This is a genomic window from Sphingomonas sp., from assembly GCF_036677245.1.
Taxonomy (GTDB): domain Bacteria; phylum Pseudomonadota; class Alphaproteobacteria; order Sphingomonadales; family Sphingomonadaceae; genus Allosphingosinicella.
The window spans coordinates 1-112,216 of the sequence record NZ_JAKFCG010000082.1 but is presented as its reverse complement, the minus strand read 5'-3'; the positions used below and the strand labels follow the sequence as shown (position 1 = coordinate 112,216).

The following is a 112,216-nucleotide window of genomic DNA, read 5'->3' as shown; positions in this document are numbered from 1 at the left end:
AGTACGCCAGTGGCGCCGCATCGCGTCCGACACGCGCCGCACTTCGGGCAGGTCGGCGGCGAGCGCGAAAGCGGGAGGTTCGATCACGGTCAGCGAGCGGATCAGATCGGGGCGCAGGCCGGCGGCGTTCATCGCGACGATGCCGCCCATCGAGGTGCCGACGAGATGCGCGCCTTCACCCAATATCTCGATCACGTCATGGGCGTCGGCCAGCACGTCGACCGCGCCGATCGGCGGATTGTCGCCGTAGCCGCGCCGCGTGACGACATCGAGGGTGAAACGGTCGCCCAAGGGCTGCTGCTCGCCGAAAGCGGCGGCGCCGTACCCCAGACTACCGTGGACGAAGATGATTCGCTCGGCACCCGAACCCCAGCGCTCTACGGAATATTTCATCGAGTCGCTCCCCAGATGGCTTTGTAACTTACCTATATCTGGAAGCTTGTCTACCTAGAAGATTAGCTTGTCTGCAAAGCTTTTAAAACTTAGTCGTGTCACCAAGGTCAAGGAGACAGCGCGCGTGATAGAGCTGACGATCGAGGCAAAGAACGGCCGGACGGCATTGGCCTTCGAGCCCCGCCAATTGGTGATAGCGGGCTGGACTGGCCGCGACGTGGCGGTGCTCAACGCCCACATCGACGAGCTCGCCGCGCTCGGAGTCGCACCGCCCAAAAGCGTGCCGATCTTCTACCGGGTCAGCGCTGACCTGCTGACCCCGCGCGGGCGGGTGCAGATGGTCGGCCGCGAAGCGTCGGGCGAGGCCGAAGCGGTGCTGTGGAAGCAGGATAGTGCGCTGTTCGTCGGAATCGGCTCCGACCATACCGATCGTGCGCTGGAAACAATCGGCATCACCTTGTCCAAGCAGCTTTGCGCCAAGCCGGTCTCGGTGACGGTGTGGCCGTGGGACGAAGTCGCCGCGCATTGGGACGATCTGACCTTGCGCTCCACCTTGCCGCGGAGCGGCGAGACCTATCAGCAAGGTTCGGTCGGCGGATTGCGCCGCCCGGACGATCTGCTCGCGCTGTACGAAGAGCGCGAGGGCCCGGTTGGCGACGGAACGGTGATGTTCTGCGGCACGCTGCCGGTCCATGGCGGGATTCGCTTCGCCGACGAAATGGCGCTCGAGCTCGAAGACCCGGTGCTCGGCCGGAGCCTTCGCCACAGCTATGCTGTCGAGCCGTTGCCGATCGCCGAAGCATGAGCAGCCGCACCATCCGCGACAGCGTCGAGCGCGCTCTGGACGGGATCCGCAGCGATGGCGCGAAGGACATGATGATCCTGCGCCTCGACGAAGCCGCGCGCCATGCCGGCGATGCCGCCGACGCGCTTCGCAGGAGCGGCTCCGCCTCGCCGCTGCTCGGCACCCTTGTGACGATCAAGGATAATTTCGATCTCGCCGATCATGCCACCACGGCGGGCTCGACCTTGCTCGCCGACGCACCGCCGGCGCAGAGCGACGCCGTGGCGGTCGAGCGGCTGCGGCGCGCCGGCTGCGTCATCCTCGGCCGGACCAACATGACCGAGTTCGCATTCTCGGGCCTCGGCCTCAATCCGCACTACGGCACTCCCGCCAACCCGGCCTTCGTCAACGAATATCGGACGCCCGGCGGATCCTCGTCCGGCGCTGCCGTGTCGGTCGCGCTCGGCATCGTGCCCGTCGCGCTCGGCACCGACACCGGCGGGTCGATCCGCATCCCGGCGGCGTTTTGCGGCCTGGTCGGCTTCAAGCCGAGCGCCAGCGCGATCTCGCGCGAGGGTGTGCTGCCGCTATCGACGACGCTCGATACGATCGGGGTGATCGCCCGCAGCGTCGCCGACTGCGCAGGCATGTTCGACGTGCTGCGCGACGTTTCGGGGCCGGGGCCGGGGCAGGGGCCGCGCCGCGGACGTGCGAGCCTGCCCGCCCGCCGCATCCGCATCGGGCTGGTCGAGAATTACGTCACCAACGATGTCTCGCCCGAGGTCGGGCAGGGCTTCGACAAGGCCGTCGCCGCGCTCGTGCGGGGGGGAATCTCGATCGAGCCGATCCGGCTCCCCGAGCTCGACGAGCTGCCGGCGACGAGCCGGCTCGCCAATTTCAGCGCGGTCGAATCCTATGGGTGGCATGAGCCCTACCTCGCCGCGGGGGCGGCGCCGCGCTACGACCCAAGGGTCCTGGCGCGGATCATGCCGGGCGCGGACACGCCGGCGCCGGCTTACGCGACCTTGATCGCGCGGCGGCAGGCGATGATCCGGTCGGTCGCGGCGCGAATCGCCGGGCTGGATGCATTGCTGTGGCCGACGGTGCCGATTGTCGCGCCGACGATGGCCAGCCTCGCGAGCGACGAGGCCTATCATGCCACCAATTTGCTGGTGCTGCGCAATCCCGCGGTCGTCAATTTCCTCGACGGCTGTGCGATCTCGCTGCCCTGCCCGGTCGAGGGCGCACCCGTCGGGCTGAGCCTCGCCGCCCTCAACGGGCAAGACGACCATTTGCTGAGTGTTGCGGCCTGTGCGGCCGAAATTCTGAAAGGATGAAAGATGGCGGTCACCAAGGAACATAAGGAATTTCATCGCCTCGCGCTGGACGGCGAGGGCTGGCAGCTCCCCGAGGGCTATGCTCCGGGCGGCGGTGTCGACGAGCTTCCGCTGTCAGGGACGCTCGACGCCGACAACAGGAAGGGCAGCCGCACCCGCTTGCTCCGTTTCCAGCCCGGCGTGTTCACCAAGACGCAGTTCGTGCACGAATATTGGGAAGAGGTGTTCCTGCTGCAGGGGGACCTCACCGTCGGCAACGACGCGGAGGGCAATGGCGGCGAGAACTTCACCGCGCCGACCTACGCCTGTCGTCCGCCGGGGGTCCATCACGGACCGTTCCGCTCGAACGGCGGCTGCCTGCTGCTCGAGATCCATTATTACGACCCGGCGTGACTTCGTTGACATAGCTTTTGTACAAAGCTAGTCTGAATATCTAAGGGAGATTCTGATGTCGTTGACCGTAAGCAGGCCCGAGTTGCTCGACGGCGATAGCGATGCCTTGTTCCGTCAGGCGGTGCATGATTCGCTCGGCTTCGCGGTCCGGCTCCAGGAAATCCGCAACCGTCTCGGCGAGGTGATCGGGCTGAGCGGGCCGGCTTATTCGATCCTCATCGCGATCGAGCATCTTGCCGATTCGGGTGAGGTCGGCGTCAGCCGGGTCAGCGACCATCTCCACCTTTCCGGCGCATTCGTCACGATCGAGATCACCAAGCTGGTCAAGGCCGGGCTGGTCACCAAGACACCCGATCCCGAGGACGGCCGGCGCGTGATCTTGCGCGTGACCGATAAGGCGCACGGGCTGCTCACCGAGCTGTCGGAGACGCAGCGTCCGGTCAACGACACGATCTTCGCCGGCCTCGATGCCAAGCAGTTCCGGCAATTCGCCGAGATCATCGCGTCGCTCGTCGCCGGCACCGAGGAGAGCCTGGCGCTGCTGCGCTTCATGGCCGAGCAGCGTCGGCGTCAGGCCTGAGCGGAGCAGCGGCCATGACCTTCGATGCACGCGAATTCCGCAACGCCCTCGGCCACTTTCCGACCGGAGTCGTCGTGGTCACCGCCCCGGTCGATGGCCGCGAGCCGCTGGCGATGACGGTCAGCTCGTTCAACTCTGTGTCGCTCGATCCGCCGCTCGTGCTGTTCAGCATCGCCCGCACCGCTCCGAGCCTGGCCGCATTGCTCGCCGCGCCGCGCTTCGCGATCAGCGTGCTGCGCCACGACCAGAGCGACCTTTCGACCCGCTTCGCCTTTGCCAGGGACGAGAAATGGGACGGCGTCGAACCGGTGCTCGGCGAGACCGGCTGCCCGCTGATCCGTCCCTGCCTCGCAACCTTCGAATGTACGCATTTCGCCCATCATGAAGGCGGCGACCATCTGATCATCGTCGGCCGCGTCGAGCGGTTCGATACGGCGGCGGAAGGGGACCCGTTGGTCTTCTTCCGCGGCAGCTATCATCACATTGCCGCGCGCGCGGCCTGACCATCGGAGGCAGCGAAATGAAAACCGGCGCCAACCATCTGGCCTCGCTGCGCGACGGGCGCGTCGTCTATATCGATGGCGCCGAAGCCGGCGACGTCACGCAGCATCGGGCGTTCCGCAACGCGGTCGGCTCCGCTGCCGCGCTCTATGATTTCCAGGCCAAGAATCCCGAGCTGATGACGATCGAGAGCCCGTCGACCGGGAAGCGCGTCAATCGCGCCTGGGATCTGCCGACGAGCTACCAGAGCCTGGTCGAGCGCCGTGCGGCAATGGAGGCCTGGGCCGAAACCCATTACGGCTTCATGGGCCGTTCTCCCGACCATGTCGCCTCGTGCATGGCCGGCTTCATGATGGGCCGCGAGACGTTCGAGGCCTATGATCCGAAGCGGGCGGCCGCGCTGGCCGATTATTTCCGCTACGCGCGCGACAACGACCTCTTCCTCACCTACGTGATCATCAATCCGCAGGCCGATCGTTCGAAGCCGGCGCATGAGCAGGCCGACCAGTTCCTGACTGCCGGCATCGTCGACGAGGATTCGACCGGCATCACCTTGCGCGGTGCCAAGATGCTGGCGACGAGCGCGATCATGGCGAACGAGGTGTTCGTCAGCTGCATCCAGCCGCTCGGCCCCGGCGATGAAAAATATGCGGTGTCGCTGGCGCTGCCGATGAACGCGCCCGGCCTGAAACTGCTGTCGCGCAAGTCTTTCGAGGCGGCATCGCCGAGCACGTTCGACAATCCGCTCGCCAGCCGCTTCGACGAGAATGACGCGGTGATGTATTTCGACGACGTGAAGGTGCCGTGGGACCGGGTTTTCATCTCTGGCGATACCGGCATGATGATGCGCCAGTTCCACGCGACGCCGGCGCATGTCCTGCAGAATTACCAATGCCAGGTGCGGCTGATGGTCAAGATGCGTTTCCTGATGGGAATCGCGCGCAAGACGGCCGAGATCAACGGCACGATCGGCCTGCCGCCGGTCAAGGACGCGCTCGGGCAATTGGCGGCGGAAGCTGCGATGGTCGAAGGCATGGTCCAGGGCATGGAGGCCAAGGGCGCGATGCGGGGCGCTTATTACGTTCCCGATCCGCATCTCCTTTATGCGGCCCAGGTGTTGACCCAGCAGCTCTATTCGAAGGTGATCAACTCGCTTCGCGATCTCGCCGGCGGCGGGATGATCATGCTGCCGTCGGGCACCGCCGATTTCGCCAATCCGGAGATCGCCCGGTTGATCGGCAAGACCCAGCAATCGCCGATCGCGAGTTCCGAGGAGCGCGTCAAATTCTTCAAATTGGCCTGGGATGCGGTCGGTTCGGAATTCGCCAGCCGCCACACGCAATATGAGATGTTCTACGCGGGCGCGACCTTCGTCACCAAGGGGCACAGCTTCCGCACCTACGATTGGGCGCGCTCGACCGGCATGGTCGACGATCTGCTGTCGAGCTATGCGCTGCCGGAGGAAGCTCCGGCGCTTGAATATGCCGCGGGGGCCTGACTTTTAGCGACGAACCCGAAGCGGGGAGCAACCGCCCGCTGCACTGCGGGGGCGGTGCGGCTTTGGTTCAGCTGCTGCGCAGCCAGCTCATCAGCTCGTGGAACGGGACGAGCTCGTTGAACGAGATCCCGCCGAAGCCGTCGTCGAACCAGCGGATGACGCCTTCGACCGAGCGGAACTTGTCGAGCGTCAGCACGACCGGCTGGCCTGCCTCCAGTCGCTCGTCTGCTTCGATCTTGACCCCGCCCTGCGAGATGTCGCGGACGCTGACCCAGCAGATCTTGGCGCCGGTCCTGACCGTCGCCAGCCAGTCCACCTCGACACGTGGGATGCGCGGCATCCAGCCGTTCTCGAGCAACGCCGGGTTGGACAGCATCTCCTCGACGTCGATCAGCTCGTCGAACGCGATGCCGGCATTGCCGTCGGCGATCCAGATCACGGTGCCGCTCAACGTATGATGGCTCTTGAGCGCCACGGTGACCTTCTGGCCGACGTCGAGGCTGCAATAGACGTGTGCCATCAGGCCACCGGCCGAGATGTTGCGGATCAGGCAGAGCTCGGTCTTGGAGCCGATGATCAGCGAGCCGACACGCAGGATCTTGAGGTGCCGCGTGCTGTTGCGCCGATCGGGCGGCGAGGGTGCTCGTTCGGAGAAAGAGAAGCTGGTCTCTTCGACATGCATCTGATTCAACATTCGGTCCCCGGTCTCTCGATGGCCTGCATCTTCGATCCTTCGCCGTCTAGACCGCCGTGGTTTACCAACCGCTTAATAGAAGACCGGTAAGACCACCGGGTCCGTCCGCGTGCGCGGCGGCATTCACAGCTTTCTTACCCTTTTTGGCTAGGCAGGCGCGATGAACGCAGAGCTGAAGATTGCGCCCGACGTGCGTCACGATCCGCGGCCGAGATCCGCGGTGAGCGGCGCGGTCGGCCTTGCCGGCCTCGCCGGTCTGCTGAGCTGGATGATCGTTGCGCGGGGGCAGGGGATGGATGGCCCGCTCGCGGCGCTCGCCGCATTGCTCGCCTGCGCGCTGCCGATGATCATGTGGTCGCTGATCGTCGATCGGGTGCACCGCAACCCGAGCACCGGCCTGCAATGGGGCCTCCCGCTGCGGCCGCTGTCGGAAAGCCTCGACATCAGCATCGCCAAGATCGCAGCCCTGTGGGCGACCTGGGGCGCCATCGGATCATTCTATTGTGTCGCGCGCTGGTATTGGGACGGGGCGTATCTGTTCGCGATGCAGTTGCTCGGCTATGCGGCGGTGCCGCTGCTGCTGCTGTCGGTTCCTTATGTGATCTGGCTCGACCGGCGGCTGGTCGATCCGCGCGACGGTGCGTGGCATTTCGGCCAGCTGATCGTCGGCCGCGGCGCCGCGGTCGATCGCCCCTTGCTCCACGATTATTTCCGCAGCTGGGCGATCAAGGGGTTTTTCCTCGCGTTCATGCTGTCGATCGTCCCCGGCAACTGGTCGTTGGTGATCGCACCGGACGCGGCTGAGATCACCGCCGATCCGGTACGGCTCGCGCATTGGCTGATCGCCGCAATGTTCATGATCGACGTCTGCTTCGCGACCGTCGGCTACATGCTGACCCTGAAGCCGCTCGACGCCCACATCCGCTCGGCGCATCCTTATGCAGCGGGGTGGATGGCGGCGCTGATCTGCTATCCCCCGTTCATCCTGATGAACGAGGGCGGGCCGCTCGATTATCATCCGGGCACCGGCGACTGGGTTAGCTGGCTGAGCGGCTCGCCGGTCGCCACCGCGCTGCTCGGCGCCGTGCTGGTGTTCCTCACGGCAGTCTATGCGTGGGCGACGGTCGCATTCGGGATCCGCTTTTCGAACCTCACGCACCGCGGCATCCTCACCCACGGTCCCTACGCCTGGACCAAGCACCCGGCCTATGTCTCCAAAAGCCTGTTCTGGTGGCTGGCGACGATGCCGTTCCTGGCGGCGAGCGGCAGCGCGATCGATGCGATCCGCAACACCGCCCTCCTGGCGGCGGTGACCGCCATTTATTACTGGCGGGCGAAGACCGAGGAGAAGCATCTCTCCGCGGATCCGGCCTATCGCGACTATGCCGAGTGGATGGAGCGCAACGCGCCGCTGCCGCGGCTGATCAGGAAATTGCGCGGCAAGAGCGAGCCGGCGCCGCTTCCGGCGGAATAGGCGCCGCCATTTGCCTCATACCGTCGCCGCGTCTCAGTTTCCGCGGTTCGCCCGCGTATAAGGCACGAACTGGCCGAGGCTGATCGAGCCGTTCTCCATATGGCTGCTCTTGTCGACCAGCCGGACGATGTCGACGTTGCAGATCTGCGAGATGCTCGGCGAGCTGACCAGATAATCCCAGCCGTCGAGGCTGTTCAGCCCGGCGACCGGCCGGTTGACGTAAAGCGTGCTCCCGGCATCATAGACGATCGCGGTATGATCGATGATCGTGCTCGAGCGGACGCGGTGGAAGTCGATGCAGTTCACCGGCTTGCCGGGAACGCGGTCCTTGAGCAGACGCGCGAGCTTGGCTTCCGGGTCCGCCGGCTTCGCGGCGGCGGAGACGCCGGTGAGAAGCAGTGCTGCTGCCGCCAATGAGTGAATCAAGCGCATCTTGGGCTCCTTGTTTTCAGCGCCAATATGAGCCTGCTCTCGCGCGCGCGCAATGAACTGGCGCTGAACTCGCGATCAGGCTCGGCGCCGGCCGAAGCTCAAAAGCTCATCTCGTCATAGACCTTGCTGACGTCGCCCTGCCAGTCGCCGTGATAGTGGGCGAGCAGCAGTTCGGCAGGGGTCGTCCCACGCGTCACGATCTCGCGCAGCGGATCGAGATAACCCGACTCGCTGTCTCCCGATGCGTTGAACCTGGCGCGCGCATTGAGCCCCGCCTCGCTGATCGCGAGGATGCGCTTGCCGAGCGTCTGCAGCGTCTCGCCGTCGGGTGTGCGCGTCGCGAGGCCGAGCTTGGGAACCTCGTCGCGCAGCCGCTGGCGTTCTTCCAACGACCAATGTTCGACCTCGCCCCACGCGGCATCGAGCGCGGCCTGGTCGTAGAGCAGCCCGACCCACAAAGCGGGAAGCGCGCAGATGCGGTTCCAGCGTCCGCCGTCGGCGCCGCGCATCTCGAGGAAGCTCTTGAGACGCACCTCGGGGAAGGCGGTCGAGAGATGATCGACCCAATCGGACAGGCGCGGCTTCTCGCCCGGCAGGACCGGCAATCTGCCGTCAAGGAAATCGCGGAACGACAGGCCGGCGGCGTCGATGTAGCGGCCGTCACGGAACACGAAGTACATCGGCACATCGAGCGCGTAATCGACGTAGCGCTCGTAGCCGAAGCCGTCCTCGAACACGAAGGGCAGCATTCCCGTGCGCGCGCCGTCGGTGTCGGACCAGATGTGGCTGCGGTAGGAAAGATAGCCGTTCGGCTTGCCTTCGAGGAACGGCGAATTGGCGAACAAGGCAGTCGCCAGCGGCTGCAGCGCGAGGCCGACGCGGAACTTGCGCACCATGTCCGCCTCGGAGGAATAGTCGAGATTGACCTGGATCGTGCAGGTGCGCAGCATCATGTCGAGCCCCATCGTGCCGACGCGCGGCATGTGGCGCAGCATGATCGCATAGCGGCCCTTGGGCATGATCGGCAGCTCGTCGCGCCTCTTGTCCGGCCACATGCCGAGCCCGAGGAAGCCGAGGTCGAGCTTGTCGCCGACCGCCTTCACTTGCCGGAGGTGGCGCGCCGCCTCGGCGCAGGTCTCGTGGAGATCGGACAAAGGGGCGCCGGAAAGCTCGAATTGACCGGCGGGCTCGAGGCTGATCGCGCCATCGGGGCCCGAGAGGGCGATCACGTTTCCGCCCTCGACGATCGGCGTCCAGCCAAATTCGGTCATCGCCATCAGCAGGTCGCGGATGCCGCCGGGCTCGTCATAGGACGGGGCGTGGTGATCGCTTCGGCGGTAGACGAACTTCTCATGCTCGGTGCCGATGCGCCACGCCTGCTTCGGCTTCTCGCCCTTTTGGAACGGCGCGATCAAATCGTCGCGCGTCTCGATCGGTGGATCAGCAGCGGCTGAAGCAGTGCGGGTCGTCATCAATCGCGCTCTAGCGGCGTGCAGGCAAGGCCGCCAGTAGGTTTCAGCATGCTACCTAATCGCATGCCGATCCCAATCGCCGACGGCGGCCATCCAGACGCCGACGGCGGCGATTGCGGCGGTGTCGGCGCGCAGGATGCGCGGGCCGAGCGACACCGGCCGCGCTTGCGGCAGCGCGGCGACCGCGGTGCGCTCGGCTTGGGTGAACCCGCCCTCCGGCCCGATCAGGATTGCAGCCGGCCCAGGGCGCGCGGCGGCCGCCAGTGGTTGGCCGCCGCTTTCGTCGGCGAACAGCAGGTCGCGATCGGCCGGCCACGACCGCAGCAGCGCATCGAGCCGCGCCGGCTCATCCAGTTGCGGAAGCGCGGTGCGCTCGCACTGCTCGGCGGCTTCGATCATATGCGCGCGCAGCCGCTCGAGATTGACCCGCTCGACGATCGTCCGGGCGGTGACGACCGGCACCAGCCGCGCAACTCCGAGCTCGGCGGCCTTTTCGGCGATCCAATCGATCCGCCCGCGCTTGATCGGTGCGAACACGAGCCACAGATCGGGCACCGGCTCGCGCTCGCGAAGGTGGCGGACGATGCGCAGCGACACGCGTCGCTTGCCCGCCTCCTCGATCTCGGCGAGCCATTCGCCGCTGCGGTCATCGAACAATTTGACCTGCGCGCCGGCGGCAAGGCGCAGCACGGCGCCGAGATAATTGGCCTGCGGCCCATCGAGCGACAGCCGCATGTTCTGGGCGAGCGGCTCGTCGATGAACAGGCGCGGGAGGCTGGAGGGAGGCCAGGCGGGAGTGGCGGACATCGCCGCATCTAGCGGCCCCCGCCTTCGCCTTACAAGGGACGAGCACGCAGCCGGCCAGGACGGGTCGGCTGCAAGCCTCGACTTCGCTCCGCCGGACCGCCAAGAGGAGCCCGTGACCGAGCCACTCGAACTCGTCCCGGACAGCGAGCGCCGCGGGCTGATCGGCGCCCTGCCGGCCGCCGCCCGGCCCTTTGCGTCGCTGATGCGGCTCGATCGCCCGATCGGCGCGTGGCTGCTGTTCTGGCCGGGCGCCTGGGCCGTGGCGCTGGCGGGCATCGACCGCCACGGCATCGCCCTGATCCTGTGGCTCGGGCTCGGTGCCTTCGCGATGCGCAGCGCCGGCTGTGTCTACAATGACATCGTCGATCGCGACCTCGACCGCCAGGTCGAGCGGACGCGGCTCCGCCCGCTTGCGAGCGGGCGGGTGAGCCTCGGCGGCGCCGTCGCGTTGCTGGTCGGGCTCAGCCTCGTCGGGCTCGTCGTGCTGCTCCAGCTCCGCCCGCTCGCGCAGCTGGTCGCGCTCGCGAGCCTCATCCTCGTTGCCATCTATCCGTTCATGAAGCGGATCACCTGGTGGCCGCAGCTCTGGCTCGGTCTCGTCTTCACCTGGTCGGCGCTGGTCGGCTGGGCCGAGGCGACCGGCCGCCTCAGCGCGCCGGGGCTTCTGCTCTATGCCGGATCGGTGGTCTGGGCGATGGGCTATGACACGATCTATGCGCTGCAGGATCGGGAGGATGATGCCCTGGTGGGAGTCAAATCCTCGGCGCTGGCGCTTGGCGATCGCGCTCGCGCCGGTGTGGCTTTGCTCTACGCGCTGGCGATGCTGCTGTGGGCGGGCGCTATCGCAATGGTCCGGCCGGATGCGCTCGCGCTGGCCGCGTTGCTGCCAATGGCGCTCCATCTCGCCTGGCAGGCGGCGACCTTGAGGCAGGACGATCCTGGCGACGCTCTGGCCAAGTTCCGCGCGAACCGATTTGCGGGCCTGCTGATGTTCCTAGGATGCCTGGTGGTCGGCAGCGCCGCCTAGACCTCGCATAGAGCCCGGCGTGCGGCCTCCGCCTTTGCTTTTGCCGCGTTCCAGCCCTAAGCGCTCGCCATGCTCAGCATATCCGAAGCCGAAGCGCGCGCCGCCGCGCTGATAGAGGCGGCCAAGAAGGCCGGTGCCGATGCCGCCGACGTCCTTTATGTCGCCGATGCCTCGACCGGCATCCAGGTGCGGCTCGGCGCGCTCGAGGATGTCGAGCGTTCCGAAGGCGAAGAGATCGGGCTGCGCTTCTTCGTCGGCCGCCGCTCGGCGAGCGTATCCTCGTCGGACCTGTCGCGCGACGCGCTCGAAGCGCTGGTCGAGCGTGCGGCGGCGATGGCGCGCGAGGCGCCCGAGGATGATTTTGCCGGGCTGGCGCCGGAGGACCGGCTGCTCAAGGGCCCCGGCGTGCAGATCGACGGCGACGATGGCGGCGATCCGCTGCCGACCGAGCTCAAGGCGCGCGCGCAGGCGATGGAGGATGTCGCGCGGAGCGCCGCTGGGATCACCAACAGCGAAGGCGCCGGGGTGAGCGCCGGCCGCTCGGTGATGGCGCTTGCCACCAGCCATGGCTTCTGCCGCGGCTACACGACCAGCGGCTACAGCGCCTCCGTCAGCGTCATCGCCGGCAGCGGCGGCGGCATGCAGCGCGATTCGGCGAGCCACAGCGTCCGCCATTGGAACGACCTCGACGATCCGGAAGTGCTCGGCAAACTCGCTGCCGAACGCACCCTGGCGCGGCTCAATCCGGCCAAGCTCGGCAGCGGCTCGATGCCGGTGGTGTTCGACCGGCGCGCCGGCTCGAGCCTGATCGGCCATCTGATCGGCGCGATCACCGGCGCTGCGATCGCGCGCAAGACGAGCTTCCTGCTCGGGCGTGAGGACGAGCGCATCTTCCAGCCCGGAATCGTCATCCGCGACGATCCGCATCGGCCGCGCGGGCTTCGCTCCAAGCCATTCGACGGCGAGGGCCTGGGAACACGCCCGACCGATATCGTCGCCGACGGCCGCCTGACCGGCTGGCTCCTCGACAGTGCGTCGGCGCGGCAGCTCGGACTCGAGCCGACCGGCCATGCCATTCGCGGCGTCACCGGGTCGCCGGGGGCGGGCGCGACCAATGTCGAGCTGAGGCCGGGTTCGCTCGGCAAGGCCGAGCTGATCGCCGACATCGGCCGCGGCATCTACGTCACCGAGCTGATCGGCCAAGGCGTCAACCCGATCACCGGCGACTACAGCCGCGGCGCGTCGGGCTTCATTATCGAGAATGGCGAGATCGGCGCGTCCGTCGCCGAGATCACGATCGCGGGCAATCTGATCGACATGTTCAGCACGCTGACACCCGCTGACGATCTCGAATATCGCCGCGCCGTCAACGTCCCGACGTTTCGGATCGAAGGGATGACGGTCGCTGGTGCTTGATGAGGTTTCCCGCATCGCCGCCGAGGCCGGCCGGATCGCCCAGGCGCGCTGCGGGGGAGACTATGAGCGCTGGGAAAAGGTGCCCGGCCATCCGGTGTGCGCCGTCGATCTCGAGGTCGATTCCTTCCTTCGCCGCGAGCTGACCCAGCTCGACCCGGAGGCGGGATGGCTGTCGGAAGAGACGCTCGACGTTTCGGACCGTATCGAACGCAGCCGCTTGTGGGTGGTCGACCCGATCGACGGCACGCGCGACTATATGCGCGCTCGAAGCGGCTGGGCGGTTTCGGTCGCATTGGTCGAGGAACGCGCGGCAATCCTCGGCGTGCTCGACGCGCCCGCCCGCGGGGAGCATTGGAAGGCCGCCAAGGGGCAGGGCGCGTGGCGGAACGGCCAGCCGATCCGGGTCAGCGGGCGGCGTGAGTTCGCCGGCGCACGCGTTCCCGCCGACCAGCTTCCCGCCGTCGACCAGGATCTCGTCCCCGTCGAGCGGCCGAACTCGATCGCTTTGCGCATCGCGATGGTCGCGGCCGGCGAGGCGGACCTGGCGGTCACGTTGCGTTGGGGCTTCGAATGGGACATCGCCGCCGCCGCATTGATCGCCAGCGAGGCGGGCGCCAAAGTGACTGGCGTCCTTGGGCAGCCGCTGACGTTCAACAGCGCCGCCGGCGCCGCATTCGGCGTGCTGGTCGCGACCCCGGAGATCCACGCCGCGGCGGTCGAGCGGCTGAGGGAAAGGGCGATGGACGCGGTCTAGAGTGATTTCAAGTCAGGTGGAATCGCCTGACGAATCGGAAGTCACGGAAAACAAAAGATATCAGACTCAATCCAGGTTCAATCAAACCGGGATTGAGTCTAGAGCATTGCAGGGCCGCCTTGCCCCTCTCTCTCAAGCGACCTTCGGCAAGCCAAGCCTTGGGATGTCGATCTTGGGGCACCGGTCCATGACGACGTCGAGGCCGGCCGCTTCGGCCCGCGCCGCGGCTTCCTCGTTGATCACGCCGAGCTGGAGCCACACCGCCTTGGCCCCGACTGCGATCGCTTCGTCGACCGCCTCACCGGCGGCGAGCGGCCGGCGGAAGATGTCGACCATGTCGATCGGTTCGCCGATCTGGCCGAGCTCGCGCCAGACATATTCGCCGTGGACGTGCTCGCCGGTGATCTGCGGGTTGACCGGGAACACGCGATAGCCGTGGTCCTGGAGGAATTTCATCACCCGATAACTCGCGCGGTCGGGCCGATCGGATGCGCCGACCAGTGCGATCGTGCGGACCCGCGTGAGCAGGTCGGTGAGCGCGGCGTCTGAGCTAAGCGGCATGTTCGTCTCCTCGGCGTGAGCGGCCGGTATCTGTGGAACCGCTCGCGATCAGACAATGATCGTCGAGCGCTTCCGGTTCACCTCGTCGAGCACAGCCTTGGCGATATGCTCGAAAATGTCGGCTTCCTCGCCCTGGCCAGCGGCCGGCGGCGTGCCGGCGTCGGACGCCTCGCGGATCGAGAGCGTCAGCGGAATGCGCCCGAGGAACGGCACGCCCATCTCCGCGGCTTCCGTCTCGGCACCGCCGCGGCCGAACGGATCGGAGATCTCGCCACAATGGGGACAGGCATAGCCCGCCATATTCTCGACCAGGCCCAGGATCGGGACGTCCATCTTGGTGAACAGGTCGATCGCCCGCCGCGCGTCGATCAGCGCCAGATCCTGCGGCGTCGAGACGATTACCGCGCCGGCGGGCTTCCAGCGCTGGATGAGCGAGAGCTGGACATCGCCGGTGCCCGGTGGAAGGTCGACGACGATCAGCTCGCTGTCGCCCCAGTCCGCCTCGATCAGCTGGGCGAGCGCATTGGTCGCCATCGGCCCGCGCCAGGCGAGCGCGCGCTTCGGGTCGACGAGCTGCCCGATCGACAGCATTTTGATGCCGTGCGCCTCGAGCGGAATCATCTTCTTGTCGACCGCGTCGGGCTTGTCGTGGCTGCCCATGATGTTCGGCTGCGAGGGGCCGTAGATGTCGGCATCGACCAGGCCGACCTTCTTGCCCATCCGGCCGAGCGCGATCGCGAGATTGGCCGAGACGGTCGATTTGCCGACGCCGCCCTTGCCGCTGCCGACGGCGATGATCGTCCGGCCGACCTTGTCGGCGGTCATCGCGATGCGCACCTCGCTGATCCCAGCGACCGCGCCGAGCGCGGCGCTGATCTGCTGTTCGAGCTTCTTGCGCGTCGCGATCGGCATTCCAGTGACGTCGAGGATCAAGGAGGCGATCCCCTGCTCGAGCCGCGGCGCCGCCGCGCGTCCGGTCGCAACGACGTCGCCACCCCCCGATGGGTCTTCGATCGTGCGCAATGCATCGAGGATTAGGTCTACATTCTCCGTCATTCGTCAGCCGATAAGGCCATTGACGCGCCTTGCCACTGTTTTTCCGCCGCCCCGCTACCTATAAAGGCAGGCATGAGAAAAATCCTTGGGTGGGGCTCGCGCCTCGGCGCATCGTTCAACGAGAATAAGGGCGGGCCTTGGGGCTCTTCCGGAGGCTCCGGCGACGGCGGCAACGGCGGCGGCGGCGGCCCGCGCAGTCCCTGGGGCCCGCCGCCGCGCAAGGGCAGACCCGGGGGCGTCGGCAACGTCACCTCCCTCGACGACTTCCTGAAGAAGAGCCGCGACCGCTTCGGCGGCGGCTTCTCGCAGGATGGTCGCCCTTATTGGCTCTACGGCCTGGCGGTGTTCGCCTTGCTGTGGGTGGTGTTCACCTCGATGCACATGATCGGCCCACAGGAGCGCGGAGTCATTACCCGCCTCGGCAAATATTCCGGAACCTTGGGCCCCGGCGTCGGGCTTTCGTTCCCGTCGCCGATCGATCGCGTCCAGAAGGTCGACGTTGAGGATATCAGGACGATCGACATCGGCTCGGCCGAGCCGAGCGACGACAATCTGATCCTGACCGCCGACCAGAATCTGATCGACCTGGCTTATTCGGTGCGTTGGAACATCCGCGACCCCGAACGCTATCTGTTCCAGATCGCCGACCTCGAGGAGACCATCGGCGAGGTCGCGCAAAGCGCGATGCGCGCGGTCGTCGCCAGCGTCACGCTCGACGATGCAATCGGCTCCGGGAGATCGGAGATCGAGCAGCGAGTCGCGCTGGCGATGCAGGAGCTGCTCGACAATTATGGCGCCGGCGTTGTCGTCCAGGGCGTCGCGATCAAGCAGTCGGACCCGCCGGCCGCCGTCAACGACGCGTTCAAGGAAGTCACCGCCGCGCAGCAGGAAGCGCAATCCTACATCAACAACGCCCGTGCCACCGCGCTCCAGGTCACGGCCAAGGCGCAGGGCGAGGCGGCGGCGTTCGACAAGGTCTATGCCGAATATAAGCTCGCGCCCGAGGTGACCCGCCGTCGCATGTATTATGAGACGATGGAGGAAGTTCTGTCGAAGGTCGACAAGACCATCGTCGAAGCACCGGGCGTGACCCCCTATCTTGCGCTGCCGGAAATCGCCGGACGGCCCCAAGCAAAGCAGAGCCAGTGACCAATCGTCTCCTGCGCAACCCGATTGCGCTCGCCTTCCTCGCCATCATCCTGCTCGTCCTGATCGGCAGCACCTTCGCGGTCGTGCCCGAGACCAAGCAGGCGGTGATCGTCCGTTTCGGCGAGCCGCAGCGCATCATAAATCCCTACCGGGCGGGACAGGAATTCGGCCAGACCGGCGCCGGGCTGATCGCGCGCTGGCCGTTCATGGACAATATCGTCTGGATCGATAAGCGCATCCTCAGCGTCGACATGGATCGCCAGCAGGTGCTGTCGACCGATCAGCTCCGCCTGCAGGTCGATGCGTTCGCGCGCTATCGCATCGTCGATCCGCTTCGCATGTACATTTCCGCGCGGCGCGAGGATCGCGTCAGCGAGCAGCTTCGTCCGATCCTCGGATCGGCGCTGCGCAACGAGCTCGGCAAGCGCCCATTCGCGGCATTGCTCAGCCCCGAGCGCGGTCAGCTGATGCAGAATATCGAGATCGCGCTGAACCGCGTCGCGCGCCAATATGGCGCGGTGATCGTCGATGTCCGCATCAAGCGTGCCGATCTGCCGCAGGGAACCCCGCTGCAGTCGGCGTTCCAGCGCATGCAGACGGCCCGCCAGCAGGAAGCGCGCTCGATTCTCGCGCAGGGAATGAAGCAGGCGCAGATCATCAGGGCGGAAGCCGATGCTCGGGCATCCAACACCTATGCCCAGGCGTTCAACAAGGATCCGGACTTTTACGACTTCTACCGCGCGATGCAGTCTTACCGGTCGACCTTCGTGAACAACGGAAGCGGAGAGATGGGCCGGTCGAGCATCATCCTGTCCCCGAACAATCAATATCTAAGGGAGTTCATGGGACGGCGATGATCATCTGGCGCTCGCTGATAGCCATTCAATTCCCATTCAGCCGCGCGGCATAGCTTCGGCGGCGAGCGACGGGCCGGCCGGGGTCCGCAGAAAAATCTAGGAGGATCATTATCGTGCGTTACGTTTACGGCATCACCGCAGGACTGCTCTTGGGCGGAACCGCCGCGACGCTCACGCTGAATCCGGCCGGTGCGCAGACCGCCCAGAACGAGCCGGGCACGATCAGCGCGGCAGCGCCTCGCGCGGGAGCGCTGATGAGCTTCGCGGAACTCGCTGAACGGCTGCAGCCGGCGGTGGTCAACATCTCGACGCGCCAGAGCGTCCAGGTGAACCGCCAGCGCGCGCTTCCGCCGGGCTTCGAGGAGTTCTTCCGCCAGTTCGGCGCTCCCGTTCCCGAGGGCGGCGGCGAAGGCGGCAACGACACCATCACCCAGCGTGGTGGATCGCTGGGATCTGGCTTCATCATCTCGCCCGACGGCTATGTCGTCACCAACAACCATGTCATCTCGCCCGCCCGCGACAATGCGACCGTCGACGAGATCACGGTCACGATGTCGAACCGGCGCGAATATAGCGCGACCTTGATCGGCCGCGATCCTGCGACCGACCTCGCATTGCTCAAGATCAATGCCACCAACCTGCCGTTCGTCCGCTTCGGCGATTCGACGCGCACCCGCGTCGGCGACTGGGTGATCGCCATCGGCAATCCGTTCGGGCTCGGTGGTACGGTGACGGCCGGCATCGTCTCGGCGCTCCACCGCAACATCGGCGCGGGCGTGTACGACCGCTACATCCAGACCGACGCGTCGATCAACATGGGCAACAGCGGCGGTCCGATGTTCGATATCAACGGCAACGTCATCGGCATCAACACCGCGTTGATCTCGCCGACCGGCGGCAACGTCGGCGTCGGGTTTGCGATCCCGGCCGAACAGGTACGGCCGGTGATCGATGCGCTGCGCCGCGGGCAGCGTCCGCAGCGAGGCTATATCGGTGTCGCGCTACAGCCGATCGACGACGGCATTGCCGCCTCGCTCGGCATTCCCAAGAACCGCGGCGAGCTGATCCGCAGCGTCACTGCGGGTGGCCCGGCAGCGCGCGCGGGCATCCAGCAGGGCGACGTGGTGATCACCGTCAACAATCGCCCGGTCACGCCGGACGAGTCGCTTGCCTATATCGTCTCCAGCCTGCCGGTCGGCTCGAAGGTCCCGATCGAGATCATCCGCAACGGACAGCGCCGGACCGTCACCGCCGTCATCGGCGAACGTCCGACCGAGGAGGAATTGGCCCGCCTCAACGGCATCGAGCGGGAGACGCCTGTCACGGAGCCAGCCGAGTCGCAGCAGTCGACCGGCCAGCGCTCGGCGCGCCAGAGCCTCGGCGTCACAGTGCAGACCTTGACTCCGGAGGTCGCTCGCTCGCTCCGGATCACCGATCCAACTGTGCGCGGCGTCGTGGTCGCCTCGGTGGATCCGTCGAGCGACGCGGCGGCCGAAGGCATCCAGCGCGGCGACGTCATCCTCTCGATCAACCAGCGGCAGACTCGCACGCCCGAGGAAGCCGCCGCGGCGGTGGAGGCGGCGCGCAGCGCCGGGCGCGACAGCGTGCTGCTGCTCGTCCGGCGCGGCAACACGCCGCCCGTCTACGTCGGCGTCACCCTCGCCAAGAGGTAAGCGCCAAGAGGTAACGGGTGCAGCGGTGGCGCCGGGTGGGCGGCTCTATTCAAGGTCTGGGGCGCTCAGCCCCGGCCGCGATAGCCGGGTACATCCTGCGGCGGCACCCACAGGCCCGCAGGCGGCTCGCCCGATTGCCAGAAGACGTCGATCGGGATGCCGCCGCGCGGATACCAATAGCCGCCGATGCGGAGCCAGAGCGGCTTCATCTCGGCCACGAGACGTTCGGCGATACCGACGGTGACATCCTCGTGGAAGCCGGCGTGATTGCGGAACGAACCGAGGAAGAGCTTGAGCGACTTCGATTCGACGATGGTCTCGCCGGGCGCGTAATCGATCACCAGATGCGCGAAGTCGGGCTGGCCCGTCACAGGGCAGAGTGAGGTGAATTCGGGCGCCGTGAAGCGCACGAGATAGGCCTTGCCCGGCCGCGGGTTGGCGACATAGTCGAGCGTTGCTTCTTCAGGGGAAGCAGGCAGCCTGCTCGCCTGACCAAGATGGGTGGGCGTCATGCCGCGCCTTCTAGCCCGCTTTGCGGCGCGGTGGATATGCTTTTGACGGTGTGTCGCCCGCGTTCGCCGCGCGTGTTTTGCGGCGGGAAAGGCTCGCGCTTCCGATCATTCCCGCGCTAAGAAGCCTCCAGTGCTTTGGAGATGATGTGGATGGACTCGCTGGTTTCAACTGAGTGGCTGGCGGGCGAGCTGGGTGCACCCGATCTCAAGGTGGTCGACGCGAGCTTCCACCTCCCTGGCGATGGCCGCGATGCGCGCGACGAATTCTCCGAAGCCCATATCCCCGGCGCGACGTTCATGGATCTCGCCGAGATCGTCGACAGCGACCATCCGGTGCCCGGCATGCTCCCGCCCGATTACAAGTTCGCCAGCCGGATGCAGGCGCTCGGGATCGGCGATGCGGATCGCATCATCGTCTACGACAATTCGCCGCATCACAGCGGCGCGCGCGCCTGGTGGATGCTGCGCAGCTTCGGCGCGCGCCGTGTCGCGATCCTCGACGGCGGCCTTCCGAAATGGATCGCCGAGGGGAGGGCGATCGAGAGCGGGCAGCCGCCGCCAGCGCGCGGCCATTTCACCGCGCAGCTCGATCGGACCGCGCTCGCCGATAAGGATCATGTCAGCGCGATCGCCGGCTCGCCGGCGCACGAGCTGGTCGACGCGCGCGGCGCGTCGCGCTTCGCCGGCGAGGATCCGGAACCGCGGCCGGGCGTGACGCCGGGGCACATCCCCGGATCGAAGAACCTGCCGCAAGGCAGGCTGTTCAACCCGGACAACAGCTGGAAGCGGGGCGCTGCGCTCGCCGCCGCATTCGAAGAGGCAGGGGTCGATCTCGCCAAGCCGATGGTGACGACCTGCGGATCGGGGATCACCGCCGCGGTGCTGCTGTTCGGCGCGCATCTGCTCGGCAAGCAGGATGTGAAATTGTACGACGGCAGCTGGGCCGAATGGGGATCCGATCCGGCGACTCCCAAGGCGACGGGCCCCCAGGCGACAGGCCCCAACGCGACGGGCCCCAACGCGACGGGCCCCAACGCGACGGGGCAGTCATGAGCGGCGACAAGCACGGGCAAGACGGGGGCGGCGAGGCGCGGGTGGATACTCGGATCGTCCGCGGCGGGCGCCGCAAGGAATGGACGAGCGGTATCGTCAATCCGCCGGTCTATCGCGCCTCCACCATCCTGTTCGACGATGTCGCGGCGTTGCGCGCGGCACAGCCCCGGGACGGCACCCTCTATTACGGCCGGCAGGGCACGCCCACGACCTGGTCGCTGGCCGAGGCACTGACGGAGCTCGAGCCCGGCGCAGCGGGGACACGGCTCTTTCCATCGGGCGTCGCCGCGATCGCCGCCGCTTTGATGTCGGTGCTCAACCCGGGCGACGAACTGCTGATGGTCGACAGCACCTACGCACCAAGCCGCATTTTCTGCGACGGCGTGCTCAAGCGCATGGGGATCACCACAGTTTATTACGATCCGCTGATCGGCGACGCGATCGAGACGCTGATCGGCGCCAACACCCGCGCGATCTTTCTCGAAAGCCCCGGCTCGCTTAGCTTCGAGGTCCAGGATGTTCCTGCGATCTGCGCGGTCGCGAAGCGGCACGGGATCGTGACCCTGATCGACAATACCTGGGCCACGCCTTTGTTCTTCCCGGCGCTCGCGGCGGGGGTCGACATCAGCATTGTCGCCTGCACCAAATATATCGTCGGCCATTCCGACGTGATGCTCGGTTCGGTGAGCGCGAACGAGGCGTGCTGGGCCGGCCTCGAGCAGACCAGCCGCGCGTTCGGCCAATGCGCGAGCCCCGACGACGCCTATCTTGCCGCACGCGGGCTGCGCACGCTCGGTGTCCGGCTGAGGCAGCATGAGAAATCCGGGCTCGAGGTCGCGCATTGGCTGGCGGAGCAGCCGCAGGTCGCGCGCGTGCTCCACCCGGCGCTGCCGGAATGCCCCGGCCACGAGTTCTGGCGGCGCGACTTCAAAGGCGCATCGGGACTTTTCTCATTCGTGCTCGACGGCGGGGGCGATCAGGATCGCGCGCGCCTGATCGACCGGCTCGAGCATTTCGGCATCGGCTACAGCTGGGGCGGCTACGAGAGCCTCGCGCTCCCGGTCGATCCGGAACGGGTACGCAGCGCGACCGCGCGGCCGCAGGAAGGCCCGATGGTCAGGCTGCACATCGGCCTCGAGGACGCCGGCGACCTGATCGCCGATCTCGGTGCGGCTCTGGCCGAATATCCGGCGAAGAAATGACTCGCTGGGTGGCAGATCTCTCGATCACGCTGCCCGGCTACGCCCAGCTCGTCTCGGCGTCGGTCGCGCTCGCGATCGTGCTGCTCGGCGGCTTTGGCGCAATCCTCGCCGGCCGCACGATCGGGCAGCGCCTGGCAACGTTGTGGGAGCGGCGCGTCGGCGCGCGGAGCGAGCGCATGGCGACCCGCATGTGTGCGCTCACCCGCTATCTCTTCGCGGCCCTGGTCTATGCGATCGCGCTCAAGGCGGACAATTGGCCGTTCCTCTCCGAGCTGATCCTCGGCTTCCCGATGGCCGCTGCAGCCGCGCTGTTCGTCGGCGGCTTCGTGCGCGGCCTGCACATCTCGCGCTGGGTTGCGCTGCTGCTCGGCGGCGCCACCTTCATCGCCCTGCTTGCCGATGCATTGAACGGACTGGAGCCGGTCACCGACGTTCTCGACCGGATCGGCTTCGACGCCGGCAAGACCCGCATCTCGCTGCTCGGCGGGATCGAGATCGTCGTCACGATCCTCGCCATCTATGCGGTGCTCAAGCTCGCCAATCGCATGCTCAACCAGTCGATCAAGCGCGCGTCGCAGCTCGACGCAACGCAGCAGCTGCTGATCCAGAAGCTGGGCGGGGTGGTGCTCCTCGTCGCGGGCTTTTTCATCGGGATCGACCTGCTCGGCATCGACCTCACCGCGCTCGCGGTCTTCTCGGGCGCATTCGGCCTGGCGATCGGCTTCGGGCTGCAGAAGACGTTCGGCAATCTGATCGCCGGGATCATCCTGCTGATGGATCGCTCGATCAAGCCGGGGGACGTGATCGTTGTCGGCGAAAGCGTCGGCCATGTCAGCAAGATCGGCGTCCGCGCCGTCTCGATCATCACGCGAGACGGCAAGGAACATCTGATTCCAAACGAGAATCTGATGACCCAGGAGGTCGAGAACTGGTCCTATTCGAGCCCGAACGTGCGCGTCCATATCCCGGTTGGGGTCGCTTATGATTGCGATCTGGTCCGCGCCCAGGCGTTGATGATCGAGGCATCGCTGCAGTCAGAGCGCGTGCTCAAGACCCCGAAGCCCAACGTTTGGCTGCGTGCGTTCGGCGACAACGCCCTCGAGCATGATATATTGGTGTGGATCAAGGATCCCGCGGCGGGGATCGGCAACGTCCAGTCGGAAATCCTCAACCGGCTGTGGCATCTGTTCAAGGAAAACAACATCGAGGTCCCCTATGCGCAGCGCGACATCCGCATCAGGGAATGGCCCGGCCCACCGAGCGCGTGAGCGCCGAAAGGTCAGGCGGCCCGTGAATCGTCAGACGGGGCGCGGCTCGCGCGTGATCCCGAGCATGTTGGCCAAAGCATCGAGCGTCCGGTCAAGCTCGCGCGCGAGTTGCTCGGCGGCGGCGCGCGCCGGCGCATCGCCCGCGACGAGCAGCGCCTCCACTCCCGCCGCCACCCAGGCGGCGGTCTCGGCGATGAGCGCATCGAAGCGGCGCTGCACGATCGGCGAGGCGTGGCCATAGGCGCTGGTGATCCGCGCATGATTATCGAGCGCGCCGCGCGGCGCGGGCGGCCGCCCTGCGATCTTCTCGACCAGCTTGAGGACGTGGCAAAGCCGGGCGATCCGCTGACCGGCGTCATCCGGTCTGGGCTTCGGTCCGGCGCTCGAGCGCGGGCTCGATGCTGCACCCGATCCCGGGGAAGATCCCGCATCGCGCTGCGATTGATACGTCATGGCGCAGCCATAGCCTCCCCCCGCTAAGGAAGCGCTAACGCAGCCCCCGCGGGCCACCGTCCAGCCGCTTCGCGGCCGGGGCGGCAGCGCTTATTGCGGGGTGGACGCGGTGGCCTCCTGGCCGCTTCCTTCGGGAGCGGCGATGATCGTCTGGGTGGTCGCTCCCTTGTCGACCACCGTCGTCCCCGGATCGCCGACCACCGAGCGCGCGCCGGCATCGACATTGCTCGCGCCGGCTTCGCGGAGCAGCTGCGATTCGGCAGTGCTGCGCGCGGCAGGGCCGCCGAACAGGGCCTGCAGCGCCTGCGAACGGCTGTCCGCGCCGACCGGGTTCGGCTCGCCCGGACGCGGCGGCACAAGGGCGAAGTCAGGCGGGATGATCAGCGGCGCCGCGCGCGCGACAGCGAACTCGTCCGGGCGATCGCGATTGGACAAACCGCTGCTGCCGCAGCTGGCCAGCAGCAGGGTTGCGGCCGAAGCCCCCAGAGCCAGTTTCACGATACGCATCTCAGACTTCCTTCCCAGCCTCGCGCTCGCGCGCGATTTCATTTCGATCATCGCGCTCGCGCGCACCGGTATCGCGCTCACGCGTGAATAATGCCCGGACCAGCAATAGCAGAACGCCGATGGTAATGGCAGCGTCGCCGACATTGAAGACCAAAAAGGGGTGGATGTCGCCGAAATGGAGATCGGCGAAGTCGACGACATGGCCCAGGCGGATGCGGTCGAGGATATTGCCAAGCGCGCCGCCCAGCACGAGCGAGAGGGCGATCACGTCGTCGCGCTGCTTCTCGCGCCACATCCAGACGAAGACCGCCGCCGAAATCGCGCCGGTGAGCGCGACCAGAAGCCAACGGCCGAGCTCGCCGTCGGCGGTCAGGAAGCCCATCGAGACCCCGTAATTCTCGACCCATTTGAGGTCGAAGATCGGCAGAACCTCGATCACGCGCCGGTCACGGAGCTGGAGCGGGTAGGTCATCACCCATTTCGTGATCTGGTCGATGACGAAGATCGAGGCGGCGATCGTCAACCCCAGCTTCCGGTGCCCCAGTTTCCGGTGCTCGAGTTTCCGGTGTTTTGCCGCGCGTTGCTTAGCCATTCACCACCTCGTCGCAGCGGGCGCAGAGCGCGCCGTCCTCGGGAACTTCCGGCAGGTGCCGCCAGCAGCGGCCGCATTTCGCATCGTCGCTGCGTTCGACGCCGGCAACCACCGAAATCGAGTGTTCGAGAATGCTCGGCCGCTCCGGCTCAGGCGTCGCCTCGGTCACGTTGACCTTGCCGACGATCAGCACGTCGGCCCAGTCGATGCCCTCGGTGCGGGCATAACTGTTGCCGTCCAGCAGCATGTCGACCCGCGCTTCGAGGCTCGAGCCGATCACCTTGTCGCGCCGCAGCTGCTCGAGGCGGGCGAACACTTCGATCCTGACCGCACGGACGATCGCCCAGCGCTGCGCCAGGTCCGGATCGCGCCATTGCGGGTCCACGTCCGGCCAGAGTTGCAGATGCACCGAGCCGGCGTCGGGATAGCGGGCGCTCCAGACTTCCTCGGCGGTGAAGCAGAGGATCGGCGCCATCCAGCGCACCAGCGCGTGATAGACATGGTCGAGCACGGTGCGATAGGCGCGGCGCCGTACCATCTCGGGTGCGTCGCAATAGAGGCTGTCCTTGCGGATATCGAAGAAGAAAGCCGACAGATCGTCGTTGGCGAAGGCACTGATCAGCCGCGTGTAGCGGTTGAACTCATAGGCCTCGGCGGCGCTCTTCAGCTCTTCATCGAGCTCCGCGAGGCGGTTGAGTACCCACCGCTCGAGCTCCGGCATGTCGGCGGTGGCGACTCGCTCGGCATCGGTGAAGCCGGCCAGCGCGCCGAGCAGGTAGCGAAAGCTGTTGCGCAGCTTGCGGTAGCCGTCGGAGGTGCCGGCGAGCACTTCCTTGCCGATCCGGACGTCTTCGAAATAATCGGTCGAGGCCACCCACAAGCGAAGGATGTCGGCCCCCGCTTCCTCGACGATCTTCAACGGATCGACGACGTTGCCGAGGCTCTTCGACATCTTGCGGCCGTTTTGGTCGAGCGCGAAGCCGTGGGTGAGCACGCCGTGATAGGGTGCGCGGCCACGCGTCCCGCAGCTTTCGAGCAGCGAGGATTGGAACCAGCCGCGATGCTGGTCGGTGCCCTCGAGATACAGGTCGGCACGGACGCCCTCGCCGTAGCGCGCCTCGACGACGTAGCTGTGCGTCGAGCCGCTGTCGAACCAGACGTCGAGGATATCGGTGACGATGTCGTAATCGGCGAGACTATGCTCATCGCCAAGAAGCGCCTGATGATCGGCCATGAACCAGGCGTCCGCGCCGCCCTTGCGGAAGGCGTCGACGATGCGCGCGTTGACCGCAGGATCGACCAGATAGTCGCCGGTCTTTCGGTTGACGTAGAGCGCGATCGGCACGCCCCAGGCGCGTTGCCGGCTGATCACCCAATCGGGCCGTCCGGCGACCATCGAATGGATGCGGTTCTTCGAACGCGCCGGCACCCATCTGGTCTCGTCGATCGCGCCGAGCGCGGTCTCGCGCAACGTCCCGCCGGCCAGCGACACCATCTGCCGGTCCATCGGGATGAACCATTGCGGCGTGCAGCGGAAGATGATCTTGGCCTTCGAGCGCCAGCTGTGCGGATAGGAATGGCGGAAGTCGGCCGAAGCGGCGAACAGGCCGCCGGCCTCGCGCAGGTCGGAGCAGATCGGGCCGTCGGGCGCGTTGAACTTGGCGTTGATCACCGAGCCCTGGCCACCGAGCCACAGCCAGTCGTCGCGATAGCGGCCGTCGTCGGTCACTGCATAGGCCGGATCGATCGCATGCGCCTTGCAGAGCAGGAAATCGTCCTCGCCATGGTCGGGTGCCATATGGACCAGCCCTGTGCCCGCCTCGGTGGTCACGAAGTCGCCGGGCAGGAACGGGCGCGGGCGGGCGAAGAAGCCGCCAAGGCCGTGCATCGGGTGGCGCACGGCCGTCCCGCCGAGGTCGGCGCCCGCGATCCGCCGGATTTCGGTCGCGCTGCCGCCCAGCCGCTGCGCGACGCTGTCGAGCAGGTCGTGGGCGACGAGCAGCCGGACCGGCGCCGCGTTATCGCCGTCGGCCCGCGTGAACTCGGCCAGCGCGTAGGTGATCGTCGAATTGTAGGCGAGCGCCTGGTTGACCGGAATCGTCCAGGGAGTGGTCGTCCAGATCAGGGCAAAAGCGCCGACCAGCTCGGGGATCGGGCAGTCGACGATCTCGAAGCCGACGTCCACCTGGGTCGAGACGATATCCTCATATTCGACCTCGGCCTCGGCCAGCGCCGTCTTCTCCACCGGCGACCACATCACGGGCTTGGCACCGCGATAGAGCTGGTCGCTGGCCGCGAACTTGAGCAATTCCGCGACGATCGCCGCCTCGGCCTCGAAGTTCATCGTGAGATAGGGATCGTCCCATTCGCCCATCACGCCGAGACGCTTGAACTGCTCGCGCTGGGCATCGACCCATTTTTCGGCATAAGCGCGGCATTCGGCGCGGAATTCGCGCGGCGGAACCTCGTCCTTGTCGAGCTTCTTCTTGCGATATTGCTCCTCGACCTTCCATTCGATCGGAAGGCCGTGGCAGTCCCAGCCGGGCACATAAGGCGCGTCGTAGCCGAGCAGCGAGCGCGACCGCACGATGATGTCCTTGAGGACCTTGTTCATCGCGTGGCCCATATGGAGATCGCCGTTCGCATAGGGCGGGCCGTCGTGGAGGATGTAGCGTCTCGCGCCGGCGCGTGCCGCGCGGAGCTGCTGGTAGAGGCCGTCCGCTTGCCACGCGGCGAGGATGGCCGGCTCCTTGCTCGCGAGGCCGGCCTTCATCGGGAAATCGGTCTTCGGCAGGAAGACGGTCTCTCTATAATCGGGCTTGTCTGACATGTGAGGCGGCGGCTTAAGCGACGCCCGCCCCGGCGGCAAGCCGGCGGCGCGCCTCGGCGCAATCGCTGTCGATCTGCGCGACCAGCGCATCGAGGCTGTCGAACGCGGTTTCGCCCCGCAGGAAATGGATCAGCTCGACCTCGATCGTCTGGCCGTAGAGATCGCCCTCGAAATCGAAGAAATAAGGCTCGAGCAATTCCTTGGCGGGGGTGAATTGGGGCCGCACGCCGAGATTGGCCGCGCCTTCCACGATCCGGCCGTCGGGGAGATGGCCGCGCACCGCATAGACGCCGAATTTGGGACGAAGATAATTGCCAAGGCTTATGTTCGCGGTCGGGAAGCCGAGCTTGCGCCCGCGCTTGTCGCCGTGCTCGACGATGCCCTGGATCGCGAACGGGCGGGTGAGCAGCCGTCTCGCTTCCCTGCAATCGCCTGCGACCAGCGCGTCGCGGATCCGGCTCGAGGAGATCGGCTCGCCCTCCGCCAGCACCGGCGCGACAGGATCGAAGCTAAGCCCGCGCGCCGGTGCGAGGCTCGTCAGCAGCGCGACATTGCCGCCGCGCTTGTGGCCGAACGTGAAATCCTCGCCGGTGACGATGCCGGCCGCGCCGATCCGGCTCGCGAGATAATCGTCGACGAAATCCTCCGCGGTGACGGAGGCCAAAGCGTGGTCGAAATGGAACACCAGCATCGCATCGGCCCCGGCCTCGCCGAACAGTCGTTGGCGCTGGTCGAGCGTCGTCAGCCGAAATGGCGCGGCGTCGGGGCAGAACAAGCGAGAAGGGTGCGGATCGAACGTCGCCACCAGCACCGGCCGCTGCTCGGCGCGGGCACGCGCGACCGCACGCGCCACCACCGCCTGGTGGCCGATGTGGAATCCATCGAAATTTCCGAGCGCGACGATGCCGCCACGCAGATGCGCCGGAACCGCCGAGCCGCCGTCCAGCCGCTCCATCGCGCGGCTATAGGAAATCGCCCGAAGATTTCCAGTTCATTCGGGACGGACATTGCTCCGGATGGCACGCTCAGGGGCGGCGCTCCAGCCTCACGAACGAGAAGGCCGGCCTGTCGCCTTCGGCCGGCCGCTCCTCGCGCGACACCTCCCGCCATTGCGCCGCATCGAGCGCCGGCATCACGACGTCGCCTTCGGCGTCGCAATGGACCTCGGTCAGCTCGACCGCGGTCGCTTCGGCGAGGAGCAGCTCGAAGATCTGCGCGCCGCCGATGATGGTAATGCGCTCCCCGCCCGCCTTCGCGCCGGCTTTCGCAAGCGCCTCGCCGGCGGTGCGCGCGGTCTCGGTGCCGGCCGCATGCCAGCTCGGATCGCGCGTCAGGATGATATGGCGTCGGCCGGGGAGGGGCCCGGGCAGGCTCTCGAACGTCTTGCGGCCCATGATCATCGGGCTGCCCATCGTCACCTGCTTGAAGTGCTTGAGGTCGGCGGGGAGGTGCCAGGGCAGCTTGCCGTCGCGGCCGATCACGCCATTGTCGGCGCGCGCGACGACCAGGACGATTTCCTGGCTCACACCGCGACCGGGGCGGCGATGTGGGGGTGGGGATCGTAATCGAGGATCTCGAAATCCTCATAATCGTAGAGGTCGATCGCCGGCGGGCGCCGCTTGATCACGAGCCGTGGCAGCGGCCGTATCTCGCGGCTCAGCTGCAGCCGCGCCTGGTCGAGATGGTTCGAGTAGAGATGGCAATCGCCGCCGGTCCAGACGAAGGTGCCGGGCTCGAGGCCGCATTGCTGCGCGAGCATGTGGGTCAGCAAAGCGTAGCTGGCGATGTTGAACGGCACGCCGAGGAACACGTCCGCGCTGCGCTGGTAGAGCTGGAGGTTGAGCTTGCCGGCGGCAACCTGCGTCTGGAAAAGACAGTGGCACGGCGCGAGCGCCATCTGCGCGATCTCGGCCGGGTTCCAGGCCGAGACGATCTGGCGGCGCGAGGCCGGGTTGTTGTTGATCTGGTCGATCAACGCGGCGATCTGATCGATCCGGCCGCCGTCGGGGGCCTCCCAGCTGCGCCATTGCTTGCCGTAGACCGGGCCGAGCTCGCCCGCTTCGTCGGCCCATTCGTCCCAGATGCTGACCTTGTTTTCCTTGAGCCAGCCGATGTTGGTCTCGCCCTTGAGGAACCACAACAGCTCGATGATGATCGAGCGCAGGTGGAGCTTCTTGGTGGTGACCAGGGGGAAGCCTTGCGCGAGGTCGAAGCGCATCTGATGGCCGAACACCGACAGCGTGCCGACGCCGGTGCGGTCCTTCTGCTCCACGCCTTCGGAGAGAATCCGCGCGATCAGATCGTGATAAGGCTGCATGGCCTGCTTATGCCGGGTGGTGCCGCGCTTTCCAAGCGGGGCTTGCGTCGATCTACGCCGGGCAGGTGGCGATCTGGCTCGGCTCGGGGCGCGGTCCCTTTGCTTCGAATTGCGCGAAATAGGATTCGGAATCGGGCAGCTGCTCGAAGCGCGTCAGCTGATAGCCGACCGCGGCGAATTCGCAGAGCAGGAGCTTGGGCGGGGTGCCGTGCCGGTTGGTGGCGCGATCTGCGTCGACCACGACGATGCGGCCGTCGCGCTTGAGCGACGCGCGCAGGTGCCAGAGGAATTCGCTCGGCCGCTGGACCTCGTGGTACATGTGGATGAGGAGGATGCGGTCGAACGAATTGGCCGGGAGCTTGGGGTCGTTGGGCTCGCCGAGCTTGACTGCGACATTGTCGAGCCGCTCGCGGGTCACCCGGCGCGCGAGGTTGTCGCGAGTCTCGGGCACGATGTCCTGCGCGAGCACGCGGCCTTTGGGCCCGACGAGCGGGGCGAGGCGGACCGTATAATAGCCTTCGCCCGCGCCGACGTCGGCGACCGACATTCCCGGGCGGATCTCGGCGAGCTCCATCACCCGATTCGCTTCGCCGACGCTGTCCCGCGCATCCTCGTTGAGGTAGCGCGAGGAGACGATCGGCGCGACCGGGCGCTGCGGCTCGGGGAAAGGCGATTTGGCCGGCCGCTCCTCGCAGGCGCCGACCAGCAACAGGAAGGGAATGACGGCGATCGCGCGGCGCCGGACGGCGGCTGCCCTGGCAGCCTCCGCGGGGATGATCCCTTTACTCCACATCTTCCACTTCGATCGTCTCGCCGGTCACCTTCTGCGACAGCGCGGCGGCCATGAAGCGGTCGAGGTCGCCGTCGAGCACGTCGAACGGCGAGGTCGAGGTCACGCCGGTCCGCAGATCCTTCACCAGCTGGTAGGGCTGGAGGACATAGGAGCGGATCTGGTGGCCCCAGCCGATGTCGCTCTTGGCGGCATGCTCGGCATTGGCCTCGGCTTCGCGGCGCTGCAGCTCGGCTTCGTAGAGGCGAGCCTTGAGCATCTTCATCGCCTCCGCGCGATTCTTGTGCTGCGAGCGCTGGTTCTGGCAGGCGACGACGATACCGGTCGGCAAATGGGTGATGCGCACCGCGCTGTCGGTGGTGTTGATGTGCTGGCCGCCGGCGCCGGACGAGCGGTAGGTGTCGATCCTGAGATCGCCTTCGTTGACCTCGACCTCGATATCGTCGTCGATCACCGGATAGACCCAGACCGACGCGAAGCTGGTGTGGCGCCGCGCGTTCGAATCGTAGGGGCTGATGCGGACCAGGCGGTGCACGCCGCTCTCGGTCTTGGCATAGCCATAGGCATTCTCGCCCTTGAGCAGCAGGGTCGCCGATTTGATCCCGGCCTGCTCGCCGCTGTGGTAATCGACCAGCTCGACCTTCATGCCGTGGCGCTCGGCCCAGCGTGTGTACATGCGCTGCAGCATCTCCGCCCAATCCTGGCTCTCGGTGCCGCCGGCGCCGGCATTGACCTCGACATAGGTGTCGTTCGCGTCGACCTCGCCCGCGAGCAGGGCTTCGACCTTGGCCTTCTCGGCGCGCTGGGCGAGCGCCGCAAGCGCGGCGACCGCGTCGTCGACCAGCGCATTGTCGCCTTCGGCCTCGCCGAGCTCGATCAGCTCGGCATTGTCGTCCATCTCCTGCTGGATCGCGCGGGTCGCGGTGATCGCCTCGTCGAGGCGGCGGCGTTCGCGCATCACCTCCTGCGCCGCCTTGGCATCATTCCACAGCGACGGATCCTCGACGCGCTGGTTGAGCTCGTCGAGGCGGCGCAACGCACGATCCCAATCGAGGAAACGGCGGAGGAGGTCGATCGCCGACTTGATCTGGTCGACATGGCTTTGCGCTTCAGCGCGCATCACATTTCCTTACAGGCGTAAACTGGCATTCGCGTAACGGCAGGGGCGGGGGTTAGTAAATCCCGCCCTCTTGTTGCAAGAAGTCGCTGTCCTGGCGCTGTACGGCCTGCGTGGCCGCCGAGCGCCTTTTCTCGGCGGCGGCACGCTTGTCGAGCTCGTCGCGCCGGATCGTCCGCCGCGGCTCGCTCTCCGGCTTGAACGCCTCCCAGATCACCGCCGCCTTGGGGTCTTCCGCCGGCGGCCAGGCACCGAACACCTTGCGGCCCGAGCGCCGATCGATCCGGACCATCCTGATCCCCTCCGGCGCGCGGAACGGCGTCGGCGGCACGTCCTTGAACGCGGTGAGCGCGAATTGCTTGAAGATCGGCGCGGCGAGCGTGCCGCCCTGCGCATAGCCGCCCATCGGCCGCGGCTGGTCGAACCCCATATAGACGCCGGCGACAAGATCGGGGCTGCCGCCGATGAACCAGACGTTGGTTGGGCCGCTGGTGGTGCCGGTCTTGCCGAACAATGGGCGGCCGAGGTCGCGCAGGCTTTGCGCGGTCCCGCGCTTGACCACGCCCTCGAGGATGTGGACCATCTGATAGGCGGTCATCGGATCGAGCAGCTGCTTGGTGCGCAACGGCGGGCGCGGCATCGGGCGGCCGTCCCAGTCGCGCGCATTGCAGCGATCGCACGGCCGCATGTCGGTGCGGTAGATGACCTTGCCGGCGCGATCCTGGATATAGTCGATCAGGGTTGGCTTGAGTTCCTTCCCGCCATTGGCGAGGATCGCGAACGCATTCGTCATCCTGAGCACGGTTGTATCGCCCGCACCGAGCGCGATGGCGAGATAAGGCGGATATTCCCCGACGCCGAGGCGGTTGGCGAGCTTGACGACCTTGTCCATGCCGGTCTGGTTCGCGGCGCGGACGGTCATCAGATTGCGCGATTGCTCGACTCCCCAGCGCATCGTCTGCGGCCCTGCGTTCTTGCCCGAGAAGTTGCGGAAGCATTTCTGCCCGAGCCCGGCGCCCTGCCAGACGCAGAACGGACCATCGACGATGATCGAGGCCGGGGTCATGCCGTTGTCGAGCGAGGCCGAATAGACGACCGGCTTGAACGTCGAGCCCGGCTGGCGCTGCGCCTGGGTGGCGCGGTTGAACGCCTCGCGGCCGCTCATCGCAAAGCCGCCCTGCATCGCGAGCACTCTTCCGGTCGAGACCTCCTGTGCGACCATGCCGCCCGAGACCTCGGGGATCCAGCGCAGCACATAATTATCGCCCTCGCGCTTGACGGCGATGATCATGCCGGGCCGAAGGAAGTTGAACGCCGCGGTCTGCGTGCCGCGCTTGGGTGCCGAAGCGGCCGACGCCGGGAGGGTCGCGGTGGTGCCGTCGGTGAAGCCGATCGTCGCTGCGCCTGCGGCCTTGTCGACGATCACGGCCGCGCGCCAGTCGGGATAGCCGACGCCGTAATCGGCGAGTGCAAGCTGGCTGCGCCAGTCGCGCGACATGTCGACGCTGATCCCTGAATCGCGCCAGCCGCGGCCGTGATCGTAGCGCATCAGGCCGTCGCGCAGCGCCATCTCGGCCGCCCTTTGCATCGGCACGTTGAGCGACGTCCGCACCCACAACCCGCCCGTATAGACGCCGTTCGGGCCTTTTTCGGTCTTCTCGCCGTAGAGCTGGACGAGCTGGCGGCGCACTTCCTCGACATAATAGCCGCCGATGTTGCGGATGCCGTAGCCGCCGCCCTTGATCGTGCCGAGCGGCGACTGGCTCGCGGCGGCGCGCTCGCCGGCGGTGATGTAGCCGTTGCGCTCCATTTCGTTGAGTACATAGTTGCGCCGCTCCAGCGCGCGCTCGGTGAAGCGCTCCGGGCTGTAATTGTTCGGCGCCTTGGGAAGGACGGCGAGATAGGCCATTTCCGGAAGCGTCAGCTGATCGACGTCCTTGTTGAAATAGGCGCGGGCGGCGGATTGCACGCCGTAAGCGTTGCGGCCGAGGAATATCTCGTTGAGGTAAAGCTCGAGGATCTGCTCCTTCGAGAGCACATCCTCGATCCGGCGGGCGAGGAACGCTTCCTTGACCTTGCGGGTGACCGAATATTCGTTGCCGAGCAGCAGATTCTTGGCGACCTGCTGGGTGATCGTCGAGCCGCCGCGGGCACGTTCGCCCGAACCCATCTTGCGGACATAATCAAACACCGCCCCGAACACGCCCGGGTAATCGATGCCGCCGTGGCTGAAGAAGGTCTTGTCCTCCGCCGAGAGGAACGCCTGGATGAGGCGCGCCGGGAATTCCTCATATTTGAGCTCGACCCGGCGCTCGCGCGCGAAGCTCTGCACCGGCTCGCCTTCGATGTCGCGCAAGTTGGTCGGCAGCGGCGGCTGGTAGGTGAGCAACGATTCCGCCGACGGCAGGCCGCGCGCGAACAGCAGCCACAGCAGGATATAGCCGACGAGCGGCACCGCCGCCGCGACCACGGCCACGCGCCCCCAGCGGTGCGCCCAGACACGACGCGCGATTTCGCGCCAGTGCCGGGTGTCGCGGTAGAGGGTAAAGCGGGTGCTGGTGCTGGGATCTGCAGTCATTCGCACCAGCCTCTACAAGATGAAGTTTGCGCGGTGAAGCCGCAGATTGAACGGCGCCGGGCGCTTGCCGGGCATCTTCGAAGGTGTGTGAGTGCGGGTCAAAGACCTTCAGCTCGTGCTGCCGCGCGGGGCTCTCGTGCCGGTCATGCGGCGCGCGAAATGCGCTTCGATCGCGCGCCGCAAGCCGGTCGAAATCTGCTTCTGGCCCTCAGGCGAATGGATATAGGCTACATCGCGCGCGTGGGTGAGATAGCCGGCTTCGAACAGGATCGACGGCACGTCGGGTGCCTTGAGCACGACGAACGAGGCGAAGCGGTGATAGACCGGCCGGAACGGGATGAGCGGCGAAGCCTCGCGATAGAGCGCGCGCGTGAAATCGGCTGAAACGCTCATGCTCTCGCGCTGGGCGAGGTCGATCAGGATGCGATTGACGTCCGCGCCGGGCGTGCCTTCGGCGCTGCCGATAATGTCCACCTTGTTCTCGCGCGCGGCGAGCAGCGCCGCCTCGTGGTCGGACGCCACTTCGGACAAGGTATAGATGGTCGCGCCGCTCGCTCCCGGGTTCGGCGCGGCGTCGGCATGGATCGAGATGAACAGATCGGCCTTCAATCGGCGGGCGATCTCGTAGCGGTCGCGCAGCTCGAGGAAGCTGTCGTCGTTCCGGGTCAGCGCGACCCGCACTCTGCCCGACGTGGCGAGCGCGTCGCGCAACGCGCGCGCGAGCGCGAGCGTGACATATTTCTCGCGCTTGCCGCCATGCGGCGAGGTCGCGCCCGGATCGCGGCCGCCATGGCCGGCGTCGATGACGACCAGCGGGCTGTTCGGCCGGCGCGCTTCGGAAACCGGCGGCAGCGCAATGTCGGGATCGCCGCGCTCGGGGTCGAGCGCGATCGTCACCCCGTCCGGCTCGCCACCGCGCGAGAGCGGCAGCGGCGGGAACAGGCTCAACAGGAGGACGAGCAGGACGGCGAACAAATCCATGCCGTTGACTTGCCGCGCCAGGGCACATCCGGTCCAGCAAATACGTACGTCGAGCCGGCTGTAAAACCGGCCCGGAGGCCGTTCAGCTTAGCGGTTGCCGCTTGCCCGATCAGATGCTAGCAACCAACGATCGGCCAGCCACAGGCGAGAAATCTCTCGCCGGCGGGCCGCGATTGACGCCGGCAGCCTTGGTGTACGCCGGCCATCCTAGGTTGACGCTGCATGAGGTATATTTTCCCGATGTTCCAACGCCCCCTTCGGGGTTCTGGCGTGGCCTCGGGAGCTTCGCGGCCGGCGATGAAGGCCGGCCTGCCCCAAGCAGCAGAGGCACAGTTTTTCATACCAACCCGGACATTGATGGACCGCGCTTTTGCGAGTCCCTCGTCCATATACGAGCGCGCGCACACCCCGTGTTTACGAGCAGCGCGCGTGTGGAGTGATTTTAATGACAATGCGCATGTTGATCGACGCGCGCCACCAGGAAGAGACACGGGTGGCGGTCGTCAAAGGCAATCGGATCGAGGAATTTGATTTCGAGTCAGCCGAGCATAAGCAGCTCAAGGGGAATATCTATCTAGCCAAGGTCACTCGGGTCGAACCGTCGCTTCAGGCGGCGTTCGTCGATTACGGCGGCAATCGCCACGGTTTTCTGGCCTTCAGCGAAATCCATCCCGATTATTACCAGATCCCCAAGGAGGACCGCGAGGCTCTGCTCCGCGAGGAGGCCGAGCACGCCGCCGAGGAAGCCGCGTTGCGCGCCGCCGAGGACAATGACGACGGCGGCTACGAGCACAGGGACGAGGTCGAGGAAGTCGCCGACTCCCACGGCCATGATGAGGATGAGGGGGAGGACGACGAGGCCGCGCCCGCCGCGCCCGAGGAAGCCGAGAGCGCGAGCGAGGAGAATGCCGCCGAGACGCTCCGCAAGAAGCGCCAGGCGCTTCGCCGCCGCTACAAGATCCAGGATGTCATCCGCCGCCGTCAGGTGCTGCTCGTCCAGGTCGTCAAGGAGGAGCGGGGCAACAAGGGCGCCGCGCTGACCACCTATCTCAGCCTCGCCGGCCGCTATTGCGTGCTGATGCCGAACACGTCGCATGGCGGCGGGATCAGTCGCAAGATCTCGAACGGGGCCGACCGCAAGCGCCTCAAGGCGATCATGGCCGATCTCAATCTGCCTTCGACGATGGGCTGCATCGTGCGCACCGCCGGGCTCTCGCGCACCAAGACCGAGATCAAGCGCGACTTCGATTATCTCGCCCGGCTGTGGGACGAGATCAGGGAGCGCACGCTCAAATCGTCTGCGCCGGCGCTGATCTATGGCGACAGCGACCTGATCAAGCGCGCGATCCGCGACATCTACAATCGCGACATCGACGAAGTCATCGTCGAGGGCGAAGAAGGGTTCCGCGCGGCGCGCTCGTTCATGAAGCTGCTGATGCCGAGCCACGTGCGGCGCGTGCAGGGCTATGCCGATCCGGTGCCGTTGTTCCAGCGCTTCGGCGTCGAGGACCAGCTTGCCGGCATGTATCAGCCGATCGTCCAGCTGAAGTCGGGCGGTTACCTGGTGATCAACCCGACCGAGGCCTTGGTCTCGATCGACATCAACTCCGGCCGCTCGACGCGCGAGCACAATATCGAGCAGACGGCCTATGCGACCAACATCGAGGCGGCGCACGAGATAGCGCGCCAGCTGCGGCTTCGCGACATGGCCGGGCTGGTCGTGATCGACTTCATCGACATGGAAGCGAACGGCCATATCCGCAAGGTCGAGAGGGCGATGAAGGACGCGCTCAAGAACGATCGCGCGCGCATCCAGGTCGGCCGTATCTCGTCGTTCGGGCTGATGGAGATGAGCCGCCAGCGCTTGCGCACCGGCGTGCTCGAGGCCTCGACCAAGCCTTGTCCGCATTGCGAAGGCTCCGGGCTGATGCGCACCGCTTCTTCGGCGGGGCTGTCGGCGCTGCGCATGCTCGAGGACGAGGCTGCGCGCGGGCGCGGCAGCCGCATCATCCTGCGCGCCGGCCGCGAGGCCGCGGTCTACGTGCTCAATCGCAAGCGCCGCGAGATCGCCGAAGTCGAGGAGCGTTACGGCGTCCTCGTCGAGGTGCTGATCGATGAATCGCTCGAAGGCGCGAAGATGAGCGTCGAGGCGGTCGGCCCGCCGCCGGTGCAGCGGCCGCGCATCGCGGCTCCCCAGCCGGCGATCGTCGACGAGGAAGACCTGCTCGACGAGGAGGATTTCGACGAGGAAGACTATGACGAGGTCGAGCTCGAGGACGAAGACGCGGTAAGCGACGAGAGGGACGACGAGCCCAAGCCGCGCGAGCGGGAGGGCGGCGAGGAGCGGCCTGCCCGACCGCGGGCCGATGATGGCGAGGGCGAGCACGGCCGCAAGCGGCGCCGACGCCGCGGCCGCCGCGGTGGCCGCAGAAGGGGCCGCGAGGAGGGCGAATTCGAGCATGGTGATCAGCCGGCGCATGCCGACGAGCAGCATGACGAAGCGGTCGCCGACGACGCCGCGCCGGTCGAGGCTGAACAAGACCAGGAGCCGCGGGTGGAAGCGGCTCCCGCCGAGGAAGGCGAAGCCCGCAAGGGCCGCCGCCGCCCGCGTGCACGCCGCAAGGACGCCGGTGAAGCTTCGCCTGGCGATGCCGTCGTGGCCGATGCTCCGCTGACGGCCGAGGCAGCGGCCGATGTTCCCGCGGCCGAAGCCGTCGCGGAAAGCGCGACGCCCGCCGGCGACGATACGCCTGCCAAGCCCCGGCGCGGGCGGCGCAAGGCCGCGGCCGAGCCGGTCGCGACGGCCGATGCAGAGCCGGCGGCTCCGACGCCGGTGGCCGCGAACGACGAGGCTGAAGCCGTGAAACCGGCGCGCCGCAGGGGCCGTGCCAAAGCGGCGCCCGCGCTCGACGCCCCTGCGGAAACTTCGGCAGAGCCCGAACCGTCGGCCGAAGCGGCAGCCCCATCCCGTGCGGTTCCGTCCTCGCCGCCGCCGGCGCCCGAAGGGCCGGTGCTCGATCGCTTTCCCGACCGCGAGGAGGCTCCGGTGACCGCCGATGTCGGCGGCCAGCGAGATGCCGGCGGCGCGCGCGACGAGAGCGACGAGGGCGCGAGCGACGGCACGCCCCGGCGCGGCTGGTGGCAGCGTACATTCGGCGCCTGAACGATCGAGAAAACGGGGTGCGGCGATGCGCCGCGCCCCTTTTTCATCAGGCGTTCAGCTGTCGGCAGGGATAGGTCAGCATGGCCGAGAGCAACCGACCGCAGCGCAGGTACATCGGGTCCGTAGCCGCTTTCGCAATTCGGCTGGCGATGCTGGTCGTCCTCGGCTTCGGGCTCGTCGCGAGGCCGGCGATGGCGCAGGCGATCCTGCGCGATGCCGAGACCGAAGCCCTGTTCCAGGAAATGTCGCGGCCGATCTTCGAGGCCGCCGGCATGCGCCCGGAGAATGTCCAGATCGTGCTGATCAACGACAGGACGATCAATGCCTTCGTCGCGGGCGGGCAGGTCATCTACCTCCATTCGGGGCTGATCACCGCCGCCGACAATGTCAACGAGGTCCAGGGGGTGATCGCGCACGAGCTCGGTCACATCACCGGCGGCCACGTCATCCGCATGAATGAGGGCGTCAAGGCCGCGACCGGGATCATGCTGCTGTCGCTTTTGCTTGGGGCGGCGGCGATGGCGGCGGGCAGCGGCGATGCCGGCATGGGCATATTGGCCGCGGGCCAGCAGGCCGCGATGGGCAAGTTCCTGGCGTTCAGCAGGGTTCAGGAATCGAGCGCCGACCTCGCCGGGGCGGGCTTTCTCGAAAAGGCCGGGATCAGCGGCAAGGGAAGCTTGTCGTTCTTCAAGAAGCTGCAGAACCAGGAGTTCCGGCTCGCGATCCCGCAGGAGGACAGCTATGCCAGGACGCACCCTCTGTCGGGCGAGCGAATAGCGGTCCTCGAGGGCATCTACCCCAAATCGCCGGCCTGGAACACGCGGATCGATCCGAAGCTCGAGGAGAAGTTCGAGCTGGTCAAGGCGAAGCTTGCCGGTTTCGTCGATGACCCGCGCCAGACGATGGTGAAATATCCGGAGCGCGACCACAGTCTCGCGGCCCGCTATGCGCGCGCTTATGCGTGGCACAAGAGCGCTTACCCGGCCAAAGCCAATGAGGAGGTCGCGAGCCTCGTGCGCGAGCGGCCGGATAATCCCTTCTTCCTCGAGCTTAAGGGCCAGATCCTGCTCGAATCGGGCAAGCCGAACGAGGCGCTCGAATCGCTGCGCCGCGCGGTGGCGCTCGCGCCCAATCAGCCGTTGATCGCATCGCTGCTCGGGCATGCGCTGATCGCGACGGAGGATGAGAATAATTTCGCCGAGGCGAAGAAGGTTCTGCGCGCCGCGGTCGGGCGCGACAACAGCAATCCGTTCGCCTGGTATCAGCTCGGCATCGTCTACGATCACGAGGGAGATCTCGCCCGCGCCGCGCTCGCCACCGCCGAGCGCTACAATCTCTTAGGCCAGCCGCGGCTGGCGATGGCGAGCGCCGAGCGCGCGCTGGTCGAGATACCCAAGGGGACGCCCGACTGGCTGCGTGCGCAGGACATTGCGATGGTTTCGCGCACCGCGGTCGAGAAGGACAAGAAGAAGTGAGCGACGAGCCCGGTTCGCGCGAACCTGCCCCGAGATTCAAACGCGCCGCAAATTTCAGACGGGGGCGGGTAATCGCGCTGATTGCGATCGTCGTCGCGATCGGTGCGATCGCATTGGCCGCTACTCGCAGCGGCCTGCACTATGCCGACGGCGGCGTTTCCGCCGATCCCGATCGCGCTCGGATCGAGCAGATCGTCCACGACTATATCCTCGCGCACCCCGAGATCATCCCCGAGGCGGTGAAGCGCCTGCACGAGGGCGAGGCCGCCAAGGCGGTCGACGCGCAGCGTGCCCGTTTCGAGACTCCGTTTGCGGGAGCCTGGGCCGGCGCGGAAAACGGCGATGTCGTGCTCGTCGAGTTCTTCGATTATGCCTGCGGCTTCTGCCGCACGGCGCATCCCGACATCGCCCGCCTGCTCGAGGAAGACAAGGCGCTCAAGGTGGTGTGGCGCGAGCTTCCGGTGCTCGGCGAGGACAGCGTTGCCGCCGCGCAGGCCAGTCTCGCGGCCGCGAAGCAAGGGCGTTTCCGCGCGTTCCACGATCGTCTGTTCGCGGCCGGGCGGCCCGATGCGGCCGCGGTCGCCGCGGCGCGGCAGGCGGCGGGCGTGACCGCCGCGCCGTCGCCCGAGTTCCAGCGCGAGATCGAGCAGAATTATGCGCTGGCGCGCGCGATCAACGCGAGCGGGACGCCCACCTTCGTGATCGGCGACCGGGTCATCCAGGGCGCGGTCGGCTACCAGGCGCTCAAGGACGCCATCGCCGAGGCGCGGAAGAAGACATAATCCTGCGACGGGCAGGGTAGCGGAAGGATGCTGCAAGCGGTTGGCCCACGCCACCGCACTCCGCCGATCTAGCGGTGGCCGTCCTCCGGCTGCCGCGGCGCAACGCCCTTGAACCCTTGCGCGACCACATACCATTCGGACGAGCCCTTGCGGCTGGCTGGTGGCTTGGCGTGCTTGACCGTGGTGAAATTGCGCTTGAGCTCGGCGACCAGCGCGGCATCGGCGCCGCCGGCCAGCACCTTGGCGACGAACGCGCCGCCCGGCCGCAGCATCTCGGTCGCGAACAGCAGCCCGGCCTCGACCAGGCCCATCGTTCGCAAATGGTCGGTCTGCGGATGGCCGACGGTATTGGCCGCCATGTCGGAGAGAATGAGGTCGGCGGGGCCGCCCAGCGCCTCGGCGAGCTTTGCCGGAGCGTCCTCGGCCATGAAATCCATCTGCAGGATCGTCGCGCCCTCGATCGGGTCGGTGGGCAGCAGGTCGATGCCGACCACCTGCGCCTGCGGCAGCCGTTGCCGCACCACCTGGGTCCAACCGCCCGGCGCGATGCCGAGGTCGATGACGCGCCTGGCGCCCTTGAGAAAGCCGAAACGCTCATCGAGCTCGATCAATTTGTACGCGGCGCGCGAGCGATAGCCTTCGGCCTTGGCGCGCTTGACATATGGGTCGTTGAGCTGGCGCTCGAGCCAGCGGGTGGAACCGACCTTGCGGCCCTTGGCGGTCTTGACTCGCGTTCGCAGGCCGGAGTTTTTCATACTGCTCATGTCGGATGGCCGTCGCGCGCCATCAAGGAGCGCAATATGCCTTCCCTGATCCCGCGGTCGGCGACGCCGAGCGTCTTGGCCGGCCAGATGTCCATGATCGCCTCGAGGATCGCGCAGCCGGCGACGACGAGGTCGGCACGCTCGCCGCCGATGCAGGGCAGCTCGGCGCGCTCGGCGGCGGACATGCGCGACAGCATCTGGCTGATGTCGCGCATCGCCTCGGCCGAGACCATCAGCCCGTCGACCGCGCGCCGATCGTAGCTCGGCAGCGCGAGGTGGACGCTGGCGAGCGTCGTCACCGTGCCGCTGGTCCCCATCAGCCGGATATTCTCCTTGGTCGCCGGAAGCTGCTCGGCGAAGCGGCGGAACGAATGGCGCGCGCGCTCGCGCATCCGCAGATAGGCGGCGACCCTTTCGTCGGGATCGGCAAAGTCGCGGCCCTCGCTTTCGGTCAGCGACACCACCCCCCACGGCGCGCTCCACCAGCTCTTGATCTTCGGCGTGGTGCCGTCGGTGTCGATCACCACCAGCTCGGTCGATCCGCCGCCGATGTCAAAGATCAGCGCCGGCCCATCTCCGGGCTCGAGCAGCCGGTGGCAGCCGAGCATCGCCAGCCGGGCCTCTTCCTCGGTCGAGATGATGTCGAGCGCGATGCCGGTCTCGCGCTGCACGCGGTCGACGAACTCGCGGCCGTTCGCCGCGCGGCGGCAGGCTTCGGTCGCGACCGAGCGCGCGAGCGAGACCCGCCGCCGGCGCAGCTTGTCGGCGCACACGCTCAGCGCGGCGAGCGCGCGGTCCATCGCCGCGTCGCTGATCTTGCCGCTCATCGCAAGCCCCTCGCCGAGCCGCACGACCCTCGAGAAGGCGTCGACCACGACGAAGCCATCCTCCGCTGGACGGGCGACGAGCAAACGGCAATTGTTGGTGCCGAGATCGAGCGCGCCATAGGTGTGGTTGGGCGGCTGCCGCTTGCGCGGATTCCGGGCCGCATCGGGCCGCCGGGAATCCGGCGGGGGCGGCACATTGGCGGCATTCTGCGCCATGGCCATGCACTCTTATATTTTGCTGCGGGAGGCTGTTGCCGCCCTGACTTGGGGCCAAGCTACAGCGGCCGCCGCATTTCAGCAAGGCCGGCGCCGTTGACAGCTTCCGGGCCACTGCCTATCTCCCGCGACCTCGCTGCCCCGTCGTCTAATGGTAAGACTACGGACTCTGAATCCGTCAATCGAGGTTCGAATCCTCGCGGGGCATCCAGCCATCTCGTTTATCGCTTGCCCCTGTTCGCGCGGCACAATCGGCGCTTTCGTCCGGCACAAGGTCAGGGCAGGGCGCGTTGAGCAGCTTCGAGGCCTGGATGCGCAAGATGTGTGTGGTGATGATCGCGGCGACGGCGGGGTGTGCCGCGCCGACGACGACGAGCGCGACGCAAAGCGTATCGGTCCCGGCGCAGCAGGCGCCGGCGGACTATGATCTCGCCGCGCAGCGGGCGAAGATCGTTCGCATCGACATGAACCCGGACACCAGCTTCCTCAACGCCGAGGAACGCCAGGTCGTGAACCACCTGATCCGGGCGGCGGAGCTGATGAGCCAGATCTATCTGCGCCAGGTCCACGCCGAAAATCCGCGGCTGATCGCCGAGATCGCCGCAAGCGACGATCCGCGCAAGGCGGCGCTGCTCGACATGGTCGAGCTTCATTTCGGGCTGTGGAACACGCTCGCCGAGAACCGTCCATTCTACGGCAATCGGCCACTCCCTCCAGGCGCGGGCTTCTACCCGGCGGACCTGACCCGCGAGGAGCTCGACGCCTATCTCGCGGCGCATCCCGAGCAAAGGCAGGCGCTGCTCAGCCCCTATACGGTCGTGAAACGGCAAGGCGACCGGCTCGTCGCAATTCCGTACAGCCAGGAATATCGGAAGTGGCTCGTCCCAGCGGCGGCGGCGCTGCGCAAGGCCGCGGCGACGACCAGCAATGCCAGCCTGAAGAGGTTCCTCAGCCTTCGCGCCGACGCCTTCCTCAACGACGATTATTACCAGTCCGAGCTCGCCTGGATGGATGTCGAGGGAACGCCGATCGAGGTCGCGATCGGCCCCTACGAAGTCTATACCGATCGCCTCTACGGCGCGAAGACCGCGTTCGAGGCGTTCGTCACGCTCCGGGATCCCAAGCAGAGCGCCGATCTCGCGCGCTACAAGCAGCATCTGCGCGACATGGAGGCCAACCTCCCGGTCGAGGAACGCTACAAGAATTTCCAGCGCGGCTTCGCCTCGCCGATCCTGGTCGCCGAGCAGGTCCACGGCGGCGGCGACAATGTCCCCGGCGTGCAGACGGTGGCATTCAACCTTCCCAACGACGAGCGCGTGCGCGAGGCGAAGGGCGCGAAGAAGGTGATCCTCGCGAACGTGCTCGGCGCGAAATATGATCGCATTCTGGCGCCAATGGCCTCGCTGATCCTCGTCCCCGAGCAGGCACGCCTCGTGACCCGCAAATATATGACGATGGAAACCTTGTTCCACGAACTGTCGCATAGCCTCGGGCCGGGCTCGATCACCATCGAAGGCCGGCGAACGAGCGTCGACAAGGAGCTCAAGGAGCAGGGTTCGGCGCTCGAGGAAGGCAAAGCCGACGTGATGGGGGTGTGGAACCTTCTCTACATGATGCGCCGGGGCGAGTTTCCGCAAAGCGAGAAGCCCGAGCTGTTCGCGACCTATCTGGCGGGGCTGTTCCGGGCGATGCGCTTCGGCATCGACGAGGCGCACGGCCGCGGCGCCGCGGCGCAATATTCCTATCTCAAGGAAAGAGGCGCTTTCGCCTGGGATGCGCGGGCGCGGCGCTTCCGGATCGATAACAGCCGCATGGAGGCGGCGGTGCGCGACCTGGTCGGCGATATCGTCCGCCTCCAGGGCAAGGGCGATTACGCCGGCGCCAAGGCGTTCCTCGATCGTCATGCGCGGCTGGACGACGAGGCGCACGCGGTGCTTGGCGCGATGACCCACATCCCGGTCGACATCCAGCCGCGCTACCCGGACAGCCTCTAACCGCGATTTTTCGTTTTCGCGGCGGAACGGGAAGCGTAGGTTCGCGCTGAGGCAGGGCAGCTCAGCGCACCCGCGGATGGCGCCGCCGCATGCCACGCCAGCTCCGGAATTGAAGGACCACCATGACTGAAGCGAAACACCCGCTGGATTTGCCGATCGACCTTCAGGAGGCGCTCGACGCGACCGTTGCCGATGTCTCCGCCTATCAGGGGCAAGGAGTGTTGCCGTCCTATCTCCCTTCCTTGACGCAGGTGAATCCGCGCAAGCTTGGGATCGCGGTCGCGCTTGGCGATGGCCGCACCTTTGCCGCCGGAGACGCCGACGAGGCCTTCTCGATCCAGAGCATCTCGAACGTCTTCTCATTGTCGCTCGCGCTTCAGCATGTCGGCGGCTCGCTCTGGAACCATGTCGGCAAGGAAGCGTCCGGCTCGGCGGTCAACTCGGTCGTCCAGCTCGAGCTCGAAAAGGGCAAGCCGCGCAACCCGCTGATCAACGCCGGGGCGATGGTCGTGGACGATCAGCTGATCGGGCATGACAGTCCCGATGTCGCGGTCAACGAATTGATGGAATTCCTGCGCGAGCGGTGCGGCGACTGTACGGTCGAGATCGACCAGAGCGTCGCGATATCGGAATCGCAGGGCGGTTCGCTCAACCGCAGCCTGGCTCATTACATGGCCGCATTCAACAACCTCAGCCACCCGGTCGAGGACGTCGTCTCGGTCTATTTCCGCCAATGCGCGATCGCGATGACCTGCCGCCAGCTCGCCAAGGCGGCGCTCTATCTCGCATTCGACGGCACCGATCCGCTGACCGGCGATCAGATCCTGCTTGCCAGCCGCGCCCGCCGTATTCTGGCGCTGATGGTCACCTGCGGCCATTATGACAACAGCGGCGACTTTGCGTTCCGCATCGGCTTGCCCGGCAAGAGCGGCGTGAGCGGCGGGATTCTCGCGATCGTGCCGCGAGTCGGCGCGATCGCGGCCTGGTCGCCGGGCTTGAACAGCGCCGGCACCTCGCTGACCGGATCGATCATGCTGGAAAAACTGGTCGAGCGAACGGGCTGGTCGATCTTCGCATGACCGATGCTGAAACGGCGTTGCTGCTGGCCCGGTGCCAGTTCGCATTCACCGTCAGCTTTCACTTCATCTTCCCGGCTTTCTCCATCGGACTCGCGAGCTATCTTGCGGTGCTCGAGGCCTTATGGCTCAAGACCGGCAACGCCGCCTTCCTCAACCTCTTCCGCTACTGGCTGAAGATCTTCGCGATCGCCTTCGCGATGGGCGTCGTCTCCGGCATCGTCATGTCCTATCAGTTCGGCACCAACTGGTCGGTCTTCTCCGATCGCGCCGGGCCGATCATCGGGCCGCTGATGGCCTACGAGGTGCTGACCGCCTTTTTCCTCGAGGCCGGCTTCCTCGGCGTGATGCTGTTCGGCATGGAAAGGGTGGGCAAAGGGCTGCATTTCGCCGCCACCTTGATGGTGGCGCTCGGCACCGTCATTTCGGCCTTCTGGATCCTGTCGGTTAACAGCTGGATGCACACGCCGACCGGATGGGCGATCAACGGCCAGGGCCAGTTCGTGCCCGCCGGAAGCTGGCTCGCGATCATCTTCAACCCGAGCTTTCCCTATCGTCTCGTCCACACGGTGATCGCCGCTTATCTCACGACCGCGCTGGTGGTCGGCGGGGTCGGCGCCTGGCATCTGCTGCGCCGCCGCGACGGCCCTGAGATCCGCATCATGTTCTCGATGGCGATGTGGATGGCGGCGGTGGTCGCGCCGCTGCAGATCGTCGCTGGCGACCTGCACGGCCTCAACACGCTCGAGCATCAGCCCGCGAAGGTCATGGCGATGGAGGGTCATTATGATTCCTATCCCGACGGCGCGCCGTTGATCCTGATCGGCCTTCCCGATCCCGACGCCGAGCGAACCCGCGTGCTGCTCGAAATCCCGAAATTGTCCTCGCTCATCCTCCACCACGACGCGAACGCGCCTGTGGCCGGGCTCAAGACCATCGCGCGCGAAGACAGGCCTCCGGTCGAGATCGTCTTCTGGTCGTTCCGCATCATGGTCGGGCTTGGTCTGCTGATGTTCGCGCTGGGGCTCGCGAGCCTGACCGCACGGCTTTTCGGGCGTCTCTATGACTGGCGCGTGCTGCATCGTTTCGCGCTGGTGATGGGGCCGGCGGGTTTCGTCGCCGTGATTGCCGGCTGGGTCACCACCGAAGTCGGCCGCCAGCCCTGGGTGATCTACCATCTGCTGCGCACCGAGGATGCGGTTTCGCCGATCGCGAGCCCGGGAGTGGGCGGTTCGCTGATCGCTTTCGTGCTCGTCTATTTCGCGGTGTTTTCGGCAGGCACGCTCTACATCTTGCGGCTGATGGCCCATCCGCCGCACGCCGGCGAGCCCGGCGAGGCGAGCGCGCCGATCCGCACCGCCGGCATCACCCCGTCGCCGGCACTGCGCGGGCTTCCTCCCGGCCCGGAGACGGACGGGCCGGAGACAGACGGGCCAGAGACAGACGAGAAGGAGCGGTGATGGACCTCACGATCATCTGGGCCGTCATCATCGCCTTCGCGGTCGCCGCTTATGTCGTGATGGACGGCTTCGATCTCGGCATCGGCATCCTCTTCCCGTTGCTGCCGGTCGGCAAGCAAAGAGACAAGGCGATGAACGCCATCGCGCCGGTGTGGGACGGCAACGAGACCTGGCTGGTGCTCGGCGGCGGCGGGCTGCTCGCGGCCTTTCCACTGGCTTATGCGATCATCCTGCCGGCACTCTATGCGCCGCTGACGGCGATGCTGCTCGCGCTGATCTTCCGAGGGGTCGCCTTCGAATTCCGCTGGCGCGACGCGCGTCACCGCCGCTTCTGGGACGCCGGCTTTTTCGGCGGATCGATTGCCGCGACCTTCGCCCAAGGCGTCACTTTAGGGGCATTGATCGAAGGCATCGAGGTTTCGGGGCGCGGCTACGGCGGCGGCTGGTGGGATTGGCTGAGCGGCTTCAGCCTGCTGACCGGCGCAAGCCTGGTGGCCGGCTATGCCTTGCTCGGCGCCTGCTGGCTGATCTTGAAGACCGAAGGGCCGCTGCAGCTTCGGGCGCGGCGGTTCGCGCGGGGGCTGCTGCCGGCCTTGCTGGGCGCGATCGCTCTGGTCAGCCTAGCAACCCCGTTCGTCGAGCGCAAATATTTCGAGCGCTGGTTCGACTGGCCGGGAATGATCGTGACCATCCCGATGCCGCTGCTCGTTGTGCTGACGGCGCTTGCGGCGTGGCGGAGCCTTGGGCGAGGTGCCGATGCCGCGCCGTTCCTGTGGGCGCTCGGCCTGTTCGCGCTGAGCTTCGTCGGGCTGGGAATTTCGATCTGGCCGGACGTGATCCCGGGCCGGGTCTCGATCTGGCAAGCCGCGGCGCCGTACCAGAGCCAGCTCTTCCTGCTGATCGGCGCAGCGGCGCTGATCCCGCTGATCCTTGCCTACACCGCCTGGTCCTATTGGGTGTTTCGCGGCAAGGTCGGCGAGCAGGGCTACCATTAGGCAGACGATGGGCGACGCTGCGCCTGGCCCATTGTGGAAGCGTCTGGCCTGGTTCGCCGGCCTGTGGGCGGGCGGCGTCGCGGCGGTCGCGGCGATCGCATTCCTGCTCCGGCTGTGGATCGGCTGACACGCTGCCACGGCGTCTTTAACGAAGCATAACAATTTATTGAGCTAAACAGTTAGAATTGCTAATCACTTCCGGGGGACATGTGAACGAGCAATTTACCCAGCAGATGGCGTCGCGGCTGGACTCGGTTTCCGCCAAGCTGGTTCGCGTCGTGCGGCGCGACCAGGGCAGCGACCTGATCAGCCCACCGCGGCTCGCTGCGCTCGCGGCGATCGTCCGTGCCGGGCCGCTTTCACTGAGCGCGCTCGCCGCCGCCGAGCAGGTGCGGGCACCAACCATGTCGCGGGTCGTCGAAGAGCTCGTGCAGGAGGGGCTGGTGCTCCGCGAGACCGTGCCCGCCGATCGTCGCAGCGTTCGGATCAGCGCGACCGACGCTGGCAGGTCGTTGCTCGAGCGCGCGGGCAAGCAGCGTGTGGGAGCGCTGACCAAGCGTCTGGACACGCTCGCCGAAAGCGAGAAGCGCGCGCTGCTGCGCGCCGTCGAGCTGCTCGAACGGCTCACCCGCGCCGGCTAGCAGCCGCCCTTGTTGCGCCGCAATATCATCGCTATAGGGCGCGGCTTATCTCGACATCAGGACGAATTGAAATGAGCCTCCGCAACGTGGCGATCATCGCGCACGTCGATCACGGCAAGACGACGCTCGTCGACCAGCTGTTTCGTCAATCCGGTACGTTCCGCGACAACCAGAGGGTCGAGGAGCGGGCGATGGATTCGAACGACCTCGAGAAGGAGCGCGGGATCACCATCCTCGCGAAATGCACCTCGGTCGAATGGCAGGGAACGCATATCAACATCGTCGATACCCCGGGCCACGCCGATTTCGGCGCCGAGGTCGAGCGCATCCTGTCGATGGTCGATGGCGTGATCCTGCTCGTCGACGCCGCCGAAGGGCCGATGCCGCAGACCAAGTTCGTCACCGGCAAGGCGCTCGCGCTTGGCCTCAAGCCGATCGTCGTCGTCAACAAGATCGACCGTCCCGACGGCCGCCCGTCAGAGGTGCTCGACGAGGTGTTCGAGCTGTTCCTGAGCCTCGAAGCCAATGACGAGCAACTCGATTTCCCGACCCTCTACGCAAGCGGCCGCGGCGGCTTTGCCGGCCTGACCCAGGATGTCCGCGAAGGCGATCTGAACCCTTTGTTTGAGACGATCGTCAAGCACGTGCCGGCTCCGGAGGCCGATCCCGACGGGCCGTTCAAGATGCTCGCCACACTGCTCGATCGCGACAATTTCGTCGGCCGCGTGCTGACCGGCCGCATCGCCTCTGGCAAGCTCACGCTCAACATGCCGATCAAGGCGATCGACGACGAAGGCAATATCGTCGAGGAAGGCCGCGCCACCAAGATCATGGCGTTTCGCGGCCTCGAGCGCGTGCCGGTCGACCAGGCCGGGGCAGGGGACATCGTCGCGATCGCGGGCCTGACCAAGGCCACCGTTTCCAACTCGATCGTCGAGCCCGCGGTGACCGAGCCGCTTCACGCGGCGAAGATCGATCCGCCGACCCTGGCGATGACCTTCACCGTCAACGATTCCCCAATGGCCGGCCGCGAAGGGTCCAAGGTCACCAGCCGCATGATCCGCGACCGGCTCGAGCGCGAAGCGGAAGGCAATGTCTCGATCAAGATCACCGAGAGCGCCGAAAAGGACGCTTTCGAGGTCGCGGGCCGCGGCGAGCTTCAGCTCGGCGTGCTGATCGAGACGATGCGCCGCGAGGGCTTCGAGCTGACCATCAGCCGCCCGCGCGTGCTGTTCAAGGACGGCCCCAACGGCCGCGAGGAGCCGTACGAGCAGGTCGTCATCGACGTCGACGAGGAGCATTCGGGCACGGTCGTCGAAAAGATGGCCCAACGCAAAGCCGAGCTGACGGACATGCGGCCGTCGGGCGGCGGCAAGACCCGCATCACCTTCTCCGGGCCGTCGCGCGGCCTGATCGGCTACCACGGCGAATTCCTGTCGGATACGCGCGGCACCGGGCTCATGAACCGGATGTTCGAACGCTACGGCCCGTATAAAGGCAAGATCGAGGGCCGGCAGAACGGCGTCCTCATCTCCAACGGCTCGGGCGAGACGGTCACCTACGCGCTGGGGCCGCTCGAGGCGCGCGGCGTCCTCATGGTCGGTCCGCAGGAGCCGGTCTACGAAGGCATGATCATCGGCGAGAATGCCAAGCCCGAAGATCTCGACGTCAATCCGATGAAGTCGAAGCAGCTGACCAACTTCCGCGCTTCGGGCGGCAAGGACGATGCGATCCGGCTGACTCCGCCCAAGCGCCTGACCCTGGAGCAGGCGATCGCCTACATCCAGGACGATGAGCTGGTCGAAGTCACGCCCAAGTCGATCCGGCTGCGCAAGCGCCACCTCGACCCGCACGAGCGCAAGAAGGCGAGCCGCTCGGCCGCTACCGGCTAAAGCGATCTCAAGTCAGGGGGAATCACCTGACGACTCGCAAATCACGGCGAACAAAAGAAATCAGCTCGATCCCGGTTCAATCAAACCGGCATCGAGTCTAGGATCGGCCCGCTCACTCGTGGTCGGCGATCAGCGCAACGGCCAGGTCATCAGGATCAACGGAACGCCGACCAGCACGACGAGCAAGGACAGTGGCGCGCCGAGCCGCGCGTAATCGCCGAAGCGATAGCCGCCGGGCCCCATCACCAGCGTATTGCACTGGTGGCCGATCGGCGTGAGGAAGTCCGAGCCCGCGCCGACCGCCACCGCCATCAGGAAGGCTTCGGGACGATAGCCGAGATTGCCGGCGAATTCCGCCGCGATCGGCGCCATGACCAGCACCGTCGCTGCATTGTTGAGGAACGGCGTCACCGCCATCGCCGCGACCAGGATCAGGGCGACCGCGCCCCACGCCGGCAGTACCGAGGCGGTTCCCGAGAGCCAGGTCGCGATCAGGTCGGTGCCGCCGGTGGTGCGCAGCGCATCCGAGACCGGGATCAGGCAGCCGATCATCACCAGGATCGGCCATTCGATATGGTCATAGGCTTCGCGCACCGGCAACGCGCCGGTGAGCATGATCAGCGCCGCCGCGCCGAAGAACGCCATCGCCACCGGCACGTAGCCGAGCGCGGTCAGCACCATCGCGCCGGCGAGAATGACGATCGGCACCAGCCCGCGTGTGCTCTTGCCGAAGCGCAACGTGCGTTCCGCGAGCGGCAGGCAGCCAAGGTCGCGCAGCCGTTCGGGCAAGGTATCGAGCTTGCCCTGAAGCACGATCACGTCGCCGGGCGAGAGGACGATGTCGCGCAGGCGCGAGACGATGCGCTGGCCGCTGCGCGACACGGCGAGCAGGTTGACCCCATGGCGGTCGTGCAGGACCATGCGGCCGGCGGCCTGGCCGACGAGCAGGGAATTGGCGCCGACGACGGCCTCGATCACCCCCATGTCGCCCGACGATGTTTCGGTGACCGCTGCGCGATGCTGGCCGGCAAGCTCGAGCCCGAGCTTGGCGATGGCCCGCTCCAGCGCCTCGGGCTCGCCCTCGAGCAGCAGCACGTCGCCGGTGTGGAGTTCGACGTCGGGCAGCGGCATTGCGCGGCTGTCGTCGGGCCGGTGGACCCCGGTGATCGCGATGTCGTCGTCGATGCGCGCCTTTAGCTCGGCGATGGTCATTCCATGCGCGGCCGAAGCTTCGGGAATCCGCGCTTCGGTCACATAGTCGCTGATGTCGAGCGCTTCGCCGAGGGTCGGTGCCGCCCGGCGGTCCGAGGGAAGCAGCCGATAGCCGAAGCGCAGGAATATCAGGCCGGTCAGCGCAAGCCCGAGCCCGACCGGGGCATAATCGAACATGCCGAACGGCTGGCCGGTCATTTCTTCGCGCACGCGCGAGACGATGATGTTCGGGGACGTGCCGACCAACGTGATGAGGCCGCCGAGCAATGATCCGAACGCCATCGGCATCAGGAAACAGGATGGCGAGGCATTCGACTTCTTGGCCATCTGGAAGGCCGCGGGCATCAGCATCGCCAGCGCGCCGATATTTTTGACCAGCGCCGACAGGAAGGTCACCGACGCGACCAGCAGGAAAATCTGCGAGCTCACCTTCGAGACGCCGCTCGATACGCGTGCCAGCGCGGCTTCGATCACGCCCGAGCGCGCGACTGCGGCGCTGACAACCAGCGCCGAAGCGACGATGATCACGATGTCATCCGAAAAGCCCGAAAAGGCATCGTCGGGAGACACGACGCCGACCGCCACCGCGGCGAGCAACGCGACGATCGCCACCAGATCGTACCGCAGCCGGCCCCAGATGAAGAGCAGCATCATTCCGGCGAGCACGCCGAATGCCAGCATCTGCTGGAGCGTCATGACGTTCGATCGCGGATTGGCGCGCCCTGCGGCCGAGCCGACAGGGTTGACCGCGCGTCAACCATCTTCGGCAATCCCTGCGCAAGCGACGACGCCGATACTCCCGGCCGACCTCCGGATGGGAACCAATAATGTCGGGCCGCAGCAAACTTGCACCAATCGGGCGGGCCGCCGCGCTTGTGGCGCTCGCCTGCTCGTCGCTCCTCCTCCAGGGCAATATCGGGCGAACGTCCAACCTCGAGCAAAGGCTGCTTGCCGCGCACAATCGCGAGCGCGACGCCGCCGGGATACCGACGCTCCGCTGGGACAAAGCGCTCGCGACGTCGGCTGCGGAATGGGGTGATTATCTCGTCCAAATCAACGACCTCGAACATTATCCCGACGATCCTCGCGATGCCGATCCGGAGGGGGAGAATTTGTGGCTCGGCACGCGCGGGCATTTCACCCCGGAGGACATGGTCGGAATGTGGATCGAGGAGAAGAAGCACTTCAAGCCTGGCGTCTTTCCCGCGAACAGCCGCACCGGCGACCTCGAGGATGTCGGCCATTACACGCAGCTGATGTGGCGTTCGACGGGCAGCGTCGGCTGCGCGGTGACCGAAAACAAGGACTATGAGTTCCTGGTCTGCCGGTACCTCGAAGGCGGCAACGTCATCGGCGAACGCCCGTTCTGATCGCCCGCGTGGGGGGCGGACCGCGCATGCGATGATGCTCAGCCCGCTGTCGCCACGCTTTCCACTTCGTTGGCCTCGGCATCGCAGGTGACGCCTTCATCGCCGCTCGCGGCGATATTCTCGTACAGCTCCGCGCGCCGTGCATCGAGCTGCTTGCCGAGCTCGTCGAGGTCGATGCGCTTGTCGCGGTGCGCCTGCTTGGCGTCCTCGAACATGTCCTCGTCTTCCTCGTCGACGTGGTGCATCGTCACTTCGCCAAGCACGTGCACCTTGGTCTTGAACAATTCCTCGGTGCCATTGAGCTGCTCGAGCTCGGCGACGATCAGCTTGCCCGACTGATGCTCGACGATGCCTTCGTTGACCTCTTCATCGCCCAGGATCGGCTTGAGCGCGGGATAGAGCAATTCCTCCTCGATCGTCATGTGGACGCCGAGCCGCATGCACAGCTCGCGCGCCACCCCAATCAGCTCATCGCCCTCGGCTTCCTCGGCGCGATCGAACAATTGGCGGAAGATGAGATGCTCCTCCTTCAACAGCGAGATCGCCAGCGGATCGTCCTTTGCGACGACATGTGGCTCCGCTTTGCCCCGTTCGACATATTTGCCCATCTTGCCGGTCCTTTTTGTGCGATGTCGTTTCGCGGTGAACGGCGCTCGGCGACGGCAGTTCCTTGCGTTCGTACAAAGACATAGGACGCTGCGCCGGGCATCCGCAGCTTTCGGCCTTGGGCGCGATCGTCCGGCTAGGGAGCAACCCCATCGGTGGTGCGCCGCGATGGTCCGCCCGGATCGGCGCCGTCGCCATCGCGCGTGACGGTGGCGGTGACGGCGACATCCATCGTGACGTTGCCGACGGTGCGAAAGATGTCGGGGATCGTCTCGACTGCGATCAGCAGCGCGAGCGGCTCGATCGGCACGCCGATCGCAAGCGCGATCGGTGCGATCGAGGTGATGAAGCTCACCTGCCCCGGAAGGCTCACCGCGCCCATCGTGGTGATCGCCGCCGCCGCAATGCCGGTGGCGATCTGCACCGGGCCGAGCGCGATGCCGTACCAATGCGCGACGTAGAGCACGACCGCGAGATTCATCGCCGGTCCGGTCGCGCGGAACAAGGCGACCGCGAGCGGCAGCACGACGCCCGCCGCATTGACCGAGATCCCCAGGCGTTCCGCGGCGGCAAGCATCGGCGGCAGCGAGGCGAGCGAGCTTTGCGTGCTGACCGCGACCGCCTGCGCCGGCGCCACGGCGCGGGCGAAGACGGCGAACCGAACCCCGCCCGCAAAACGCGCGAGCGGGTAGGCGAGCAGCCACACGACAATGCCGATCGCCGACACCACCACGACATAATGGATCAAAGCGCCGACCGCGCCGGCGCCGGCGCGCGCGCCGACGACCAACGCCAGCGCGAACACACCAAGCGGCGCGATCCACAAGACCCACCCGATCAGGACCAGCATCGCGTCCGCCACGGCCGAAAAGAAGGCGGTGAGCTGCTTGCGCGGCTCGGGCGGTAGGCGAGTCACCGCGAAGCCGAACAAGGTGGTGAACAGGATCAACGGCAGGATCGCATCATTCGCTGCCGCCGCGACCGGGTTGCTCGGCACGATCGAACGGAGAAATTCGCTGACCGGCGGAACCGTCCCGACCGGCGCGTGTGTTGCGCCAAGCGCGGCGCGCAACGCTTCGGCGCCGGCCGCGGGAAGCGGCCACAGCTCCAGGATCAGCGGCAGCAGCAATGCGGCGAGGATCGACGAGGTCCACAGGATGATCAGGAACAGGATCAGCGCGCGCCCGGCGAGCCGCCCCGCGCGCGCGGCCTCGGCGGTCGCCGCTATGCCGGTGATCAGCAAGGCGACCACCAGCGGGATGATCGTCATCCGCAGCGCGTCGAGCCACAGGCCGCCGACCGGCTCCGCGAGCGCGATCAGCCTCGCGGTGAAGGCACCGCCGGCAGCCGCCGTGCTGGCGATGCCGAGGGCGATGCCGAGCATCAGAGCAAGCAGGACGCGGGCGGGCTGCGACATGCTCTCGGCTTAGCCCGCCCGGCGCCGCATAGAAAGCGGGCCGTGGTCGAGCCGGAATGAGCGCCGCCGGGCTGTGCCACTTGCCAATCCTGCTCTTTTATAGGATCAATCCGAACCGGCCTGGTTAGGGAGCAGGAAATTGATCACGCGCATCCGTGAGGTCAGGCGGGCCAGGAACCTGACGTTGCAGGACGTGGCGGAGCGCTGCGCCCCGCCGACCACCCCGCAGACGATCGGCAGGCTCGAGACGGGGACCCGCACCGTGTCGGTCGGCTGGCTCAACCGTATCGCCGCCGCGCTGCAGGTCGAGGCGGGCGATCTGGTCACGTTCCCGCAGAGCGAGGACCTGCCTGTCGTCGCTTTGCTCGATCACGAGGGCGCCCACGCGCCTCGCCGCGATGCGGTGGCGCTCGCGCCGCGCGTGGCACCTGGCCTGGTCGCAATCCAGGTCGCATCGGGGATCGGCGACTATCGCAACGGCGACGAGATCTGGTGCGAGCGGCTCGAGCCGGAGGAGTTCGGGGCGGCGCTGAACCGCGACGTGCTGCTGCCGCGGCCGGCCGGGCGCTTTCTGTTCGGCCGCCTGATCGGGCGCGAGCAGGGCAGGCTCCACATCCTGCCTCTGGGCTCGGGACAGCGGCAGATGGTGATCGCGGATCCGCCGTGGGGTGCGGTGGCGGTCAGGCTGATCCGCACCCTTTGAAAGCATTGCGCCCCTCTGTCGGGCGAAGGCTGCTCCCTCACGCCGTCATTCGGCAGCCGCCCTGATATGCCATTCGGGCGCCTGTTCGAGGCCGCGCAGCCGCTCCTCCTCGACGAACATGAAGTCGCGCGTGATCGGAATGGCGTCCCGCCGGCGCAGATACTGGACCTGGAAATTGACCATCCCGCCATAAGTGAAGGCGGCCTCGGCGCCGGCGAGATAGAATTGCCACATCCGGAAGAAGCGGCGGTCGTAGAGCTCGACGATCTCCTGCTCGGCGGCGAGCGTGCGGAAGTACCATTCCTTGAGCGTGTGCGCATAATGGTAGCGCAAGGTCTCGACATCCGCGACGATCAGCTTGTTGCGCTCGGCTTCCTTCACGATCTCGGACAGGGCCGGAATGTAGCCGCCGGGGAAGATATATTTGCGTGTCCATTTGTCGGTCGTGCCCGGCGGGCTGACACGACCGCAGCAGTGGGAAAGCATGACCCCGTCAGGCGCGAGCAGGTCGTGGCATTTGGCGAAGAAGCCGGGGTAGTGCGGCGTGCCGAGATGCTCGATCAGACCGACGTTGGTGATGCGGTCGAACGGCCCGACGACGTCGCGATAGTCCATCAGCTCGAATTTGACCCGGTCCGCCACGCCCGCCTCGGCGGCGCGCTCGTTGGCGAAGGCGATCTGGTCCGGGGCCAGCGCGACTCCGACCACGTCGACATCGTAGTGGCGGTGAAGATAGAGCGCGAGCCCGCCCCAGCCGCAGCCGATGTCGAGCACACGCATGCCCGGCTTGAGGTTCAGCTTGGCGGCGATATGCGCTTTCTTGTCGAGCTGCGCCTGCTCGAGGCTGTCGCCCGTGTCGCGATAGTAAGCGCAGGTATATTGCCGGTCCTCGTCGAGGAACAGTTCATAGAGGCGGCGCGTGAGATTGTAGGTATGCTCGGCATTGCGGCGCGAGCGCGTCTTCCAATTGATCTGATCGACCTTGCCCGCAAGCGCGCGCGCCGCCTGGCGCAGCAGGCCCTTGGGCTTGAGGACGCCCTGGCTCTCCCACGGCGCATTGTAGCGCGCAAGCAGGATCAGGTCGCGGATGTCGCCCTGCTCGACGACGAGTCGGCCGTCCATATAGGCCTCGCCGGCGCCGACTCGCGGATCGGACGCGATCGCGAGGGCAGCACCGCGGTCGGTCAGTCGGACCTTGATCGGCTCCCATCCCGGCTCGGCAGCACCGTAACGGTACTCCTTGCCGTCATGATCGGTGACCGTGAGTTCGCCTCGCTTGACGAGACGGCGGAGCATTTTGTCGAGGAGCCACATCAGCGAAACAATAACAAAGGTTCGTTCGAGCGCAACCGAAACGGTATGATCGGTTGTCGGCGCCGCCAGGCAGAGTTGAACTGCCGCTGCCGGGCGACCTTCAAGTGACCGATACGAACAATCGGCCGGGCAGGATTTCGAAGCTTGGATCGAATTCGGAATAATTGCAGGTCAGCTCTTCATGCGCCGCGATCGCGATGCGCGTGAAGCCGGAATCGGCATCGGAAAAATTGGTGTTGGGCGCGGTCGAATGGTTCATGAAGCGGCCGTTGTCGAGTTCGACGATCGTCATGCTGGGGTCGTGCGGATAGGGATAGCCGTAGCGCTCGACGAAAGCCTGATGAATTTCGGGAAGCGCCGCGATGTCGTCCTTCGAAAGCAGACGGTCGAGCGACGCATCGAGCTGCCAGATCAAAGTCCCTGCCGGGATGTCTTCCGCGGCGAATACGCCGACGCCTTCGATTCGAGACGGGGCGACATAGGTTGGGATCAGCAGCATAGGCGCAATTACTTCCCTGTGAGGACAATGTGCCTGTGGAACAAAGGCCGGTTCGAGCGCGAACGTTCTAATTCAGCTTTTTTTCCCCTTACAGGGTCAGCGCGGAGGAACTTAATCCAGATTAGTGCATTGAGCGCGCCGTATCACTCTCACACCGCATGTAAAAACGTCGAAGCAGGTCCCGTCCGGAACAGCCGGACCTTCTTCGCCAGGTCTGGCGCCTGTGGCGTAACGCGCCAGCTTTTTATCATTTGACGGCGCTCACTCGGTGCCGGCGTCCCTCGGCCTTTTGCCGGCGCCGTTGAGCACCGCGAGCAAAGCTTCGATAGAGTAAGGCTTCTGCAGAAGCTGGAAGCCGTGGCTGCCTTCCTCGGCGAGGACATGGCTGTAGCCGCTCGTGAGCACCACCGGCAGATCGGGCCAGCGGTTGCGTATTTCGCGCCCCAGTTCGATCCCGTTCATTCCCGGCATCACCACGTCGGAAAAGACGACGTCGAACTCGCCGCGCCGTGCTTCGAGCGTCTCCAACGCCGCTCGTGCATTGGTCTCCCACGTGACCGATTGTCCCAGCTCCCGCAGCAGGCCAAGCGCGAACTCGCCGACGTTCTCATTATCCTCGACCAGGAGGATCCGCGCGTGCCCGGCGGGAGCGGCGGTGTCGGCCATTTGTCCGTCATTGCTGTTTTCACCGCGGCCATTCCTGGCGTGGGGAAGGTAGAGCGTGAAGATCGTGCCTTCGCCGAGGCGGCTGGAGACGTCGATCTCGCCGCCCGATTGCTTGGCGAAGCCATAAACCTGGCTGAGGCCGAGGCCGGTGCCCCGGTTGACCTCCTTAGTGGTGAAGAAAGGCTCGAAAATCCGCTCCAGCGTGGTCGGCTCGATGCCGGTGCCGCTGTCTTCGACCGAAACTGCGACGAACGCTCCTCGCGCCGACGCATGGCCGCGCACGGCTGGAATGGAATCGACGGTGCGCGCGCTGATCTTCAGGCGTCCCCCGTCCGCCATCGCGTCGCGCGCGTTGATGACCATGTTGAGGACGGCGGTCTCGAACTGATTGGGGTCGGCTTCGGCCGAGCCGATGTCGCCGCCCACATCCAGTTCGACCTTGATCGGCGAACCGACGCTGGTGGCGATGATCTGCTCCAGCCCCCTGATCCGGACCGCGACGTCGAACAGCTCGGGCCGGAGCGGCTGGCGGCGCGCGAATGCCAGCAGCTGCCCCGTCAGCAGCGCCGCACGGTCCGCGGTCTCGGCGATCGCGTCGAAATAGCGGGCGCGTTTCTCTTCGCTGAGCGTGCCGCGGCGGAGCATGTCGACCGACGAGCGGATGATGGTCAGCAAATTGTTGAAATCATGCGCCACGCCGCCGGTCAGCCGTCCGATCGCTTCCATCTTCTGAGCCTGGGCCAGCGCCTCGCGCGCTTTTTCTATCTCTTCCTGCGCCCTGCGGCGCTCGGTGATGTCGCGCGTGATCTTGGCGAAGCCGGCGAGGACGCCGGTGTCGTCGTAGATCGGGTCGATCAGGACACTGGCCCAGAAGCGGGTCCCGTCCTTGCGGACCCGCCACGCCTCCTTCTCATATTTCCCTTCGCTGACGGCGGTCTGCAGCGCGCGTTGCGGCTCGCCCGAGGCACGATCCTCCTCGGTGTAGAAGCGCGAGAAATGCTGCCCCACGATCTCGTCGGCGCGATAACCCTTGATCGCTTCCGCGCCGGCATTCCAGTTCGTGATCAGGCCGGTCGGATCGAGCATGTAGATCGCATAGTCGCGCACGCCCTGGACGAGCATCCGGAAGCGCTGTTCGCTCTGGAACAACGCCTGCTCGGCAGCCTTTTTGTCGCTGATGTCGCGCGTGACCTTGGCAAAGCCGACCAGCTCGCCATCCTCGTTGAACACCGGATCGATGACGACACTCGCCCAGAAGCGCGTGCCGTCCTTGCGGACGCGCCAGCCCTCGCCTTCGAACTTGCCTTCGTTGACGACGGTGCGCAGCGCCCGCTCGGGGAGCCCCGATTCGCGATCCTCGGGCGTGTAGAAGCGCGAGAAATGCTGTCCGACGATCTCCTCTTCGGTATAGCCTTTGAAGCGTTGTGCGCCGCTGTTCCAGCTGTGCACGTGACCATCGGCGTCGAGCAGGTAGACAGCATAGTCGCGGATCGAATCCACGAGCATCTGGAAACGGCGGGATCCGCTCGGCGCGGGCAGCGATTTGCGAGGGCGCGAGCCGGGGTGCTTCATGGGCCGGTTCCTAATTGTTTGATCGCGCGAAGGCGAGAGCCAAGCCGTCGCCGCGCCCTTAGCCGGCGAAACGCGGCGGAACGCAAGCGGCTGCGGCGTTGCGGCAATAATGTCACACAATGCGAGAAACGCGTCCATTTCGTTTCCGGATGAAACCCACGCTGCGCCATGTCGTTACGTCGCTGTCTGAAATGCCACCGGGGGTTTTCCACGGCGCGGCGGATTGGAACCTACGCCAGGGTCGTGCTTGCGCGGAAACTTCTGGTACCGTAATGAGTTTATCCGTTCCGAGTGGAACGTTGTAGAAAGGGGAATATTTTATGCGGAAGCTCGCCATAGCAATGGCGCTCTCGACCACCGTGCTCGCCACACCGGCAATGGCACGCGATGGCGCCTGGTACATCGGCGGAGAGTTCGGGGCCATGATCGTTGAGGACATGGACCTCGACATCGGTGCAACCAACAACGCGGTGACACTGGATTCCGATTACGGCTACGATGGCGACATCCTCGTCGGCTACGACATGGGCGCCTTCCGGCTCGAAGTTGAGGGCGGCTACAAGCACGCTCGCCTCGACAAGCTCGACAACACGATCCGGCTGCCCTACTCGAACTTCATCGGCAGCAGTGACATTGGCGGCGGCTCCACGAGCGTGTGGAGCGGCATGGTCAATGCCATGTTGGACTTCGGCCCCGATGACGGGATCAACGGTTTCGTCGGCGGTGGTGTCGGCTGGGCCGAGGTGAAGTTCAACAACGTCCGCACGTTCGATAACGGCACTGCGTTCCTTGACGACAAGGACAGCGGCTTTGCCTGGCAGGCGATCGCCGGCATGCGCGCGCCGATCAGCGACACGGTCGATGCGGTCGTGAAGTATCGCTTCTTCAACGCCGACAATTTGAAGATGACCGCCATCAACGCCCCGGTGGCGGGGATGGATGTCGAAACCCGCTATCGTTCGCATAGCGTGCTCGGCGGCCTGATCTTCAACTTTGGCGCAGCGCCGCCCCCGCCGCCTCCGCCTCCGCCGCCGCCTCCGCCTCCGCCGCCGGAAATGGCGCCTCCGCCTCCGCCGCCGCCGCCGGCTAATGTTGGTCCGTTCATCGTCTTCTTCGACTGGGATCGGTCCGACATCACGCCGCAGGCTGCAGCCATCCTCGATAACGTCGCGTCGACGTATCAGCAGACTGGCTCGGCTCAGGTGATGCTTGCCGGTAACGCCGACCGTTCTGGTTCAGACCAGTATAACGTCGGCCTGTCGCAACGGCGCGCCGACGCGGTGAGGGCCTATCTGGCCGGCCGCGGCGTTCCCGACGGTGCGATGGCGACCGAAGCGCTCGGCGAAAGCCGTCCGCTGGTCGAAACCGCCGACGGTGTGCGCGAGCCGCAGAACCGGAACGTGCAGATCACCTTCGGTCCGGGGTCGGGCAGCTAAGCCCAACCAGACCAAGATCGAAACTGGGAGCCGGCAGCAATGCCGGCTCCTATTTTTTTGGCTCGGCCGATGCGCGTCCGCCTTGCTAGGGAACAGCTGTTCCGTCGTGGCGCAGCCGTCGGCGGCTTACATATGATCCGGCCCTGTTCGCGATGCGATCAGTTTGATAACCGCGGGGGCGACAACCGGCAGCTTCTGCCGCCGCGCAAGGACATAAGATGAAAATCACGATGATCGGGACCGGTTATGTGGGTCTGGTTTCGGGTGCCTGCTTTTCCGACTTTGGCCATCACGTGACCTGCGTCGACACTGACGCGGCCAAGATCGCGGCACTCGAGCGCGGCGAGATGCCGATCTTCGAGCCGGGCCTGGCCGAATTGGTCGAGCGCAACGTTCGTGGCGGACGTCTGGGCTTCACGACCGATCTGGTGCGCGGCGTTGCGGATGCCGAGGCGATTTTCATCGCTGTCGGGACGCCGTCGCGCCGCGGCGACGGTCATGCCGACCTTAGCCATGTCTTCGCCGCGACGCGGGACATTGCGCGGGCGCTGGTCAAGCCGGCAGTGATCGTCACCAAATCGACCGTGCCGGTCGGCACCGGCGACGAGGTCGAGCGGATCCTTCGCGATGAGGCGCCGGATGCCGAGGCATGGGTCGTCTCCAACCCCGAATTCCTGCGCGAGGGCGCGGCGATCGAGGATTTCAAGCGTCCCGACCGTATCGTCGTCGGCACCGATAATGACAGCGCAGCGGAGATCATGCGTGAGGTCTATCGTCCGCTCTATCTCAACAAGGCGCCGCTCGTGTTCACGAGCCGCCGCACGGCAGAGCTTATCAAATATGCCGCCAATGCGTTCCTGGCGACCAAGATAACGTTCATCAACGAGATCGCCGACCTGTGCGAGGCAGTCGACGCCGACGTCCAGGACGTCGCCCGCGGGATCGGGCTCGACCAACGGATCGGCGGCAAATTCCTCCACGCCGGCCCGGGCTATGGCGGCTCCTGCTTTCCCAAGGACACGCTCGCGCTGCTGAAGACGGCGGAAGACTTCCAGGCGCCGCTGCGGATCGTCGAGGCGGTGGTCAAGGTCAACGACAGCCGCAAGCGCGCGATGGGGCGGAAGATCATCCAGGCGCTCGGCGGCGATGCGCGCGGCAGGACGGTGGCCCTGCTCGGCCTCACCTTCAAGCCGAACACCGACGACATGCGCGACGCACCCTCGCTCGCGATCGTGCAAGCGCTCCTCGATGCGGGCGCACGAGTCCGCGCCTACGATCCGGAGGGGATGGATCAGGCACGGCCGCTGATGCGCGATGTCGAGTTCGCGTCAGGGCCGTATGAGGCGGCGGAGGAGGCCGATGCCGTCGTGCTGGTCACCGAATGGGACGTGTTCCGCGCGCTCGACCTCAAGCGCCTCGCTTCGCGCATGGCGCAGCCGATCTTCGTCGACCTGCGCAACGTCTACCCGACCGAGGACCTGCTCGAGGCAGGTTTCAGCTGGCACGGCATCGGCCGCGGCGGCAACCCGCAGGCGGTGCAAATGCGCGATCCGCACGGTGAAACCGTTCCGCAAGCGGCTCGTTCAGCGGTCAGACAAAGGAACGAGACATGAAAAGACCCGCCTGCACAAGATTGGCCTGTACGATGTTCGCGCTTGCAGCCCTTGCCGCATGCGCCGCGCCGCAAGACAGCGGCGGCACGACCGACGGCGCCGCGATTTCGCCCGCCGCCACTCCGCTGCGCGATGCGGCCGGCACCGTGAAGGCGCAGGCGAGCGTTGCGGATGTCGACGGCGGCGTCCGCGTCAGCATCGACGCGGTGGCGATGGCGCCTGGTGCTTATGGCGCGCATATCCACACTGTCGGCCGCTGCGATCCGCCTGATTTTGCGAGCGCGGGACCGCATTGGAATCCGACATCGCGCCAACACGGCAAGGATAATCCGCAAGGCACGCACAAGGGCGATCTGCCCAATCTCCTCGTTGGCGCCGACGGCCGCGGCAGCGTCTCGTTCACCGTCGACGCGGTTTCGCTGCGCGGCGGCGCAACGCCGGTGCTCGACGCCGATGGTGCCAGCGTGATGATCCATGCCGCGGCTGACGATTATCGGACCGATCCTTCGGGCAACAGCGGCGCGCGGATCGCGTGCGGGGTGCTTGGCTGAGTGAGACTATGAAAGCCTCGGTCCTGTTCGTCTGCCTCGGCAACATCTGCCGATCGCCGCTGGCCGAAGCCGCGATGCGACGCGAGGCGGAGCAGCTCGGGCTGGAGCTCGAGGTCGATTCCGCCGGAACCGGGGACTGGCATCTCGGGCGTCCGCCGGATTCACGCGCCGCGGAAGTCGCGCTGCGCAACGGCGTCGACGTCTCGCACCTCAGGGCGCGGCGGGTCGGCCCGGAGGATTTCCACCGCTTCGATCATATCGTGGCGCTCGATGCGCAGAACCTTGCCGATCTCGAAGCGATGCGGCCGCCGGGCAGCAAGGCGGAGCTGTCGCTGCTGCTCGATCATGTCGCCGGCAGGGAAGGGGAGCCGGTCGCCGATCCTTTCTACGGCGAGGCCGAACATTTCGATCGGGCCTGGTCCGACGTGTCCGCCGGAGCGCGGTCGCTGGCGCGGAAGATCTCCGGCACGGGATGAGCGCCTTTTCCCGCAAGGTGGCTGAGCTCACCGGGACGGCGGAGGAGCGCATCGAGCGCCTCGCCGGCGGGGATTTGTCCGAAGTGCTGCTGGTTCCACGCGGCGACGGGCGGGCGGCGGTCGCCAAACCCGCGATCGGCGGGGCGGAGGCGGCGATGCTTCGTTCGATCGCGGCGGCGGGCGTGCCCGCGCCGCTGGTCGAAGCCGAATATGAGGGCATCCTGCTGCTCGACTTCGTCGCCAATGACGGCATCTTCAGTCCGGCTGCCTGGCGCGAGATCGGCAGCGCGCTGCACCGTCTCCACGCCCGGGCCGGAGAAAGCTATGGCTGGCCGGTCGATTACCGCCTCGGCACGGTCGAGCTCTCCAATCGGCCGCAGAGCGATTGGCCGCGCTTTTGGGCGGAGCACAGATTGGTCTCCACCGCCTCGGTCCTCGACCGGCCATGGCGCGAACGGGTCGAGGCGCTGGCGGAGCAGGTGGCGGAGCTGCTCCCGGCTTCGCCCCCTCCAGCGCATCTCCACGGCGATTTGTGGAGCGGCAACATCCTCGTCGCGGGCGGGCAGCTCGCTGCGCTGATCGATCCCGCCTGCTATCACGGCCATTCCGAGGTCGATCTGGCGATGGTCGCCTTGTTCGATACGCCGCCCGACGAGTTCTGGGAGAGCTATGGGCCGCTCGACGAGGGGTGGGAGGAGCGTCGCCCGCTCTACCAGCTGTTCCCGGCGTTGGTGCACTTGCGGCTGTTCGGGCCGAGCTACGCCGGCATGGTCGACCGGCTACTCGGCGAATATGGCTGCTGATCGCTCAGGATCGCGCAGCCAGCCGATAGGCCTCGACGATCGAATAGACCGGACCTTCCGGCGTCAGATCGCTTTCGTAGAGGCAGAAGCTGTCGACGGTGAAGGGTGGGCTCCGCTCGCCGCCGGCAGCCTGGACGAAAGCGTGGATCGGGCCTGTCGACCGGTCGAGCCGCGCGATGGTGACGTGCGGACGATAGGCGCGCCCTTCCGGCGCCAGGCCGACCCGCTGGCATGCCTGGTCGATCTTCTTGTGCAGCGCCTGGAGATCGTGCTCGGGCGTCGCGCCAAGCCACAAGGCGCCCTTTCCGCGCCTCTCGAAGCTGCCGACCCCGCCGAGCGCGATCGTGAAGCTGGGATGATGGATCGAGGCGAGCGCCGCCGCGACATCCTCGGCGGCCGGCCGCTCGACCTCGCCGATGAAGCGCAAGGTGAGGTGGAGCTGATCTTCGCTCTGCCAGCGCGCGCCGGCGATCCCCGCCATCATTGCCAGGAGCTGCGCGCGCACCGGAGCCGGGGGGCGAATGGCGACGAACAGGCGATGCATGGGTTCGCGTTACCGGCAAAGCGGACGGCTGCGAACCGGTTTTCCTTGAACATCAGCCGGATTCCCCCGATATTGGGGCAAGACGGCACCATCTGCCGTCAAAGGAGTGTTTGAAAATGGCAAATGGGTTCGATCCGCGGGCGACCGCAACCGCTCGGCCGACGACAGTCGGCAGGGAGAGCATCGCTGTCGATGCCGGCCTGCGGTCCTATATGCTCTCGGTTTACAATTATATGGCGTCGGGCGTGCTGCTGACCGGTATCGTCGCCCTACTGTTCGCGCGGAGCGGTGCCGCTGAGGCGATCCTGTTCGGCCCCGGCCTACTCAAATATGTGATCATGCTCTCGCCGCTCGCGTTCGTGCTGGTGCTGAGCTTCGGCATCAACCGCCTCTCGACCGGGACGGCGCAGCTGCTGTTCTGGGCGTTCGCGACCGTGATGGGGCTGTCGATGGCGTCGATCTTCTTCCGGTACACCGGCCCTTCGATCGCGATTACCTTCTTCGCAACGGCGGCGGCGTTCACGTCGCTCAGCCTGTGGGGCTACACCACCAAGAAGGATCTGTCGGGCTTCGGCACGTTCCTGATCATGGGCGTCGTCGGCCTGATCGTCGCTTCGCTGCTCAACCTGTGGTTCCAGTCGCCGGCGATGACTCTGGCGATCAGCGCGATCGGCGTGCTGCTGTTCGCGGGCCTCACCGCCTATGATACGCAGCGGATCAAGAGCCTCTACTTCCAGGTCGCGGGATCCGACATGATGGGCAAGACGGTGATCATGGGTGCGCTGTCGCTCTACCTCGACTTCGTCAACATGTTCACCTTCCTCCTCCACTTCCTCGGCCAGCGCGACTGATCCGCGCGCTTCGGACGGAGTTCAATTCAGGCCCGGCAGGCGACTGCCGGGCCTTTTTGCTGCCCGGCGATCGGCTCGTCGTTGTGAGCCGGTTCAGGCGAGCTCGCGCTCGAGGAAGGCGATCGTGCGGCGCCAGGCAAGGTCCGCCGCAGCCTTGTTGTAGCGTTCGGCCGAGGTGTCGTTGTTGAACGCGTGGTTTGCGCCTTCGTAAAAATGCGCCTCGGTCGGAACGCCGGCCTTCTTGAGCGCCGCGATCCACGGGGCGGCGGTGACGTTCACGCGCTCGTCGATCCCAGCATAGTGAAGCAGCATCGCCGCCTTGACCTTCGCTGCTTCGGACGGATCGGGCGCCGGCCCGTAATAAGGAACTGCGGCATCGAGCTTGTCGCCGGCCGCGACGGCGAGCCGGTTGACGAACGCGCCGCCCCAGCAAAAGCCGATCGCGCCGACCTTGCCGTTGGCGGGAGGAAGGTTGCGCATCATCTCGACCGCCTCGACCGCGTCGGCGACTCTCGCGGAGAGATCGAGCTTGGCCATCAGCTCGCGCGCCTTGTCCTCGTCGGTCGGCGTGCCGCCGAATTCGGTCAGGAAGTCTGGGGCGACGACGAAGAAGCCGGCGAGCGCGAGCCGCCGCGCGACATCCTCGATATGTCGGTTCAGCCCGCGATTCTCGTGGACGAGAAGCAGCGCGGGTATCTTCCGCGCCTGCTGACCGAGCTGGGGCGCGACGACATAGCCGTTGAGCTTGCCGCGCTGGAGGCCGATCGGCCCTCTGCGGATGACGAGCCTCGGATCTTTCTCATCGCTTGTCGCAGCGGCTGCGGGATCGGCCGCGATCGCTGTCAGCAGCGCGCTGGCGGCGGCGGCGCTGCCCGCGATCCTGGTCAGCTCGGCCATCAAGGTTCGCCGATCGAGGCCTTCGTGCGTGTAGCGGTCGTAGAGCGCGATCGCTTCGGAACAGATCTCTGCCATCGTTCAAACCTCCCGTGCGGCCGCCGCGGCCTCGTCAATCGGCCGCTACTGTAGAAGGCCGATGCGGGGAGCCGAAGCGCTTTCGCGAGGCACCGGCTGGGAAAAAGAAGAGGGGCTCCCGAGCTGATGCCCGGGAGCCCCTTCAGAGACTTGAGACCTGCGCGGCGGAGCGCCTAGGCCTGTTCCTCCGGCTGGTCCTCGACCTTCTTGCCCTTCTTGCGCGCCACCTTGGGTGGCGCCGAGATGATCTCGAAGGCAGGTGCATTGTCCTTGATCCGGACCTTGACCTCGCCGCCGTGGATCAGTTTGCCGAACAGCAATTCTTCGGCAAGCGGCTGCTTGATCTTCTCCTGGACGAGCCGTCCCATCGGACGGGCGCCGTAGAGGCGATCATAGCCGCGCGTCGTCAGCCACGCCTTCGATTCATCGTCGAGCGCGATATGGACGTTGCGATCGGCCAGCTGCAGCTCGAGCTGGAGGATGAACTTGTCGACGACCCGCGCGACCACTTCGGGCGGCAGATAGTCGAACGGCACCGTCGCATCGAGACGGTTGCGGAACTCCGGCGTGAACATCCGCTTGATCGCCTCTTCGTCCTCGCCCTCGCGGGTGATGTTGCCGAAGCCGACGCCTTCGCGCGCCATGTCGCTCGCACCGGCATTGGTCGTCATGATCAGGATGACGTTGCGGAAGTCGACCGTCTTGCCGTGGTGATCGGTGAGCTTGCCGTTGTCCATCACCTGGAGGAGGATGTTGAACAGGTCGGGATGGGCTTTCTCGATCTCGTCGAGCAGCAGCACCGAGTGCGGATGCTGGTCGATCGCGTCGGTCAGCAGGCCGCCCTGATCGTAGCCGACATAGCCGGGAGGCGCGCCGATCAGACGGCTGACCGAATGACGCTCCATATATTCCGACATGTCGAAGCGCTGAAGCGGAATGCCCATGATGCTCGCGAGCTGACGCGCAACCTCGGTCTTGCCGACGCCGGTGGGGCCGGAGAACAGATAGTTGCCGATCGGCTTGTCGGGATCGCGCAGGCCCGCTCGGGCGAGCTTGATCGCCGAGGACAGGATCGCAATCGCCTTGTCCTGGCCGAACACCACCCGTTTCAGATCGCGGTCGAGATGCTCAAGCGCCTTCTTGTCGTCGGTCGAGACGCTCTTCGGCGGGATGCGCGCGATCATCGAGATGATCGCCTCGACGTCCTTGGTCGTGATCGTCTTCTTGCGCTTGTGCGGCGGCAGCAGCATCTGCGACGCGCCGACCTCGTCGATCACGTCGATCGCCTTGTCGGGAAGCTTGCGGTCGTTGATGTAGCGCGCCGAAAGCTCGACCGCCGATTTGATCGCATCGGGCGTGTAGCGCACCTTGTGATGCTCCTCGAACGCGGTGCGCAACCCACCCAGGATCTTGATCGTATCCTCGACCGTCGGCTCGTTGACGTCGATCTTCTGGAACCGGCGCAGCAGCGCGCGATCCTTCTCGAAATGGTTGCGGAACTCCTTGTAGGTGGTCGATCCGATGCAGCGGATCGTCCCGCCCGACAGCGCCGGCTTCAGCAGGTTCGATGCATCCATCGCGCCGCCGCTGGTCGCGCCGGCACCGATTACGGTGTGGATCTCGTCGATGAACAGGATCGCGTCCGGAAGCTTCTCGAGCTCGGTGACGACCGCCTTCAGGCGTTCCTCGAAGTCGCCCCGGTAACGGGTGCCGGCGAGCAGCGCGCCCATGTCGAGCGAGTAGATCACCGCCGGCAGCAGCACCTCCGGCACATCGCCTTCGATGATCTTGCGCGCGAGGCCTTCGGCGATCGCGGTTTTGCCGACGCCGGGATCGCCGACGTAGAGCGGGTTGTTCTTGGAGCGGCGGCACAGGATCTGCACCGTGCGGTCAACCTCGGTGGCGCGGCCGATCAACGGATCGACGCGGCCGTTGTGCGCCTTCTCGTTGAGATTGACGGTGAACTGCTTGAGCGCGCTCTCGCTCTTCTTCTTGCCTTCATCCTTGGAGCTGTCGTCGGCGCCCTTGATTTCGGGCGTTTCGGACGTCGTCTCGCCCTTGCCGACGCCGTGGCTGATGTAGCTCACCGCGTCGAGCCGGCTCATGTCCTGCTGCTGGAGGAAGTAGACCGCATAGCTTTCGCGCTCGGAGAAGAGGGCAACGAGCACGTTGGCGCCGGTGACCTCGTCGCGTCCGGACGACTGGACGTGAAGAATGGCCCGCTGCACCACACGCTGGAAGCCGCTGGTCGGGGAGGGATCGGTTTCGCCCTCGACCTTGAGCGCTTCGAGCTCATTGTCGAGGTAGAGGCGGACGGCTTCGCGAAGCTCGCCGAGATCGACGCCGCAAGACGACATGACCTTGGAGGCATGCGTGTCTTCGATCAGCGCGAGCAACAGATGCTCCAGGGTGGCATATTCGTGCCGGCGGCTGCTCGCTTCGGCGAGCGCCGTGTGGAGCGTCTGTTCGAGTTCGCGGGCAAATGACGGCATTTCTTACTCCTTCACGCCCGCGGGCATCACGGGCGGTTTGACCGCATTCGAGCCGGGAGACTTCCCGACGGGCTCGAAAGCGGCCCAGATCCACTTTTGAAGCGCATATCCGCGAAACCGGTTCCCAATCTTGCGGAGTCACGCCCCAATCCCAATGTCGTGGCGCGGGGCCGCGGCATCAAGGTGCTTAAGTTGAATGGGAAAAACATCGTAGTTTCCCCACCGTCATTTCTTGAACCCGTCATTTCTTGAACAACGCATCGGCGCTGGCGCGGTGATCGACGGCAGCGGCGAGCTTCGATTTGACGCGGACGATCTCCGCTTCGAGGGCGGCGATGCGTTCCTCGAGCTCCTCGACCGACAGCGGGTCGAGGTCCTGGCGCGCGAGCAGCAACAGGGGATCCTTGGGCTTATCCGGAAAGAGTTCATCCAGATCCATCGCGGCAGACTCCACCCCAACGGCGCTTGTGTCAACAAGATCGCCGCATATATGGCCGCTTTTCCAAGGGAGCGTGACCGAATGACCACCGTGGCCAACAGCGTGCCCGACAGCCTGCCCGACACGATGGTGGCGATCGATCCACAGCAAGCCGGCGGGCCCGAGGTGCTCGTCCCGGTCGAGCGGCCGCTGCCTTCGGCCGGGCCGGGCGAGTTGCTGGTCAGGGTCGCCGCGGCCGGCGTCAACCGGCCCGACGTCGCCCAGCGCCTTGGTGTCTATCCCCCTCCGCCGGGGGCGCCGACCATTCCCGGGCTGGAGATTGCCGGCTTGGTCGTCGCGGTCGGCGAGGGTGTTGACGCCGGGATGCTGGGCAAGCGCGTCTGCGCGCTCGTCTCGGGCGGCGGCTATGCGCAATATTGCAGCGCGCCGGCCGGCCAGTGCCTCGAGATCCCCGAAGCGCTGTCGATGATCGAGGCCGGGGCGATGCCCGAGACCTTGTTCACCGTGTGGACCAATGTGTTCGGCCGCGCTTATGTCGCCGAGGGTGAGAGCCTGCTTGTCCACGGCGGCACGAGCGGGATCGGGACGATGGCGATCATGCTGGGCCGCCTGTTCGGGCTGACGGTGATCGTCACGGCGGGATCGGACGAGAAGTGTGCCCGCGCGATCGAGATCGGCGCGACGCATGCGATCAATTATCGCACCCAGGATTTCGTCGCCGAGGTGAAAAGGGTGACCGGCGGCGCCGGCGTCCAGGCCATCCTCGACATGGTCGGTGGCGACTATGTGCCGCGCAACATCGCCTGCCTTGCCGATGACGGGCGGCATGTCTCGATCGCGGCGCAGCGTGGCCCGAAGGCGGAAATCCCGCTGTGGGATGTGATGCGCCGGCGGCTCACCCTGACCGGCTCGACGTTGCGGCCGCGGTCGGGCGAGTTCAAGGCGCTGGTCGCCGAGGAGATCGCGCGCACCGTCTGGCCCCACGTTGCGGCCGGCGAGCTCAAGCCGGTGATCGACAGCGTCTTCCCGCTCGATCAAGCCGCCGATGCGCACCGCCGGATGGAATCGAGCGAGCATATCGGCAAGATCGTCCTCGAGGTTCCATGATGGACTAAGTCGCATCGTCTTGGCGGCTCCATAATGGACTAGATAGCAGGTTGGCGAAAAGTGGCTCCTGCCTTAGCATTTGATGCGGGGCAAAAGGGGGAGTCACGGATGTTGTCGCGGGTTGTTCTTCTTTGTCTTGTGCTATCGATCGCTGCCGCCATCCATTACGGTGACCGCCATTGGGCACTGCGAAACTTGCCGCACATAATCCTGCTGGATACTTTACCGAGCAGTCCGCTAACGCATTCGATACGCAACGAGACGGAATATGGGTCGGCTCTGCTTCCCTATCCCGGCAAGGAGATTTCGGGTTTCCTTGGACCCCATCTCGAATCGCTTCCCTCCGCGAGCGCGTCTGCTCCGCTGAGGCTCGGCTATTCGTACCGTGAGCTCAGCCTGTTCGGAATGCCGTTCTGGGCCTATGGCGACCACGGGCTCGTCACCTATCTGGAAACGCCGATCGGCTATCGCGCGGCATTGGTGACGGACCAGCGGCGCGAGCTGCTCCAGCGCATCACCGGCCGGTCCTACGCGGGCTATGCCTTGCCGCTGCATCGCCATGTCTGGGGGTGGCTGCTCGTGCTCGGCTTCGTCGTCTGGTCCTTCGTCCGGCGCTGGGAAGAAGCAAGGTGGCGGCAAAAGACCGAGATGATCTGAGTGTCGCCGGAGTAGGCGCCGAGCGTCCGGAGCGACACGCGCTCTCCCCGGCCACTCTCCCCGGCCACTCTCCCCGGCGCGCCGAAACCGCGTTATGGCTCGGCGATGGAAACGCTCATCCTTCATGAGGACCCGGTCTCGGGCAATTGCTACAAGGTCCGGCTCACCGCGGCGCATCTCGGCCTGCCGCTCGAGCGGCGCTCCTACGATATCTTGAAGGGCGAGACGCGCACGCCCGATTTCCTCGCGCGGATCAATTCGAACGGGCGGATCCCGGTGCTGCAGGTCGGCGATCGGATGATCCCAGAGAGCAACGCCGCCTGCTTCTACCTCGCCGACGGCTCGCTGCTGATCCCGACCGAGCGGTTCGACCGCGCCGACATGCTGCGCTGGATGTTCTTCGAGCAATATAATCACGAGCCCAACGTTGCGACGTTGCGCTTCTGGCTCGCCTTTGTCGGCGAGCAGGCGCTGAGCGAGGCGCAGCGCGGCCAGCTAAGCGCCAAGCGCAAGGCGGGCAACGCCGCCCTGGCGGTGATGGACCGGCATCTCGCGGGGCGAGACTTTTTCGTCGGCGATCGGCTCAGCCTCGCGGACATCGCGCTGTTCGCCTACACCCATGTCGCGCCGGAGGGGGGTTTCGACCTCGCTCCTTACGGCCATGTCCGAGCCTGGATCGGCAGAGTCGCGGCGCAGCCGGGCCACGCTGCAATGGTGGGCTGACGCCCCCAAAAATGCCTGGCCTTCCGCCCGCCCGTGGTCATATCGCTCGTGATCGTAGGCGGCGATCGGCGGGGCCGGCCGATCCTGGCGCGGAGCCGGGAAGCGCCCCCGTCATGCGCGCCCTGAATCAAGTGGAATATCTTGCTCTTGATGGGCGGGTGGACTAAGCTTCGATACGAAGACGGCCGCTCCGGAAGGGGCGGCCCTTATTGTTTCTGGAGAATCCTCGTGGCCCAGCCGCTCATGCCTCACGCGACCGCTTCCTGGCTGGTCGACAATACTGCCCTGACGTTCGAGCAGATCGCCGCATTCTGCGGGCTGCACATCCTCGAGGTGCAGGCGATCGCAGACGACACGGCGGCGACCAAGCTCACCGGGCGCGACCCGATAAGGGCGGGCGAGCTCACCCAGGAGGAAATCGATCGCGGCCAGGCCGATGGCGCCTATCGGCTGCAGATCCACAAAGAACCCGACAAGGTCCGCCGCACGAAGGGTCCGCGCTACACGCCGGTCTCGAAGCGCCAGGACAAGCCCGACGGCATCGCCTGGATCATCCGCAACCATCCCGAGGTCTCGGACGGCCAGATCTCGAAGCTGATCGGCACGACGCGCACGACGATCGCCGCGATCCGCGACCGCACCCACTGGAACATCGCCAACATCCAGCCCAAGGATCCGGTGACCCTCGGACTGTGCTCGCAACGCGAGCTCGACGCAGTCGTCGCCAAGGCGGCCAAGGCGGCCGGCATCGAGGATACGCTGCAGGACACGCGTCTTGCCGGCGACCGCGAGGCGTTGCTCGAGGAGCTGCGCCAGGAGCGCGACACCGCGATGCGCGAGGCCGAGGCCGCGCATGCCGCCGAGCTCGCGCCGGAGGCCGAAGCGGCGCCGGCGGCCGAGGAATTCGTCGATCCGTTCAAGCGCTGAACGAGGCGCTGAGGGAACGGGCTGAAATCGAGCGCTGAAAGAGCGGGGCGCCAAGCGCAAGCTTGACCCCCCCGATGCGCCAAGCCAAAGCTTGCTTCATGTCCCAGCCGACCGAAGCCCAGCGCCCCGAAACCATGCCGCCGGAAGCCATTTCCGAGCTGTCGTTCGAGGCCGCGCTCAAGCGGCTCGAGGAGATCGTGCGCAAGCTCGAAAGCGGCGAAGCCTCGCTCGACGAGTCGATCACCCTCTACGCCGAGGGCGATCGCCTCAAGCAGCAATGCGAGGCGCGGCTGCAGGCGGCGCAGGCGCGGATCGACAAGATCCAGCTCGGCCGCGACGGAAGCCCCACCGGCACCACCGCCTTTGACGCCGAGTGATGCGCTGGTGCGCGAAGCGCTCGTCAGCCTGAAGCCCGAACTCGAGCAGATCAGCGCCGACATTGACGCGCTGTTCGACACGCTTCTCCCACCGCAACCGGACACGCGCGCGACCCTCTATGATGCGATGCGCTATGCCGCGATCGGCGGCGGAAAACGGCTGCGCCCGCTGCTCGTTGTCGCGGCGTGCAGTCTGTTCCACGTCGATCGCACGCGCGCGCTGCGGGTCGGGCTCGCGGTCGAATGCGTCCACGTCTACTCGCTGATCCACGACGATCTGCCATGCATGGACGATGATGATCTGCGGCGCGGCAAGCCGACGCTCCACCGCGCCTATGACGAGAGCACCGCCGTGCTCGCCGGGGATTCGCTGCACGCGCTGGCGTTCGAGATCGTCGCCGACGAGCAGACCCACGAGGATCCGTTCGTCCGGGTCGAGCTGGTCGCCGAGCTCGCCCGCGCCGCCGGCCCGGCCGGAATGGCCGGTGGCCAGATGATGGACCTGATGGCCAGCAAGTCGGCGCTCGACCTTTCCGCCGTCACCCGTTTGCAGCAGCTCAAGACCGGCGCGCTGATCGGCTTCTGCCTCGAAGCCGGCGCGATCATGGGCCGCGTGCCGCCCGAGGGACGCAGCAAGCTGCGCGGCTATGCCCGCGACGTCGGCCTCGCGTTCCAGATCACCGACGACCTGCTCGACGCCGAGGGCGAGGAGATCAAGACCGGCAAGAGGGTCAACAAGGATCGGGATGCGGGCAAGGAGACGTTCGTCTCGCTGCTCGGCCCCGCGCGGGCGCGCCGGCAGGCGGAGCTTCTGGTGGACCAGGCCACCGAATATCTCCATAGTTTCGGGGCCGAAGCGGACCTGCTCCGCGCGATCGCCCGGTTCGCGATCGAACGCGATCACTAGAGCATCGTGCGCAAAAGTGGGAACCGGTTTTGCGCAGAAGACGATGCGGTAACAGAGGATTAGAGCGGGATGCGTGATCCAGATATCGCGCATTCCGCTCTAGCAAGAGCCATAGAGTGGGGGCATCAGTTACTGATATGCGCACAGCCGTCTATCCCGGCACGTTCGATCCGATCACGCTCGGCCACATGGACATCATCCGGCGCGGCGCGAAGCTTTGCGACCGTCTGGTGATCGGCGTCACGACCAATCCGTCCAAATCGCCGATGTTCAGCGTCGAGGAGCGGATGGCGATGGTGCGCCGCGAGATCGCCTCGGTCGGCGGCGACATCGCGGTGGTGAGCTTCGATTCGCTGCTGATGAAGTTCGCCGAAGACAGCGGCGCGTCGATGATCATCCGCGGCCTGCGCGCCGTCTCCGACTTCGAATATGAATATCAGATGGCGGGCATGAACCAGCAGCTCAACGACCGCATCGAGACCGTCTTCCTGATGGCCGACGTCTCGCTCCAGCCGATCGCCTCACGCCTGGTCAAGGAGATCGCCCGCTACGGCGGCGACATCCGCAAGTTCGTCACCCCGCCGGTGGCGGAAGAAGTCGCCGACAAGGTCCGCCAGGGGCCATAGTGATTTCAAGTCAGGTGGAATCACCTGACGACTCGGAAATCACGGAAAACAAAGAGAATCAGACTCAATTCCGGTTCAATCAAACCGGGATTGAGTCTAACTCGCCTCGGCGCGCTTCCCGCGCCTCGACGAGCCCGTCCAACCTCAGAGCTGGGTGTCGAACGGCGACAGCTCGCCTTCCATCATGAACGAGCCCAGCCGCCGGCCGAGCTCGGGCGCGTTGTTGCCGAGGTGGGCGCGCGCGGCGAGGATGTTGCGGTAGATCATCTCGAACCGATATTCGTGCCGGATCGAATTGCCGCCGCTCGCGCGGAACAGACCGTCGGCGAGCTCGGCGCAGCGATAGGCGACCTCGCCCGATTGGTAGCGCCACAACATCCGCTCTTGCACCGACGGCAGCTCGCCCGCGCGGGCATAATCCTCGAGCTTGGTGAAGGTGCGCATCAGGATCGCGCGCATCTCGTCGACCCCACTGATCGCCTTGGCGAGCATCAGCTGCGCGTCGGGATCGAGCTTCACCTTCTGGCCGATGCTGTTGATGCGCCCGGTGTTGAGCGCGATGAAATCCTCGATCATCGCCTCGAGCGCGCCAATCTGGGTGGTCGACAGATTGCGGAAGCCGAGCTGGTAATGCGGGATCTTCCAGATCCAATTGGTATTGCGCGTCAGACCCGGCTGATAGCGGTCGTCGAGGCCATGGTCGTGTAACGTGCGATGTTCGGGAACGAAGACGTCGTCGATCACCAGATCGTGGCTGCTGGTCGCCTCAAGACCGAGCACGTTCCAATTGTCCCCGATGCGATAGTCGCCGTGCGGGATCAGGAAGAGCCGATATTGGGGTTTGTTGCCCTCGGCGATGATCAGGCCGCCGATGATCGCCCAATGGCTGTCGGGCGATCCGCTCGAATAGCCCCAGCGGCCGGTCAGGCGGAAACCGCCCGGCACCGCCGTCGCCCGCCCCATCGGCGCATAGGGCGAGACGAGCCGTGCGTCGGGGTTGTCGGCCCACACCTCGGCCTGCGCTTCTTCGGGGAACAGCGGCAGATGGCCCGCGAGATGCTGGTAGATCGCCGAGACCCAGGCGACCGACATGTCGCCCTTCGCCAAGGTCATCAGCACCTCGACCGCGACCTTGGGGCCCATTTCGAAACCGCCCCAGCGCTTGGGCACGAAGATCTTCCACAGGCCGGCCTGGCGTATGTCCTCGATCGTCTCCTTGCGGATGCGGCTGTTGCGGGCATCCTCGACGGCGCGCTCGCGCAGCACCGGGACGAGCGCGCGGGCGCGTGCGATCAGATCATCGCCGGTGACCTCCGATGCGGAATGAGCGCCGGACCCGCCTTCTGCTTCCCTCAGCGCCGACATCGGCCATTCTCCTCGTCATCCGTTACCGGAAATGTGTCGCCCTCAATCGATCATTGGGCCTTTTGCGCTCTGTTCGACACCCCATTCGAAGACCGCAAGATGCAGCCGCCGACGAAGTTCGAGACCGCGAGATTGAAGTCGAGCGGGTTCTCGATCGCGAGATAATGGCCGCAGTCGGGCAGGGTGATGACATGCGTCTGGTCGTAATCCTCGCGGGCGCCGCGCACCAGTTTCTCGGTGTCGCTGTCGTCGGAGCCGAGCATCACCATCACCGGCACCTGGCCCTGCCGGATCTTGGCGACGATCGATCGTTTCTTGGCATGGCTGAAATGCGGAAAATTGGCGAAGGCGGTGGGGGAGGTCGCGCGGTGCATGTCGGCGAAGCGCGCCAATATCTCGGGTGAATTGAGCACTCGTTCGCTCCAGAATTGCTTCGAGCGGATCCGCTCCTCGTAGACGCCCATCATGCCCTCGCTGCGGGCGAGCGCGATCATCCGTTCGAACCGCGCCACGCCCTGCGGCCCGAGCATCTTATAGGGCGGCACTCCCTCGTCCATCGACAGCAGGCTGCTCGACGAGAAGATGATGCCCTTCACGCGGGGGAAATCCACGTCGAGCAGATGCCCGGCGGCGCTTCCGCCCCAAAAGGCCTGGCCGAGCACGTAATAAGTATCGACGCCGAGATGCTCGAGCAGCTGGCTGATATCCTCGGCGATGCGCTCGAAATTATAGAATTCGGGCGCCTTGGCGGCATCCTCGATCTTGGAGGATTTGCCATGGCCCCTGATATCGCAGGCGATGACCCGAAAATAGCGGGACAGGAACGGGATGTTGTCGGCAAAGGCATCGACGTTGGCGACGACATTGTGGATCAGGACGAGCGTCTCTCCGGCCCCCTGGTCGACATAATTGATATCGACGCCGTTGAGTGTGACGACTGGCACCAAATCCCCTCCGCTTGGAAGCGCCGCCCCGGGCTGCTTTTCTTCACGATAATCTGCGCGCCAAGCCTTGGCATTGTCAACCGTGCCAGCAATTCGTTCCACAATGTGCAACGAAACGGCTGCACGTTTGGGAGCCGAAAGGGAAAGCTCTTGATCGTTCACCGCCGGGCAAGCACAAGCAAGGCAGTTTCCGCGTCCATCCTTCCGGCCATCCATCGTTCGGCCATCATTCGGGAAAGCGTGCAATATGCGTCTGAAGTCACCATGCGCTTGAAATTGATCGCCGCCCTCATCGCCGGGATGCTGCTCGCGCCGCAGGTCGCCGCGCAGCTGCCCGCGCAGGTCTCGGCGCCCGAGCCGGAGAATGTGCTGCTGCTCGATCTTTCGACCGGTGGGCGGGTGGCGATCCAGCTTCGCCCGGATGTCGCCCCGCGTCATGTCGAGCGGGTCAAGACGCTTGTCCGGCAGAATTTCTACAACGGCCTCGTCTTCCATAGGGTGATCGAAGGCTTCATGGCCCAGACCGGCGATCCCAAGGGCACCGGCGAGGGTGGTTCGACCTTGCCCGACCTTGCGGCCGAGTTCAGCGCGCTGCCGCATGTGCGCGGGGTCGTCTCGATGGCACGTACCGAGGCGCCGAACAGCGCCAACAGCCAGTTCTTCATCATGCTCGCGCCGCGCATGGCGCTCGACGGCAAGTATAGCGTGTTCGGCCGCGTGATCAGCGGCATGGGCTATGTCGACCTGATCGAACGCGGCGAGCCGCCGGCCAATCCCTCGCGCATCCTGCGCGCATCGATCGCGGCCGACAACATCCCGCCGCCGCCGCCGGGCGCTGCGATGACGCCGGCTGCGGCTGGGGCAAGCACACCCACGCCCGTACCCGGCGGAGGGGCGATCGGTTCGGGCGCGTCGGCGCTGCCGCAAGGCACGCCGCCGCGCTAGATTGCCGCGCGCTTAGCGGTGCAACCTGAGGCGGTGAGGCTCGAGAGCATAAAGCGAAAAGGTGGGTACCGGCTTTTCGCAAGCAGCAATGCGGTGTCAAACAGACTTAGAGCGGGCTGCGATTCCATCTAATCGCAGCCTGCTCTAAGCGGCACCCATGCGAGTCGACCTTTTCGATTTCGAGCTGCCGCCGGAGCGGATCGCGCTGCGGCCCGCCGCGCCGCGCGACAGCGCGCGCCTGCTGTGCGTCGAAGGGGAGGCGCTCAGCGATCATCTGGTGCGCGATCTCCCGACCTTGCTGCGGCCGGGCGACCTGCTGGTGTTCAACGACACACGGGTCATTCCGGCGCAACTCGAAGGAAGGCGAGGCGCGGCGCGGATCGGCGCGACGCTCCACAAGCGCGAGGATGCGCGCAGCTGGCACGCGTTCGTGCGCAACGCCAAGCGGGTCAGTAGCGGCGACCGTATCGATTTCGGCGCGGGCGTGACCGCGCTCGCCGGCGACAAGGCGGAGGACGGCAGCATCCTGCTCGCCTTCGAGGGCGACGAGCCGGTCGAGCTGCTGCTCGAGCGCGCCGGACGAATGCCGCTGCCGCCCTATATCGCCGGCAAGCGCGCCGCCGACGGGCGCGACCTCGCCGACTATCAGACGATGTTCGCGCGCGAGAAAGGGGCGGTCGCGGCGCCGACCGCGGCGCTGCACTTCACGCCGGAGCTGATCGAGGCGCTGGAGGCGCGCGGCATCGGCCATGAGATGCTGACCCTGCACGTCGGCGCCGGGACCTTCCTCCCCGTCAAGGCCGACGACACCGACGATCACCGCATGCACAGCGAATGGGGACGGATCGACGCGCGTGTCGCGGACCGGCTCAACCAGGTGCGAAGCGCCGGCGGGCGGGTTATCGCGGTCGGTACGACCGTGCTTCGCCTGCTCGAGAGCGCCGCCGACGAGCACGGCCGGATCAGGCCATTCGAGGGCGACACCGCGATCTTCATCACCCCCGGCTACCGCTTCCGCGCGATCGACGGCCTTGTCACCAATTTCCATTTGCCGCGCTCGACCTTGTTCATGCTGGTCAGCGCGTTGATGGGGCGCGAGACGATGCAGGCGGCTTACGCCCATGCGATCGCGGCCGGCTATCGTTTCTACAGCTACGGGGATGCTAGCCTGCTGCTGCCGAGAGACCAGAAGTCCGTCGGGTAGGAAGAGATAAGAGCTCCTGCCGGATCACTATCGGATTGCCACAGAAATCGTGGTCAAGTCGAAAACAAGACCTGCCGCACTGCCGCAGCATAATCCTCACCGGCAGCCCTTTGAAAGGGAGTCCCAGCGGATGTTCGCCTTTCCCCGCCGGCTGTGTTGATCGTCACACTTGGAGATCCCATCAAGAAGAACGCTCCTAGAGCCACCAGAAGCACCCCGAGCATCACACCACCGCCACCGCTCTGGAATGCGACCAGACCAACGATGATCAGAATAATGCCAAGCACAGCCTTGCGTGTGACCTCAGAGCGAATCGAAGTCACATGTCGAACTGGGAATTCTTCCAAGATCCCGCCCGAGAACCAGCCTTTCTTGACATTGAAGGCTATGCGGTCCTGATAAACGCTTCCAAACTCATTGGAAAATATCGGCTGTTGTGTTGTGTTCATGCCTTTTCCCCCCAAAAAATCACCCCAATTTCGCATGGGCCGCCTATCCCTGCAATACCATTGGACCATGTACTTGAAAGTAGTGGACATACGTACGCATTGTCGGTCGATCCTGCATTCGGGAGGTCAGAGAAATGTGAACACCACCTCAATTAAATGTTACTCCCACCGTCTCGAAGATGCTGACAAATTCCTGCGCATTCGAGGGGCTGTCAGAGCTGCGAAGCGCTCGATAAACTCTGGGCGGGCCGACTTATCTCTCTCTGACTAGATCGCCGGCTTCTCCTTGTTGGCATCCATTGCTATCCGTTCGGCTTCCGCCTCGGCGATGCGAGCCTGCTGCTGCCGCCTTCCGCGATTAGGGACATCAAATCGGCGACATGCTCAGCCCATTGAAGCGCCAGCCAATCTGGGGAACCGCCCACTCGGAACCCTGAAGCGACCCAGGATGAGATCCTCCTCCCCGTTGCCCGGCGGGACCAAGAGTATCCCGATCGAAGAAATCTAGTTTATTCTCCGCAGCTTGCCCTTATGCCAAGGCTGGCGCTTCGACGGCGGGGATGGGGCAATGGCGATGGGCGATCTGAGCGAGCCGACCGGGCTTCATGCGCCCGCGTCCCCCAGGATGGCGCAGCTGGTCGACGACTTCGACTGGAGCTCGACGCCGCTGGGCCCTCGTAGCGATTGGCCCGCCGAGCTGCAGACCTTCGTGCGCCACATCCTCGAGTCGAGCTTTCCCGCCGCAATCGTCTGGGGAAAGGGGCTCGTCACGATCTACAACGATGGCTTCAAGCCGATCCTTGGCAAGAAACCCGAAGCGCTGGGACGCTCCTTCGCCGATATCTGGGCCGAAGCGTGGGGCGATATCGGCCCGATCGCCGACCGCGCGTTCGCCGGCGACGCGACCTACATCGAGGACTTCCCGCTGGTCATCAATCGAATGGGAGAGCCGGAGCAGGCCTGGTTCACCTTTTGCTACAGCCCGCTTCGGCTCGGGGACGGGTCGGTCGCTGGCTTTATCGACACGGTGGTCGAGACCACCTCAACGGTGCGCGCGCGTGCCGATCTCTCGGTGGTCAACCAGGAGTTGAGCCATCGGCTCAAGAACACGCTTGCGCTGGTTCAGTCGATCGCCGCGCAAACGTTGAAGGGTGTGGAACCGAAGGAGGCGGTCGGCGCCTTCCGCGAGCGGATCGTCGCGCTGGGAAAGGCGCATGACGTCCTCCTGGCCGAAGGATGGTCGTCGGTGCCGCTCGGGGAAGTCGCGCGTCAGACGCTCGAGCCGCTCGATGGCTTGTTCCAGATCTCGATCGAGGGCCCGCCGATCAGCATCGGCTCCCGCGCGACCTTGACCCTTTCGCTGGTCCTGCACGAGCTTGCGACCAACGCCGCCAAATATGGCGCATTGTCCGTGCCCGACGGGTGCGTCGATTTGCACTGGACCGTGGAGGACAAAGTTCTGCAACTGCGCTGGCGCGAACGCGATGGGCCGCACGTGCAGGCGCCGACGCACAGCGGCTTCGGTTCACGCCTGATCGAGCGTGGCTTTGGGCCGAGCAGCCAGGTGAGCAGGCGCTTCGGCAGTTCCGGTTTCGAGATGGAGATCATTGTGCCGACCCAGGAGCTTCTAAGCTAGGCGGTGGACTCGGAGCATCACACCCACTTTTCGCATCGCCCTCTAAATCGCCGCGTGATCTTTGCGAAAAACCGGTGCCCACTTTTTCGCATCACGCTCTAAATCGCCGGCTTGTCCTTATTGGCATCCATCGCGATCCGCTCGGCTTCAGCCTCCGCCGCCAATTGCTCCTTGGACTTCGCCATCGTCCTGGCGCGTTCGTAGGCGGCGATCTCTTCGGCCGACATGCGGCTCAGCACGTCGTCGCGCGCAGCCTGCATGCGCGCCAGTTCCGGCGACTGCGGACTGTTCACGCGCAGGCCCCCCATCCGCAAATCGATGCGGGCGAGGTGTTGTTGCTCGGTCGTGGACGTTGGAGTCGCGGAAGAATTGTGCTGCTTCATTTTTTTCTCTCGATGGAGGTAATCGCCGTGCGGCGAGGCTGAGCGACCCATTGCATGGGTGCGGCCGAGGAGCAACTCTGCAGCGGGAGAGTGAAGGGCGGTTGCGCTTTCGTTGGTCGGCACAGCGGAGGGCCGAGCGATGCCGCAGGCGAGCCAGCGCGCGCCGTTCACCCTGGAGACCGCTTCTTGCGCTATGGCTGTGCACTCGCTGCTGCCGCGAAAGGACATTCGATTGCGCCCGACACCAATGTTTCACCTGCCGTTGCTGCTGCTGATGAGCGGCGCCGCCGCTGCCGCGCCCAAGCAGGCGCTGAGCTATCGGCCGAGCCCGCCGACGATCGTTGCGACGCCGCTCACCCTGGCGATCGCAACCTTCGACCGCGACGGCGATCTCAAGGTGAGCCGCAACGAATTCGAATGGGGGGTGGCCAAATCCTTTGCCGGCGCTGATCGCAACGGCGACGAAACTCTGTCGCTGATCGAGATCGGAACATGGGCGGAAGCGACGCTCGGCAATGCCGGTGCGCTTCCCGGGCGGTTCGACTTCGACAGCGACGGCGACGACCGGATCTCGCGGGCGGAGTTCAGGAGCCTGTTCGCCGCGCGTTTCGCGACGCTCGACAGCAACAAGGATGCAACGCTGGTCCGCTCCGAGCTGGTCAGCTTCGTCGACACCCCCTTGCCGCGCGGCCGCCGCAACGAGCGCGCCAAGCAGCGTGTCGAACCCGCACCGCGCTGAGCGGGACGGTTGCAAAACTCCGTTCGCGGTGAGCTTGTCGAACCGCTTTCCTTCTTGCCCAGAGAAGAAAAAGCCTTCGACGAGCTCAGGCCGAACGGTTTGTGAATGACTCGGCACGTTTTGCAGCAGTCCAGCTGAGCGCGAAGGGCAGGGCCTCGACTCCGCGTGGGTGCGGCGGCAAGGGGGCCCGATGCCGCCCCGCTTCGACTTCTCCATCACGGAAACCGATGGCGCTGCCCGTCGCGGCACGATCGCGATGCTGCGCGGCGAGATCCGCACCCCCGCCTTCATGCCGGTCGGCACCGCCGCGACGGTCAAGGCGATGAAGCCGCAGGACGTGCGCGCGAGCGGCGCCGACATCATCCTCGGCAACACCTACCATCTGATGCTCCGCCCCGGCGCCGAGCGGGTCGCGCGACTTGGCGGCCTCCACCAGTTCATGGGCTGGGAGCGGCCGATCCTGACCGACAGCGGCGGCTATCAGGTGATGAGCCTTTCGGAGCTGCGCAAGCTCGACGAGCAGGGGGTGCGCTTTAAGAGCCATCTCGACGGCTCGAGCCATTTGCTGACGCCCGAGCTCTCGATGGAGGTGCAGCGGCTGCTCGGCGCCGACATCGTCATGGCGTTCGACGAATGCACGCCGTTCCCGGCCAGCCGCGACGAGGCGGCGCGGTCGATGGAGCGGTCGATGCGCTGGGCGCAGCGCTCCCGCGACGGCTTCGATGCGGGCGGGGATCATGCCGTGGCCGCCGCATTATTCGGCATCCAGCAGGGCGCGATGGACGAGGATCTGCGCCGGGCTTCGGCCGAGGCGCTGACGAGCATCGGCTTCGATGGCTATGCGGTCGGCGGGCTCGCGGTCGGCGAAGGCCAGGCCGAGATGTTCCGCGTGCTCGATTTCGCGGTCGCGATGCTCCCGGCGAACCGGCCGCGCTATCTGATGGGGGTCGGCAAGCCCGATGACATAGTCGGCGCGGTCGAGCGCGGCATCGACATGTTCGATTGCGTGCTGCCGACCCGCTCCGGGCGGACCGGCCAGGCCTTCACCAGCGACGGCCCGATCAACATCAAGAACGCCCGTTTTGCCGAGGACAAGGGCCCGCTCGATTCCGCCTGCGGCTGCCCGGTCTGCTCCGGTTGGAGCCGCGCCTATATCCACCATCTCGTCAAATCCGGCGAGATATTGGGGGCGATGCTGATGACCGAGCACAACCTCGCTTTCTACCAGATATTGATGGCCGGCCTCCGCGACGCGATCGCACACGGGCGGCTCACGGCGTTCGCCCAAGCCTTCCGGAGCCGATACTCGGGCGGTCGGTGATGCTCATTCCTCCCCTGCCTTTGCAGGGGAGGGGGACCACCCGCAGGGTGGTGGAGGGGCGCCTTCCGGCAAGAAGCCCCTCCACCGCTGCGCGGTCCCCCTCCCCCAGCAAACTGGGGGAGGAATGAAGGGAAGCGTCGGGTTCTGGAGCTCATATTCGGGAGGTCGGTGAGGCCGCCTTATCATTCCTCCCCTGCTTTTGCAGGGGAGGGGGACCACCCGCAGGGTGGTGGAGGGGCGGTTGACGCGAGGAACCCTCCACCGTCCTTCGGACGGTCCCCCTCCCCACGAATCGTGGGGAGGAATTAAAAAGCGATTTAGCTGCCGAAGCCTTGGCCGAGGAAGCTCGGCACCGGGCCGTTCCAATCCTCGTCGACCTGCTCGAGCGTGTCGTTGCGCCGCGGCTCCTGCCGGGGCGCCTGGCGCTGCTCGGACGGCCTGTGCTGCTCGTCGCGCTCGCTGCGTTCCGGCCGGCCCCGCGGCCCGTCCTGATGCGGCTCGTCCTGGCGCCGCTCGGCCGGTTTGCCGCGCCTTCTCGAGGGGCGCGCGGGTGCGGCCGCCTCGTCGGGCAGGGCGGTTTCCACCGGCCCAGACTCGATCAATTGGGCTTCGACGGGCTCGGCTTCGACAGGCTCGGCTACCGGAGCAACCTGCCGCTCGGGGGCAGCGTCGCCCCGCGGCCTTCGTTCGCGCCTTCCGCTCCGTTCGCGCCGCGGCGCGCGATCCGGCTCGCCCGCGGCTTCGGCCTCCGAAGCAGGGGCAGGGGCCTCGACTGCGCCCGCGGCCGGGCCCCCGCCCGGCGCATCGTCCATCGACGGGATCTTGAAGCCCATTAATTTCTCGATCGAGGCGATCGCCTCGGCATCTTCGCGGGTCGCGAGCGTGATCGCGGTGCCGGTCTTGCCGGCGCGGCCGGTGCGGCCGATGCGGTGGATATAATCGTCGGGCTGCCACGGCACGTCGAAGTTGAACACGTGGCTGACGCCTTTGACGTCGAGCCCGCGTGCGGCGACGTCGGAGGCGACCAGGATGTTGATCTCTTCGGTCTTGAAGCGGTCGAGCTCGGCGATCCGCTCGGCCTGCTCCATGTCACCGTGGATCTGGCCGGCCGCGAACCCGCTGCGCTTCAGGCTGGTGGCAAGCTCGCGCACCATCGTCTTGCGGTTCGAAAAGACGATCGCCGTCTTCACGGCCTCGGTGCGCAGCAGCTTGACCAAGGCGTCCTTCTTCTTGCGCGAATCGACCCGCACGATGCGCTGGTCGATCGAGGTGTTGGCGGTCGCCGGACGGCTCGCCTCAACCGTCTTGGGATTGGTCAGGAACTTGTCCGCGAGCTTCTTGATCGGCGCCGGCATCGTCGCCGAGAACAGCAAGGTCTGGCGGGTCGAGGGCAGCTTGGTGGCGATTTCCTCGATGTCGGGGATGAAGCCCATGTCGAGCATGCGGTCCGCCTCGTCGATCACGAGCATTCCGCAGCCGGTGAGCAGGATGTTGCCGCGCCCGAACAGGTCCATCAGCCGACCCGGGGTGGCGATCAGCACGTCGACGCCCTTTTCGAGCGCCTTGACCTGGTCGCCCATGCTCACGCCGCCGATCAGCAACGCCATGCTGAGCTTATGATATTTGCCGTATTTCTCGAAATTCTCCGCAACCTGCGCGGCGAGCTCGCGGGTCGGCTCGAGGATCAGCGAGCGCGGCATGCGCGCGCGGCTGCGGCCCTGCGCCAATATGTCGATCATCGGCAGCACGAATCCGGCGGTCTTGCCGGTGCCGGTCTGGGCGATGCCGATCAGGTCGCGTCCCATCAGCACCGAGGGAATCGCCTGGCGCTGGATCGGTGTCGGTTCGTCGTAGCCGGACTCGAGGACGGCCCGAAGCAATTCGTCTGAAAGGCCGAGATCGGCAAAAGTCATGACTATTTCCGGAAATTAGCGCTTGTCGACAGTCGCTTTGTCCGCGCGGCTTGGCCCTTGCAGCTCGTCTTTGTCAAGCGGAGCGCGCCGCCTTGCGCTCGGCCGCAGGCTCCTGAAGCGATCGATCGCGCATTCGCCGCCCATCCGCGAGCGGATCGCGTCGCGATCGGCGCAGACCAGCCCGTCCGGTCCCGGCGTGAGATAGAAGCCGTAATAATAATCGAGCGCGGGGCAGGCGGATTCGAGCTCCGCGCGAATGCGGCTGCGGTCGCGCAGGATCAGATCGACGCTGCTTTGGCCGAGCAGGGAGGCGCCCGCGATCGCGCCCGCCGGCACGCATTTCGGGCCCTTGCCTTCTTTCCACTCGGAGGCTTCCGGCCCCGGCGAGACCGGCCGCAGCCGGATCGAGCGGATCACGATCTGCTTGCGCACGATCAATTGCGCATATTCCTTGGGGTGGCCCTCTGGCGCAGCTTCGGGGGCCGGCGCGATCATCCCCACCAGCAGCAACGCCAACACGCCTGCTATCATCAAAAGCCGAGCCTCATCGCCGCGCCATCCACCGCAATCCTTGAACGGGCGATTAATTTGCCCAACCCAGCCAGCCTGCTATTATCGCCGCCTCGCCGCAATGACCAACGCTTCGCTCTCACCCCTGCTCCAAAAGCTCAGCGACAGGCTGGGCCCGAAAGGCTTCACGCGCGAGCCGGACTCGATGGCGCCGTGGCTGGAGGACTGGCGCAAGCGCTATCATGGCGCCGCCGCCGCGATGCTGTCGCCGGCGAGCACCGAGGAGGTCGCCGACATCGTCCGCCTGTGCAGCGCCGCGCGAGTCGCGATCGTGCCGCAGGGGGGCAACAGCGGCATGGTCGGCGGCGCGACTCCGACCGCCGCCAGCAATCAGATATTGCTGTCGCTGCGGCGGATGAACGCGATCCGCACGATCTCCGCCGAGAGCAGCAGCGCGGTCTGCGAGGCCGGCGTGATCCTCGCCAACCTCCACGACGCCGCTGCCGCCGTCGGCCGCCGCTTTCCGCTGACCCTGGGTGCAAAGGGCAGCGCGACCGTCGGCGGGCTGATCTCGACCAATGCCGGCGGCACCCAGGTGCTTCGCTTCGGAACGATGCGCGGCCTCGTCGCCGGCATCGAGGCGGTGCTGCCGGACGGATCGATCTTCAACGGCCTGACCGTGCTCAAGAAGGACAATCGCGGCTACGATCTTCGCCAATTGCTGATCGGCGCCGAAGGCACGCTCGGCATCGTCACCGCCGCGGCGCTCAAGCTCGTGCCGGCGGTGGGCGTGCGCCGGGTCGCCTGGGTCGGGCTCGGCTCGCCCGAGGCGGCGCTGCGCCTGCTGCGCGCGTTCGAGGACAAGATGGGGGAGGCGGTCGAAGGCTTCGAGCTGCTGCCCAGCGCCGCGCTCGAGATCGTGCTGCGCTACATTCCGGGCACGCGCGCGCCGCTCGATCGGCGCTGCGCGTGGAACGTGCTGATCGAGGCGACCGCACCGGTGGGCGCGCCCGATCCCCAGCCCGCGCTCGAGCAGGCGCTTGGCGATGCGCTCGAGACCGGGCTGATCGAGGATGCGATGATCGCGGCGAGCGAGGCCCAGGCGGAGGCCCTGTGGCGAATCCGCGACAGCATGGCGGAGGCCGAGAGCAAGGACCGGCAATCGACCAAGCACGATATCTCGGTCGCGGTCGATTCGATGCCTGGCTTCATGGTCGAGGCGGCGGCCGCGGTCGAGCGGCGTTTCCCGGGCACCAGCGTGATGGCGTTCGGCCATCTCGGCGACGGCAACGTCCATTTCAACGTCCGCGCGCCCGACGGCGCGGCGCCGGACTGGCTGCTGAGCGAGGGGCCGGCGACCAGCGCCTATGTGCACGATCTGGTGACTGCCGCCGGCGGTTCGCTGTCGGCCGAGCATGGCATCGGCCAGGCGCGGCTCGCCGAGCTGGAACGGATCGGCGATCCCACCCGGCTGCGCGCGATGGCGGCGATCAAGCGCGCGCTCGATCCCCACGGGATTATGAACCCCGGCAAGCTCGTACCGCTTGCAGAAGGCGAGGGTGGGCCATAGACGGTTGCGCTGATCAGGGGCAGCCGGGCGCTGTTCCCCGCTTATTCGGAGAATGACCATGGCGACCTCAGCGCCGGCCGCACAATTGCCGCTCTTGTACACGCAGCTCGAACCGCTTTCGAGCGGCACTCATGGCGCCTTCAGGCTGCGCCCCGCGCAGGCCGCGCCGTTCCTCTCCCAGCATCATGCGATCCCACTGACGATCGACGAGTTCATCACCTGCCAGCGCTTCTATCCGATCGTCTTTTCGGCGGGCGACAATCCGGTGCCGCTGGCGCTGATGGGCCTCAACGAAGGCGTCAACGTCTTCATCGACGAGGAAGGCAAGCCGCGCGGCGAGCTTTACATTCCCGCCTATGTCCGCCGCTATCCGTTCCTGCTCGCGCGGCTCCGCCCCGACGCCGAGGAGCTTTCGCTCTGCTTCGATCCGACCAGCGACGTGGTCGGCGCCTATGACGAGGGCGAACCGTTGTTCGACGGCGAGAAGGCGAGCGAGACGACCAACGCGATCCTCAAATTCTGCGAGGAGTTCGAGCTTTCGGCGCAGCGCACCAATGCGTTCATGAAGGAGCTGCTCGACATGGACCTGCTGATCGACGGCGAGGTCTCGATCCAGCCGGCGGATGAGCAGGCGCCGTTCGTCTACCGCGGCTTCCGCATCATCGCCGAGGAGAAAATCCGCGAGCTGCGCGGCGACGAGCTGCGCAAGATGAACCAGAACGGCATGCTGCCGCTGATCATCGCCCATCTCTTCTCGCTGCCGCTGATCCGAGAGATCTTCGGCAAGCAGGCGCAGCAGGGCAAGATCCCGCAGCAGGGCCCGGCGATGGCCGACGCCTGACCTGCCGCATTTCACGGCACTTTCTAGAGGGCAGCAGCGGGGAGCGCAGGAGAGGGGTTTTAGCGGCCAGCGCCTAAGTTGTTGATCCAGCGGGAAACTACCGTAACTTCGGTAGCACCTTGAAACCCGTTAACGAGTCACTTAGATTGAGAATGCGTCGCCGCACTTCCCCTCGCGGTTGGCGTAACGCCCTTCTGGGCGTTCCTCCCTGAACCTAGGCCACCTCGCCCACGTGCGAGGTGGTCCTTTTCTTGTCAGGGGGTCTTCAGCGCCGAATCATTCGGCCGCGATCGCCTGCGGCTCGACCGCGCGGGCGGCGAGGGCGGCCGCCACTTCCTCGAGCAGATGCGCCGTACGCTCGAACCCGTCGCCGGGCTCGCGCATGTCCTCGCCCAGGTACAGCGAACGGTCGATCTCGATCTGCAGCGCGTGCACGCCGGCCGAGGGGCGGCCGTGGCGCGACGTGATGTAGCCGCCGGCATAGGGAATGTTGCTCGCGGTCTTGAATCCGGCGCGTTCCGCTGCGGCCACGGCGGCGTGGAGCAGCTCGGGCGCGATCGCGGTGCCGTGCAGATCGCCGAACACGACCTCGGCCTGGCCGGGTGCGTCCTTGCGTGGCGGCATCGAATGACAATCGAGCAGGATCGCGACTCCGAACCGGCGGCGCGCCTGCTCGAGCGCGTCGGCCAGCGCCGCATGATAGGGCTGGTGGACCTCGGCGATGCGGCGGGTGACCTCGTTGCCGTCGATACGGTGCCGCCAGATGCCGCCGGCGCCGGTGATCCGCGCCGGGATCAGCCCCAGCCCGCCGCGCGTGCGCGCCGACTGGACCAGCGCCCCGGCCGGCAGCGGCGGCGCGACGATCGCGGTATCGATCTCGCGCTCGTCGCGGTTGAGATCGATTTCCGCGCGGGGGCGGCGCGCGACGATGGCGACCGCGCCAGTGCCGAGCGCGCGCCAGATCAGGCGGTCGACATAGCGGTCCTCGAGCGCTTCGAGCTGGCGTTGGCTCAGCCGCGAGGCGCGCAGCAGCTCGGGCGCATAATCGCGGCCGGCGTGGGGGACCGAGAGGACGACGGGCGAGGCAGGCGTGTCAGGGCCGATGCGCGCGAAGCCGGGCTCGCTTGGCCCCGAGGGAGTTTCGATGTCCTCAACTCCTGCTGCCATCCTTTGCTCCTGCTCGGTAAGTCGGTGATCTGCGGGGAACGCAGCGGCTCGGAAACGGTTCGGACCCTATGGCACAGTGGCGCGACACGAGTACCGACCTCTGTGATTCCTGCTGTATGACAGCGCATAACCATCGACAACGGCAAAGGCCGCATCGCGCGACTGGAAAATGTTAAGCGCTTGCGGCATAAGGGGACGGCGCGGCGGCACGCGGGCCCAGCCGCCGACGGACCAGCTTTCGAGGCGTGATGATCAAGATTCTTCTGGCTGAAGACGACGATTCGATGCGCGTCTATCTGACGCGCGCGCTCGAGCGCGTCGGCTACCAGGTCTCGGCTGTCGATCGCGGCACCGCGGCGCTGCCGTTGATCGAGGCGGAGCGCTTCGATCTGCTGCTCACCGACATCGTCATGCCCGAGATGGACGGGATCGAGCTCGCGCAGAAGGCCGCAGCGCTGGCGCCGGCGATGCGGGTGATGTTCATCACCGGCTTCGCGGCGGTCGCGCTGCGCGCCGGCAAGACCGCGCCGGACGCCAAGGTGCTCTCCAAGCCGTTTCACCTGCGCGATCTCGTCGCCGAGGTCGACCGCATGTTCCAGAGCGAGGACCAGCACGGCCGGCTCTGACCGCAGCCGTGATCACCGCTTCACGCGGCTTGCGCACCGCGCGAGGCGCGGTTAAGGACCCGCCCGTGGGCGTGTAGCTCAGTGGTAGAGCACTGTGTTGACATCGCAGGGGTCGCAAGTTCAATCCTTGCCACGCCCACCATTCAAAGCCCCGCTAAGGCATTGCCTCAGCGGGGTTTTTTTTGCCCACTGGATTGGTGTCTGCCGAAAAAGCGGGCTGCTACACAGCGGGCGGACGGGTCAATCGAACCAAAGTGCGATGGCTGCTCGAAGGCGGCTCTGCGCCACAAGTAGCCATTCACAGTCTTGGTGCCGTCGTCGAAAAGCAGACACGTTCAGGCAGCCTTGTGAACGGACTTTTCAGAGATCAGCAAGCGAAGGGCGCAGCCTCATCAGCGCTGCTTCTTGGCCGTGGTGGCGGTGAAATCGGGGTCCTTTTTCGCTACCCAATCGACAAATTTGCGCACGTTCGGGTTGGCCAGCAAGGCATTCACATCCATTCCATGGCGTTGCAGCTCGGAATTGCTGAAGTTGGCGATCAGCGTCTGCTGGCAAATGGGGTGCATGGGCACGACATCAGTCCCGCCCCGGCTTTTGGGCACGGGATGATGCCATATGATGGTCTTGCCGGTGGACCGGCCGCAGAGCCAGCAGAGGACCACCGTCGCCGGTGCCTCGTCCTTCGGTTGCAGATCTTCGTAGGGACCATGTTTGGAATGCTTGCGGGCCATGGTTGATCTGAGCACGCGGGCGCTGGTGAGCGCAACCGATTGATGGGGCAACAGCACCAAAAGCTTGATCAAGAGTGCCGCGCAGGAGCACTGCAGGCGCAGGCGTACGGCTCTCGTCGGAAGCTCCATTGGAAGCTCATGGAAACACCGAATTCAAACCTTGTCCAACTCGGCTGGAAACCCTTTTTCAGCAAGCAAGTCTCTGCGGAGGAGGATGGCAGGTGCCAACCTGTCCGCGTGATGTCCGTTCATCGGGGAATGGTGACGGTCCTGGGCGACGGAATCGAGGACTCGATCTCGTCCAGCCTTCCCGTGCCCGGGGGCCCGGAAGATCGACCCACCGTGGGCGACTGGCTGCTGATCGACCGGGACAGCTGGAAACTCGTGCGCATTCTGGACCGGACGAGCCTCTTCAAGCGGCCGGCCCCCGGCGACGACCGGAGGCTCCAGCTCATCGCTGCCAACGTCGATACCCTATTCGTCGTCACATCGTGCAATCAGGATTTCAACGTCGCCCGCATCGAACGCTATCTGGTCGTTGCACGTGAGGTGGGCGTGCGCCCCGTCATCGTGCTGACGAAGGCCGATCTTTCGACCGACCCCGCTGGTTTCCTCGAAACGGCTAGCGCGCTCCAGCCGGGGCTGCAGGTTGAGCTGGTCAACGGTCGCGACCCGGAGAGCGTGGCCCGCCTGGCTGTTCACTGCAACGTCGGCGAGACCGTTGCGCTGGTTGGATCATCGGGTGTCGGCAAGTCCACTCTCGTCAATACAATGAGGGGGTCCGACAGCATTGTGACGCAGGCTGTGCGCGAGGATGATGGCAAGGGCCTTCACACGACCACCGTTCGAGAGATGCACCGCCTTGGCTTCGGCCCGGCAGGAGGCGGCTGGCTCGTGGATACTCCAGGCATGCGGGAACTCCAGATGTCGGAAGTTACCGCCGGCGTTGCTGAGGTGTTCGACGACATCGTAGCGATCACGCTCGAGTGCCGCTTCACCAACTGCACCCATGCCGAGGAGCCCGGATGTGCGATCCGAGACGCTCTTGGGCGCGGGGCGCTGGAGCCTCAACGTCTCGATCGGTGGCGCAAGCTGGCGACTGAGGATGTGCTGAACACGGGCATTGCGGCGACCCGCCGCGCCCGGCCGAGAAAGGCCCGCAAAAGGCAATAATCGGCGGCTGATCTGGACGCCCCCTGGAACACGAACCCTTCGGTTGCCGTGCATTCGACGCAGAAGCCTATAGTGATTTCAAGTCAGGTGGAATCACCTGACGGCTCGAAAATCACGGAAAACAAAGAGAATAAGGCTCAATTCCGGTTCAATCAAACCGGGATTGGTCTAGAGCCTGATCGTTTGAGGTGGAAGCGCTCCGCGCTTCCGCCGAGAGCGTGAATCAGGCTCTATTCAAATGGTTGCGACCTTGATTCACGCTTCAGGCTGATTCAGCCTGAAGCGATCAAGGTCTAGCGGCAGGTGAGCAATCGGTTTAGGTGAGCCATCGAGGCATAAATATGGGCCGGTCCACCTGGTTCTAACCAAAATTTGGAGTACCCGTCACGGCACGCAAACCAAATTACGACTTCGAGCGCCGCGAGCGCGAAAGAAGCAAGGCAGCCGATTCTGCCAAGAAGGCTCAAGCAAAGGCAGATAAAAAGGCTTCCGGGCAAGGAGAGCCCGGCGCTGAATCTGACTCTTAATGGCGTGGGCCAAAGCGGCCCCGCTCACGAACGGCCATATGCGGACGAAGACTAGGGAGCGGGCGCTTTGAGCCCTCTGCAGCCGTCCGATCAGCTAACGCGCGATCCGGTAAGGCTCGTGTTCACATCGCAGGGGTCGCAAGTTCAATCCTTGCCACGCCCACCATTTTTTCCCTAAAAATGAGAACATTCGCTGCGCCGTGGCGCTGTGATGCATCGTTCTGTTGGTGCAGTTGGTCGTGCGGATTGGCACCTTGGCAGCAAGGGCGGAATTCCGCGCGATCTTCGCGGGTGCGTTCGAGCGACGGAGCGCCTGCAGCACTAAGCTGTCATTAAGGCGCCCCGCCGACTCACGGCAGCATGCTGAGGAAGTGCGAGGCACGGCCTCCGAACGGAGGCGTATCCACTCTCCTTGCTCCCGCCAGCCTTTGCTTAAGCCGCAAGCAGCTCGTCTGCCGGGCCGAAGAATTCATAATGGATGCGATCGGCCGGTAGCCCGGACATCGACAGGGCTGTGATGAGATTGCGCAGCATCGGGCGCGGCCCGCAGACAAAGTAATCCGCATCGTCGATCGGCGTCTCTCCACGTATCCAGGCCTCGTCGATCAGTCCGGCGCGATCGAAGTCGCGGCCGGGAACATCGTCACTGCGCGGTTGCTGGTAGAAAGTGGTGACCCGGACATTCGATCGCCCCTCTGCCAGCGCGCGGACATGATGGCCCATGGCATGGGTCGAGCCGTCGAGCGTGCCATGCGCATAGTGCACCGGAACGCCTGGGTGCTTCGCGACGATCGTCTCCAGCATCGCCAGCATCGGCGTCAGGCCGACACCTCCGGAAAGGAGCACCACCGGGCGCTCAGGGTGGTCGGCGAGGAAGAATTCGCCCGCCGGCGGCGCGACCTTGAGCAGTGTGCCGGCAGCTCCATGGTCGTGCAGCCAATTCGAGGCCAGGCCGTGCGGCTCGCGTTTGACCGAGATGCGGTAGTTCTCGCCGTTCGGCGCATTCGAGATGCTGTAGTTGCGCTTGAGAGGGGCATGGCCGGGTATCTCCAGCCAGAAGGTGAGATACTGGCCCGGCTTGTGGCGGACCACTGGGCGCCCGTCGGTCGGTCGCAGCAAGAACGAGGTGATGGTTGCGCTCTCGGGCCTGACGTCCTCGATCGCAAAGCTGCGCCAGCCGTTCCAGCCGCCCTCTGCGGCCGCCAGATCGCGATAGATGTGATCCTCGCGCGCGATCAGGATGTTGGCCAGGAACCAATAGGCTTCGCCCCACGCGGCGAGAATTTCGTCGGTTGCAGCGTCGCCGAGCACCTGCTTGATCGCGCCGAGCAGCGCTTCTGCCACGTAAGGATAATGTTCGGGCAAGATCTGGAGGCCGACATGTTTCTGCGCGATGCGCTCGACCGCAGGAGCGAGCGCGCCCAGATTGTCGATGTTGCTGGCATAGGCGAGGATTGCGGCGGTGAGTGCGCGCGGCTGCGAGCCGGCATCGCCATGATGCGACTGATTGAACAGGTCGCGGATCATCGGGTTCTGGAACATGTGGTCATACATAACGCGCACGATCTCCAGCCCATGCGCTTCGAGCGCAGGCACCGTGGCTTTTACGAGCGCGACCGTGCGGTCGCTGAGAGGCTGCGACATAATTTCTCCTTCCGGGGTCAGGGATTACGGTGGTGCGAGTGGCTAGCCGCTGGGCGGCTCGTCGTAGAAATCAACCTGCATTTGCATCGGGCCGAGCGGTTCGACGAAGTGCGGCTGCTCGGGCAAGACCAAACCAGGATCATCCGGGGTGATAATCGCCTCCGAAGCCGGATCGATGTAGACGAGCCTCACTCTGCCTTTGATCACGCGGATCACACCCCAGACTCCGGCCTTGGTGCGATGCTCGCTTCGCAACGCTGCGGGCAAAGTCGTCTCGTCAAACAACGGCGTCGTGCGATAAGGGATTGGCATCTCAGGCGGCCTTATGATCGCGCACGGGCGGCAGTTTGAAGAACAGGGCGATCTGAAGGCTCTCGGCGATGCGCGCAGCCTTTGCCTGGAGCGCAGCGGCCGCCGCGGGCGGCATCAGCTCGGCGGTCGTTTCTTCCCACAGTGCCAGCCAGCGCTCGAAAAGAGCAGGGGAGAGGCGCGGACGTTGCTGGAAATGCGCGGCGAGGGGATTGCCCTTGTAGCGTCCGGTGCGGAGCATCACCGATGACCAGAAATCGGTGAGCTTTTCCAGATGCTCGGGCCAATCGGCGACGGCATCGCCAAAGATCGGGCCCAGCTCGGAATCCTGCCGGACTTGCGCGTAAAAACGATCGACAAGCCGTCTCAGCCCTTGCTCGTCGATATTTTCCAAGCCGTCCACGACTCGTGCTCCAATCATGTAGTGGCGGTACATCTATCGTCGGATTTGAAAGATGCAACGAAAATACATATAGAGGTGCCGGCCTCGATGACGGGCCTGATCGGGGAGGCTTTGTGCGTCTGACGCGCTACACGGACTATGCGATGCGGGTGCTGCTATATGTCGGTGCGCGTCCCGATCGGTTATGCTCGATCGCCGAGATCTCGCGTGCCTACGGCATTTCGCAAAACCATCTGATGAAGGTCGTCCACGATCTCGGCAAGGCGGGTTATATCGCGAGCGCGCGCGGCCGGTTTGGCGGGATAAGGCTGGGTCGCCCACCCGAGGAGATCAGGGTCGGTGACGTCGTCAGGCACACCGAGGAAGGGTTCGACCTCGCGGATTGCGGCGGCTGCATCATCGCACCGGCCTGCGGCCTGACGGGTGCGCTTCGCGAAGCGCTCGCGGCCTTCATGGCCGTGCTCGACAGCTATACGCTCGCCGATCTCCTGACCCGGCGTGGCGACCTGCTGGGCCTGCTGATGGCTGCTCAATCGCACCCGCCGCCGGTGGTTGATCCGCTGGAATTGGTTTCCGCTGACGGGGACGAAGCGACGGTCGAGCCGAAAGATTGAGCGTCATCCATCGGCACACCGATCGTGTCGGCTTGAATCGCCGCCGTATCCTTCAGGGGGGCGGCCTGTAATTCGGATCTCGCAGTGTGAGCATGTAGGCGACAAGATCGTCCACTTCCCGCGACCCGAGAGTAAACTCCATTTCTCGCGGATAATTGTGGGCGTCCCCTAGCCAAAAAGTAAGAGTCTGCGCTGTCAGGCCGGCTTGGTTGGCAACAGCCGCGAATGTGGGAGCGTCCGGGTTGGGCGATGCGCCGTAGCGTTCGATTGCATGGCATCCGCTGCACGAGGCCTGCGCGAACGCATGACCTGGAGAAGCTGTGGCCACCACGCTCCCTCCGGCTGGGGGGAGCTGCTGACACGCTGTCAATCCGAATGTCAGGAAGAGCAGGTGCCAGGCCTTCAACGTCTTCTCCCGGAGTGCCTCCATAACGCTACGCGCGAAGCGGGCCGTGTCGCAAGGTGGCCGCCAATTTCACGGTCCAGCCGTTGGATCTTGCGCCCAGAACTTTGGCTTCTCAGGCAATGCAATAAGGGCAAGGGTGGCGCGAACGCACTCAGGGAATCTCCTTATCGCAGCCCCGCACCGTGCCGCTATCCTATGGTCGTGGCAACGGGAGTTGTGCAGTGCGCCAGAAGAGCAAGTTGAGCGAGCTGGATCTGCTTCAAATGCAGGGTCGAAGGAACACGCGGGTTCTGGCGAGCCTGCTTTTCCTCGCGCTGCTTTCCTGCGTGCTGATCAATCAATAGCGCGAGCCCCGATTTCACGCTCAATCCCGGCGAGAATAGTTTAGGGATCGCTTGTGGATAGCGCCGCCGAATACCGATCCAAGCTGGTCTCGGCAGAAGCAGCGGTCGATTCCATCGCGACCGCTTCGCACGTGGCAATGGGGATGGCGGTCGCGGAGCCTCCTGCGCTTCTCGCCGCGTTGACGCGGCGGGTCGAGGCAGGGAATTTGGCGGAGCTCAATCTCTGGTACTTCCATTCGCTCGAGCATGCCGGTCGGACCATCCTGCGTTACGACCTGCTCGACCGCGTGATCCCGCACTGCATGTTCCTCACGGCGGTGGAGCGCGAGCTTATCCGGCGCGGCGACGAGGACGGTCGCAATCCGATCGACTTCGTGCCGGTCGCGTTCAGCGAGTCGTCCCGCTTGCTTTCGGAGAGAGTCCCGCTCGACGCATTCATCACCACCGTCTCGCCGATGGACCGGCACGGCTGGTTCACGTTCGGCACCAGCAACGACTATGGGACAACCACCGCCCGCAGCGCCAGAAGGCTGATCGTCGAAGTCAACGCGAACATGCCGCGGGTCTTCGGTGACTCGCTCCTGCACATCTCCGAAGTCGATGCAATCGTCGAGGACAACGCGCTGCTCCCCGAAATAAGATGCCCAGACAGCACAACCGAGGATGAGACCATCGCGCGAACCATCGCGGGCATGATCGACAATGGCTCGTGCCTGCAGATGGGCATCGGGACATTGCCGAATGCGGTTTGCGCGATGCTGGAGCATCACCGCGATCTCGGGATCCACACCGAGCTGATGACGCCGGGCCTGGCTCGACTGGTCGAATGCGGCGCCGTCACCAACCGGCGAAAGGCGACCTATCCGGGCCGCAGCGTCTTCACCTTCGCGATGGGCGACAGACCATTCTACGACTTTCTCAACGACAATCCGTCGTTCCACAGCGCTCCGGTCCAGATCGTCAACGATCCAAGTCACATCTCCAAGAACGACAACGTCGTCTCGATCAATGCCACGTTGCAGGTGGACCTCGGCGGCGCGTGCAATTCCGAGCATCTGATGGGACGGCAATATAGCGGCTCGGGCGGGCAGCTGGATTTCGTTCGCGGCGCCAGCGCTTCAAGGGGCGGCAAGTCGATCATCGCCTGCCATTCGACGGCGAAGGGCGGAACGCTGTCGCGGATCGTCCCGATGCTGGAAGGGCCCGTGACCACTCCCCGCAACGACACTCAGATCGTGGTGACCGAATATGGCTGGGTGGATCTCAAGGGCAAGTCGCTGCGCGAGCGAGCGCTTGCGCTGATCGGCATCGCCCACCCGCGCTTCCGCGACGGATTGGGCAGCTCGCTCCGCTGATACGGAACTTCCCTTATGGTCCGCAGCTTCGCCGTCGCTAATCTTCACCAGAAATCTCAAGGGACTGATGGGGATGGACATGATCACGAAGCGGCGCGGGCGTTCGGACCAGCGCGTGACGGTCGGACTTGCGATGATGGCCGCGATTCTTTCGTTCATCGCGGCGCAGGAGGTTGCCGGCGGCTCAACCGCCGCAGCTGCGCAGCAAAGTCCGGTTGAGCGCTGACCGTCCCGGTACGGACACCATGCGTGCAATGCAGTTGGACGCCGTCCGGCAGCCGCTCAGCTTGGTCGAAAGGCCGACGCCGCAACCCGGCCCGGGAGAAATGCTGATCAAGGTAGCGGCCTGCGGCGTTTGCCGTACCGATCTACACATCGTCGACGGAGATATTCACGGCACCGTGCCGATCGTGCCGGGGCACGAAGTCATCGGCCACGTGCTCGCGCTCGGGCAAGATGTCACCGCGTTCAAGATCGGCGACAGGGTGGGAGTTCCTTGGCTCGGCCAAACCTGCGGCGTCTGCCCCTATTGCCGGAGCGGCCGGGAAAATCTGTGCGATCGGCCGCAGTTTACGGGCTTCGATCGGGATGGCGGCTTTGCGACCCACTGCGTCGCAAATGCCGCTTATTGCTTCGCGCTCCCCGCCGCCTTCAGCGATGTCGAGGCCGCACCATTGCTCTGCGCGGGCCTGATTGGCTACCGCTCGCTGAAGATCGCGGGGGAGGCGTTTCGCATCGGGCTTTACGGCTTCGGTGCCGCCGCTCACATTCTCGCGCAGGTTGCGGTCTGGCAACAACGGCGCGTCTTCGCCTTCACCCGGCCAGGGGACACGGCCGCACAGGATTTCGCGCGTTCCCTCGGCTGCATTTGGGCAGGCGGATCGGACCAAAGTTCGCCGGAAGCGCTCGACGCGGCGATCATCTTTGCACCGGTCGGCGCGCTCGTGCCGGCCGCGCTCAAGAACGTCCGCAAGGGGGCCAGGGTGGTTTGCGCCGGTATCCACATGAGCGACATACCGTCTTTTCCGTACGTCGATCTGTGGGGAGAGCGCTCGATCCTGTCGGTCGCGAACCTGACCCGCGAAGATGGCGCGGAATTCCTCGCGCTTGCTGCGAAGGTGCCGATCCGCACCACCACGACCAGCTTTGCGCTTGCCGAGGCGAACCACGCCTTGCGGCTGCTCCGCAACGGAGAGCTGGAAGGCGCGGCAGTGCTCGTTCCTGACACGAGCGGCGCAGCATGATAACCAACATTCTCTCCAAACGGCGAAGGCTGCGACATGAAGCAAATCCCGATCGCCACCAGACCGGCAGCTGCTAGCCGATGACCTTTCCGACCCTCGCGATCCATGGTGCTGCTCAAACCGTTACGGGATCCTGTTTCGAAATGGCCGCCGGCCGCCATCATGTGCTGGTCGACTGCGGATTGTTCCAGGGATCGCGCACCCTCGAGGCGCTCAACCACGAGCCTTTTGCTTTCGACCCTTCCGCACTCGATGCGGTGGTGCTGACCCATGCTCACCTCGATCATAGCGGACTATTGCCGCGGCTCGTCTCCGAAGGTTTCCGCGGGCCGATCTGGTGCACGGCCGCGACGCGGGACCTCTTGGGCGAGATGCTGCCGGATGCGGCCAGGATCCAGGAATCGGAGGCAGACCGGCGAAACCGCCGAGGCGATCGCGCGGACGAACCGCCGGTAGAGCCGCTTTACACATCCGCCGACGCGGAACGTGCGCTGGAACTGCTGTTGCCGGTCAAGATCGAGGAAGAGTTTGAAGCCGCGCCCGGCTTCGCCGCCAGATTATGGAATGCCGGCCATATCCTCGGTTCGGCCTCGGTCGAGCTCCGTGCCGGCGGAGTCCGAACGCTGTTTTCCGGAGATCTTGGACCCAGCCAGAAATCATTCCATCTCGATCCCACGGGCCCGCGAGGAATGGATCATGTGTTGTGCGAGAGCACGTACGGCGATCGCGACCGTACGGCGCTGACGATCGAGCAGCGCCGCTCGCTGCTCGAGACCGAGGTGAAGCAGGCCCTCGCGCTTGGCGGCAATCTGGTCATTCCGGTCTTTGCGCTCGAACGGACGCAGGAACTGCTGCTCGATTTTGCGCAGCTGCTCAATAGCGGCAGGCTTGCCGGTACACGTGTCTTTATCGATTCCCCGCTCGCCAGCCGCGCCACCGAGGTCTTTCGGCGCCACAAGCGTGAGCTTGAAGATATGGGCAGCGGCGAAGTCTTCGATCATCCCGCCTTTCACTATGTCGAGAGCGTCGAAGCTTCGATGGGCATCAACCGATTGTCGGGCGCGGTGATCCTCTCGGCCTCCGGGATGTGCGAAGCGGGCCGGATACGCCATCATCTGCGCTTCAATCTCCCTCGTCAGGATTCGACGATCTTGTTCGTCGGATTTCAGGCCCAGGGAACTCTCGGCCGAACGATCCTCGACGGCGCCGGCCGCGTGCGGATCTCCGGCCGCGACGTTGCCGTGCGCGCGCGCATCCGCCGTATCGACAGCTATTCGGCACACGCGGACCGAAGCGAGTTGCTGGAATGGGTCGAGGCGCGCGAGCCGATCCTGGGAAGCTTGTTCCTGACCCACGGGGAAACCGACGCGATCGACACGCTCAGGCAGGGGCTCGAGCACCGGATTGCTTCGATCCTGGTGCCCGAGATCGGGGAACATTACGAGCTTCCGCCCGGCGAGCCGGCGCGCCGGATTGCAACCGGTCGCGTCGACCTTCGACCAGCGTTACGCCGCGATTGGCAGAACGACTACGCCGACTTCGCCGTCAACTTGAAGCGCAAGCTCGAACGCATCGAGAGTGGCGAAAGGCGCGCCGAAGCGGTGCGTCTGATGCGCCGGGTGCTCGATGATTATGCCGCGCATAAGGATCGCAAGCATCAGTCGTCGTGATCGTCCTCAGTGCGCGAGCAGAAGCGGAATCCTGCTGCCGAAGATCAAGTCCTGCGTGACTCCGCCCAGCAGGAATTCGCGCAAGCGGGAATGGCCGTAAGCCCCCATGACGATCAGACCAGCGTCGAGCTCGAGTGCATATTCCGTAATCGCTTCGCTGACACTGCCGTCGATCGGCCGCCGCTGGGCGATCTCGACATGCACATCGTGTCTCGACAGATATTTGGCGGCAAGATCGCGTGGATAGGGCGCCATTTTGTGCTCCACTTCGAGCAAATGCACGGCAGCCGAAAGCCGAAGGATCGGGAGCGCCGCACGCATCGCAACGGCAGCTTCCGGAGACCCATTCCAGGCAATCACGATCGGGGCTTCCAGCCTCAGCCTTTCGTCTGACTCAGGGACTGCAAGCACCGGCGCACGCGCGCCGGTCGCGACGGCTGCCGCAATCGTACGAGGTTCGTCATTTTCGAACGAGTGGCGCGCGAGGGTCACGACAACGACGTCGAACATGATCGAGTGACGAACCAGAGCCCTCGCCATGGTGTCGTCGATGTGAACCCAATCCCACTCCACGCCGTCCGCTTTGAGGCGACCCTCGACCTTGGCTTGCAGCGCGATGCGCCGCGCTTTCATCTTCTCCGAAAATTCTTCGGGAAGCCGGGCCGCCACCCACGGATCGACCTTCAGATACTCCTCCAGGGGCGTCGCGTGGAGGCAGGTGATGTGGCCCCGGACCGCTCGGGCGAGGTCAAGAGCGGCCTGCAGCCGGCTTTCAAGGCCGGTATCGTCGAAAATGTGAAGAAGGATCGATTGCAACGGACCGGCTCCTGCGGATGAACAACTCTCCTGCTCCGGCTACGTACGATGCGAAACGAGCGGCATCCGTAATGTTCCTGATTTGGAAGCTGCTGGCAAGCGTGCAGAACTTTGACGCAGAGCGCTTTGCTCGCACCGTTCGAGAGGGAGCCGGACCATGAAATCCGATCACGAATTGCAGCGCGACGTCCTGGACGAACTCGCGTTCGAACCAAGCGTCGACCATTCTCACATCGGCGTCACCGCGCATGATGGTGTGATCACGCTCACCGGCTTCGTCGGCAGCTACGCCGGCAAGCTCGCGGCCGAGCGGGCCGCCCGCCGGGTGAAGGGCGTCAAAGCGATCGCGCAGGACCTTGAAGTGCGCTTCGCAAACCATCCGAAAACGTCGGATGACGAAATAGCCGAGCGTGTGCTCAGCCTTTTCCGCTGGGACACTTTGGTGCCCGAAGGTCTCTCGGTGCGCGTCGAACATGGCTGGGTGACGCTTACTGGAACCGCGGAATGGCAATATCAGAAGGACGAGGCCGAAAAGACCGCGGCTCGCATCACGGGGGTCAAAGGGGTGAGCAACTGGATAACGCTGAAACCGAAAGTCTCGGCGCAGGACGTGCAGGAGAGGATTGTCGCGGCACTGAACCGCGCGCGCGACCTCGATGCGAGCACGATAAGGGTGGAGCTGGATGGCGACGTCGTCCGCCTCGGCGGCAAGGTTCACGGGTGGAACGAGCGCCGGATTGCCGAGCGGGCCGCCTGGTCGGCCCCCGGTGTCACGAAGGTCGTCGACAACATGATCCTCGCTTAAGCGGCCGTGAAGAACTTTCCCTGGCGGTCGAGCCGATGCTCGGGGAATGAGCGGGTTCGGCCATGAGCACTTTCACACCTGAAGCAGCGACCGTTGCTGGCGCCACTGCTGCCGCGTCGAACCTCGATGATCTCCTGGGACTGGCGCTTGCACTGGGGATCGGATTGCTGATCGGGATCGAGCGCGGCTGGCGAACCCGCGACGATGCGCCAGGCGAACGTGTCGCGGGCGTTCGCACGTTCACGTTGATCGGCCTGATCGGCGGCCTTATCGGCCTCGAACTGAGCGGGCACGTCCAGGCGCTGGGCCTGATCTTGGCTTTGGGAACGGTCGCGGCAATCGCCATTGGCTATCATGCGGACATGCGCAAGCATGGCAACGTCAGCGCAACCTCGGCAATCGCGGCGGTACTGACACTGGGTCTGGGCACGATGGCGGGGAGCGGGAGCATGGCTGTCGCGGCCCTGGGCGCGGGAGCGACCGTCATCCTGCTCGCGTCGCGCGAGGCGCTTCACCGGGCGCTCGCTTATACGAGCGAAGCAGACATTCGGGCGATGATGCGGCTCGTCCTGGTCGTGTTCATCATCTTGCCGTTGTTGCCGGACATTCCGCTTGGCCCCTACGGCCTCAATCCACGCCGCCTTTGGACGGTGGTCGTGATCACGGGCTCGATATCCTTTGTCGGCTATGTGCTGATCAGGATCTTCGGCGGGCGCCGTGGGGTCATGCTGACCGCGCTCGTCGGCGCACTCGTCTCCTCTACGGCGGTCACGCTCGAGTGCGCGCGGCGGCTCAGGGCCGGGGAAGCGGTTGCGGCGAACCAGGCGGCGATCGCGGCGGCATCGACAATCATGATGATCAGGGCGGTGGCCTTGGTCGCCGCGCTCGTCCCGCACATTTTCACACGCTTCGTTGAATTATTGCTGCTCGCTTTGATCGTCTCGATCGCCGCCTCGGCGCTGCTCTTTCTCCGCAGCAATCGCGATGATGAGCCCACCGCGCTGGTGGTGAAGCCGCCGGACCTGAAATTGGCGCTGCTGTTCGGTGCCTTGGTCGCGCTGATGGCCACTGCCGCCGGCTGGGCCGAGCAGCAGGCGGCAGGCAGCGGCGCCGCCGTGGTGATTCTCGGCGGCCTTTTCGATGTCGATTCGGCGATCGCCGCGCTGGGTGTGCTCCCGGAGGGGACGTTGCCGACCGAGCTTGCCGCCTTGGCCGTGGCGGCCCCCGTGGTGTTCAACACTTTGCTGAAGCTGGTGCTGGCTTTGGTCATCGCCGGTCCGAGCAGGGCATGGCCGGCCGCCCTGGCCCTCGGATTACCGGCTGCGGCGATCATCGTCTCGGGCATCATCGCTGTCGCCTGAGATCGAGCAAACGATCAGGCTCTATTCAAGGTCTAGTGAGCAAGCAGCAGCGGCAGCTTGATCCGCGTAAGCAGATCGCGTGTCGCCCCGCCCAGGATCGCTTCACGGATCCGGGTGTGGCCATAGGCTCCCGCAACCAGATATTGCGCATTCAGGGCCGAAGCTGCTTCGAGAAGGACGTCCGCAACCGAATGTCCCGCGCGCGGCAATTCGCGAGATTTTGCCGTGATCCCATGCCGGGCGAGGTAGGCCGTCGCGTCGCCGCCTGATAGGTCGGAGTGATCGCCGGAGACCGAGATGATGTGGACCGACGATGCCTTGCGCAGCATCGGCAGCGACGAACGGAGCGCGTGCGCGCTTTCCGATGAACCGTTCCAGGCAACCACCGCAGGGCCCGCCAACTCCAACCTTGGGTGCCGCTCAGGCACGGCGAGAACCGGCGTTCTTGCATGCAGCGCCACGTCCGCTGTCAGTGCCAGGAAATGGACGGCATCTTGGCGGTTCGGCAGGCTGAGTATAACCAGGTCCGCGAGCCTTGCGCACTGCACGATCATGTTCGCCGGCTGGCCCTCGTAATGCTGCCAGTCCCAGTCGACCTCTGCGCTTTTGAGCCGCGCCTCCACCGCTGTGCGGTGGGCTTGCTCCTTCTCCCGCAGCTGTTCGACGACGGTTGCAAGCGCGTACATGCCGCCGAACGGCTCGGCCATGATGAATGCATCGAAGGGCGTGACCTGGAGGCAGCTGAGATGCGCAGCGAATCCTGAGGCCGCCTGGACCGCGATTGACAGCCTCTCCTCAAAGCCACTGTCGTCATTCGCGTAGAGCAGGATGGACTTCATCTCGGCTTCCTCCGGAACTGGTTTCCGGTCGACAGTTTTCGCCTCTGCTCCGTCTTTGTATCTACGCAGTTTCCCCGATCTTCGAGCATAAAGCGAAAAGGTGGGCACCGGCTTTTCGCAAGCAGCAATGCCGCATCAAAAGCTTATAGACCAGGCTGCGACTAATCGCAGCCTGGTCTACGGCGCTTTGAACGGGTCCGGTGGCTCGCGATCGACCAGGGCCGCCACCACCGGTCCGTCGCGGCCGTATAGGTCAGGAAAGCTCGACATCTCACCGTCTGCGCCCGACGCGGCTGTGAAATAGCCGATGTAGATCGGAACCGGCTGGTTGAGCGGAATGTCGGTCGTGGAGCGCGAGACGACGATGCGATCGATCGCAGCCTTGTCCCAGCGGGGATCGGCCAGCAGCGTATGTGCAAAGTCGAGCGCGTGGTGCGTGCGGATGCAGCCATGGCTGAACGCACGGATTTCCTCTTCGAACAATTGCTTGGTGGGAGTGTCGTGGAGGTAGACGGTAAAGGGGTTGGGCATCACCAGCTTGATTTCGCCGAGTGCGTTGTCCGGCCCGGGCCGCTGGCGAATGCCGGCTTTCGAAACGATGTAACCGCGTGCTCGAGCCACCTCTGGGCGGCTTCGTACCAGCTTGCCGATACTCTCGGCGACGATGCTCGAAGGCACGTACCACGAGGGATTGAGCTGCACCGCCTGGACAATGGCCTTGAACTGCGGCGTTGGTGTCGCGGGTTTCCCGACGATGATCTTGTGCCGCGCCACCTCGCGTCCGTCTTCGACGAGCGTCAGTTCGAACGCGGGAACGTTGACGAGGATGAAGCGGCGGCCGAGGTCACGCGGCATCCATCGCCATCGCTCCAGATTGGCTCTCAGACGCTGGACGGCCGCTCTATCCCTCGGCGGTGTCGCCGCCAACGCCGTCTTCAGTCGCTCATATTCCCGATGTCGGGGTAGCAATGCCAATAGCGTCGATTTGATCTGGTGGTTCGAAAGCGCCGCAACGAGCAACGCTTGTTTCGTCTCGCCACCAATGGTCGGTCCCTGCAGGTGCCAGCCGATTCTGTCGCGCTCGCGTACGTGGCCCTCGCCGAGGTCGCTCGCGAGATGCATGAAGATCGCGGTGGCGGTCGAGTTGAGGGTGGCGACGTTGCCAGAGGCTAAGGCCGATCGAAGTTGCGCCGGATCGTAATCGGCCGGATCAAGTCCTTCCTCCTTGATGCCTTCGACCAGGCTCAGCAGCGCTGCGGCATCACTCGTCGACCATTGAATGGTCTGCGCCCCGAGCGGCAGTGAACCTGTCGACCACAGCAGCGTGAATATGAGCAGATAACGCAACATTTTTGGACCTCGCCGCCCGCCCCCAGAGTGATGGCGAGGAGGAGTAAGGGCGTGTGTCGGCGCGCCCTATCCGTAACATTGCTTATTTGATCACAACGCTTTGCTGCGCATATCGCGGCGATGAACTGGAAAAGCATCCGTCTCGAGCTGGCTCGCACCCAGGAATTCCCGAAGGGATCGGCGAGCCGGGCTTATCTCGTCCGGCTGCCCGTCAACGACAATGGCATCATTGACGAGGATGCGCTGCGCGCCGCGCCCCAATTGGCGACTGTGCGGCGCTTTTGGCCGAGCGAGCCAGACATGTCCGGCTACGTCATCCGCACGCAAAAAGGCTGGGCTCTCTCATACCGGAAGGGAGAAGAGGACGACGAGACGATCTTCCATCTCGAAACGCATCGCATCCTTCCGGGCGAATATATCACGTTGCGTGAGCCGGACGGGAAGCAGTTGCCGTATCGCATCACCAGCCTGAATTCGTTTCGATGCGGTTCGATTGAACCGGATCGATCTCCGATGCGATCTGGCTGAAGTCACGCCAGGCGTTCCGGGGCGGCCGGTATTTCGTTCTTGTCGCTCTCTCCCATTCCAGCCGCAAAGGCGATGCGCAACGCCGCTGACAGGCTGGCGACGCCGAGCTTGTCCATCAAATTGGCCCGGTGGATTTCAACCGTTCGTGGGCTGATGCCAAGATCAAAGCCGATGGTCTTGTTCGGCAACCCGCGCGCGAGCCCGTGCAGGACGTCCCGTTCGCGCGGTGTCAGGGCTTCGAGCAGAACCTGCGCTTCGGCGGCACGCGCCGAAACCCGGCCTGACTGGTCGATACGCGTGAAGCCCTCATCGATCGCATGGAGCAGGGTCGCTTTCTCAAATGGTTTCTCGATGAAATCGACCGCTCCGGCCTTCATCGCCTGCACGGCGACGCCGACGTCGCCGTGCCCGGTCATGACGATCACCGGGTAGGTGATGCCGCGACCGCGAAGCTCCTGCTGCACCTCCAAGCCGTCCATCCCTGGCATGCGAACGTCGAGCAGGACGCAGCCGGCGGCGAGCTCTTTCACCTCCTTCAAGAATTCGGTTCCGGACGCATAGGCACGAACCGTGAAACCCGAGGTCCGCAGCATGAAGCCCGCCGAGCGGCGGATCGCGTCGTCGTCGTCCACCAGATAGACCCGCCGTTCCCCCTCAGCCATTGCCGTCCCTCCCCGCATCGATCAAAGTGAAATGAAAAGCGGTGCCGCCGAACCGAGATGGCTCCGTCCAGATCCGTCCTTCGTGTGCCCGCACGATCGTGTGGCAGATGGAGAGACCGAGGCCCATTCCCGCGGCCTTGGTGCTGACGAATGGCTGGAAGAGCTTTGCGGCCACTTCCGGCGCCAAACCCGGACCGCTGTCGGCAATCGTCACGCGAAGCCAGCCGTCACCTTGGCGAAGGGAGCTGATCTCGAGCTGGCGCGCGCCGCTCTCCTCCATCGCTTCGATCGCGTTGCGCATCAAATTGAGGAGAACTTGCTGGATTTGTATCCGATCGACCAGGACAAGGGTTGCGGTCGGATCGAGCTTGAGATCCACATCCACGCCTTGCTCCTTGCTGCCGATCAGGGCCAGCGCGCTGGCTTCTCCAACCAGCCGATCGAGGTTTTCGACGCGTCGCTCCGTCTCTCCCCGGGAAATGAAGTCACGGAGACGTCGCACGATCTGCCCGGCGCGCACCGATTGCTGGGCGCATTCGTCGAGCGCCTCCCGCACCAGCGCCAGCGTTTCGGCATCGGGATTGTCGAGCAGATCCCGAGCCGTCTCGGCATAATTTGCAATGGCGGTCAGCGGCTGGTTCAGCTCGTGGGCGATCGAGGTCGCCAATGTGCCCATCGACGTGATCCGCGATACGTGCGCCAGCTCCGATTGTAGCTCGTGCAGCTTTTGCTCGGTCTCCTGGCGTTCGGTCAGATCCTGAATGAAGCCGGTAAAGACGCGATCCTCGCCTATGCGAGCCTCGCCGATATGCAGGTTGATCGGGAAGGTCGCGCCATTGCGGCGGCGGGCCGTGGTCACCCGTCCGATGCCGATGATCCGCCGCTCGCCGGTGTCGAAATAGCGCCGCAGATATCCGTCGTGCCGTTCCCGATCGGGCGACGGCATCAGCGTGCTCACGTTCTCGCCCAGCAGATCCGCTTCAGAATAGCCGAACATGCGCTCGGCGGCGGCACTGAACGAGAGGATGCGGCCATCCTCGCCGATGACGATCATCGCATCCGGAACGGTCTCGAGGATCGAGCGAATATGGGCTTCGCGCGCAAAGACTTGGGCGGTTCCGCTCAGCTTCTTCTCCGGGTCTGTTGCATGATCTAATTTCACACGTCGAACTGAGCAGGACAATATCCAACCGATATAGGGAAAGCTACTTATTCCCCCGCCGCCGTCGCGTTCGTTATCCTCGGCGAGTTACTGATGACCCGCATCACCATCATCGACGGACATCCCGATCCAGCAGGTGCGCGGTTCGTGCATGCGCTTGCGGACGCCTATGCCGAGGGCGCATCGGCCAGCCACGAAACCCGACCCATCAACCTGGCCGAGCTGGATTTTCCCCTGTTGCGAACGTCTGAGGATTGGCGGCACGGTACGCCGCCGCCCGCGATCGCCGACGCGCAGGGCGACATTTTGTGGGCGGAGCACCTCGTCTTTCTCTACCCGCTCTGGCTCGGGGATGTCCCGGCCCTGCTCAAGGCATTCCTGGAGCAGGTCGTGCGTCCGGGCTTTGCGATCGGTCCAGCCGAAAAAGGGTTTCCCCAGAAGCTGCTCAAGGGCCGGTCGGCTCGCGTGATCGTCACAATGGGAATGCCCGGATTGTTTTACAGCCTTTTCTATCGAGGCCACGGCGTGAAGAGCCTTGAGCGGAACGTGCTGCGTTTCGTCGGAATCGCGCCGGTCCACCACACGATCATCGGCAGCGTGGAGAAGAGCCAAAGGCATCGCTCGGCCTGGCTTCGGCGCGTCCGCCGTCTCGGTAGCCGTGCAGCCTAAAACCACTGAACGATTATGTAATATCCCTGATGTCGCGACCACCGCTGCTTTCCTAATCCGATGGCAAAGCAACGGAGGCTGAAATGAAAAACGTTCTGCTGCTCGTCCACGACGACGATGGTCAGGAGGCAAGGTTGCAGGTGGCGCTCGATATCACGCGCGCCGTTGACGGGCATCTGCAATGCCTCGACGTCATGCATCTTCCAGTGACCGCCAGCGATCCGATCTCCGGAATTGTCGGTGGCTTGATGTTCGAGGAGGAGCGGGCAAGAGAAACGCACAATCGGGTGCGGCTCTGCAAGCGCCTGGCCCGGGAGGATGTCCGCTGGGACATGGAGGCAATCACCGGGGACCTCACCCTATGCATCCCCGCTCATGCCACATTGGCCGATATCATCATTCTCAGCCGGCAGCTCGAGCCGCCCACATCGCCGAATATGGCCGGGGTCGCATCCAGAGTTGCACTTCATTGCCACAAACCGATCGTCGCAGTGCCGCAGGAGTGCACCGGCTTCGATGCCTCGGGAACGGCCATCGTCGCCTGGGATGGCTCGATGCCGGCGACCGCCGCGCTTACGGCTTCGGTCCCGCTGCTCAAGCTCGCAAGGCGGGTGGTCTTGCTTCAAGTCGAAGACGGAACCGGCGGAGAGCCGATCGAAGAGGCCGCAGCCTATCTGTCGCGCCACGGAATTCGGGCAATCATGCGCAAGGTGACCACCGAGCGAGCGGACGTCGCCAAATCGCTCCAGAGAGTCTGTTCCAATGAGCGGGCGAGCTATTGCGTGATGGGCATCTATGGCCACTCGCCGGTGCGCGAGGCGCTGCTCGGCGGTGTGACGCGTCAGATGCTGGCTTCGGCCCCGCTTCCCCTGATCATGTCCCATTGAGCCGAGCCGGGCGGAGAGAAACGCATGCCGAGCATGATGAAAGCCGCAATCTTCGTGGAGCCGGGCCGGATCGTTCTCGACGACAAGGTGGTCCCGGACATCGGGCCGCTCGACGCGCTCGTGCGCATAACGACGACGACGATCTGCGGGACGGACATACACATATTGAAAGGCGAATATCCCGTAGCTGCGGGGCTGACGATCGGACACGAGCCGGTCGGAATAATCGAGAAGTTGGGATCTGCGGTCACCGGCTATGAGGAAGGCCAACGAGTCATTGCCGGCGCAATCACACCGTCCGGTCATTCCAATGCGACCTTATCGGGGTGCGGATCCCAGTGCGGGGCAGGAACGCGCCACGGCTGGAAACCGCTAGGTGGCTGGCGCTTCGGAAATACGATCGATGGCGCGCAGGCCGAATATCTGCTCGTGCCCGACGCGATGACCAACCTTGCCCCGATACCCGATGGGCTCACGGACGAGCAGGTGCTGATGTGTCCCGACATCCTGTCGACCGGCTTCGGCGGCGCTGAAGCGGGGCGCATCCGGATTGGCGACACTGTGGCAGTCTTCGCCCAGGGCCCGATCGGGCTTTGCGCCACCGCGGGCGCGCGCCTGATGGGCGCATCGACGATCATCGGCGTCGAGGCGATTGCAGCGCGGGCCGTTATCTCGCGCGCGATGGGTGCCGATCATGTCGTCGATTTCAGCAAGGAAGATCCTGTTGCGGAAATCATGCGGATCACCGACGGCCGCGGCGTCGATGTCGCGATCGAGGCACTCGGCCGCCAGGAGACGTTCGAGGCTGCGTTACGCGTGCTGCGGCCGGGCGGGACTCTCTCCTCGTTGGGTGTCTATTCCCAGGATCTCCGCATTCCCGTGGCGGCGTTCGCTGCCGGTCTTGGCGACCACAGGATCGTCACCACGCTTTGTCCTGGCGGGAAGGAGCGGATGCGCAGGCTGATGGAGGTCGTAGCGAGCCGGCGGGTCGATACCGGCGCGTTGGTGACCCATCGCTTCCCCCTGGACGACATCGAAGCCGCTTATGATCTGTTCGCGCATCAGCGCGACGGTGTCCTCAAGGTGGCGATCACACCCTGACAGGAATTGCCTTTGCTTTGGCCGGACAACCATGGTGTGAACACCGTGGCGTTGGTTCATGTCTCATGGGTTGTTGATTGGCCCTTCTGCCCGTCGGGCGGCATGCGCGTGGTTCAGCGGTGGCGGGATGCGCCCCACTGACCTACCAAGTTTGGCCGAAGCGGTGCGCCAGGCAGCGCGCGTTCTGAGGGGAGGGGAAAGGAAAAATCATTGGCGATAGTGGCAACGCCCGCGTCTGTTGCGTGGCATGCGGAGTCTCCCGACCGCTGTCTCGCCTTGGCGAGGACGACCCCGGATGGGCTGAGCTCCGCTGAGGCGGAAGCAAGGCTGCGCCAATCTGGCCGAAACGCGCTTCCACGGCCGGCGACGATATCCGTTTTCGCGCTTTTCCTGCGTCAGTTCAGGAGTCCGCTCATCTATCTGCTGCTGATCGCCGCGGTGGTCTCGTTTGCGGTCAAAGAGCAGCTCAATGCGTTCTTCATCATGGCCGTGTTGCTGATCAATGCTTTGGTCGGCGCTTTTCAGGAGCGGCGGGCGGAAACCAGCATGGCGGAGCTCCAGAAGCTCATCCGCCAGGTCGCGCGCGCCCGGCGCGATGGGCATTTGGTCGAGCTCGATGCGGCCGATCTGGTCCTTGGAGATGTCATATCGCTGGAATCGGGCATGAGCGTGCCCGCAGATGCAAGACTCCTGTCGTCGAGCGGACTTTCGGCGGATGAATCGAGCCTGACGGGGGAATCGATGCCCGCCGGCAAGGATGCCGGGCAGCTGGTCGACAGCAGCGCCGGCCTCGCCGACCG

The 112,216-nt window shown here is 65.5% G+C and carries 110 protein-coding genes and 2 tRNA genes (1 of these 112 cut by a window edge); 64 read left to right on the top strand and 48 right to left on the bottom strand.

What is annotated here, in order from left to right; translation table 11 throughout:
- On the bottom strand, positions 1–393 hold the 5' portion of the coding sequence (locus V6M48_RS09960; protein ID WP_332812382.1) for an alpha/beta fold hydrolase. 369 nt of this gene lie to the left of the window's left edge; 393 of the gene's 762 nt are visible here — the first part of the coding sequence; its start codon is at positions 391–393; its stop codon lies off the left edge, out of view.
- Between the two features lie 124 nt (positions 394–517).
- Between V6M48_RS09960 and V6M48_RS09955 the strand changes: the two genes are divergently transcribed.
- Genes V6M48_RS09955 through V6M48_RS09930 form a run of 6 tightly spaced genes read left to right on the top strand, consistent with a single transcriptional unit; the run spans position 518 to position 5,486 of the window.
- The gene (locus V6M48_RS09955; RefSeq protein ID WP_332812381.1) at positions 518–1,198 is read left to right on the top strand and encodes a DUF2848 domain-containing protein; all 681 of its coding nucleotides are present in this window, start codon (positions 518–520) and stop codon (positions 1,196–1,198) included.
- Complete coding sequence (locus tag V6M48_RS09950) at positions 1,195–2,514, top strand: amidase (RefSeq protein WP_332812380.1); 1,320 nt, start codon at positions 1,195–1,197, stop codon at positions 2,512–2,514. The genes V6M48_RS09955 and V6M48_RS09950 overlap by 4 nt, the downstream gene beginning before the upstream one ends.
- 3 nt (positions 2,515–2,517) lie before the next feature.
- The gene (locus tag V6M48_RS09945; protein ID WP_332812379.1) at positions 2,518–2,907 is read left to right on the top strand and encodes a cupin; all 390 of its coding nucleotides are present in this window, start codon (positions 2,518–2,520) and stop codon (positions 2,905–2,907) included.
- Positions 2,908–2,962: 55 nt separating this feature from the next.
- On the top strand, positions 2,963–3,487 hold the full coding sequence (locus V6M48_RS09940) for a MarR family winged helix-turn-helix transcriptional regulator (RefSeq protein ID WP_332812378.1): 525 nt from the start codon (positions 2,963–2,965) through the stop codon (positions 3,485–3,487).
- Positions 3,488–3,501: 14 nt separating this feature from the next.
- Positions 3,502–3,990 (top strand): flavin reductase family protein, encoded by a 489-nt coding sequence (locus V6M48_RS09935; protein ID WP_332812377.1) that lies wholly within the window; start codon positions 3,502–3,504, stop codon positions 3,988–3,990.
- Positions 3,991–4,007: 17 nt separating this feature from the next.
- Positions 4,008–5,486, top strand: coding sequence for a 4-hydroxyphenylacetate 3-hydroxylase family protein (locus V6M48_RS09930; protein ID WP_332812376.1), 1,479 nt, complete (start codon positions 4,008–4,010; stop codon positions 5,484–5,486).
- Positions 5,487–5,553: 67 nt separating this feature from the next.
- On the opposite strand, the gene V6M48_RS09925 is transcribed toward V6M48_RS09930, so the two are convergent.
- Positions 5,554–6,180 (bottom strand): PilZ domain-containing protein, encoded by a 627-nt coding sequence (locus V6M48_RS09925; protein ID WP_332812375.1) that lies wholly within the window; start codon positions 6,178–6,180, stop codon positions 5,554–5,556.
- A 160-nt stretch (positions 6,181–6,340) separates the two neighbouring features.
- Here V6M48_RS09925 and V6M48_RS09920 point away from each other — a divergent pair, with 160 nt between their 5' ends.
- The gene (locus V6M48_RS09920; protein ID WP_332812374.1) at positions 6,341–7,654 is read left to right on the top strand and encodes a methyltransferase family protein; all 1,314 of its coding nucleotides are present in this window, start codon (positions 6,341–6,343) and stop codon (positions 7,652–7,654) included.
- Positions 7,655–7,687: 33 nt separating this feature from the next.
- Here the strand turns inward: V6M48_RS09920 and V6M48_RS09915 are convergent, their stop codons facing one another.
- The 3 genes from V6M48_RS09915 to V6M48_RS09905 form a co-directional block, all read right to left on the bottom strand.
- Complete coding sequence (locus V6M48_RS09915) at positions 7,688–8,086, bottom strand: hypothetical protein (RefSeq protein WP_332812373.1); 399 nt, start codon at positions 8,084–8,086, stop codon at positions 7,688–7,690.
- A gap of 98 nt (positions 8,087–8,184) precedes the next feature.
- Complete coding sequence (locus tag V6M48_RS09910; RefSeq protein WP_332812372.1) at positions 8,185–9,558, bottom strand: glutamate--cysteine ligase; 1,374 nt, start codon at positions 9,556–9,558, stop codon at positions 8,185–8,187.
- Positions 9,559–9,609: 51 nt separating this feature from the next.
- Positions 9,610–10,365 (bottom strand): 16S rRNA (uracil(1498)-N(3))-methyltransferase, encoded by a 756-nt coding sequence (locus V6M48_RS09905; protein ID WP_332812371.1) that lies wholly within the window; start codon positions 10,363–10,365, stop codon positions 9,610–9,612.
- A 112-nt stretch (positions 10,366–10,477) separates the two neighbouring features.
- On the opposite strand from V6M48_RS09905, the gene ubiA reads away from it, so the two are divergent.
- From ubiA to V6M48_RS09890, 3 genes are all read left to right on the top strand, one after another.
- Positions 10,478–11,392 (top strand): 4-hydroxybenzoate octaprenyltransferase, encoded by a 915-nt coding sequence (ubiA, locus tag V6M48_RS09900; protein ID WP_332812370.1) that lies wholly within the window; start codon positions 10,478–10,480, stop codon positions 11,390–11,392.
- Positions 11,393–11,461: 69 nt separating this feature from the next.
- Positions 11,462–12,808: a TldD/PmbA family protein gene (locus tag V6M48_RS09895; RefSeq protein WP_332812369.1), complete on the top strand. Its 1,347-nt coding sequence runs from the start codon at positions 11,462–11,464 to the stop codon at positions 12,806–12,808.
- Positions 12,801–13,562: a 3'(2'),5'-bisphosphate nucleotidase CysQ gene (locus V6M48_RS09890; protein ID WP_332812368.1), complete on the top strand. Its 762-nt coding sequence runs from the start codon at positions 12,801–12,803 to the stop codon at positions 13,560–13,562. The genes V6M48_RS09895 and V6M48_RS09890 overlap by 8 nt, the downstream gene beginning before the upstream one ends.
- 132 nt (positions 13,563–13,694) lie before the next feature.
- Here V6M48_RS09890 and V6M48_RS09885 read toward each other — a convergent pair whose 3' ends face one another.
- Together V6M48_RS09885 and V6M48_RS09880 are read right to left on the bottom strand one after the other, a co-directional pair.
- Positions 13,695–14,123, bottom strand: a complete 429-nt coding sequence (locus V6M48_RS09885) for a CoA-binding protein (RefSeq protein ID WP_332812367.1) — start codon at positions 14,121–14,123, stop codon at positions 13,695–13,697.
- Between the two features lie 48 nt (positions 14,124–14,171).
- Positions 14,172–15,179 (bottom strand): Mrp/NBP35 family ATP-binding protein, encoded by a 1,008-nt coding sequence (locus tag V6M48_RS09880; RefSeq protein ID WP_332812366.1) that lies wholly within the window; start codon positions 15,177–15,179, stop codon positions 14,172–14,174.
- A gap of 72 nt (positions 15,180–15,251) precedes the next feature.
- On the opposite strand from V6M48_RS09880, the gene hflK reads away from it, so the two are divergent.
- The 3 genes from hflK (at position 15,252) to V6M48_RS09865 (ending at position 18,858) form a co-directional block, all read left to right on the top strand.
- Positions 15,252–16,328 (top strand): FtsH protease activity modulator HflK, encoded by a 1,077-nt coding sequence (gene hflK / locus V6M48_RS09875; protein ID WP_332812365.1) that lies wholly within the window; start codon positions 15,252–15,254, stop codon positions 16,326–16,328.
- Positions 16,325–17,185 (top strand): protease modulator HflC, encoded by an 861-nt coding sequence (gene hflC, locus V6M48_RS09870; protein ID WP_332812364.1) that lies wholly within the window; start codon positions 16,325–16,327, stop codon positions 17,183–17,185. Before hflK ends, hflC begins: the two co-directional genes overlap by 4 nt.
- Positions 17,186–17,298: 113 nt before the next feature.
- Positions 17,299–18,858 carry a Do family serine endopeptidase gene (locus tag V6M48_RS09865; RefSeq protein ID WP_332812363.1) on the top strand — a complete coding sequence of 520 codons (1,560 nt, stop codon included), beginning with the start codon at positions 17,299–17,301 and terminating at the stop codon, positions 18,856–18,858.
- 65 nt (positions 18,859–18,923) lie between these two features.
- Here V6M48_RS09865 and queF read toward each other — a convergent pair whose 3' ends face one another.
- Positions 18,924–19,370 (bottom strand): preQ(1) synthase, encoded by a 447-nt coding sequence (queF, locus tag V6M48_RS09860; protein WP_332812362.1) that lies wholly within the window; start codon positions 19,368–19,370, stop codon positions 18,924–18,926.
- A gap of 150 nt (positions 19,371–19,520) precedes the next feature.
- Here queF and V6M48_RS09855 point away from each other — a divergent pair, with 150 nt between their 5' ends.
- Genes V6M48_RS09855 through V6M48_RS09845 form a run of 3 tightly spaced genes read left to right on the top strand, consistent with a single transcriptional unit; the run spans position 19,521 to position 22,893 of the window.
- Positions 19,521–20,423, top strand: coding sequence for a sulfurtransferase (locus V6M48_RS09855; RefSeq protein WP_332812361.1), 903 nt, complete (start codon positions 19,521–19,523; stop codon positions 20,421–20,423).
- Complete coding sequence (gene metC, locus V6M48_RS09850) at positions 20,420–21,625, top strand: cystathionine beta-lyase (RefSeq protein ID WP_332812360.1); 1,206 nt, start codon at positions 20,420–20,422, stop codon at positions 21,623–21,625. The genes V6M48_RS09855 and metC overlap by 4 nt, the downstream gene beginning before the upstream one ends.
- A gap of 8 nt (positions 21,626–21,633) precedes the next feature.
- The gene (locus tag V6M48_RS09845; protein ID WP_332812359.1) at positions 21,634–22,893 is read left to right on the top strand and encodes a mechanosensitive ion channel family protein; all 1,260 of its coding nucleotides are present in this window, start codon (positions 21,634–21,636) and stop codon (positions 22,891–22,893) included.
- Positions 22,894–22,923: 30 nt separating this feature from the next.
- On the opposite strand, the gene V6M48_RS09840 is transcribed toward V6M48_RS09845, so the two are convergent.
- From V6M48_RS09840 to V6M48_RS09790, 11 genes are all read right to left on the bottom strand, one after another.
- Positions 22,924–23,346 (bottom strand): hypothetical protein, encoded by a 423-nt coding sequence (locus V6M48_RS09840; RefSeq protein ID WP_332812358.1) that lies wholly within the window; start codon positions 23,344–23,346, stop codon positions 22,924–22,926.
- Positions 23,347–23,436: 90 nt separating this feature from the next.
- A complete protein-coding gene (locus V6M48_RS09835; protein WP_332812357.1) occupies positions 23,437–23,853 on the bottom strand; it encodes a DUF3035 domain-containing protein in 417 nt (138 codons plus the stop codon).
- A gap of 1 nt (position 23,854) precedes the next feature.
- Positions 23,855–24,445, bottom strand: a complete 591-nt coding sequence (gene lspA, locus V6M48_RS09830) for a signal peptidase II (RefSeq protein ID WP_332812356.1) — start codon at positions 24,443–24,445, stop codon at positions 23,855–23,857.
- Positions 24,438–27,275: an isoleucine--tRNA ligase gene (gene ileS, locus V6M48_RS09825; RefSeq protein ID WP_332812355.1), complete on the bottom strand. Its 2,838-nt coding sequence runs from the start codon at positions 27,273–27,275 to the stop codon at positions 24,438–24,440. The genes lspA and ileS overlap by 8 nt, the downstream gene beginning before the upstream one ends.
- 13 nt (positions 27,276–27,288) lie before the next feature.
- Positions 27,289–28,230: a bifunctional riboflavin kinase/FAD synthetase gene (locus V6M48_RS09820; protein ID WP_332812354.1), complete on the bottom strand. Its 942-nt coding sequence runs from the start codon at positions 28,228–28,230 to the stop codon at positions 27,289–27,291.
- A 70-nt stretch (positions 28,231–28,300) separates the two neighbouring features.
- Positions 28,301–28,801 carry a dihydrofolate reductase gene (locus V6M48_RS09815; protein WP_332812353.1) on the bottom strand — a complete coding sequence of 167 codons (501 nt, stop codon included), beginning with the start codon at positions 28,799–28,801 and terminating at the stop codon, positions 28,301–28,303.
- Positions 28,798–29,592, bottom strand: coding sequence for a thymidylate synthase (locus V6M48_RS09810; protein WP_332812352.1), 795 nt, complete (start codon positions 29,590–29,592; stop codon positions 28,798–28,800). The genes V6M48_RS09815 and V6M48_RS09810 overlap by 4 nt, the downstream gene beginning before the upstream one ends.
- Before the next feature lie 52 nt (positions 29,593–29,644).
- Positions 29,645–30,385, bottom strand: a complete 741-nt coding sequence (locus V6M48_RS09805; RefSeq protein WP_332812351.1) for a class I SAM-dependent methyltransferase — start codon at positions 30,383–30,385, stop codon at positions 29,645–29,647.
- Positions 30,375–31,502, bottom strand: coding sequence for a peptide chain release factor 2 (prfB, locus tag V6M48_RS09800; RefSeq protein ID WP_332812350.1), 1,128 nt, complete (start codon positions 31,500–31,502; stop codon positions 30,375–30,377). The genes V6M48_RS09805 and prfB overlap by 11 nt, the downstream gene beginning before the upstream one ends.
- A 52-nt stretch (positions 31,503–31,554) precedes the next feature.
- Entirely contained in the window at positions 31,555–34,077 is a 2,523-nt protein-coding gene (locus tag V6M48_RS09795) for a penicillin-binding protein 1A (protein ID WP_332812349.1), read from the bottom strand.
- 108 nt (positions 34,078–34,185) lie between these two features.
- Positions 34,186–35,058, bottom strand: a complete 873-nt coding sequence (locus V6M48_RS09790) for an N-acetylmuramoyl-L-alanine amidase family protein (protein ID WP_443019078.1) — start codon at positions 35,056–35,058, stop codon at positions 34,186–34,188.
- A gap of 457 nt (positions 35,059–35,515) precedes the next feature.
- Between V6M48_RS09790 and V6M48_RS09785 the strand changes: the two genes are divergently transcribed.
- The 3 genes from V6M48_RS09785 to V6M48_RS09775 all read left to right on the top strand — a co-directional run bounded on the left by V6M48_RS09785 (position 35,516) and on the right by V6M48_RS09775 (position 40,478).
- On the top strand, positions 35,516–38,221 hold the full coding sequence (locus V6M48_RS09785; protein ID WP_332812348.1) for an Rne/Rng family ribonuclease: 2,706 nt from the start codon (positions 35,516–35,518) through the stop codon (positions 38,219–38,221).
- Between the two features lie 80 nt (positions 38,222–38,301).
- Entirely contained in the window at positions 38,302–39,696 is a 1,395-nt protein-coding gene (locus V6M48_RS09780) for a M48 family metalloprotease (RefSeq protein ID WP_443019077.1), read from the top strand.
- Positions 39,697–39,809: 113 nt separating this feature from the next.
- Positions 39,810–40,478: a DsbA family protein gene (locus V6M48_RS09775; protein ID WP_332812347.1), complete on the top strand. Its 669-nt coding sequence runs from the start codon at positions 39,810–39,812 to the stop codon at positions 40,476–40,478.
- 68 nt (positions 40,479–40,546) lie between these two features.
- On the opposite strand, the gene V6M48_RS09770 is transcribed toward V6M48_RS09775, so the two are convergent.
- Together V6M48_RS09770 and V6M48_RS09765 are read right to left on the bottom strand one after the other, a co-directional pair.
- The gene (locus tag V6M48_RS09770; protein WP_332812397.1) at positions 40,547–41,233 is read right to left on the bottom strand and encodes an RlmE family RNA methyltransferase; all 687 of its coding nucleotides are present in this window, start codon (positions 41,231–41,233) and stop codon (positions 40,547–40,549) included.
- 5 nt (positions 41,234–41,238) lie between these two features.
- Entirely contained in the window at positions 41,239–42,285 is a 1,047-nt protein-coding gene (locus V6M48_RS09765) for a Ppx/GppA phosphatase family protein (protein ID WP_332812346.1), read from the bottom strand.
- A gap of 137 nt (positions 42,286–42,422) precedes the next feature.
- On the opposite strand from V6M48_RS09765, the gene V6M48_RS09760 reads away from it, so the two are divergent.
- From V6M48_RS09760 to typA, 8 genes are all read left to right on the top strand, one after another.
- Positions 42,423–42,496, top strand: a tRNA-Gln gene (locus V6M48_RS09760).
- A gap of 79 nt (positions 42,497–42,575) precedes the next feature.
- A complete protein-coding gene (locus V6M48_RS09755) occupies positions 42,576–44,279 on the top strand; it encodes a dipeptidyl-peptidase 3 family protein (RefSeq protein ID WP_332812345.1) in 1,704 nt (567 codons plus the stop codon).
- Between the two features lie 122 nt (positions 44,280–44,401).
- Positions 44,402–45,358, top strand: a complete 957-nt coding sequence (locus tag V6M48_RS09750; protein WP_332812344.1) for a glutaminase — start codon at positions 44,402–44,404, stop codon at positions 45,356–45,358.
- On the top strand, positions 45,355–46,815 hold the full coding sequence (locus V6M48_RS09745; protein ID WP_332812343.1) for a cytochrome ubiquinol oxidase subunit I: 1,461 nt from the start codon (positions 45,355–45,357) through the stop codon (positions 46,813–46,815). Before V6M48_RS09750 ends, V6M48_RS09745 begins: the two co-directional genes overlap by 4 nt.
- Positions 46,815–47,810 (top strand): cytochrome d ubiquinol oxidase subunit II, encoded by a 996-nt coding sequence (cydB, locus tag V6M48_RS09740; protein ID WP_332812342.1) that lies wholly within the window; start codon positions 46,815–46,817, stop codon positions 47,808–47,810. Before V6M48_RS09745 ends, cydB begins: the two co-directional genes overlap by 1 nt.
- A 7-nt stretch (positions 47,811–47,817) precedes the next feature.
- The gene (locus V6M48_RS09735; RefSeq protein WP_332812341.1) at positions 47,818–47,937 is read left to right on the top strand and encodes a DUF2474 family protein; all 120 of its coding nucleotides are present in this window, start codon (positions 47,818–47,820) and stop codon (positions 47,935–47,937) included.
- An 82-nt stretch (positions 47,938–48,019) separates the two neighbouring features.
- Positions 48,020–48,451, top strand: a complete 432-nt coding sequence (locus tag V6M48_RS09730; protein ID WP_332812340.1) for a MarR family winged helix-turn-helix transcriptional regulator — start codon at positions 48,020–48,022, stop codon at positions 48,449–48,451.
- A gap of 71 nt (positions 48,452–48,522) precedes the next feature.
- Positions 48,523–50,343: a translational GTPase TypA gene (gene typA / locus V6M48_RS09725; protein ID WP_332812339.1), complete on the top strand. Its 1,821-nt coding sequence runs from the start codon at positions 48,523–48,525 to the stop codon at positions 50,341–50,343.
- 129 nt (positions 50,344–50,472) lie between these two features.
- On the opposite strand, the gene V6M48_RS09720 is transcribed toward typA, so the two are convergent.
- Complete coding sequence (locus V6M48_RS09720; RefSeq protein WP_332812338.1) at positions 50,473–52,251, bottom strand: SLC13 family permease; 1,779 nt, start codon at positions 52,249–52,251, stop codon at positions 50,473–50,475.
- Positions 52,252–52,382: 131 nt separating this feature from the next.
- Between V6M48_RS09720 and V6M48_RS09715 the strand changes: the two genes are divergently transcribed.
- Positions 52,383–52,925 carry a CAP domain-containing protein gene (locus tag V6M48_RS09715; protein ID WP_332812337.1) on the top strand — a complete coding sequence of 181 codons (543 nt, stop codon included), beginning with the start codon at positions 52,383–52,385 and terminating at the stop codon, positions 52,923–52,925.
- 38 nt (positions 52,926–52,963) lie between these two features.
- Here V6M48_RS09715 and V6M48_RS09710 read toward each other — a convergent pair whose 3' ends face one another.
- Both V6M48_RS09710 and V6M48_RS09705 read right to left on the bottom strand, forming a co-directional pair.
- Entirely contained in the window at positions 52,964–53,533 is a 570-nt protein-coding gene (locus tag V6M48_RS09710) for a hemerythrin domain-containing protein (protein WP_332812336.1), read from the bottom strand.
- Positions 53,534–53,667: 134 nt separating this feature from the next.
- On the bottom strand, positions 53,668–54,948 hold the full coding sequence (locus V6M48_RS09705) for a dicarboxylate/amino acid:cation symporter (RefSeq protein WP_332812335.1): 1,281 nt from the start codon (positions 54,946–54,948) through the stop codon (positions 53,668–53,670).
- Positions 54,949–55,087: 139 nt separating this feature from the next.
- On the opposite strand from V6M48_RS09705, the gene V6M48_RS09700 reads away from it, so the two are divergent.
- On the top strand, positions 55,088–55,651 hold the full coding sequence (locus V6M48_RS09700) for a helix-turn-helix domain-containing protein (protein WP_332812334.1): 564 nt from the start codon (positions 55,088–55,090) through the stop codon (positions 55,649–55,651).
- 45 nt (positions 55,652–55,696) lie between these two features.
- On the opposite strand, the gene V6M48_RS09695 is transcribed toward V6M48_RS09700, so the two are convergent.
- The 3 genes from V6M48_RS09695 to V6M48_RS09685 all read right to left on the bottom strand — a co-directional run bounded on the left by V6M48_RS09695 (position 55,697) and on the right by V6M48_RS09685 (position 59,702).
- Positions 55,697–56,965 (bottom strand): cyclopropane-fatty-acyl-phospholipid synthase family protein, encoded by a 1,269-nt coding sequence (locus V6M48_RS09695; RefSeq protein ID WP_332812333.1) that lies wholly within the window; start codon positions 56,963–56,965, stop codon positions 55,697–55,699.
- A gap of 100 nt (positions 56,966–57,065) precedes the next feature.
- Entirely contained in the window at positions 57,066–57,464 is a 399-nt protein-coding gene (locus V6M48_RS09690) for an SET domain-containing protein (protein ID WP_332812332.1), read from the bottom strand.
- 261 nt (positions 57,465–57,725) lie between these two features.
- The gene (locus V6M48_RS09685; RefSeq protein WP_332812331.1) at positions 57,726–59,702 is read right to left on the bottom strand and encodes a hybrid sensor histidine kinase/response regulator; all 1,977 of its coding nucleotides are present in this window, start codon (positions 59,700–59,702) and stop codon (positions 57,726–57,728) included.
- Between the two features lie 320 nt (positions 59,703–60,022).
- Here V6M48_RS09685 and V6M48_RS09680 point away from each other — a divergent pair, with 320 nt between their 5' ends.
- The 5 genes from V6M48_RS09680 to V6M48_RS09660 all read left to right on the top strand — a co-directional run bounded on the left by V6M48_RS09680 (position 60,023) and on the right by V6M48_RS09660 (position 64,581).
- Complete coding sequence (locus V6M48_RS09680; protein WP_332812330.1) at positions 60,023–61,138, top strand: OmpA family protein; 1,116 nt, start codon at positions 60,023–60,025, stop codon at positions 61,136–61,138.
- A 218-nt stretch (positions 61,139–61,356) separates the two neighbouring features.
- Positions 61,357–62,751 (top strand): UDP-glucose dehydrogenase family protein, encoded by a 1,395-nt coding sequence (locus V6M48_RS09675; RefSeq protein WP_332812329.1) that lies wholly within the window; start codon positions 61,357–61,359, stop codon positions 62,749–62,751.
- Positions 62,748–63,302 carry a superoxide dismutase family protein gene (locus V6M48_RS09670; protein WP_332812328.1) on the top strand — a complete coding sequence of 185 codons (555 nt, stop codon included), beginning with the start codon at positions 62,748–62,750 and terminating at the stop codon, positions 63,300–63,302. The genes V6M48_RS09675 and V6M48_RS09670 overlap by 4 nt, the downstream gene beginning before the upstream one ends.
- Before the next feature lie 8 nt (positions 63,303–63,310).
- Positions 63,311–63,778: a low molecular weight protein-tyrosine-phosphatase gene (locus tag V6M48_RS09665; RefSeq protein ID WP_332812327.1), complete on the top strand. Its 468-nt coding sequence runs from the start codon at positions 63,311–63,313 to the stop codon at positions 63,776–63,778.
- On the top strand, positions 63,775–64,581 hold the full coding sequence (locus V6M48_RS09660) for a fructosamine kinase family protein (RefSeq protein WP_332812326.1): 807 nt from the start codon (positions 63,775–63,777) through the stop codon (positions 64,579–64,581). The genes V6M48_RS09665 and V6M48_RS09660 overlap by 4 nt, the downstream gene beginning before the upstream one ends.
- 4 nt (positions 64,582–64,585) lie before the next feature.
- On the opposite strand, the gene thpR is transcribed toward V6M48_RS09660, so the two are convergent.
- On the bottom strand, positions 64,586–65,125 hold the full coding sequence (thpR, locus tag V6M48_RS09655) for an RNA 2',3'-cyclic phosphodiesterase (RefSeq protein ID WP_332812325.1): 540 nt from the start codon (positions 65,123–65,125) through the stop codon (positions 64,586–64,588).
- A gap of 116 nt (positions 65,126–65,241) precedes the next feature.
- Here thpR and V6M48_RS09650 point away from each other — a divergent pair, with 116 nt between their 5' ends.
- The gene (locus tag V6M48_RS09650; RefSeq protein WP_332812324.1) at positions 65,242–65,976 is read left to right on the top strand and encodes a Bax inhibitor-1/YccA family protein; all 735 of its coding nucleotides are present in this window, start codon (positions 65,242–65,244) and stop codon (positions 65,974–65,976) included.
- A 93-nt stretch (positions 65,977–66,069) separates the two neighbouring features.
- Here V6M48_RS09650 and V6M48_RS09645 read toward each other — a convergent pair whose 3' ends face one another.
- The 3 genes from V6M48_RS09645 to V6M48_RS09635 form a co-directional block, all read right to left on the bottom strand.
- Positions 66,070–66,948 carry a dienelactone hydrolase family protein gene (locus tag V6M48_RS09645; protein WP_332812323.1) on the bottom strand — a complete coding sequence of 293 codons (879 nt, stop codon included), beginning with the start codon at positions 66,946–66,948 and terminating at the stop codon, positions 66,070–66,072.
- Positions 66,949–67,121: 173 nt separating this feature from the next.
- Positions 67,122–69,440, bottom strand: a complete 2,319-nt coding sequence (clpA, locus tag V6M48_RS09640) for an ATP-dependent Clp protease ATP-binding subunit ClpA (RefSeq protein WP_332812322.1) — start codon at positions 69,438–69,440, stop codon at positions 67,122–67,124.
- Between the two features lie 241 nt (positions 69,441–69,681).
- Positions 69,682–69,879, bottom strand: coding sequence for a DUF1192 domain-containing protein (locus tag V6M48_RS09635; protein ID WP_332812321.1), 198 nt, complete (start codon positions 69,877–69,879; stop codon positions 69,682–69,684).
- 81 nt (positions 69,880–69,960) lie between these two features.
- Between V6M48_RS09635 and V6M48_RS09630 the strand changes: the two genes are divergently transcribed.
- The 7 genes from V6M48_RS09630 (at position 69,961) to coaD (ending at position 75,203) form a co-directional block, all read left to right on the top strand.
- Complete coding sequence (locus V6M48_RS09630) at positions 69,961–70,986, top strand: NAD(P)H-quinone oxidoreductase (protein ID WP_332812320.1); 1,026 nt, start codon at positions 69,961–69,963, stop codon at positions 70,984–70,986.
- 195 nt (positions 70,987–71,181) lie between these two features.
- On the top strand, positions 71,182–71,643 hold the full coding sequence (locus V6M48_RS09625; RefSeq protein ID WP_332812319.1) for a hypothetical protein: 462 nt from the start codon (positions 71,182–71,184) through the stop codon (positions 71,641–71,643).
- A 105-nt stretch (positions 71,644–71,748) separates the two neighbouring features.
- On the top strand, positions 71,749–72,366 hold the full coding sequence (locus V6M48_RS09620) for a glutathione S-transferase family protein (protein WP_332812318.1): 618 nt from the start codon (positions 71,749–71,751) through the stop codon (positions 72,364–72,366).
- Positions 72,367–72,594: 228 nt separating this feature from the next.
- Positions 72,595–73,293, top strand: a complete 699-nt coding sequence (locus V6M48_RS09615) for a DUF1013 domain-containing protein (protein WP_332812317.1) — start codon at positions 72,595–72,597, stop codon at positions 73,291–73,293.
- Positions 73,294–73,391: 98 nt separating this feature from the next.
- Entirely contained in the window at positions 73,392–73,670 is a 279-nt protein-coding gene (locus V6M48_RS09610; protein WP_332812316.1) for an exodeoxyribonuclease VII small subunit, read from the top strand.
- A 7-nt stretch (positions 73,671–73,677) separates the two neighbouring features.
- Complete coding sequence (locus tag V6M48_RS09605) at positions 73,678–74,577, top strand: polyprenyl synthetase family protein (RefSeq protein ID WP_332812315.1); 900 nt, start codon at positions 73,678–73,680, stop codon at positions 74,575–74,577.
- A gap of 137 nt (positions 74,578–74,714) precedes the next feature.
- Positions 74,715–75,203: a pantetheine-phosphate adenylyltransferase gene (gene coaD, locus V6M48_RS09600; protein ID WP_332812314.1), complete on the top strand. Its 489-nt coding sequence runs from the start codon at positions 74,715–74,717 to the stop codon at positions 75,201–75,203.
- A gap of 144 nt (positions 75,204–75,347) precedes the next feature.
- Here the strand turns inward: coaD and V6M48_RS09595 are convergent, their stop codons facing one another.
- Both V6M48_RS09595 and V6M48_RS09590 read right to left on the bottom strand, forming a co-directional pair.
- A complete protein-coding gene (locus V6M48_RS09595; RefSeq protein ID WP_332812313.1) occupies positions 75,348–76,568 on the bottom strand; it encodes an acyl-CoA dehydrogenase family protein in 1,221 nt (406 codons plus the stop codon).
- Positions 76,569–76,618: 50 nt separating this feature from the next.
- Positions 76,619–77,512 (bottom strand): alpha/beta fold hydrolase, encoded by an 894-nt coding sequence (locus V6M48_RS09590; protein ID WP_332812312.1) that lies wholly within the window; start codon positions 77,510–77,512, stop codon positions 76,619–76,621.
- Between the two features lie 300 nt (positions 77,513–77,812).
- Here V6M48_RS09590 and V6M48_RS09585 point away from each other — a divergent pair, with 300 nt between their 5' ends.
- On the top strand, positions 77,813–78,457 hold the full coding sequence (locus tag V6M48_RS09585; RefSeq protein WP_332812396.1) for a peptidylprolyl isomerase: 645 nt from the start codon (positions 77,813–77,815) through the stop codon (positions 78,455–78,457).
- A 157-nt stretch (positions 78,458–78,614) separates the two neighbouring features.
- Positions 78,615–79,661 carry a tRNA preQ1(34) S-adenosylmethionine ribosyltransferase-isomerase QueA gene (queA, locus tag V6M48_RS09580; protein ID WP_332812311.1) on the top strand — a complete coding sequence of 349 codons (1,047 nt, stop codon included), beginning with the start codon at positions 78,615–78,617 and terminating at the stop codon, positions 79,659–79,661.
- A 53-nt stretch (positions 79,662–79,714) separates the two neighbouring features.
- Here queA and V6M48_RS09575 read toward each other — a convergent pair whose 3' ends face one another.
- A complete protein-coding gene (locus V6M48_RS09575; protein WP_332812310.1) occupies positions 79,715–80,110 on the bottom strand; it encodes a hypothetical protein in 396 nt (131 codons plus the stop codon).
- Positions 80,111–80,678: 568 nt separating this feature from the next.
- On the opposite strand from V6M48_RS09575, the gene V6M48_RS09570 reads away from it, so the two are divergent.
- Positions 80,679–81,746, top strand: coding sequence for a sensor histidine kinase (locus tag V6M48_RS09570; protein ID WP_332812309.1), 1,068 nt, complete (start codon positions 80,679–80,681; stop codon positions 81,744–81,746).
- Positions 81,747–81,844: 98 nt separating this feature from the next.
- Here V6M48_RS09570 and V6M48_RS09565 read toward each other — a convergent pair whose 3' ends face one another.
- On the bottom strand, positions 81,845–82,357 hold the full coding sequence (locus tag V6M48_RS09565; protein WP_332812308.1) for a hypothetical protein: 513 nt from the start codon (positions 82,355–82,357) through the stop codon (positions 81,845–81,847).
- Between the two features lie 4 nt (positions 82,358–82,361).
- On the opposite strand from V6M48_RS09565, the gene V6M48_RS09560 reads away from it, so the two are divergent.
- Together V6M48_RS09560 and tgt are read left to right on the top strand one after the other, a co-directional pair.
- Entirely contained in the window at positions 82,362–82,868 is a 507-nt protein-coding gene (locus V6M48_RS09560) for an EF-hand domain-containing protein (RefSeq protein ID WP_332812307.1), read from the top strand.
- A gap of 190 nt (positions 82,869–83,058) precedes the next feature.
- The gene (tgt, locus tag V6M48_RS09555; RefSeq protein WP_332812306.1) at positions 83,059–84,189 is read left to right on the top strand and encodes a tRNA guanosine(34) transglycosylase Tgt; all 1,131 of its coding nucleotides are present in this window, start codon (positions 83,059–83,061) and stop codon (positions 84,187–84,189) included.
- A 317-nt stretch (positions 84,190–84,506) separates the two neighbouring features.
- Here the strand turns inward: tgt and V6M48_RS09550 are convergent, their stop codons facing one another.
- Positions 84,507–86,102 carry a DEAD/DEAH box helicase gene (locus V6M48_RS09550; protein ID WP_332812305.1) on the bottom strand — a complete coding sequence of 532 codons (1,596 nt, stop codon included), beginning with the start codon at positions 86,100–86,102 and terminating at the stop codon, positions 84,507–84,509.
- 15 nt (positions 86,103–86,117) lie between these two features.
- Positions 86,118–86,633: a hypothetical protein gene (locus V6M48_RS09545; RefSeq protein WP_332812304.1), complete on the bottom strand. Its 516-nt coding sequence runs from the start codon at positions 86,631–86,633 to the stop codon at positions 86,118–86,120.
- Between the two features lie 100 nt (positions 86,634–86,733).
- Here V6M48_RS09545 and V6M48_RS09540 point away from each other — a divergent pair, with 100 nt between their 5' ends.
- Positions 86,734–88,182, top strand: coding sequence for an FAD-binding oxidoreductase (locus tag V6M48_RS09540; RefSeq protein WP_332812303.1), 1,449 nt, complete (start codon positions 86,734–86,736; stop codon positions 88,180–88,182).
- 58 nt (positions 88,183–88,240) lie between these two features.
- The gene (locus V6M48_RS09535) at positions 88,241–89,023 is read left to right on the top strand and encodes a SapC family protein (RefSeq protein ID WP_332812302.1); all 783 of its coding nucleotides are present in this window, start codon (positions 88,241–88,243) and stop codon (positions 89,021–89,023) included.
- A gap of 276 nt (positions 89,024–89,299) precedes the next feature.
- Here V6M48_RS09535 and V6M48_RS09530 read toward each other — a convergent pair whose 3' ends face one another.
- Positions 89,300–90,190, bottom strand: a complete 891-nt coding sequence (locus tag V6M48_RS09530) for an N-formylglutamate amidohydrolase (RefSeq protein WP_332812301.1) — start codon at positions 90,188–90,190, stop codon at positions 89,300–89,302.
- Positions 90,191–90,438: 248 nt separating this feature from the next.
- Between V6M48_RS09530 and cpdR the strand changes: the two genes are divergently transcribed.
- Together cpdR and V6M48_RS09520 are read left to right on the top strand one after the other, a co-directional pair.
- Positions 90,439–90,816 (top strand): cell cycle two-component system response regulator CpdR, encoded by a 378-nt coding sequence (gene cpdR / locus V6M48_RS09525; RefSeq protein WP_332812300.1) that lies wholly within the window; start codon positions 90,439–90,441, stop codon positions 90,814–90,816.
- Positions 90,817–90,883: 67 nt separating this feature from the next.
- A tRNA-Val gene (locus tag V6M48_RS09520) sits at positions 90,884–90,958 on the top strand.
- A gap of 250 nt (positions 90,959–91,208) precedes the next feature.
- Here V6M48_RS09520 and V6M48_RS09515 read toward each other — a convergent pair.
- Positions 91,209–91,547 (bottom strand): hypothetical protein, encoded by a 339-nt coding sequence (locus V6M48_RS09515; protein WP_332812395.1) that lies wholly within the window; start codon positions 91,545–91,547, stop codon positions 91,209–91,211.
- A 138-nt stretch (positions 91,548–91,685) separates the two neighbouring features.
- Between V6M48_RS09515 and rsgA the strand changes: the two genes are divergently transcribed.
- Positions 91,686–92,720, top strand: a complete 1,035-nt coding sequence (gene rsgA / locus V6M48_RS09510; protein ID WP_443019075.1) for a ribosome small subunit-dependent GTPase A — start codon at positions 91,686–91,688, stop codon at positions 92,718–92,720.
- A gap of 959 nt (positions 92,721–93,679) precedes the next feature.
- On the opposite strand, the gene hmpA is transcribed toward rsgA, so the two are convergent.
- The 3 genes from hmpA to V6M48_RS09495 are packed head-to-tail and all read right to left on the bottom strand — an operon-like array spanning position 93,680 to position 95,636.
- Positions 93,680–94,891, bottom strand: a complete 1,212-nt coding sequence (gene hmpA / locus V6M48_RS09505; protein WP_332812298.1) for an NO-inducible flavohemoprotein — start codon at positions 94,889–94,891, stop codon at positions 93,680–93,682.
- A 42-nt stretch (positions 94,892–94,933) separates the two neighbouring features.
- Entirely contained in the window at positions 94,934–95,203 is a 270-nt protein-coding gene (locus tag V6M48_RS09500; RefSeq protein ID WP_332812297.1) for a DUF1971 domain-containing protein, read from the bottom strand.
- A 1-nt stretch (position 95,204) separates the two neighbouring features.
- Positions 95,205–95,636 carry a group III truncated hemoglobin gene (locus tag V6M48_RS09495; RefSeq protein ID WP_443019074.1) on the bottom strand — a complete coding sequence of 144 codons (432 nt, stop codon included), beginning with the start codon at positions 95,634–95,636 and terminating at the stop codon, positions 95,205–95,207.
- Positions 95,637–95,716: 80 nt separating this feature from the next.
- Here V6M48_RS09495 and V6M48_RS09490 point away from each other — a divergent pair, with 80 nt between their 5' ends.
- Positions 95,717–96,217 (top strand): Rrf2 family transcriptional regulator, encoded by a 501-nt coding sequence (locus V6M48_RS09490; RefSeq protein WP_332812295.1) that lies wholly within the window; start codon positions 95,717–95,719, stop codon positions 96,215–96,217.
- A gap of 52 nt (positions 96,218–96,269) precedes the next feature.
- On the opposite strand, the gene V6M48_RS12885 is transcribed toward V6M48_RS09490, so the two are convergent.
- Complete coding sequence (locus tag V6M48_RS12885; RefSeq protein ID WP_443019073.1) at positions 96,270–96,647, bottom strand: c-type cytochrome; 378 nt, start codon at positions 96,645–96,647, stop codon at positions 96,270–96,272.
- A gap of 373 nt (positions 96,648–97,020) precedes the next feature.
- Here V6M48_RS12885 and V6M48_RS09485 point away from each other — a divergent pair, with 373 nt between their 5' ends.
- The 4 genes from V6M48_RS09485 (at position 97,021) to V6M48_RS09470 (ending at position 101,236) form a co-directional block, all read left to right on the top strand.
- On the top strand, positions 97,021–98,322 hold the full coding sequence (locus V6M48_RS09485) for an acetyl-CoA hydrolase/transferase family protein (RefSeq protein ID WP_332812294.1): 1,302 nt from the start codon (positions 97,021–97,023) through the stop codon (positions 98,320–98,322).
- 73 nt (positions 98,323–98,395) lie between these two features.
- Positions 98,396–98,548, top strand: coding sequence for a hypothetical protein (locus V6M48_RS09480; protein WP_332812293.1), 153 nt, complete (start codon positions 98,396–98,398; stop codon positions 98,546–98,548).
- Positions 98,538–99,566 (top strand): zinc-dependent alcohol dehydrogenase family protein, encoded by a 1,029-nt coding sequence (locus V6M48_RS09475; protein ID WP_443019072.1) that lies wholly within the window; start codon positions 98,538–98,540, stop codon positions 99,564–99,566. Before V6M48_RS09480 ends, V6M48_RS09475 begins: the two co-directional genes overlap by 11 nt.
- Before the next feature lie 80 nt (positions 99,567–99,646).
- On the top strand, positions 99,647–101,236 hold the full coding sequence (locus V6M48_RS09470; protein WP_332812292.1) for an MBL fold metallo-hydrolase: 1,590 nt from the start codon (positions 99,647–99,649) through the stop codon (positions 101,234–101,236).
- 6 nt (positions 101,237–101,242) lie between these two features.
- On the opposite strand, the gene V6M48_RS09465 is transcribed toward V6M48_RS09470, so the two are convergent.
- The gene (locus V6M48_RS09465) at positions 101,243–102,052 is read right to left on the bottom strand and encodes a universal stress protein (RefSeq protein WP_332812291.1); all 810 of its coding nucleotides are present in this window, start codon (positions 102,050–102,052) and stop codon (positions 101,243–101,245) included.
- Between the two features lie 175 nt (positions 102,053–102,227).
- Between V6M48_RS09465 and V6M48_RS09460 the strand changes: the two genes are divergently transcribed.
- On the top strand, positions 102,228–102,857 hold the full coding sequence (locus V6M48_RS09460; protein ID WP_332812290.1) for a BON domain-containing protein: 630 nt from the start codon (positions 102,228–102,230) through the stop codon (positions 102,855–102,857).
- 62 nt (positions 102,858–102,919) lie between these two features.
- Entirely contained in the window at positions 102,920–104,218 is a 1,299-nt protein-coding gene (locus V6M48_RS09455) for an MgtC/SapB family protein (RefSeq protein ID WP_332812289.1), read from the top strand.
- A 32-nt stretch (positions 104,219–104,250) separates the two neighbouring features.
- Here the strand turns inward: V6M48_RS09455 and V6M48_RS09450 are convergent, their stop codons facing one another.
- Complete coding sequence (locus V6M48_RS09450) at positions 104,251–105,057, bottom strand: universal stress protein (protein WP_332812288.1); 807 nt, start codon at positions 105,055–105,057, stop codon at positions 104,251–104,253.
- A gap of 177 nt (positions 105,058–105,234) precedes the next feature.
- The gene (locus tag V6M48_RS09445) at positions 105,235–106,407 is read right to left on the bottom strand and encodes a L,D-transpeptidase family protein (RefSeq protein ID WP_332812287.1); all 1,173 of its coding nucleotides are present in this window, start codon (positions 106,405–106,407) and stop codon (positions 105,235–105,237) included.
- Between the two features lie 120 nt (positions 106,408–106,527).
- Between V6M48_RS09445 and V6M48_RS09440 the strand changes: the two genes are divergently transcribed.
- Positions 106,528–106,935 (top strand): hypothetical protein, encoded by a 408-nt coding sequence (locus V6M48_RS09440; RefSeq protein ID WP_332812286.1) that lies wholly within the window; start codon positions 106,528–106,530, stop codon positions 106,933–106,935.
- A 2-nt stretch (positions 106,936–106,937) separates the two neighbouring features.
- Here V6M48_RS09440 and V6M48_RS09435 read toward each other — a convergent pair whose 3' ends face one another.
- Positions 106,938–107,597, bottom strand: coding sequence for a response regulator transcription factor (locus V6M48_RS09435; protein ID WP_332812285.1), 660 nt, complete (start codon positions 107,595–107,597; stop codon positions 106,938–106,940).
- The gene (locus V6M48_RS09430; RefSeq protein WP_332812284.1) at positions 107,590–108,780 is read right to left on the bottom strand and encodes a sensor histidine kinase; all 1,191 of its coding nucleotides are present in this window, start codon (positions 108,778–108,780) and stop codon (positions 107,590–107,592) included. Before V6M48_RS09430 ends, V6M48_RS09435 begins: the two co-directional genes overlap by 8 nt.
- Before the next feature lie 72 nt (positions 108,781–108,852).
- Here V6M48_RS09430 and V6M48_RS09425 point away from each other — a divergent pair, with 72 nt between their 5' ends.
- From V6M48_RS09425 to V6M48_RS09410, 4 genes are all read left to right on the top strand, one after another.
- Positions 108,853–109,428: an NAD(P)H-dependent oxidoreductase gene (locus V6M48_RS09425; protein ID WP_332812283.1), complete on the top strand. Its 576-nt coding sequence runs from the start codon at positions 108,853–108,855 to the stop codon at positions 109,426–109,428.
- Between the two features lie 140 nt (positions 109,429–109,568).
- Positions 109,569–110,315: a universal stress protein gene (locus V6M48_RS09420; RefSeq protein WP_332812393.1), complete on the top strand. Its 747-nt coding sequence runs from the start codon at positions 109,569–109,571 to the stop codon at positions 110,313–110,315.
- 24 nt (positions 110,316–110,339) lie between these two features.
- Positions 110,340–111,416 (top strand): NAD(P)-dependent alcohol dehydrogenase, encoded by a 1,077-nt coding sequence (locus V6M48_RS09415; RefSeq protein WP_332812282.1) that lies wholly within the window; start codon positions 110,340–110,342, stop codon positions 111,414–111,416.
- Between the two features lie 276 nt (positions 111,417–111,692).
- A partial coding sequence (locus tag V6M48_RS09410; protein WP_332812281.1) for a P-type ATPase occupies positions 111,693–112,216 on the top strand: 524 nt, incomplete at its 3' end.

Excerpts from the sequence above, each read along its gene's own strand:
- V6M48_RS09950 (WP_332812380.1), top strand. The coding sequence starts at position 1,195 with ATGAGCAGCCGCACCATCCGCGACAGCGTCGAGCGCGCTCTGGACGGG.
- V6M48_RS09945 (WP_332812379.1), top strand. The coding sequence starts at position 2,518 with ATGGCGGTCACCAAGGAACATAAGGAATTTCATCGCCTCGCGCTGGAC.
- V6M48_RS09940 (WP_332812378.1), top strand. The coding sequence starts at position 2,963 with ATGTCGTTGACCGTAAGCAGGCCCGAGTTGCTCGACGGCGATAGCGAT.
- V6M48_RS09935 (WP_332812377.1), top strand. The coding sequence starts at position 3,502 with ATGACCTTCGATGCACGCGAATTCCGCAACGCCCTCGGCCACTTTCCG.
- V6M48_RS09930 (WP_332812376.1), top strand. The coding sequence starts at position 4,008 with ATGAAAACCGGCGCCAACCATCTGGCCTCGCTGCGCGACGGGCGCGTC.
- V6M48_RS09925 (WP_332812375.1), bottom strand. The coding sequence starts at position 6,180 with ATGTTGAATCAGATGCATGTCGAAGAGACCAGCTTCTCTTTCTCCGAA.
- V6M48_RS09920 (WP_332812374.1), top strand. The coding sequence starts at position 6,341 with ATGAACGCAGAGCTGAAGATTGCGCCCGACGTGCGTCACGATCCGCGG.
- V6M48_RS09915 (WP_332812373.1), bottom strand. The coding sequence starts at position 8,086 with ATGCGCTTGATTCACTCATTGGCGGCAGCAGCACTGCTTCTCACCGGC.
- V6M48_RS09910 (WP_332812372.1), bottom strand. The coding sequence starts at position 9,558 with ATGACGACCCGCACTGCTTCAGCCGCTGCTGATCCACCGATCGAGACG.
- V6M48_RS09905 (WP_332812371.1), bottom strand. The coding sequence starts at position 10,365 with ATGTCCGCCACTCCCGCCTGGCCTCCCTCCAGCCTCCCGCGCCTGTTC.
- V6M48_RS09895 (WP_332812369.1), top strand. The coding sequence starts at position 11,462 with ATGCTCAGCATATCCGAAGCCGAAGCGCGCGCCGCCGCGCTGATAGAG.
- V6M48_RS09885 (WP_332812367.1), bottom strand. The coding sequence starts at position 14,123 with ATGCCGCTTAGCTCAGACGCCGCGCTCACCGACCTGCTCACGCGGGTC.
- V6M48_RS09880 (WP_332812366.1), bottom strand. The coding sequence starts at position 15,179 with ATGACGGAGAATGTAGACCTAATCCTCGATGCATTGCGCACGATCGAA.
- hflK (WP_332812365.1), top strand. The coding sequence starts at position 15,252 with ATGAGAAAAATCCTTGGGTGGGGCTCGCGCCTCGGCGCATCGTTCAAC.
- queF (WP_332812362.1), bottom strand. The coding sequence starts at position 19,370 with ATGACGCCCACCCATCTTGGTCAGGCGAGCAGGCTGCCTGCTTCCCCT.
- V6M48_RS09855 (WP_332812361.1), top strand. The coding sequence starts at position 19,521 with ATGGACTCGCTGGTTTCAACTGAGTGGCTGGCGGGCGAGCTGGGTGCA.
- metC (WP_332812360.1), top strand. The coding sequence starts at position 20,420 with ATGAGCGGCGACAAGCACGGGCAAGACGGGGGCGGCGAGGCGCGGGTG.
- V6M48_RS09840 (WP_332812358.1), bottom strand. The coding sequence starts at position 23,346 with ATGACGTATCAATCGCAGCGCGATGCGGGATCTTCCCCGGGATCGGGT.
- V6M48_RS09835 (WP_332812357.1), bottom strand. The coding sequence starts at position 23,853 with ATGCGTATCGTGAAACTGGCTCTGGGGGCTTCGGCCGCAACCCTGCTG.
- lspA (WP_332812356.1), bottom strand. The coding sequence starts at position 24,445 with ATGGCTAAGCAACGCGCGGCAAAACACCGGAAACTCGAGCACCGGAAA.
- ileS (WP_332812355.1), bottom strand. The coding sequence starts at position 27,275 with ATGTCAGACAAGCCCGATTATAGAGAGACCGTCTTCCTGCCGAAGACC.
- V6M48_RS09820 (WP_332812354.1), bottom strand. The coding sequence starts at position 28,230 with ATGGAGCGGCTGGACGGCGGCTCGGCGGTTCCGGCGCATCTGCGTGGC.
- V6M48_RS09810 (WP_332812352.1), bottom strand. The coding sequence starts at position 29,592 with ATGCAGCCTTATCACGATCTGATCGCGCGGATTCTCTCCGAAGGCGTG.
- V6M48_RS09805 (WP_332812351.1), bottom strand. The coding sequence starts at position 30,385 with ATGTGGAGTAAAGGGATCATCCCCGCGGAGGCTGCCAGGGCAGCCGCC.
- prfB (WP_332812350.1), bottom strand. The coding sequence starts at position 31,502 with ATGCGCGCTGAAGCGCAAAGCCATGTCGACCAGATCAAGTCGGCGATC.
- V6M48_RS09795 (WP_332812349.1), bottom strand. The coding sequence starts at position 34,077 with ATGACTGCAGATCCCAGCACCAGCACCCGCTTTACCCTCTACCGCGAC.
- V6M48_RS09790 (WP_443019078.1), bottom strand. The coding sequence starts at position 35,058 with ATGGATTTGTTCGCCGTCCTGCTCGTCCTCCTGTTGAGCCTGTTCCCG.
- V6M48_RS09785 (WP_332812348.1), top strand. The coding sequence starts at position 35,516 with ATGTTGATCGACGCGCGCCACCAGGAAGAGACACGGGTGGCGGTCGTC.
- V6M48_RS09780 (WP_443019077.1), top strand. The coding sequence starts at position 38,302 with ATGGCCGAGAGCAACCGACCGCAGCGCAGGTACATCGGGTCCGTAGCC.
- V6M48_RS09770 (WP_332812397.1), bottom strand. The coding sequence starts at position 41,233 with ATGAAAAACTCCGGCCTGCGAACGCGAGTCAAGACCGCCAAGGGCCGC.
- V6M48_RS09765 (WP_332812346.1), bottom strand. The coding sequence starts at position 42,285 with ATGGCGCAGAATGCCGCCAATGTGCCGCCCCCGCCGGATTCCCGGCGG.
- V6M48_RS09750 (WP_332812344.1), top strand. The coding sequence starts at position 44,402 with ATGACTGAAGCGAAACACCCGCTGGATTTGCCGATCGACCTTCAGGAG.
- V6M48_RS09745 (WP_332812343.1), top strand. The coding sequence starts at position 45,355 with ATGACCGATGCTGAAACGGCGTTGCTGCTGGCCCGGTGCCAGTTCGCA.
- cydB (WP_332812342.1), top strand. The coding sequence starts at position 46,815 with ATGGACCTCACGATCATCTGGGCCGTCATCATCGCCTTCGCGGTCGCC.
- V6M48_RS09735 (WP_332812341.1), top strand. The coding sequence starts at position 47,818 with ATGGGCGACGCTGCGCCTGGCCCATTGTGGAAGCGTCTGGCCTGGTTC.
- typA (WP_332812339.1), top strand. The coding sequence starts at position 48,523 with ATGAGCCTCCGCAACGTGGCGATCATCGCGCACGTCGATCACGGCAAG.
- V6M48_RS09720 (WP_332812338.1), bottom strand. The coding sequence starts at position 52,251 with ATGACGCTCCAGCAGATGCTGGCATTCGGCGTGCTCGCCGGAATGATG.
- V6M48_RS09715 (WP_332812337.1), top strand. The coding sequence starts at position 52,383 with ATGTCGGGCCGCAGCAAACTTGCACCAATCGGGCGGGCCGCCGCGCTT.
- V6M48_RS09710 (WP_332812336.1), bottom strand. The coding sequence starts at position 53,533 with ATGGGCAAATATGTCGAACGGGGCAAAGCGGAGCCACATGTCGTCGCA.
- V6M48_RS09705 (WP_332812335.1), bottom strand. The coding sequence starts at position 54,948 with ATGTCGCAGCCCGCCCGCGTCCTGCTTGCTCTGATGCTCGGCATCGCC.
- V6M48_RS09695 (WP_332812333.1), bottom strand. The coding sequence starts at position 56,965 with ATGTGGCTCCTCGACAAAATGCTCCGCCGTCTCGTCAAGCGAGGCGAA.
- V6M48_RS09690 (WP_332812332.1), bottom strand. The coding sequence starts at position 57,464 with ATGCTGCTGATCCCAACCTATGTCGCCCCGTCTCGAATCGAAGGCGTC.
- V6M48_RS09685 (WP_332812331.1), bottom strand. The coding sequence starts at position 59,702 with ATGAAGCACCCCGGCTCGCGCCCTCGCAAATCGCTGCCCGCGCCGAGC.
- V6M48_RS09680 (WP_332812330.1), top strand. The coding sequence starts at position 60,023 with ATGCGGAAGCTCGCCATAGCAATGGCGCTCTCGACCACCGTGCTCGCC.
- V6M48_RS09675 (WP_332812329.1), top strand. The coding sequence starts at position 61,357 with ATGAAAATCACGATGATCGGGACCGGTTATGTGGGTCTGGTTTCGGGT.
- V6M48_RS09670 (WP_332812328.1), top strand. The coding sequence starts at position 62,748 with ATGAAAAGACCCGCCTGCACAAGATTGGCCTGTACGATGTTCGCGCTT.
- V6M48_RS09665 (WP_332812327.1), top strand. The coding sequence starts at position 63,311 with ATGAAAGCCTCGGTCCTGTTCGTCTGCCTCGGCAACATCTGCCGATCG.
- V6M48_RS09660 (WP_332812326.1), top strand. The coding sequence starts at position 63,775 with ATGAGCGCCTTTTCCCGCAAGGTGGCTGAGCTCACCGGGACGGCGGAG.
- thpR (WP_332812325.1), bottom strand. The coding sequence starts at position 65,125 with ATGCATCGCCTGTTCGTCGCCATTCGCCCCCCGGCTCCGGTGCGCGCG.
- V6M48_RS09650 (WP_332812324.1), top strand. The coding sequence starts at position 65,242 with ATGGCAAATGGGTTCGATCCGCGGGCGACCGCAACCGCTCGGCCGACG.
- V6M48_RS09645 (WP_332812323.1), bottom strand. The coding sequence starts at position 66,948 with ATGGCAGAGATCTGTTCCGAAGCGATCGCGCTCTACGACCGCTACACG.
- clpA (WP_332812322.1), bottom strand. The coding sequence starts at position 69,440 with ATGCCGTCATTTGCCCGCGAACTCGAACAGACGCTCCACACGGCGCTC.
- V6M48_RS09635 (WP_332812321.1), bottom strand. The coding sequence starts at position 69,879 with ATGGATCTGGATGAACTCTTTCCGGATAAGCCCAAGGATCCCCTGTTG.
- V6M48_RS09630 (WP_332812320.1), top strand. The coding sequence starts at position 69,961 with ATGACCACCGTGGCCAACAGCGTGCCCGACAGCCTGCCCGACACGATG.
- V6M48_RS09620 (WP_332812318.1), top strand. The coding sequence starts at position 71,749 with ATGGAAACGCTCATCCTTCATGAGGACCCGGTCTCGGGCAATTGCTAC.
- V6M48_RS09610 (WP_332812316.1), top strand. The coding sequence starts at position 73,392 with ATGTCCCAGCCGACCGAAGCCCAGCGCCCCGAAACCATGCCGCCGGAA.
- coaD (WP_332812314.1), top strand. The coding sequence starts at position 74,715 with ATGCGCACAGCCGTCTATCCCGGCACGTTCGATCCGATCACGCTCGGC.
- V6M48_RS09595 (WP_332812313.1), bottom strand. The coding sequence starts at position 76,568 with ATGTCGGCGCTGAGGGAAGCAGAAGGCGGGTCCGGCGCTCATTCCGCA.
- V6M48_RS09585 (WP_332812396.1), top strand. The coding sequence starts at position 77,813 with ATGCTGCTCGCGCCGCAGGTCGCCGCGCAGCTGCCCGCGCAGGTCTCG.
- queA (WP_332812311.1), top strand. The coding sequence starts at position 78,615 with ATGCGAGTCGACCTTTTCGATTTCGAGCTGCCGCCGGAGCGGATCGCG.
- V6M48_RS09575 (WP_332812310.1), bottom strand. The coding sequence starts at position 80,110 with ATGAACACAACACAACAGCCGATATTTTCCAATGAGTTTGGAAGCGTT.
- V6M48_RS09570 (WP_332812309.1), top strand. The coding sequence starts at position 80,679 with ATGGCGATGGGCGATCTGAGCGAGCCGACCGGGCTTCATGCGCCCGCG.
- V6M48_RS09565 (WP_332812308.1), bottom strand. The coding sequence starts at position 82,357 with ATGTCCTTTCGCGGCAGCAGCGAGTGCACAGCCATAGCGCAAGAAGCG.
- tgt (WP_332812306.1), top strand. The coding sequence starts at position 83,059 with ATGCCGCCCCGCTTCGACTTCTCCATCACGGAAACCGATGGCGCTGCC.
- V6M48_RS09550 (WP_332812305.1), bottom strand. The coding sequence starts at position 86,102 with ATGACTTTTGCCGATCTCGGCCTTTCAGACGAATTGCTTCGGGCCGTC.
- V6M48_RS09545 (WP_332812304.1), bottom strand. The coding sequence starts at position 86,633 with ATGATAGCAGGCGTGTTGGCGTTGCTGCTGGTGGGGATGATCGCGCCG.
- V6M48_RS09540 (WP_332812303.1), top strand. The coding sequence starts at position 86,734 with ATGACCAACGCTTCGCTCTCACCCCTGCTCCAAAAGCTCAGCGACAGG.
- V6M48_RS09535 (WP_332812302.1), top strand. The coding sequence starts at position 88,241 with ATGGCGACCTCAGCGCCGGCCGCACAATTGCCGCTCTTGTACACGCAG.
- V6M48_RS09530 (WP_332812301.1), bottom strand. The coding sequence starts at position 90,190 with ATGGCAGCAGGAGTTGAGGACATCGAAACTCCCTCGGGGCCAAGCGAG.
- cpdR (WP_332812300.1), top strand. The coding sequence starts at position 90,439 with ATGATCAAGATTCTTCTGGCTGAAGACGACGATTCGATGCGCGTCTAT.
- V6M48_RS09515 (WP_332812395.1), bottom strand. The coding sequence starts at position 91,547 with ATGGCCCGCAAGCATTCCAAACATGGTCCCTACGAAGATCTGCAACCG.
- rsgA (WP_443019075.1), top strand. The coding sequence starts at position 91,686 with ATGGAAACACCGAATTCAAACCTTGTCCAACTCGGCTGGAAACCCTTT.
- hmpA (WP_332812298.1), bottom strand. The coding sequence starts at position 94,891 with ATGTCGCAGCCTCTCAGCGACCGCACGGTCGCGCTCGTAAAAGCCACG.
- V6M48_RS09500 (WP_332812297.1), bottom strand. The coding sequence starts at position 95,203 with ATGCCAATCCCTTATCGCACGACGCCGTTGTTTGACGAGACGACTTTG.
- V6M48_RS09495 (WP_443019074.1), bottom strand. The coding sequence starts at position 95,636 with ATGTACCGCCACTACATGATTGGAGCACGAGTCGTGGACGGCTTGGAA.
- V6M48_RS12885 (WP_443019073.1), bottom strand. The coding sequence starts at position 96,647 with ATGGAGGCACTCCGGGAGAAGACGTTGAAGGCCTGGCACCTGCTCTTC.
- V6M48_RS09480 (WP_332812293.1), top strand. The coding sequence starts at position 98,396 with ATGGACATGATCACGAAGCGGCGCGGGCGTTCGGACCAGCGCGTGACG.
- V6M48_RS09470 (WP_332812292.1), top strand. The coding sequence starts at position 99,647 with ATGACCTTTCCGACCCTCGCGATCCATGGTGCTGCTCAAACCGTTACG.
- V6M48_RS09455 (WP_332812289.1), top strand. The coding sequence starts at position 102,920 with ATGAGCACTTTCACACCTGAAGCAGCGACCGTTGCTGGCGCCACTGCT.
- V6M48_RS09450 (WP_332812288.1), bottom strand. The coding sequence starts at position 105,057 with ATGAAGTCCATCCTGCTCTACGCGAATGACGACAGTGGCTTTGAGGAG.
- V6M48_RS09445 (WP_332812287.1), bottom strand. The coding sequence starts at position 106,407 with ATGTTGCGTTATCTGCTCATATTCACGCTGCTGTGGTCGACAGGTTCA.
- V6M48_RS09440 (WP_332812286.1), top strand. The coding sequence starts at position 106,528 with ATGAACTGGAAAAGCATCCGTCTCGAGCTGGCTCGCACCCAGGAATTC.
- V6M48_RS09435 (WP_332812285.1), bottom strand. The coding sequence starts at position 107,597 with ATGGCTGAGGGGGAACGGCGGGTCTATCTGGTGGACGACGACGACGCG.
- V6M48_RS09425 (WP_332812283.1), top strand. The coding sequence starts at position 108,853 with ATGACCCGCATCACCATCATCGACGGACATCCCGATCCAGCAGGTGCG.
- V6M48_RS09415 (WP_332812282.1), top strand. The coding sequence starts at position 110,340 with ATGCCGAGCATGATGAAAGCCGCAATCTTCGTGGAGCCGGGCCGGATC.